The organism is Serratia sp. CY52157, from assembly GCF_052168495.1.
Lineage (GTDB): Bacteria > Pseudomonadota > Gammaproteobacteria > Enterobacterales > Enterobacteriaceae > Serratia > Serratia ureilytica.
On record NZ_JBJNMO010000002.1, the window covers coordinates 730805 to 844380 of the forward strand.

The 113576-nt window shown below is 54.0% G+C and carries 114 protein-coding genes and 1 other annotated feature (2 of these 115 running past the window's edge); of the genes, 81 read left to right on the plus strand and 33 right to left on the minus strand.

The window, feature by feature from the left end:
* The 29 genes from ACJ8IP_RS13290 to ACJ8IP_RS13430 form a co-directional block, all read left to right on the plus strand.
* Window positions 1-517, plus strand: partial view of a polysaccharide export protein gene (locus ACJ8IP_RS13290; RefSeq protein ID WP_033650761.1) — the 3' end only. Its footprint begins 620 nt before the window's first position; only the last 517 of its 1137 coding nucleotides appear in the window; the start codon falls outside the window, past its left edge; it ends in the stop codon at window positions 515-517.
* Window positions 518-527: 10 nt separating this feature from the next.
* A complete protein-coding gene (locus ACJ8IP_RS13295; RefSeq protein WP_033650606.1) occupies window positions 528-962 on the plus strand; it encodes an arsenate reductase/protein-tyrosine-phosphatase family protein in 435 nt (144 codons plus the stop codon).
* A gap of 12 nt (window positions 963-974) precedes the next feature.
* On the plus strand, window positions 975-3152 hold the full coding sequence (gene wzc, locus ACJ8IP_RS13300) for a tyrosine-protein kinase Wzc (RefSeq protein WP_033650607.1): 2178 nt from the start codon (window positions 975-977) through the stop codon (window positions 3150-3152).
* A gap of 104 nt (window positions 3153-3256) precedes the next feature.
* Complete coding sequence (locus tag ACJ8IP_RS13305; RefSeq protein WP_442524422.1) at window positions 3257-4393, plus strand: glycosyltransferase family 4 protein; 1137 nt, start codon at window positions 3257-3259, stop codon at window positions 4391-4393.
* A gap of 1 nt (window position 4394) precedes the next feature.
* Complete coding sequence (locus tag ACJ8IP_RS13310) at window positions 4395-5717, plus strand: hypothetical protein (RefSeq protein ID WP_442524423.1); 1323 nt, start codon at window positions 4395-4397, stop codon at window positions 5715-5717.
* A gap of 37 nt (window positions 5718-5754) precedes the next feature.
* Window positions 5755-6819: a glycosyltransferase family 4 protein gene (locus ACJ8IP_RS13315; RefSeq protein WP_208060169.1), complete on the plus strand. Its 1065-nt coding sequence runs from the start codon at window positions 5755-5757 to the stop codon at window positions 6817-6819.
* Window positions 6820-6992: 173 nt separating this feature from the next.
* On the plus strand, window positions 6993-8153 hold the full coding sequence (locus ACJ8IP_RS13320; RefSeq protein ID WP_033650610.1) for a glycosyltransferase family 4 protein: 1161 nt from the start codon (window positions 6993-6995) through the stop codon (window positions 8151-8153).
* Between the two features lie 15 nt (window positions 8154-8168).
* Window positions 8169-9584 carry a mannose-1-phosphate guanylyltransferase/mannose-6-phosphate isomerase gene (locus ACJ8IP_RS13325; RefSeq protein ID WP_042785671.1) on the plus strand — a complete coding sequence of 472 codons (1416 nt, stop codon included), beginning with the start codon at window positions 8169-8171 and terminating at the stop codon, window positions 9582-9584.
* Window positions 9585-9642: 58 nt separating this feature from the next.
* Complete coding sequence (gene cpsG, locus ACJ8IP_RS13330) at window positions 9643-11016, plus strand: phosphomannomutase CpsG (RefSeq protein WP_042784047.1); 1374 nt, start codon at window positions 9643-9645, stop codon at window positions 11014-11016.
* A 119-nt stretch (window positions 11017-11135) separates the two neighbouring features.
* Complete coding sequence (gene wcaJ, locus ACJ8IP_RS13335) at window positions 11136-12530, plus strand: undecaprenyl-phosphate glucose phosphotransferase (protein WP_072628010.1); 1395 nt, start codon at window positions 11136-11138, stop codon at window positions 12528-12530.
* Window positions 12531-12602: 72 nt separating this feature from the next.
* The gene (locus ACJ8IP_RS13340; protein WP_232091346.1) at window positions 12603-13949 is read left to right on the plus strand and encodes a cellulase family glycosylhydrolase; all 1347 of its coding nucleotides are present in this window, start codon (window positions 12603-12605) and stop codon (window positions 13947-13949) included.
* Window positions 13950-14028: 79 nt separating this feature from the next.
* Window positions 14029-15099, plus strand: coding sequence for an acyltransferase family protein (locus tag ACJ8IP_RS13345; RefSeq protein WP_164057315.1), 1071 nt, complete (start codon window positions 14029-14031; stop codon window positions 15097-15099).
* A 647-nt stretch (window positions 15100-15746) separates the two neighbouring features.
* Window positions 15747-18740, plus strand: coding sequence for a beta strand repeat-containing protein (locus ACJ8IP_RS13350; RefSeq protein ID WP_042784050.1), 2994 nt, complete (start codon window positions 15747-15749; stop codon window positions 18738-18740).
* A gap of 380 nt (window positions 18741-19120) precedes the next feature.
* A complete protein-coding gene (locus tag ACJ8IP_RS13355; protein WP_033650615.1) occupies window positions 19121-20887 on the plus strand; it encodes a type I secretion system permease/ATPase in 1767 nt (588 codons plus the stop codon).
* A 54-nt stretch (window positions 20888-20941) separates the two neighbouring features.
* A complete protein-coding gene (locus ACJ8IP_RS13360) occupies window positions 20942-22273 on the plus strand; it encodes an HlyD family type I secretion periplasmic adaptor subunit (RefSeq protein WP_042784051.1) in 1332 nt (443 codons plus the stop codon).
* Window positions 22274-22275: 2 nt separating this feature from the next.
* Window positions 22276-23652, plus strand: a complete 1377-nt coding sequence (locus ACJ8IP_RS13365; protein ID WP_033650617.1) for a TolC family outer membrane protein — start codon at window positions 22276-22278, stop codon at window positions 23650-23652.
* 432 nt (window positions 23653-24084) lie between these two features.
* On the plus strand, window positions 24085-25098 hold the full coding sequence (gene galE, locus ACJ8IP_RS13370) for a UDP-glucose 4-epimerase GalE (RefSeq protein ID WP_033650618.1): 1014 nt from the start codon (window positions 24085-24087) through the stop codon (window positions 25096-25098).
* Window positions 25099-25585: 487 nt separating this feature from the next.
* Window positions 25586-26473: a UTP--glucose-1-phosphate uridylyltransferase GalU gene (galU, locus tag ACJ8IP_RS13375; protein ID WP_033650619.1), complete on the plus strand. Its 888-nt coding sequence runs from the start codon at window positions 25586-25588 to the stop codon at window positions 26471-26473.
* A gap of 313 nt (window positions 26474-26786) precedes the next feature.
* Window positions 26787-27554: an ABC transporter permease gene (locus ACJ8IP_RS13380; RefSeq protein ID WP_019454384.1), complete on the plus strand. Its 768-nt coding sequence runs from the start codon at window positions 26787-26789 to the stop codon at window positions 27552-27554.
* Window positions 27554-28294 carry an ABC transporter ATP-binding protein gene (locus tag ACJ8IP_RS13385; protein WP_033650620.1) on the plus strand — a complete coding sequence of 247 codons (741 nt, stop codon included), beginning with the start codon at window positions 27554-27556 and terminating at the stop codon, window positions 28292-28294. The genes ACJ8IP_RS13380 and ACJ8IP_RS13385 overlap by 1 nt, the downstream gene beginning before the upstream one ends.
* 31 nt (window positions 28295-28325) lie before the next feature.
* Window positions 28326-30209, plus strand: coding sequence for a DUF4422 domain-containing protein (locus ACJ8IP_RS13390; RefSeq protein ID WP_164106173.1), 1884 nt, complete (start codon window positions 28326-28328; stop codon window positions 30207-30209).
* 4 nt (window positions 30210-30213) lie between these two features.
* Entirely contained in the window at window positions 30214-31368 is a 1155-nt protein-coding gene (glf, locus tag ACJ8IP_RS13395) for a UDP-galactopyranose mutase (RefSeq protein ID WP_033650766.1), read from the plus strand.
* Window positions 31365-32264, plus strand: a complete 900-nt coding sequence (locus tag ACJ8IP_RS13400; protein WP_164106172.1) for a glycosyltransferase — start codon at window positions 31365-31367, stop codon at window positions 32262-32264. The genes glf and ACJ8IP_RS13400 overlap by 4 nt, the downstream gene beginning before the upstream one ends.
* Before the next feature lie 14 nt (window positions 32265-32278).
* Window positions 32279-33421 carry a glycosyltransferase family 4 protein gene (locus tag ACJ8IP_RS13405; RefSeq protein ID WP_033650622.1) on the plus strand — a complete coding sequence of 381 codons (1143 nt, stop codon included), beginning with the start codon at window positions 32279-32281 and terminating at the stop codon, window positions 33419-33421.
* 253 nt (window positions 33422-33674) lie between these two features.
* The gene (gndA, locus tag ACJ8IP_RS13410; protein ID WP_042784055.1) at window positions 33675-35081 is read left to right on the plus strand and encodes an NADP-dependent phosphogluconate dehydrogenase; all 1407 of its coding nucleotides are present in this window, start codon (window positions 33675-33677) and stop codon (window positions 35079-35081) included.
* 222 nt (window positions 35082-35303) lie between these two features.
* On the plus strand, window positions 35304-36404 hold the full coding sequence (locus ACJ8IP_RS13415; protein ID WP_099817909.1) for an acyltransferase family protein: 1101 nt from the start codon (window positions 35304-35306) through the stop codon (window positions 36402-36404).
* A gap of 50 nt (window positions 36405-36454) precedes the next feature.
* On the plus strand, window positions 36455-37477 hold the full coding sequence (locus tag ACJ8IP_RS13420) for a glycosyltransferase family 2 protein (protein ID WP_080280840.1): 1023 nt from the start codon (window positions 36455-36457) through the stop codon (window positions 37475-37477).
* A gap of 1 nt (window position 37478) precedes the next feature.
* Window positions 37479-38753, plus strand: a complete 1275-nt coding sequence (locus ACJ8IP_RS13425; RefSeq protein ID WP_042784056.1) for a glycosyltransferase — start codon at window positions 37479-37481, stop codon at window positions 38751-38753.
* A 149-nt stretch (window positions 38754-38902) separates the two neighbouring features.
* A complete protein-coding gene (locus ACJ8IP_RS13430) occupies window positions 38903-40276 on the plus strand; it encodes a glycosyltransferase (protein ID WP_164057317.1) in 1374 nt (457 codons plus the stop codon).
* A gap of 120 nt (window positions 40277-40396) precedes the next feature.
* Here the strand turns inward: ACJ8IP_RS13430 and hisIE are convergent, their stop codons facing one another.
* The 9 genes from hisIE to hisL form a co-directional block, all read right to left on the minus strand.
* Entirely contained in the window at window positions 40397-41017 is a 621-nt protein-coding gene (gene hisIE / locus ACJ8IP_RS13435) for a bifunctional phosphoribosyl-AMP cyclohydrolase/phosphoribosyl-ATP diphosphatase HisIE (protein ID WP_015377251.1), read from the minus strand.
* Window positions 41011-41787, minus strand: coding sequence for an imidazole glycerol phosphate synthase subunit HisF (hisF, locus tag ACJ8IP_RS13440; protein WP_033642483.1), 777 nt, complete (start codon window positions 41785-41787; stop codon window positions 41011-41013). Before hisF ends, hisIE begins: the two co-directional genes overlap by 7 nt.
* Window positions 41769-42506 (minus strand): 1-(5-phosphoribosyl)-5-[(5-phosphoribosylamino)methylideneamino]imidazole-4-carboxamide isomerase, encoded by a 738-nt coding sequence (gene hisA, locus ACJ8IP_RS13445; protein ID WP_042784058.1) that lies wholly within the window; start codon window positions 42504-42506, stop codon window positions 41769-41771. Before hisA ends, hisF begins: the two co-directional genes overlap by 19 nt.
* Window positions 42507-42511: 5 nt before the next feature.
* The gene (gene hisH / locus ACJ8IP_RS13450) at window positions 42512-43102 is read right to left on the minus strand and encodes an imidazole glycerol phosphate synthase subunit HisH (RefSeq protein WP_021504315.1); all 591 of its coding nucleotides are present in this window, start codon (window positions 43100-43102) and stop codon (window positions 42512-42514) included.
* On the minus strand, window positions 43102-44169 hold the full coding sequence (gene hisB, locus ACJ8IP_RS13455; protein WP_164106168.1) for a bifunctional histidinol-phosphatase/imidazoleglycerol-phosphate dehydratase HisB: 1068 nt from the start codon (window positions 44167-44169) through the stop codon (window positions 43102-43104). The genes hisH and hisB overlap by 1 nt, the downstream gene beginning before the upstream one ends.
* Window positions 44166-45254 (minus strand): histidinol-phosphate transaminase, encoded by a 1089-nt coding sequence (gene hisC / locus ACJ8IP_RS13460; RefSeq protein ID WP_072627990.1) that lies wholly within the window; start codon window positions 45252-45254, stop codon window positions 44166-44168. The genes hisB and hisC overlap by 4 nt, the downstream gene beginning before the upstream one ends.
* Window positions 45251-46558, minus strand: a complete 1308-nt coding sequence (hisD, locus tag ACJ8IP_RS13465) for a histidinol dehydrogenase (protein WP_042784060.1) — start codon at window positions 46556-46558, stop codon at window positions 45251-45253. Before hisD ends, hisC begins: the two co-directional genes overlap by 4 nt.
* A gap of 4 nt (window positions 46559-46562) precedes the next feature.
* A complete protein-coding gene (gene hisG, locus ACJ8IP_RS13470; RefSeq protein ID WP_015377256.1) occupies window positions 46563-47462 on the minus strand; it encodes an ATP phosphoribosyltransferase in 900 nt (299 codons plus the stop codon).
* Between the two features lie 70 nt (window positions 47463-47532).
* Window positions 47533-47659 (minus strand) — a sequence feature (His leader region).
* Window positions 47635-47682, minus strand: coding sequence for a his operon leader peptide (gene hisL / locus ACJ8IP_RS13475; protein WP_100396937.1), 48 nt, complete (start codon window positions 47680-47682; stop codon window positions 47635-47637). (Overlaps the previous feature by 25 nt.)
* 229 nt (window positions 47683-47911) lie before the next feature.
* On the opposite strand from hisL, the gene ACJ8IP_RS13480 reads away from it, so the two are divergent.
* On the plus strand, window positions 47912-48736 hold the full coding sequence (locus ACJ8IP_RS13480) for an SDR family oxidoreductase (protein ID WP_342174851.1): 825 nt from the start codon (window positions 47912-47914) through the stop codon (window positions 48734-48736).
* A gap of 6 nt (window positions 48737-48742) precedes the next feature.
* On the opposite strand, the gene ACJ8IP_RS13485 is transcribed toward ACJ8IP_RS13480, so the two are convergent.
* Window positions 48743-49657: a LysR family transcriptional regulator gene (locus ACJ8IP_RS13485; protein ID WP_096242091.1), complete on the minus strand. Its 915-nt coding sequence runs from the start codon at window positions 49655-49657 to the stop codon at window positions 48743-48745.
* 250 nt (window positions 49658-49907) lie between these two features.
* On the opposite strand from ACJ8IP_RS13485, the gene speB reads away from it, so the two are divergent.
* The 4 genes from speB to ACJ8IP_RS13505 all read left to right on the plus strand — a co-directional run bounded on the left by speB (window position 49908) and on the right by ACJ8IP_RS13505 (window position 54556).
* Window positions 49908-50840 (plus strand): agmatinase, encoded by a 933-nt coding sequence (gene speB / locus ACJ8IP_RS13490; RefSeq protein WP_046686736.1) that lies wholly within the window; start codon window positions 49908-49910, stop codon window positions 50838-50840.
* 77 nt (window positions 50841-50917) lie between these two features.
* Window positions 50918-52303 (plus strand): sodium:solute symporter, encoded by a 1386-nt coding sequence (locus ACJ8IP_RS13495; RefSeq protein ID WP_069100902.1) that lies wholly within the window; start codon window positions 50918-50920, stop codon window positions 52301-52303.
* 16 nt (window positions 52304-52319) lie between these two features.
* On the plus strand, window positions 52320-53747 hold the full coding sequence (locus ACJ8IP_RS13500; protein WP_442524424.1) for a purine-cytosine permease family protein: 1428 nt from the start codon (window positions 52320-52322) through the stop codon (window positions 53745-53747).
* Window positions 53744-54556: a nitrilase-related carbon-nitrogen hydrolase gene (locus ACJ8IP_RS13505; protein WP_147837830.1), complete on the plus strand. Its 813-nt coding sequence runs from the start codon at window positions 53744-53746 to the stop codon at window positions 54554-54556. Before ACJ8IP_RS13500 ends, ACJ8IP_RS13505 begins: the two co-directional genes overlap by 4 nt.
* Before the next feature lie 73 nt (window positions 54557-54629).
* On the opposite strand, the gene ACJ8IP_RS13510 is transcribed toward ACJ8IP_RS13505, so the two are convergent.
* Window positions 54630-55613 carry a magnesium and cobalt transport protein CorA gene (locus ACJ8IP_RS13510; protein ID WP_033642493.1) on the minus strand — a complete coding sequence of 328 codons (984 nt, stop codon included), beginning with the start codon at window positions 55611-55613 and terminating at the stop codon, window positions 54630-54632.
* A gap of 11 nt (window positions 55614-55624) precedes the next feature.
* On the minus strand, window positions 55625-56044 hold the full coding sequence (locus ACJ8IP_RS13515) for a GNAT family N-acetyltransferase (protein ID WP_033642494.1): 420 nt from the start codon (window positions 56042-56044) through the stop codon (window positions 55625-55627).
* A 131-nt stretch (window positions 56045-56175) separates the two neighbouring features.
* Between ACJ8IP_RS13515 and ACJ8IP_RS13520 the strand changes: the two genes are divergently transcribed.
* Entirely contained in the window at window positions 56176-57276 is a 1101-nt protein-coding gene (locus tag ACJ8IP_RS13520; protein ID WP_033642495.1) for a PQQ-dependent sugar dehydrogenase, read from the plus strand.
* Window positions 57277-57289: 13 nt separating this feature from the next.
* On the opposite strand, the gene ACJ8IP_RS13525 is transcribed toward ACJ8IP_RS13520, so the two are convergent.
* Together ACJ8IP_RS13525 and ACJ8IP_RS13530 are read right to left on the minus strand one after the other, a co-directional pair.
* Complete coding sequence (locus ACJ8IP_RS13525; RefSeq protein ID WP_033642496.1) at window positions 57290-57910, minus strand: glutathione S-transferase family protein; 621 nt, start codon at window positions 57908-57910, stop codon at window positions 57290-57292.
* Between the two features lie 90 nt (window positions 57911-58000).
* A complete protein-coding gene (locus ACJ8IP_RS13530) occupies window positions 58001-58657 on the minus strand; it encodes an HAD family hydrolase (protein ID WP_033642497.1) in 657 nt (218 codons plus the stop codon).
* Window positions 58658-58764: 107 nt separating this feature from the next.
* Here ACJ8IP_RS13530 and ACJ8IP_RS13535 point away from each other — a divergent pair, with 107 nt between their 5' ends.
* Together ACJ8IP_RS13535 and ACJ8IP_RS13540 are read left to right on the plus strand one after the other, a co-directional pair.
* Complete coding sequence (locus ACJ8IP_RS13535; protein ID WP_072008235.1) at window positions 58765-59001, plus strand: hypothetical protein; 237 nt, start codon at window positions 58765-58767, stop codon at window positions 58999-59001.
* Window positions 58946-59968 carry an isopenicillin N synthase family dioxygenase gene (locus tag ACJ8IP_RS13540; protein WP_164106193.1) on the plus strand — a complete coding sequence of 341 codons (1023 nt, stop codon included), beginning with the start codon at window positions 58946-58948 and terminating at the stop codon, window positions 59966-59968. Before ACJ8IP_RS13535 ends, ACJ8IP_RS13540 begins: the two co-directional genes overlap by 56 nt.
* A 59-nt stretch (window positions 59969-60027) precedes the next feature.
* On the opposite strand, the gene ACJ8IP_RS13545 is transcribed toward ACJ8IP_RS13540, so the two are convergent.
* Both ACJ8IP_RS13545 and ACJ8IP_RS13550 read right to left on the minus strand, forming a co-directional pair.
* Window positions 60028-61173: a trans-sulfuration enzyme family protein gene (locus ACJ8IP_RS13545; protein WP_033642498.1), complete on the minus strand. Its 1146-nt coding sequence runs from the start codon at window positions 61171-61173 to the stop codon at window positions 60028-60030.
* Window positions 61174-61185: 12 nt separating this feature from the next.
* On the minus strand, window positions 61186-62553 hold the full coding sequence (locus ACJ8IP_RS13550; RefSeq protein WP_042784067.1) for a pyridoxal-phosphate dependent enzyme: 1368 nt from the start codon (window positions 62551-62553) through the stop codon (window positions 61186-61188).
* Window positions 62554-63020: 467 nt separating this feature from the next.
* Here ACJ8IP_RS13550 and ACJ8IP_RS13555 point away from each other — a divergent pair, with 467 nt between their 5' ends.
* On the plus strand, window positions 63021-64226 hold the full coding sequence (locus ACJ8IP_RS13555; protein ID WP_257712848.1) for a serine hydrolase: 1206 nt from the start codon (window positions 63021-63023) through the stop codon (window positions 64224-64226).
* A 103-nt stretch (window positions 64227-64329) separates the two neighbouring features.
* Here the strand turns inward: ACJ8IP_RS13555 and ACJ8IP_RS13560 are convergent, their stop codons facing one another.
* From ACJ8IP_RS13560 to ACJ8IP_RS13570, 3 genes are all read right to left on the minus strand, one after another.
* Window positions 64330-64821, minus strand: a complete 492-nt coding sequence (locus ACJ8IP_RS13560) for a fimbrial protein (protein ID WP_226772988.1) — start codon at window positions 64819-64821, stop codon at window positions 64330-64332.
* 19 nt (window positions 64822-64840) lie between these two features.
* Complete coding sequence (locus ACJ8IP_RS13565) at window positions 64841-65659, minus strand: fimbrial protein (RefSeq protein ID WP_416153075.1); 819 nt, start codon at window positions 65657-65659, stop codon at window positions 64841-64843.
* A gap of 232 nt (window positions 65660-65891) precedes the next feature.
* Window positions 65892-66224 carry a hypothetical protein gene (locus ACJ8IP_RS13570; RefSeq protein ID WP_025302211.1) on the minus strand — a complete coding sequence of 111 codons (333 nt, stop codon included), beginning with the start codon at window positions 66222-66224 and terminating at the stop codon, window positions 65892-65894.
* Window positions 66225-66888: 664 nt separating this feature from the next.
* Between ACJ8IP_RS13570 and ACJ8IP_RS13575 the strand changes: the two genes are divergently transcribed.
* The 9 genes from ACJ8IP_RS13575 to ACJ8IP_RS13615 all read left to right on the plus strand — a co-directional run bounded on the left by ACJ8IP_RS13575 (window position 66889) and on the right by ACJ8IP_RS13615 (window position 75263).
* Window positions 66889-67410: a fimbrial protein gene (locus tag ACJ8IP_RS13575; RefSeq protein WP_025302212.1), complete on the plus strand. Its 522-nt coding sequence runs from the start codon at window positions 66889-66891 to the stop codon at window positions 67408-67410.
* A gap of 78 nt (window positions 67411-67488) precedes the next feature.
* Window positions 67489-68025 carry a fimbrial protein gene (locus ACJ8IP_RS13580; RefSeq protein ID WP_047024966.1) on the plus strand — a complete coding sequence of 179 codons (537 nt, stop codon included), beginning with the start codon at window positions 67489-67491 and terminating at the stop codon, window positions 68023-68025.
* A 47-nt stretch (window positions 68026-68072) separates the two neighbouring features.
* Entirely contained in the window at window positions 68073-70607 is a 2535-nt protein-coding gene (locus ACJ8IP_RS13585; RefSeq protein WP_442524425.1) for an outer membrane usher protein, read from the plus strand.
* Between the two features lie 79 nt (window positions 70608-70686).
* Entirely contained in the window at window positions 70687-71451 is a 765-nt protein-coding gene (locus tag ACJ8IP_RS13590; protein ID WP_164106163.1) for a fimbria/pilus periplasmic chaperone, read from the plus strand.
* A gap of 74 nt (window positions 71452-71525) precedes the next feature.
* Entirely contained in the window at window positions 71526-72164 is a 639-nt protein-coding gene (locus ACJ8IP_RS13595; RefSeq protein WP_046897038.1) for a fimbrial protein, read from the plus strand.
* Between the two features lie 50 nt (window positions 72165-72214).
* The gene (locus ACJ8IP_RS13600; RefSeq protein WP_033642504.1) at window positions 72215-72769 is read left to right on the plus strand and encodes a fimbrial protein; all 555 of its coding nucleotides are present in this window, start codon (window positions 72215-72217) and stop codon (window positions 72767-72769) included.
* A gap of 24 nt (window positions 72770-72793) precedes the next feature.
* Window positions 72794-73216, plus strand: coding sequence for a hypothetical protein (locus ACJ8IP_RS13605; protein WP_046686746.1), 423 nt, complete (start codon window positions 72794-72796; stop codon window positions 73214-73216).
* The gene (locus ACJ8IP_RS13610) at window positions 73213-74601 is read left to right on the plus strand and encodes an FKBP-type peptidyl-prolyl cis-trans isomerase N-terminal domain-containing protein (RefSeq protein ID WP_164106162.1); all 1389 of its coding nucleotides are present in this window, start codon (window positions 73213-73215) and stop codon (window positions 74599-74601) included. Before ACJ8IP_RS13605 ends, ACJ8IP_RS13610 begins: the two co-directional genes overlap by 4 nt.
* Entirely contained in the window at window positions 74598-75263 is a 666-nt protein-coding gene (locus ACJ8IP_RS13615) for a response regulator transcription factor (protein WP_164106161.1), read from the plus strand. Before ACJ8IP_RS13610 ends, ACJ8IP_RS13615 begins: the two co-directional genes overlap by 4 nt.
* Before the next feature lie 54 nt (window positions 75264-75317).
* Here the strand turns inward: ACJ8IP_RS13615 and ACJ8IP_RS13620 are convergent, their stop codons facing one another.
* The 4 genes from ACJ8IP_RS13620 to deoC all read right to left on the minus strand — a co-directional run bounded on the left by ACJ8IP_RS13620 (window position 75318) and on the right by deoC (window position 80657).
* Window positions 75318-76685, minus strand: coding sequence for an L-serine ammonia-lyase (locus ACJ8IP_RS13620; RefSeq protein ID WP_442524426.1), 1368 nt, complete (start codon window positions 76683-76685; stop codon window positions 75318-75320).
* Window positions 76686-76778: 93 nt separating this feature from the next.
* Window positions 76779-78077: an HAAAP family serine/threonine permease gene (locus ACJ8IP_RS13625; protein ID WP_033650641.1), complete on the minus strand. Its 1299-nt coding sequence runs from the start codon at window positions 78075-78077 to the stop codon at window positions 76779-76781.
* A 981-nt stretch (window positions 78078-79058) separates the two neighbouring features.
* Complete coding sequence (deoR, locus tag ACJ8IP_RS13630) at window positions 79059-79823, minus strand: DNA-binding transcriptional repressor DeoR (RefSeq protein WP_042784074.1); 765 nt, start codon at window positions 79821-79823, stop codon at window positions 79059-79061.
* Window positions 79824-79976: 153 nt separating this feature from the next.
* Window positions 79977-80657, minus strand: coding sequence for a deoxyribose-phosphate aldolase (gene deoC / locus ACJ8IP_RS13635; protein WP_442524427.1), 681 nt, complete (start codon window positions 80655-80657; stop codon window positions 79977-79979).
* 217 nt (window positions 80658-80874) lie between these two features.
* Here deoC and ACJ8IP_RS13640 point away from each other — a divergent pair, with 217 nt between their 5' ends.
* A complete protein-coding gene (locus ACJ8IP_RS13640) occupies window positions 80875-81708 on the plus strand; it encodes a hypothetical protein (RefSeq protein WP_033642511.1) in 834 nt (277 codons plus the stop codon).
* Between the two features lie 39 nt (window positions 81709-81747).
* On the opposite strand, the gene ybjG is transcribed toward ACJ8IP_RS13640, so the two are convergent.
* Window positions 81748-82353, minus strand: coding sequence for an undecaprenyl-diphosphate phosphatase (ybjG, locus tag ACJ8IP_RS13645; protein ID WP_033642512.1), 606 nt, complete (start codon window positions 82351-82353; stop codon window positions 81748-81750).
* 5 nt (window positions 82354-82358) lie between these two features.
* Window positions 82359-83093, minus strand: a complete 735-nt coding sequence (locus ACJ8IP_RS13650) for a phosphatase PAP2 family protein (protein ID WP_047024962.1) — start codon at window positions 83091-83093, stop codon at window positions 82359-82361.
* Between the two features lie 291 nt (window positions 83094-83384).
* On the opposite strand from ACJ8IP_RS13650, the gene eco reads away from it, so the two are divergent.
* The 3 genes from eco to ACJ8IP_RS13665 all read left to right on the plus strand — a co-directional run bounded on the left by eco (window position 83385) and on the right by ACJ8IP_RS13665 (window position 86564).
* Entirely contained in the window at window positions 83385-83897 is a 513-nt protein-coding gene (gene eco / locus ACJ8IP_RS13655; protein ID WP_033642514.1) for a serine protease inhibitor ecotin, read from the plus strand.
* A 415-nt stretch (window positions 83898-84312) separates the two neighbouring features.
* Entirely contained in the window at window positions 84313-85794 is a 1482-nt protein-coding gene (locus ACJ8IP_RS13660) for a phospholipase (protein ID WP_442524428.1), read from the plus strand.
* Window positions 85791-86564 carry an ankyrin repeat domain-containing protein gene (locus tag ACJ8IP_RS13665; RefSeq protein ID WP_108680382.1) on the plus strand — a complete coding sequence of 258 codons (774 nt, stop codon included), beginning with the start codon at window positions 85791-85793 and terminating at the stop codon, window positions 86562-86564. Before ACJ8IP_RS13660 ends, ACJ8IP_RS13665 begins: the two co-directional genes overlap by 4 nt.
* Before the next feature lie 364 nt (window positions 86565-86928).
* On the opposite strand, the gene ACJ8IP_RS13670 is transcribed toward ACJ8IP_RS13665, so the two are convergent.
* From ACJ8IP_RS13670 to ACJ8IP_RS13680, 3 genes are all read right to left on the minus strand, one after another.
* Window positions 86929-87963 (minus strand): phage integrase, encoded by a 1035-nt coding sequence (locus ACJ8IP_RS13670; RefSeq protein ID WP_163964832.1) that lies wholly within the window; start codon window positions 87961-87963, stop codon window positions 86929-86931.
* A gap of 83 nt (window positions 87964-88046) precedes the next feature.
* A complete protein-coding gene (locus tag ACJ8IP_RS13675) occupies window positions 88047-89564 on the minus strand; it encodes a P-loop NTPase fold protein (RefSeq protein WP_163965956.1) in 1518 nt (505 codons plus the stop codon).
* 63 nt (window positions 89565-89627) lie between these two features.
* Window positions 89628-90227, minus strand: a complete 600-nt coding sequence (locus tag ACJ8IP_RS13680) for a phage repressor protein CI (protein WP_128868856.1) — start codon at window positions 90225-90227, stop codon at window positions 89628-89630.
* A gap of 113 nt (window positions 90228-90340) precedes the next feature.
* Between ACJ8IP_RS13680 and ACJ8IP_RS13685 the strand changes: the two genes are divergently transcribed.
* The 3 genes from ACJ8IP_RS13685 to ACJ8IP_RS13695 are packed head-to-tail and all read left to right on the plus strand — an operon-like array spanning window position 90341 to window position 91325.
* Window positions 90341-90571, plus strand: coding sequence for a regulator (locus tag ACJ8IP_RS13685; protein WP_102984952.1), 231 nt, complete (start codon window positions 90341-90343; stop codon window positions 90569-90571).
* Between the two features lie 29 nt (window positions 90572-90600).
* Window positions 90601-91110 carry a phage regulatory CII family protein gene (locus ACJ8IP_RS13690; RefSeq protein ID WP_102984951.1) on the plus strand — a complete coding sequence of 170 codons (510 nt, stop codon included), beginning with the start codon at window positions 90601-90603 and terminating at the stop codon, window positions 91108-91110.
* Between the two features lie 17 nt (window positions 91111-91127).
* Window positions 91128-91325 carry a hypothetical protein gene (locus ACJ8IP_RS13695; RefSeq protein WP_060387500.1) on the plus strand — a complete coding sequence of 66 codons (198 nt, stop codon included), beginning with the start codon at window positions 91128-91130 and terminating at the stop codon, window positions 91323-91325.
* 31 nt (window positions 91326-91356) lie between these two features.
* Here the strand turns inward: ACJ8IP_RS13695 and ACJ8IP_RS13700 are convergent, their stop codons facing one another.
* The gene (locus tag ACJ8IP_RS13700; RefSeq protein WP_102984950.1) at window positions 91357-91545 is read right to left on the minus strand and encodes a hypothetical protein; all 189 of its coding nucleotides are present in this window, start codon (window positions 91543-91545) and stop codon (window positions 91357-91359) included.
* Window positions 91546-91691: 146 nt separating this feature from the next.
* Here ACJ8IP_RS13700 and ACJ8IP_RS13705 point away from each other — a divergent pair, with 146 nt between their 5' ends.
* The 8 genes from ACJ8IP_RS13705 (at window position 91692) to ACJ8IP_RS13740 (ending at window position 95892) form a co-directional block, all read left to right on the plus strand.
* On the plus strand, window positions 91692-91871 hold the full coding sequence (locus ACJ8IP_RS13705; RefSeq protein WP_128868857.1) for a phage filamentation protein Fil family protein: 180 nt from the start codon (window positions 91692-91694) through the stop codon (window positions 91869-91871).
* Window positions 91872-91882: 11 nt separating this feature from the next.
* Window positions 91883-92185: a hypothetical protein gene (locus ACJ8IP_RS13710; RefSeq protein WP_128868858.1), complete on the plus strand. Its 303-nt coding sequence runs from the start codon at window positions 91883-91885 to the stop codon at window positions 92183-92185.
* Between the two features lie 64 nt (window positions 92186-92249).
* Window positions 92250-92543, plus strand: coding sequence for a DUF2732 family protein (locus ACJ8IP_RS13715; protein WP_033649030.1), 294 nt, complete (start codon window positions 92250-92252; stop codon window positions 92541-92543).
* Window positions 92543-92767, plus strand: coding sequence for a TraR/DksA C4-type zinc finger protein (locus ACJ8IP_RS13720; protein ID WP_033639330.1), 225 nt, complete (start codon window positions 92543-92545; stop codon window positions 92765-92767). The genes ACJ8IP_RS13715 and ACJ8IP_RS13720 overlap by 1 nt, the downstream gene beginning before the upstream one ends.
* Before the next feature lie 122 nt (window positions 92768-92889).
* A complete protein-coding gene (locus ACJ8IP_RS13725) occupies window positions 92890-93171 on the plus strand; it encodes a DUF5405 family protein (RefSeq protein WP_117287275.1) in 282 nt (93 codons plus the stop codon).
* A complete protein-coding gene (locus ACJ8IP_RS13730) occupies window positions 93168-95384 on the plus strand; it encodes a replication endonuclease (protein ID WP_163964835.1) in 2217 nt (738 codons plus the stop codon). The genes ACJ8IP_RS13725 and ACJ8IP_RS13730 overlap by 4 nt, the downstream gene beginning before the upstream one ends.
* An 80-nt stretch (window positions 95385-95464) precedes the next feature.
* Complete coding sequence (locus ACJ8IP_RS13735; RefSeq protein ID WP_102780101.1) at window positions 95465-95647, plus strand: hypothetical protein; 183 nt, start codon at window positions 95465-95467, stop codon at window positions 95645-95647.
* A gap of 47 nt (window positions 95648-95694) precedes the next feature.
* Window positions 95695-95892 (plus strand): hypothetical protein, encoded by a 198-nt coding sequence (locus ACJ8IP_RS13740; protein ID WP_060442994.1) that lies wholly within the window; start codon window positions 95695-95697, stop codon window positions 95890-95892.
* A gap of 100 nt (window positions 95893-95992) precedes the next feature.
* On the opposite strand, the gene ACJ8IP_RS13745 is transcribed toward ACJ8IP_RS13740, so the two are convergent.
* Window positions 95993-96889: a LysR family transcriptional regulator gene (locus tag ACJ8IP_RS13745; protein WP_076740541.1), complete on the minus strand. Its 897-nt coding sequence runs from the start codon at window positions 96887-96889 to the stop codon at window positions 95993-95995.
* Window positions 96890-97018: 129 nt separating this feature from the next.
* Here ACJ8IP_RS13745 and ACJ8IP_RS13750 point away from each other — a divergent pair, with 129 nt between their 5' ends.
* Window positions 97019-97591: a flavin reductase family protein gene (locus tag ACJ8IP_RS13750; RefSeq protein ID WP_076740403.1), complete on the plus strand. Its 573-nt coding sequence runs from the start codon at window positions 97019-97021 to the stop codon at window positions 97589-97591.
* Window positions 97592-97837: 246 nt separating this feature from the next.
* Here the strand turns inward: ACJ8IP_RS13750 and ACJ8IP_RS13755 are convergent, their stop codons facing one another.
* Complete coding sequence (locus tag ACJ8IP_RS13755) at window positions 97838-98377, minus strand: GNAT family N-acetyltransferase (RefSeq protein ID WP_128868859.1); 540 nt, start codon at window positions 98375-98377, stop codon at window positions 97838-97840.
* 839 nt (window positions 98378-99216) lie between these two features.
* On the opposite strand from ACJ8IP_RS13755, the gene ACJ8IP_RS13760 reads away from it, so the two are divergent.
* Both ACJ8IP_RS13760 and ACJ8IP_RS13765 read left to right on the plus strand, forming a co-directional pair.
* Window positions 99217-99561 carry a type II toxin-antitoxin system HicB family antitoxin gene (locus ACJ8IP_RS13760; protein ID WP_239058470.1) on the plus strand — a complete coding sequence of 115 codons (345 nt, stop codon included), beginning with the start codon at window positions 99217-99219 and terminating at the stop codon, window positions 99559-99561.
* 54 nt (window positions 99562-99615) lie between these two features.
* Window positions 99616-100311 (plus strand): DUF4145 domain-containing protein, encoded by a 696-nt coding sequence (locus ACJ8IP_RS13765; RefSeq protein WP_128868861.1) that lies wholly within the window; start codon window positions 99616-99618, stop codon window positions 100309-100311.
* A 30-nt stretch (window positions 100312-100341) separates the two neighbouring features.
* On the opposite strand, the gene ACJ8IP_RS13770 is transcribed toward ACJ8IP_RS13765, so the two are convergent.
* Together ACJ8IP_RS13770 and ACJ8IP_RS13775 are read right to left on the minus strand one after the other, a co-directional pair.
* Window positions 100342-101376 carry a phage portal protein gene (locus ACJ8IP_RS13770; protein WP_163964839.1) on the minus strand — a complete coding sequence of 345 codons (1035 nt, stop codon included), beginning with the start codon at window positions 101374-101376 and terminating at the stop codon, window positions 100342-100344.
* Window positions 101376-103148, minus strand: coding sequence for a terminase ATPase subunit family protein (locus ACJ8IP_RS13775; RefSeq protein WP_163964842.1), 1773 nt, complete (start codon window positions 103146-103148; stop codon window positions 101376-101378). Before ACJ8IP_RS13775 ends, ACJ8IP_RS13770 begins: the two co-directional genes overlap by 1 nt.
* A 142-nt stretch (window positions 103149-103290) precedes the next feature.
* Between ACJ8IP_RS13775 and ACJ8IP_RS13780 the strand changes: the two genes are divergently transcribed.
* The 16 genes from ACJ8IP_RS13780 to ACJ8IP_RS13855 all read left to right on the plus strand — a co-directional run.
* The gene (locus tag ACJ8IP_RS13780; RefSeq protein ID WP_128868862.1) at window positions 103291-104106 is read left to right on the plus strand and encodes a GPO family capsid scaffolding protein; all 816 of its coding nucleotides are present in this window, start codon (window positions 103291-103293) and stop codon (window positions 104104-104106) included.
* A gap of 42 nt (window positions 104107-104148) precedes the next feature.
* Entirely contained in the window at window positions 104149-105333 is a 1185-nt protein-coding gene (locus ACJ8IP_RS13785) for a phage major capsid protein, P2 family (RefSeq protein WP_128868863.1), read from the plus strand.
* 2 nt (window positions 105334-105335) lie between these two features.
* Window positions 105336-105995, plus strand: coding sequence for a terminase endonuclease subunit (locus tag ACJ8IP_RS13790; RefSeq protein ID WP_163964847.1), 660 nt, complete (start codon window positions 105336-105338; stop codon window positions 105993-105995).
* 93 nt (window positions 105996-106088) lie between these two features.
* Window positions 106089-106577, plus strand: a complete 489-nt coding sequence (locus ACJ8IP_RS13795; protein ID WP_128868864.1) for a head completion/stabilization protein — start codon at window positions 106089-106091, stop codon at window positions 106575-106577.
* A complete protein-coding gene (locus ACJ8IP_RS13800) occupies window positions 106577-106780 on the plus strand; it encodes a tail protein X (protein ID WP_015379118.1) in 204 nt (67 codons plus the stop codon). The genes ACJ8IP_RS13795 and ACJ8IP_RS13800 overlap by 1 nt, the downstream gene beginning before the upstream one ends.
* Before the next feature lie 2 nt (window positions 106781-106782).
* Window positions 106783-106992, plus strand: coding sequence for an HP1 family phage holin (locus ACJ8IP_RS13805; RefSeq protein WP_015379117.1), 210 nt, complete (start codon window positions 106783-106785; stop codon window positions 106990-106992).
* Window positions 106976-107488, plus strand: a complete 513-nt coding sequence (locus tag ACJ8IP_RS13810) for a lysozyme (RefSeq protein ID WP_128868865.1) — start codon at window positions 106976-106978, stop codon at window positions 107486-107488. The genes ACJ8IP_RS13805 and ACJ8IP_RS13810 overlap by 17 nt, the downstream gene beginning before the upstream one ends.
* Window positions 107485-107913 (plus strand): Rz-like lysis system protein LysB, encoded by a 429-nt coding sequence (gene lysB / locus ACJ8IP_RS13815; RefSeq protein WP_128868866.1) that lies wholly within the window; start codon window positions 107485-107487, stop codon window positions 107911-107913. Before ACJ8IP_RS13810 ends, lysB begins: the two co-directional genes overlap by 4 nt.
* On the plus strand, window positions 107807-108037 hold the full coding sequence (gene lysC, locus ACJ8IP_RS13820; RefSeq protein WP_229601625.1) for an Rz1-like lysis system protein LysC: 231 nt from the start codon (window positions 107807-107809) through the stop codon (window positions 108035-108037). Before lysB ends, lysC begins: the two co-directional genes overlap by 107 nt.
* Entirely contained in the window at window positions 108009-108482 is a 474-nt protein-coding gene (locus ACJ8IP_RS13825) for a phage tail protein (RefSeq protein WP_033639343.1), read from the plus strand. The genes lysC and ACJ8IP_RS13825 overlap by 29 nt, the downstream gene beginning before the upstream one ends.
* Complete coding sequence (locus ACJ8IP_RS13830) at window positions 108469-108915, plus strand: phage virion morphogenesis protein (protein ID WP_128868867.1); 447 nt, start codon at window positions 108469-108471, stop codon at window positions 108913-108915. Before ACJ8IP_RS13825 ends, ACJ8IP_RS13830 begins: the two co-directional genes overlap by 14 nt.
* 73 nt (window positions 108916-108988) lie before the next feature.
* On the plus strand, window positions 108989-109618 hold the full coding sequence (locus ACJ8IP_RS13835) for a phage baseplate assembly protein V (RefSeq protein WP_128868868.1): 630 nt from the start codon (window positions 108989-108991) through the stop codon (window positions 109616-109618).
* Window positions 109615-109965 (plus strand): GPW/gp25 family protein, encoded by a 351-nt coding sequence (locus tag ACJ8IP_RS13840; protein ID WP_163964850.1) that lies wholly within the window; start codon window positions 109615-109617, stop codon window positions 109963-109965. The genes ACJ8IP_RS13835 and ACJ8IP_RS13840 overlap by 4 nt, the downstream gene beginning before the upstream one ends.
* 4 nt (window positions 109966-109969) lie before the next feature.
* Window positions 109970-110878 carry a baseplate assembly protein gene (locus ACJ8IP_RS13845; RefSeq protein WP_128868869.1) on the plus strand — a complete coding sequence of 303 codons (909 nt, stop codon included), beginning with the start codon at window positions 109970-109972 and terminating at the stop codon, window positions 110876-110878.
* Window positions 110871-111404 (plus strand): phage tail protein I, encoded by a 534-nt coding sequence (locus tag ACJ8IP_RS13850; RefSeq protein ID WP_015379109.1) that lies wholly within the window; start codon window positions 110871-110873, stop codon window positions 111402-111404. Before ACJ8IP_RS13845 ends, ACJ8IP_RS13850 begins: the two co-directional genes overlap by 8 nt.
* 6 nt (window positions 111405-111410) lie before the next feature.
* Window positions 111411-113576, plus strand: the 5' portion of a protein-coding gene (locus ACJ8IP_RS13855; protein ID WP_163965959.1) for a phage tail-collar fiber domain-containing protein. It continues 372 nt past the right edge of the window; the window shows 2166 of its 2538 coding nt (coding positions 1-2166); its start codon is at window positions 111411-111413; its stop codon lies beyond the right edge, outside the window.

Below are 113576 nucleotides of genomic sequence, written 5' to 3' on the forward strand. Positions count from 1 at the left end.
TGCCGATTGGCGCAATATCATTTTGACTCACAACGGCAAAGAGCAGCGCCTTTCATTGCAGCAACTGATGCAAAATGGGGATTTGACCCAGAACCGCCTGCTCTATCCCGGGGACATTCTGTACATTCCTCGTAATGACGATCTCAAGGTATTCGTGATGGGGGAAGTAAAAACTCCATCCACGCTCAAAATGGATCGCAGCGGTATGACGTTGACGGAGGCGTTGGGTAGCAGTCAAGGGCTTGTACAATCGAGTGCTGACGCGACAGGCATTTTCGTTATTCGACCTCTGCATGGCACTCAGGGCAATAAACTGGCAAACATCTATCAGTTGAATATGTCGGATGCGACAGCCATGGTGATGGGGACGGAATTCCACCTTCAGCCTTATGACATTGTCTATGTCACTGCGGCGCCGGTCGCTCGTTGGAATCGTCTGGTCACGCAGTTGGTGCCAACCATCGACGGCTTCAACAACCTGACGGAAGGTACGCTGCGTATTCGTAACTGGCCGTAGAGGATACGCTATGTTTGATTCTGTTTTGGTTGTCTGTGTTGGAAATATCTGCCGTTCTCCGACGGGGGAGCGGCTGTTGAAAAAACATCTGCCACAAAAAAAAATCGCGTCGGCCGGTATCGGCGCACTCGTCGGTAAGCCGGCGGATGAGGCTGCGGTGGCGGTGGCGGAAGAGCATGGTCTTTCTTTGGATAACCATGTTGCACAGCAGTTGACCAAGGAAATGTGTCGTGAATATTCGCTGATACTGGTGATGGAAAAAAGTCACATTGAGGCCGTTTGCCGTTTAGCCCCCGAAGTCAGGGGGAAAACCATGCTGTTCGCTCACTGGATGGGGCAGGCTGAAGTTCCTGATCCGTATAAGAAGAGTCACGAAGCGTTTGAGTTTGTATATAACCTTCTGGCTGAAGCTGCGCAGAAATGGGCAAAAGCATTAAATCGTTAACCAGAGATGACAATGATTGATAATAGCAAACTGGGTCCGGCTGCGGGCGCAAGTAATGATGAGATTGATTTAGGTCGGTTGCTGGGAACGCTGCTGGATCATCGGTGGCTGATTATAGGGATTACGACATTCTTTGCTGTGATCGGCATCGTCTATTCTCTGTTCGCAACGCCTGTATACCAGTCGGATGCATTGATTCAAGTTGAACAAAGTTCGGGTAACTCGATCCTCAACAACCTTTCCGAAATGTTGCCCACGGCACAGCCTGGTTCTGCGGCGGAGATTGAGCTGATCAAATCCCGCATGGTGCTTGGCAAAACCGTCGCAGATTTGAACCTGAATACGGTCGTTGAACAAAAATACTTCCCGATCTTTGGGCAGGGTTGGAATCGTTTGATGGGGAACGAACCCGGCAAGATAGCCTTGTCGCGTTTGTCTATTCCTTATTCATGGAATGAGAAAGACCTTGAGCTGGAAGTGATTGATAAAAACAGTTTCGCTCTCAGCGTTGATGGTGATGAATTCCTCAAAGGCAAAACGGGTGAGCTGGTCAATCAAAAAGGCGTGACCATGCTGGTCAGCGAAATTGACGCGGCGCCTGGTACGGTCTTCAAAGTGACCAAGCGCAGCGATCTGATGGCTATTAACGCGTTGCTCGCGGCGTTGACGGTTGAAGATAAAGCCAAGGACACCGGCGTGTTGGCGTTGACCCTGCAAGGGGAAGATCCTGAGCTGGTGGGTAAAACGCTCGACAGCATTTCGAAAAATTATTTGCTGCAGAACGTTGAGCGTAAGTCGGAAGAAGCGGCCAAGAGCCTCGAATTTCTGAAAGAGCAGTTGCCGCAGGTGAGAACCTCTCTGGACATCGCCGAAGATAAGCTGAATAAGTTCCGTCAAGACAATGATTCCGTCGATCTGTCGCTTGAAGCCAAGTCTATGCTGGACAGCGTGGTTTCTGTCGAGGCACAACTGAATGAGTTGACCTTCAAAGAAGCTGAGATATCGAAGCTGTACACTAAAGAGCACCCGGCATATCGTGCTTTGATGGAGAAGCGTGGGACCCTGGAAGGGGAACGCGCGAAGCTGAATAAACGTATTAGCGTAATGCCTAAGACGCAGCAGGAAATCTTGCGGCTAACCCGAGATGTTGATGCGGGTAAAGAAATTTACATGCAACTGCTGAATAAGCAACAAGAGCTTGGGATCACCAAAGCCAGTACCGTGGGTAATGTGCGTATTGTCGATCCGGCGGTGACTCAGCCAAAACCGGTTCAGCCACGTAAAACCTTGATTGTTCTGCTGTGTGTGGTGTTGGGCGGGATGTTCTCCATCGGCATCGTGGTGCTTAAAACCATGCTGCACCACGGAATCGAGAGTCCTGACGAGTTGGAGCAACGCGGTATCAACGTCTATGCCAGCATTCCATTGTCTGAATGGCAGCAGAAAAAAGACCGCGAAATGTTGCTGCGCACTCATCGCAAGTCCAATACGCGCGCCAACTCGTTGCTTGCCGTCGGCAACCCGGCTGACCTTGCCATCGAAGCCGTTCGCAGTCTGCGCACCAGCCTGCATTTTGCGATGATGGAAGCGAAGAATAATGTGCTGATGATTTCCGGCGCCAGTCCAAACATCGGTAAGACGTTTGTCAGTATCAACCTGGCGGCGGTTATCGCTCAGGCGGGGCAACGTGTGTTGGTTATCGACGCCGACATGCGAAAAGGGTATTCACATACATTGCTGGATGCCGATTGGCAAAATGGTCTGTCTGATATTTTGTCAGGCAAAATCGATGCGGCCAGCGCGGTTCGTCCTACGCAAATCAACGGTATGGACTTCATTCCGCGCGGCCAGATTCCACCGAATCCTTCTGAGTTGCTGATGCACAGCCGTTTTGCCGATTTGGTCGAATGGGCGGACAAGCATTATGATCTGGTTCTGATCGATACTCCGCCTATCCTGGCTGTCACCGATGCGGCAATTATTGGCCACCATGTCGGTACGGCGCTGATGATCGCGCGCTTCGGTATGAACACGGTTAAAGAACTCGAGATCAGCGTGCGCAGATTCGATCAAAACGGTATCGAGATCAAAGGCATTATTCTGAACGCCGTTGAACGTCGCGCAAGCAGCTATTATGGCAACTACGGTTACTACCAGTACGAATACAAATCTGGCGGTAAAGACGCGTAATAAAGCAAATCTCCCTTCAAGAGGTTATAAGTGTCTTTATAACCTCGCTTTATCTAAAGCGCCTAGTCTTACGGCGCCGAAATACCTGATAAAAACCGGCTATTATGAATATATTAATTGTTAATACATTATATGCACCATTCAAGGTTGGCGGCGCGGAAGTGTCTGTGCAACTTTTGGCGGAAGAGCTGGTTTCAAAAGGCGATAGAGTTCGTGTAGTTTGTTTACACGATGAAAAGTTCAGAAAGCAGACGGAAATAAATGGCGTCGAGGTGGTTTATTTACCGCTGAAAAATCTGTACTGGCCTTTCAGTAATGAGCAAAAAGGGAAGTTGTCAAAAATCGTCTGGCATTTGGTTGACAATTTCAATCCAATGATGGGAAAGGCTTTCTCCAGAGAGTTAGATGATTTTAAACCCGATGTGGTACATACCAATAACATCAGTGGCTTTTCTGTTGCGATTTGGGACTGTGTCAAAAAAAGGAATATAAAACTCGTCCATACGGCTCGTGACTATTATCTCTTTCACCATAACTGTACGCTGTTTCAACATGGGGAAAATATGGATGTAGGTTCTGCAGCGGTTCAGTTGACATCTATGGTGAAAAAACGGAAAAGCCAGAATGTCGATAGGTTTGTCGGCATCAGCAAGTACATCTCTGCATTGCATCAAGATAATGGCTTTGCCATTAATGCCCGACATAGTCACATCTACAATCCGATAAAAAAAAGTCATGTTGCCGACCAATCGTCGTCGATTATCCGGATTGGCTTTATTGGCCGTTTGACTGCAGATAAAGGGTTCAAGGCGTTCTGCGCCAAAGCGTTGGAAATGACGATACCGGGTGAGGTGGAGTTTTACGCTGCCGGGCGTTTTTCCTCCTCGGATGAAGGCCGCGCCTTGCAACTCAGGGCGGAGGAGGCTGGCGTCCATCTGTTGGGGTTTGTGCCGGTAGAATCCTTCCTGGCTCAGATTGATATGGTTTATTTGCCTACACTCTGGAATGAACCGTTTGGCCGAGCAGTAGCGGAAACGGCTGCTGCCGGCAAGCACGTCTTCACTTCTTTCGCCGGTGGCGTTGCTGAAATCGCTGAACATTACCCCAATGTATATCAGCTGAGTGAATTTACGTTGGAAAAACTGCGAATCTTAAAAAATGAGCGCGTCGAGTTTGTTGATGTGAATCCCTTTGACGCCGGGCGGTTGGCTGCGGGTTATCAAGAGGTTTATAAGAGCTGATATGGGATTCTCATCGAAAAAATTCGCAGACTATTTTGTTATCACCTATCTGGTAGTAATTTCAATCAGTGGGGTTATCAATATCGTCGCTCACAATACGACGCGCCTGATACTGCTTTATAAAGATGTCTATTCTTTGGCATTACCGGCGTTTTTGCTGCTTTATCTGGCGGCAAATAAGAGTAGAACCGGCCCGGGTTTTAGAAGCTACCTACTGCTGTTTATTGGCATGGTTATGCTTTCTCTGTCATATGTCCTTATTTCTATTCTTAACAGCAATTTTAAAATTGGTAACGTCGTTACGCAATTCCGCTTCGAATTGTTTACCTATTCGTCGTTGCTGGTTGCCGCACTCTTGGTGTGTCTAGAGCCTGAACATCGCATGAAATTGCTGATGAGGCTGATTAAAGTTTACGTCATAGTCACCGTTGTCAATGCTATTTTCGCCATACTGGAAAGCGTGTTTTCAGGTTTGCTTTATGCGCTGACCGGGGTAAGTCCTGGATTGCAATTTACGCAAGTGGGAAAAGATAATGGGCTGATTTTACGTACCGCAAGCGGATTCTTTAGGGCGATAGGTCTTTTTAGTAGTCCTTTTACACTATCTGAGTTTTTATTCTTCGGTCTCATATTAAGTCCATTTGTTAGTAAGAAAAATCGCTTGAGATATATATTGATTGTCTCGGCCGGTATTGTCTGTTCCACATCGAAAACAGCTATAATTATGGCCGGTATTTATTTTGGCTATCTGTTTGTTCGTCGATTCCTATCGTTGAAAGCCAGTTTAGCCAGTGTGGTGCTTGTATGCGTGGCATTGTCATCATTCTTCTACGCAACCATGACGGACATGGGGATCTATAAATCTATCTATTCAAGCGATAATAATTATGCAGAGCAAAGTATTCTGGAAAGGATCTTACTGATTGAAGAAGTGAGAAATAGTGACACCTATTCAATTTTTACCGGAGCAGGTTACGGCGTTAACGGTAATGCCGCGGTCGGTGATGATGCTGCGCTGCCGTTGGACAGTATCTATATTTTCTTGCTTTCCAACTATGGCGGAGTGGGAATTTTCATCTTCTTACTTGCTGCGTCAATTATTTTGCTGAAACTGTATAATAAAGTCCGTTATAGACAGTTCTACACGGGCGTGTTCCTGTATTGGATGATTTCGCTATCTATCAACTTAGTTTATAACAACCCGATTACTAATTATCCAGGGTATGTTTTCTCGATTATTATTTCTGCTTTGCTTTTGTCATTTAGACAAGATGAGTTTTCTAAGGTGGCTGATGCCCAAAGGCTCCAAGCGCAGACACGATAAGCTTGAATTGTATAGTGGCGTCGTCATAGAGGTATATATGATTGTTGTTAATGCACGATTTCTCACACAAGAGTTAACAGGGGTGCAGCGCTTTGCCGAACAGATTAGCCTGGCGCTACGGGAACTACGCGACGATATCGTTTTTGTTTCACCTGGTGACATAAAGAATACGAAAGCTGCTGAGTTGCTCAATGTAAAGGTGGTTGGACATCGAACCGGGCATCAATGGGAACAACGTGACCTGCCAAAATATCTGAAAGCCAATGGCAATCCATTGTTAATCAATTTAGGGAATACTGCGCCGCTGTGGTATAAGAATAAGGTCGTGACTCATCATGACGTGACTTATAAGAAATTCCCGCAGAGCTATTCTAGAAAGTTTCGGTTGATGTATAACCTGCTGATTCCCATCATGCTAAAAAACAGCCGTGCACTATTGACCGTTAGTGAATTTTCTAAAAAAGAAATTACGACGGCTTATGGTTACAATCCGAAAAATACCTTTGTGATCGCCAATGCCGTATCCGATCTTTTTTCTCGCAGAAGTGTCGAGAGTGCCAGCAATACTGATGAGCGTTTTCTGTTGGCGGTTTCGTCGCCTAACTATCATAAGAACTTTCATGGTTTACTGGCCGCTTTTTCTGCCGCATGTCAAAATACGGATGTTAAACTTAAGATTATCGGTGGAAAGAATAAGAATTTTTCAGGCATGGATTTCTCTGGCAATGATGAGAACGCCATGAAGAATGTTGAATTCTTAGGGCGAGTCACCGATGAAGAGTTGGTGGCGATTTACCAACGCGCTTTAGCGTTTGTTTTTCCTTCGTTCTATGAAGGCTTTGGTATTCCTCCATTGGAAGCCCAAGCTTGCGGATGTCCCGTCGTTTCGTCGAACCAGGCCTCCTTACCCGAAGTATTGGCGGATAGCGCCCTGTATTTTAACCCGTATAAGCATCAGGAAATGGTTGATGCACTGAATAGAATTATCAACGATGAATCGTTGCGCGAACAGCTCAAAGAGAAAGGCTACAATAACATCGGTCATTATTCCTGGCTTGAATCGGCCAGGAAGTTGGAAAATATTATCACTCAGTTGAGATAGCGCTAGAATATTAGGTGTTCGGTAATTGTAGAACGTTATTATGAAATTGCGGATGCCTGGCATATCTGAAGAGACGTTGAGAAGATATCATTCAGCGATTCAGAAAAGCCGAATCATTAGTGAAGAGTATTCTTGTATTGGGATTTCAAATTTAAGGTGAGTTGGGGAGAGGTATGTCTGAACAGAAGTCGTTAAATGTCGGGGTCGTAGCCGATTGGTTGGTGACCTACGCAGGAGCTGAGCGCGTAATAAAAGAGTTTATTGACATATATCCCGATTCTACTCTCTATTCCGTGGTCGATTTTTTGTCGGATGCCGCTCGACAACAGATTCACAACAAGCATGCCACAACCACATTCATACAAAATCTACCGAAAGCCAAGACCAGCTATCAAAAGTATTTGCCTCTGATGCCGTTGGCTATTGAGCAGCTTGATGTCTCCTCTCATGATGTCGTGCTATCCAGCAGTCATGCTGTGGCCAAAGGCGTTCTGACTGGACCCGATCAGCTGCATATCAGCTATGTGCATTCGCCCATCCGTTATGCCTGGGATCTGCAGCATCAATACCTGCGCGAAGCTAACTTGATGAAGGGCATGAAAGGGCGGTTGGCTAAATGGTTGCTGCACAAAATTCGCATGTGGGACTATCGTACCGCTAATGGCGTTGACCATTTTATCGCTAATTCACAGTTTATTGCGCGTCGTATTAAGAAAGTGTATGGCCGTGAAGCCGACGTTATTTATCCACCTGTTGATGTGGATCGATTCTTACTTAATGAAAACAAGGATGATTTCTATTTTACGGCGTCGCGAATGGTCCCTTATAAGCGTATGGACTTGATCGTTGAAGCTTTCAGTGCGATGCCTGACAAGAAGCTGATCGTGATCGGCGACGGCTCGGAGATGGCGAAGATCAAAGCCAAAGCGGGCAAAAACGTTGAGATCTTGGGATACCAGAGCAATGAGGTATTGCAGGATCACATGTCCAGAGCCAAAGCGTTTGTTTTCGCTGCTGAAGAAGACTTCGGCATTACGCCGGTAGAGGCGCAGGCATGCGGAACACCCGTTATCACCTTCGGTAAAGGTGGCGCGTTGGAAACCGTGCGTCCGTTTGGCGTCAGCAATCCTACCGGGCTTTTCTTCTCGGAACAAACGGTCCCTTCGTTGGTCGCTGCCGTAGAGCAATTTGAGAAAATACAGGACCAAATCAGCCCTGTTGACTGTCGTACTCAAGCCTGCAAATTCTCTGCGGAACGTTTTCGCAGTGAGCTGACCGAATACATTAATGCCAAATGGCATGAGTTCAATACCGCGAAAACCATAAAATACTGATCGGTGAGATTTATTATGAGTAATATTTATCCTGTAATTATGGCTGGCGGTACCGGAAGCCGTTTATGGCCTCTCTCAAGAGAATTATTTCCGAAACAGTTTTTAGCGTTGTGCAGTGAATTTTCCATGTTGCAAACCACGGTCAACAGACTTGATGGGTTGGAGATATCAAACCCGCTGGTGATCTGCAATGAAGAGCACCGTTTTATTGTTGCAGAACAGCTGCGACAGATTACTCGTTTATCCCACAACATTATTTTGGAGCCGGTTGGGCGCAATACGGCACCGGCCATTGCACTGGCCGCGTTGCAGGCGACCGCAGGCGGCGAAGATCCCTTATTGCTGGTTTTGGCAGCAGATCATGTTATCCAGAATGAGGAAGCATTCCGTACGGCTGTATTGCAAGCGGTGCCTTATGCTGAAGCAGGAAAACTGGCGACCTTCGGGATTGTGCCGACCGGTCCGGAAACAGGGTATGGTTATATCCATAAAGGTGAAAGTATTGATGGGGCGCTTGCCTCTCGGGTGTCTCGCTTTGTTGAAAAACCGAATCTGTCGACGGCTAAAGAGTATCTTGCCAGCGGAGAATACTTATGGAACAGCGGGATGTTCCTGTTTAAAGCCAGCCGTTATCTCGAGGAGTTGAATAAATTTCGGCCGGATATTTTGGCTGCGTGTCGTCAGGCCTTGCTGCATACGGCGCCGGATCTGGATTTTGTCCGTGTCGATCGCGAAGCCTTTATTGTCTGCCCGGATGAGTCCATAGACTATGCGGTGATGGAGCAGACAGCGGATGCCATCGTGGTGCCGTTGGATGCGGGGTGGAGCGATGTCGGTTCCTGGTCGGCGCTTTGGGACATCAGTGCGAAAGATGCAAACGGCAACAGCACCTTTGGTGATGTGTTGCAGCATGATTGTTCAAATAACTATATTCGTGCCGAACATAAATTGGTCGCAACGGTAGGTGTAGATAACTTGGTTATCGTTGAAACCAAAGATGCTGTGTTGATCTCGAATAAAGATAAAGTGCAAGATGTTAAAGAGATCGTCAATCATCTGAAACGTGGACAGCGTTCGGAATGCAAGCAGCATCGTGAGGTCTACCGCCCATGGGGCAAGCATGACGCCATTGCGCAAGGCGAGCGTTTTCAGGTACGTAAGATAACGGTTAAACCTGGCGAGAAACTCTCATTGCAGATGCACCATCATCGTTCAGAGCATTGGGTGGTCGTTTCGGGTACCGCCAAAGTTATAAAAGGCGGTGAGACGAAGTTTGTAACTGAAAACGAATCTATTTATATTCCATTAGGTACTGAACACTCATTAGAGAACCCAGGAAAAATTGCATTGGATTTGATTGAAATTCAATCCGGCTCTTATTTGGGTGAAGACGATATTATTCGCATTGATGATAATGGAAAATACAAATAACGGTGATGTGTCTTAAGCGTGACATGTTTTCGTAAATTTTTTTGGTAAGGATTTTTAGATGACTCAAACTTTAACTTGTTTCAAAGCATACGACATTCGTGGCCGGTTAGGTGAGGAGTTAAATACGGATATTGCCTATCGTATCGGTCGGGCTTACGGTGAGTTTTTGCAACCACGCGAAGTTGTGGTTGGTGGCGATGTTCGTTTGACCAGTGAAGAGCTAAAATTGGCGCTGGCTGAAGGTTTGCGTGATGCCGGCGTTGACGTACTGGATATCGGGCTCAGCGGTACCGAGGAGATTTATTTCGCGACTTTCCATTTGGGTATTGATGGTGGCATTGAAGTGACCGCCAGCCACAATCCTATGGATTACAATGGCATGAAGCTGGTGAGAAGCCAGGCCAAACCGATCAGCGGTGATACCGGCTTACGCGATATTCAGCGATTGGCCGAAGGGAACGCGTTTGCCGAAGTGGATCCCTCTGCGCGTGGCAGCTACCGTAAGATTTCCGTAGAGGATGCCTATATTGAGCACCTGCTAGGCTATATCGATGTCAAAAATCTGAAGCCGCTTAAACTGGTGGTCAATTCCGGCAATGGTGCAGCAGGGCATGTGATCGATGCCATTGAAGCACGTTTCAAGCAACTGCAAGTTCCGGTCGAATTTATCAAGGTTCACCATCAGCCGGATGGTAATTTCCCTAACGGTATTCCTAATCCTCTGTTGCCTGAGTGTCGTGAAGATACGGCGCAAGCGGTTCGCGCGCATGGTGCCGATATGGGCATTGCGTTTGATGGCGACTTCGATCGTTGCTTCCTGTTTGACGAGAAGGGCGGCTTTATTGAAGGTTACTATATTGTTGGCCTTCTGGCTGCGGCGTTTCTGGAGAAAGAAACCGGTGCCAAAATCATTCACGATCCGCGCTTAAGCTGGAACACGATTGATGTGGTCAACGCCAGCGGTGGCGTGCCTGTCATGTCGAAAACCGGCCATGCCTTTATCAAGGAACGCATGCGTAAGGAAGATGCTGTCTATGGCGGTGAGATGAGTGCTCACCACTATTTCCGCGAGTTTTCTTATTGCGATAGCGGCATGATCCCATGGCTCTTGGTTGCCGAATTGCTTTGTCTGAAGAATATGTCCCTCGGACAATTGGTGGCCGATCGCATGGCTGCCTACCCGGCTTCCGGGGAGATTAACAGCCATCTGCAAGATCCTCAGGCATCGATTGATAAAGTCCTGGAATGCTATCGGTCTGATGCGCTGCTGTTCGATCACACCGATGGTATCAGTTTGGAGTTTTCTGACTGGCGATTCAACTTACGCAGCTCGAACACGGAGCCGGTGGTTCGCTTAAACGTTGAGTCGCGGGCGAATCCGTCATTGATGCAGCAGAAAACAGAGGAAATTCTTGCCTTGCTCCGCAGTTAAACTCTGCACTTACGCTATATTGGAAGTTCGGGGCTGTATTGCCCCGGCTTTAGGAATATAGGTACCAGAGAAAACTAACAAAAGGCATCTATACTATGCTAGCGAATAGGCCGTTATCTATGAATGGTTTCCGTCGTGGGAGTTTGCATACCAATGCGTCCCTGACATCAATGTTGCAACGATTTTCCGATATTTTTATCGTTTTTTGCGGGCTCTACTTATCCTGTCTGATTTCAGGAACGCGCTTCGCCATACAACACTGGGTTATGGTATTAACGTCGATTGTGATATTTCAAATGATCGGCGGCATTACGGATTTTTATCGTTCCTGGCGCGGTGTGCGAGCAGGGTTAGAGATTCGGCTTATTATCCAAAACTGGACGATAAGCTTGGTGATGACTTCGGGCGCTGTTGCATTTGTCAATGATTTTAATAATGAATATATAGTATATATTCAATGGTACTTATTTGTTTGCTGCGGTTTAGTCATTACACGCAGCACTATCCGTTTGATGCTGGGATATATGCGGAATTTAGGATTTAACACCCGTAATATCGCCATCATGGGATCGATGCCGGTTGGTCTTCGGCTCGCGGAAACGTTGAGTGATGCGCATTGGATGGGATTCCGGGTACTGGGTATCTATGATGACAGTGCAGAGCCATTGGATAGTGTGATCGAACGCCGTGGCGATTTAGCGCAACTAATTGAGGACGCTAAGTGTGGTCGAATTGATCGGATTTATATCGCGATGCCTATGGAGCAAGAAAAACTGATCAAGGATACGGTGACTGAACTTTCCGATACCACGTGTTCCGTGATGCTGATTCCAGACATATTCACCTTTAATATGTTGCAGTCGCGATCGGAAGAAATTAACGGCGTATCCGTTGTCTCGTTGTTTGATACACCAATGAGTGGTATTAACCAGGTGATAAAGCGGGTAGAAGATATTGTTCTCTCCATTTTTATCCTGCTCTTTATTTCACCGGTACTGGTGTTGATTTCAGCCGCAGTGAAGTTTACTTCTCCCGGCCCGGTGATTTTCAAACAGCGCCGATACGGCATGGATGGCAAGGCAATTGAAGTGTGGAAGTTTCGCTCCATGAAGGTAATGGAGAATGGCGATAAAGTCGTTCAGGCGACAAAGGGCGATTCGCGGGTGACACCGGTGGGGGCATTTCTTCGCCGTACTTCACTCGATGAGCTGCCACAATTTATCAATGTGCTGAAAGGCGACATGTCGATTGTAGGGCCACGCCCTCACGCCGTTGCGCATAATGAGCAGTATCGTAAGTTGATCAAGGGTTATATGCTGCGGCATAAAATGAAGCCTGGCATCACAGGTTGGGCCCAGATAAATGGCTGGCGGGGTGAAACCGACACGCTGGATAAAATGGAAAAGCGTGTTGAATTTGACCTTGACTACATTCGGAACTGGAGCGTTTGGTTGGATGTAAAGATTGTTTTCTTGACGATATTTAAAGGGTTCGTCAGTAAAACAGCCTATTAATTACTCTGATGGTAAATTGCCTCATCGGGCTTCCTGTTCAACAGGTTGCCTGGGGGCGTGCAGGAGGTCGCGTTGAAAATCCAGCCTGGTACCACACGTAGCCCCGTAAATGGCTATGCGAAAATAGTAAAAGCATGCGCGGTTGCGGGCGCGTTATTGTTCGGTTCATACGGATACGCGAATGCGTTTGAGGTGGGTGTGAACGTACATTTACGTCACTACCCTAAACCGACAGACAACTATCTGTCGTTAATCAAGGAGTATGGCTTTACTTCTTTCCGAGCCGGCTATTTGTGGGGATTGGTAGAGCGAACACCTGGTACGATGAACGTCGCAGATCCGTTGACTAAGGAAGATGATGCTTATCAACACGGTCTCTCTCAGTATGGGTTGAATTCTTTACTCATTCTCGCCTACGGGAATACCGCCTATAACGCACCTGACTACCCCACAACGCCTGCGGCTATCGATGGATTTGCCAATTATGCATACTGGACCGCAAAGCGCTTTAAGGGAAAGGTAAAATATTACGAAGTTTGGAATGAGTGGACGGTGGGAACCGGTATGAGTAAAAAAACGGCCATTCCTCCGCCTGAAGTGTTTGCAGAGCTGGTTAGGAAGACATCCGCCGCCGTAAAACGCGCAGACCCCGATGCCATCGTTCTCGCCGGTTCGCTTAATCCTCTGGGGCCGGCGGGGCTCAGTTGGTTCGACCAATTGATGAAGCTAGGCATACTTAATGATATTGACGGTATCTCGTTGCATCCTTATTCCTACCGTTTGCCGGACTTAGCGTTAAGAACGCCAGAGGATAACCTCAACGCTATCGATAAATTTGAGCAAAGGGTGAAAGCCTTCGCCAAGAAAAGCGTCCCTGTTTACATTACAGAGATGGGGGTGCCGACTTACAATGGGCCCGGTGGGTTAAGTGATGCTGCTGCGGCGCAATACGTTGTTAAGTATACGATGTTGGCTAAATCTCGACCGTATATCAAAGGTATTTGGTGGTATGATCTCATTGATGATGGTGACAACCCGGCAATCAATGAACATCGGTTTGGCTTGCTAAATCGACAGGAACAACCAAAAGCTGCCGCATTGGCTTACGAAAAAATTGCCAAAGTAGCGCGCGATTTCACCGTAAGTGACTACAAAGCATCGTCTGACGGCGTGATAAGTATCGCGTTGAAGGGCAGCGGTAATCAGTATGCGATGCTCTATTGGCAAAAACCGCAAGTGGCGCAACCTTCAGCTCAGGCAAATGGTTTGAGATCATTAATCAGCAGCGCGCCAGTACAGAAGACGAAAGAGTCTGCCGCCCAACCGTTGATTGAGTTAAACAGCCAGAAAACTGTGTTGCAAGGAGATACTCCTGTGTTGATGTTATCCGATAAGCCTATCTCATCGCCGACGCGTTAATATTTTTTTTACTATTTTGGGCTTTTATTTTTCCTGGATTATGACTGATAAATATTTTTCTCAACATCAGGTGGTTTCTATGCAAATAGAGAAACAGGCGAAAACCACCGCTGACAATAAAACTCCTGTTCGTTTGGATTATGTAGACTCGATACGAGGAATTGCGGCGATAAGTGTAGTTATTGCCCATTTTCTGGTGCCGATTTACGGTTACGATAAGTATATTTTTTCCCATGTTTTTGATGTCGGTAAAATAGGTGTCGTATTATTTTTTATTATCAGCGGGTTTATCATTCCCTTTAGTTTTCGTCGTGAAAACGGCGGTGTTCAAGCCTTCTTCATCTCGCGCTTTTTCAGGCTTTACCCTGGATATTGGTTCTCGTTGTTTTTGTATCTTGTTGTTTCTTATTGCTTTGGTGAGCAGTTCCCCTTGCGGCAAATTTTGGCCAACATCACCATGTTTCAAACGGCTTTGCACGTGAAAGATATTGTCGGCGTATATTGGACGCTGTTTATTGAACTGGTCTTTTACATCATGTGTGTATTTGCCTTCATTCTGAGGTTACTCAACAAGGTAAGATTCAATTTTATTTCTGCGCTTGTCATGTTAGGTGTTGCTCTGGCGATGGGAGTTGCCAGGCATAAACTGGATGCTGCGTTTCCTGTCGCTCTGCCGCTTGCATTGTCACTCATGATGTTTGGCGGTTTATGGCGTTCATATTTGTTGGAAGGCGATCTATTCGCTAAAAAACAGGCGATTTACTATATCGCGATTTTTGCTTGTGTCATTCCGCTAGTCAGTTTCTATTCCTATGGTTCGGAGCCCGGGCATACGATGAGATATACTTTGACGTATTATTTCAGCATGCTGCTGTTCATCCTGTTGACAACGCGGCTCAAAATTCATAACAAATTCATGGTGCTCATGGGTGTTATTAGCTACTCTATTTATCTGATTCATCCTAGCCTATTGATTGTATTCGAACATCTGACAGCTAATCTCGACAATGGCACTCGCTATCTTTGGGGGAGCGTCGGGGCGACTTTAACTTTGCCGGTTTCATATTTGGTATACAAATATATCGAGTTGCCATCGATCCACTTTGGCAGAAGAGTTAAGTCCAGCTTGGTCAAAGCGATGCCTCTCTGAGCATGTTTGCTGCAATTACCTGATTCATTTCTACAGGTATTATCTATGGGCATCTTCATCACCATCGATGAAGATGCCTTTTTTTATGCCTGTTTCCCGCCTTCATCACCGCGCTCCAACTTTTCAACGCTCATGTAATATCTTTATTCTTCAATTAGATAGTTTTTATCTTTATATCACTTATGCCCCTATCCCCCATCCCTCCGCGGCGACTAACCGGCATTGCACGTCTGAAAAAATCCTCTCTATTTAGTATGGTTTTTCTCTGTCTAACTTAGGTTTGAGCCACCACTGAAGCGATCTTTATATGAAAATGGCAATATCATTGCCATTTTATTCGAAGTTTAAACAAATCATCTTATTAACCATCGCCTTACCGTTAGATGTGCTGCCTTTAATTGACATAACAATAATCTCATTGCGTTCCTTGACAGATCCGGTCATCAGATACTTTACTCAGTAAATAACTATGGGCGCGTTTAGGAGAGTTATTTAGCTGGAATTGATTTTATTGCTATTAATTTGATGTTGAGTTTACAGGCAAGACCAAACTTCTTTAAATTCAGCAGCTAAGCTTATGTTGCTGAACATCGAAAGTTGTGTGGAACGTTCTTTTTACCTTATCTCACTTAGATTAGGAGTTTTTTATGGCTTCTCTAGCATCTCAGCAGCAGGCGGCGGCGATCTACTATTCGGTTTTGGGACGTACTCCGTCTCTGACCGAGATCAACACCTATGGGCAGCAGCTCGAGGGTGGCACACAAACCGCAGCGCAACTGGCACAGTTCTTCATCAGCTCTTCCGGCGGGAATGCGCTCTATTCTGGGAAAACCGACTCGGAAATTCTGCAGATTATCTATACCCGTGAGTACGGCTCTGCCGCCACATCTCAACAACTGACTGATTTCCTGAATGGCAACACCCTGAGTTCGGCGGTTTCCAATGTCGTCAGCGGGTTGCTGAACTACAGCGGTAGCGACGCCACGATATTGGCTCAACAGACCGCATTCCAAAACACGGTTAACACGTTGCTATATCCTTCGACGGCCTCCGCTGCCTTAGGGCAAGGTGCATCGGATATTCAAGCTATTTTGCATGTTATCGGTTCGACCGTGACTGCCGATGCCGTCAACTATTTTGGCGCTAAAATCAATGCCGGGATGACGATCACTCAGGCTGCGGCCGCCAACATTGCGGGGCGTTCTTACCTGACTTCGCTGAGTGACGACGCATTTATCGCTCGTCTGTTCCAATTTGGTTACGAGCGTGCGCCATCCTCTGCCGAATCTGCCAGCTTCCTGTCATTGCTGCAGGGGGGCGCGACTCGTGCCGATCTGGTGGTTGATATTATCCAGGGATTGCGTGGCACCGTCGCGGCCGGCGATCTGACGGCGCAGCAACATTTCAATAGCGCTACGACCGTGTACCAACCAGGCCATCTCCCAGGATTGGCGTTCCAGGAACAAATCGCGGCTGTCTACCTGGGCGTTCCGGAACGCGGCGTTGATGCTTCCGGTTTAGACACCTGGAGCAAAGCGTTAGCCGCCGGCATGTCATATAACTCATTGATCGGTAACCTGGTTAGTTCTTCCGAGTTCCAACGTAAGGGCGGGCAGTTAACCGGCACTGATTTTATCCAGCATGTTTTCACCGCGGTGCATGGCGTTGCCGCCACGACGGCTCAACTGGCTATTTACAGCGCATTGGGCTCAGACAAAGGGATCATTACCCAAGCGATTATTAATGATCTGCGCTCTTCGACCGCGACGGATGCAGCAACCGTAACCCAACAGCATGCTTTCGAATTCGATATCGGCACCAGCTTGTTGTATAAAACTAGTGCCAACCTGTCTGTTACGGCGGGGGGCGGCAACGGCACCGGCACCGTCAATACCGGCGCCAGCCATGCGTTGAGCAATGCGGAGACCGCGGTGTTGACCAACGTGGTGTTGAACGCCAACGCCGCCAGCCTGGTCAACCTGAAGTTCGCCGATCACTTGGCCAACCTGACCATCAACGGCACCAGCGCGGCAACGGTGAACCTGTCTGACAACGGCGCCAGTTCTGGGGTTGCTGTCACCGTCAACAACGGCAATATCATTCTGAACACCGGTTCAGGTGCGGACAATGTGGTCGTTACTTCGACGGCAAATCTCGCGACCGGTACCGCGCAGTTTAACCTCGGCGCCGGCAACGACAGCCTGCACTGGGCGGGTAACGCCGTTGCCGGCGCGGCGAACACCGTCGCCAATACCGTCAAGGCTGACGGTGGCGCAGGGACGGACTCCATCTCCGCCAACTTCATCACCAAAACCGTGGTGACCAACCAGAACGCCTTGGGCGTTCGTACCAGCACCGTAACCAGCAACGCCAACAACTTCTCGAACTTCGAGCAGATTGATCTGACCGGTTATATCGGCAAGTCTGTCGGTACGCTGATTACGACACCGCTGGTTGGTTCACCGACTACCACTACCGTCACAACACCGACCAACACCTTCGACTTTGGCCTGACCAACGGCACGTCCACGGTGGAAGGCACCACGGGGGGCACTGTCACCCAGAACGCGGCGGCAACCAACCTGGGTGCGCAAGGGTTTGTGATCTCCGGCCTGGCTAATGTCAACGTCATCAACGCCGCCGGCGGCAACGCCGCGCAGCTGGAAGTGAAAGGGGACGCGACCTCCGCCAGTACGCTGAACTTCACCTTCGTGCAGAATGCCACCGATCACTTCAACATCAACTTTGATGCGGTGAGCTCTGCCAACGTGAATGCTGGCGCCATCAGCCTGAACAGCAGCAGCAGCGTTCTGTTGGGGACGGCATTGACGACGGTGAACGTGGCTTCCGGCGGGACCGGTGCGTTCAGCAATATTCTGTCTCTGGCAGGCACCAACGCGCAGGTTCAGAATATCAACGTGACCGGCGACCATGCGTTGAACCTGACCGTGGGCGCGGGCTACAGCAACGTGCGCGACATCAATGCCTCTGCCAATACCGGTGGTTTGAACCTGGATTCAAGCCATGCGGGTACCGGTGACGGTATTATCGTGCAACTGCTGAAAGCCTTGCCGTTGAGTGCGGCTACCACGGCGCTGCTGACTCCGCTGCTGAACACGCTGGGTCTGAACGGTTACCAATTGACGGTGGAAGGGACGTCGACGACCGACAGCTTCAACGTGCTGGGTAACACCACGCTGACTGGCGGTAACGGAGCGAATACTTACGATCTGAAATCCAGTAACTCGCAGGCGGGGGTCACCATCACCGACTTCAGCACCGCGAAAGACAAGATCGTCGATGCCGCTTCCGGCCTGACCCTGTCCAACACCGGTACCGCGGTGGCGGATTACGGTACTCGCGCTTCAGATACGTTGGATGCGCTGTTAGGTTCGCTGGTTGGCGGTCTAACTACCGGCGTTGTCGGTCTGTTGGGTGGCATCCTGGGCCTGAGCAATCCTAACTCGCTGACGGCGAAGGTGGGCGTGGCCTCGGTGGTGTTCAGCGGGACAGGTAACAATGCTGACTCCTATGTGATTATTGACAATAACAATAACCACACGCTGGATGCCAACGATACGGTCATTTACCTGACTGGCCAGAACCACCAGCAATTGGTGGATACTCTGCACTACGCCTAAGGGTAAAGTTGCAATAACAAATAATTCCATATGGAACTATTTGGGGTTAAATAATGCGGGGGCGTAATCCCCCGCATGTTTAATTTTGTGAGCGGCGTCATTCTCTCTAAGTTATTCCATTTCGTTATCTTCCCTCCCTGCTTTTATTTTCTCATATCGCATTGTTTTGTTGGGCTTTTGTCAGGCGCGTTGACCGGCTTTTTTTTTATGACCCACCTTGCCGGTTTTCACTTTCTCTACCTATAGTTAACAAAAGTATCTGCAGTCTCGGGCATTTCTTTGGGGTGAGCCTTCTCGGGATAATTCTTTTTTTAGGAATTTCTTTAGGTAGGGGGTCAATGCGGATTGGACTGACAGTGCACATGATGTAAGGGCAGAACGTGAATCAATTTATCCCGCGCAACGAAATTGCGGATGTTATACGTACACGCAGCAAAGTCTTCTGGACCGTTGGTATATTTACTGCGTTTATTAACCTGTTAATGCTGGTTCCTTCCATTTACATGCTCCAGGTTTACGACCGGGTGCTGCCTTCGCGCAATGAAATCACGCTGTTAATGCTGACGCTGATCATGCTGGGTATGTTCGGCATGATGTCCTTGCTGGAATACGTACGCAGCATGGTGGTGATCCGCATCGGCAGCCAGTTGGATATGCGCCTCAATACGCGCATTTATACGGCGGCTTACGAGGCGAATTTAAAGAACGGCTCGTCCGATGCCGGCCAGATGCTGAGCGATCTGACCAACGTGCGCCAATTCCTGACCGGTAGTGCGCTGTTTGCCTTCTTCGATGCGCCCTGGTTCCCGATCTATCTGCTGGTGATTTTCCTGTTTAACCCTTGGTTGGGGTTGTTCGCCCTGGTGGGCTCCTTGCTGTTGATCGCCCTGGCGGTGATCAACGAAGTGGTGTCGAAGAAGCCTCTGGCGGATGCCAGCCGGCTTTCAATCATGTCAGGCAATCTGGCCAGCACGAATTTGCGCAATGCCGAAGTGATCGAAGCACTGGGGATGCTGCCTAACCTGAAGGGACGCTGGTTCGGTTTACACCAGCGCTTCCTGAATAGTCAGCGTATCGCCAGCGAGCGGGCATCGCGGGTGACATCGATCACCAAGTTTGTGCGTTTGTCGCTCCAGTCGCTGGTTTTGGGGCTGGGGGGCTGGCTGGCGATCGATGGGCACATCACGCCGGGCATGATGATCGCCGGTTCCATCTTGATGGGGCGCACGCTGGCGCCGATCGAGCAAGTGATTAACGTATGGAAAAGCTGGAGCTCCGCCAAGCTGGCTTATCAGCGTCTGGTGCGCCTGCTGGAACAGCATCCGCCTCGCGGTACCGGCATGTCGCTGCCGCGTCCGGAAGGGGTGGTTTCCGTTGAAGGGGTGACCGCTACGCCGCCGGGCTCGAAGGGGAGCGCGGTATTGCATAACGTCAGTTTCGCCGTTCAGCCGGGAGACGTGTTGGGGATTATTGGGCCAAGCGCCTCCGGCAAATCGACGCTGGCGCGTCTATTGGTCGGCATCTGGCCGGTCAGTGAAGGCATTGTGCGACTGGACAATGCCGACATCTACCAGTGGAACAAGGACGAGTTGGGGCCCTATATCGGTTATCTGCCGCAGGATATTGAGCTGTTCGCCGGCAGCATCGCGGAGAACATCGCCCGCTTCAACGAGCTGGACTCGGAGAAAGTGATTGAGGCCGCCAAGTTGGCCGGCGTGCATGAGCTGATTCTGCGCTTCCCCAATGGCTATGATTCGGTGATCGGCAGCGGTGGCGCCGGGTTGTCCGGCGGCCAGAAACAGCGTATCGGTTTGGCGCGTGCGCTGTATGGCGATCCGTCTCTTATCGTGCTGGATGAACCCAACTCCAATCTGGACGATGCCGGTGAGCGGGCGTTGAACCAGGCCATTACGTTCCTTAAACAGCGCAATAAAACGGTGATCCTGATTACTCACCGTACCAATCTGCTGGCGATGACCAACAAGCTGTTGCTGCTGGTTAACGGGAACGTCAATGCATTTGGCCCAACGCAGCAGGTATTGCAGGCCCTGGCGAATGCGCAAAAAGCGCAGGTGCCTCCGCAGGCGGTGCGTGCGGTGAACTCCGAGCCGGATGAAGGCGATATCCCTAAAACTCAAACTAATTAAGCCGTGAACTCGCCTGGCGGCGCCGTTGCGTCGCCGGCAGTCAAAGGAGTTGGTATGTCTACGCATATTGGCGAGCCGCATGACTCGTACTCAGAACAGATCCCGTTGGATGAGCGTCGTTATACCCGTCTCGGGTGGTTGGCGCTGGGAGTGGGCGTGTTCGGCTTCTTGGCCTGGGCGGCGTTTGCGCCTCTGGATAAAGGGGTGGCGTCGCCGGGCTCGGTAACCGTTTCCGGCAATCGTAAAACGGTGCAGGCTCCGGCCAGTGGCATCATCAAAAATATCGCGGTGAAAGACGGCGATAAGGTGAAAGCCGGCGAGGTGCTGGTGCAACTGAGCCAGGTGCAGGCGCAAGCGCAGGTAGATTCGCTGCGCGATCAGTACTACACCACCTTGGCTACCGAAGGGCGCCTGCTTGCTGAACGGGACGGGCTGGGCAATGTCACGTTTTCCCCGATCTTCGCCAAGATCAAGGATCAGCCGCGCGTCGCGGAGATTATTGCGCTGCAAACGCAGCTGTTCGCTTCCCGCCGCCAGGGGCTGCAAAGTGAAATAGACGGCTATAAGCAGTCGATGGACGGGATCCGCTTCCAGTTGAAAGGCCTGCAGGATTCGCGTGCCAATAAACAGATCCAGCTTTCCAGTTTGCGTGAACAGATGAACAGCATGAAGCAGTTGGCCGCGGACGGATACCTGCCGCGCAACCGCTACCTGGAAATTCAACGCCAGTTCGCCGAGGTGAACAGCAGTATCGACGAAACCGTCGGGCGGATTGGCCAATTGCAAAAGCAACTGCAGGAATCTCAGCAACGCATCGATCAGCGCTTTGCTGATTATCAGCGCGAGGTCAGAACGCAGCTGGCGCAAACCCAAATGGACGCCAGCGAGTTCCGCAACAAGCTGCAAATGGCCGATTTCGATCTGGGCAACACCGCCATCACCTCACCGGTGGACGGCACCGTGGTCGGATTGAATATCTTCACTCAGGGGGGCGTCGTGGGAGCGGGTGACCACCTGATGGACGTTGTGCCCAGCCAGGCGACTTTGGTGGTGGATTCTCGCCTCAAAGTCGACCTGATCGATAAGGTGTACAACGGGTTGCCGGTGGATCTGATGTTTACCGCCTTCAACCAAAACAAAACCCCGAAAATTCCGGGAACGGTCACGTTGGTTTCCGCCGACCGTCTGGTCGACAAAACCAATGGCGAACCTTACTACCAGATGCAGGTCACGGTCTCGCCGGAGGGCATGAAAATGCTCAGTGGCGAGGACATCAAGCCGGGGATGCCGGTGGAGGTGTTCGTGAAAACGGGGTCGCGCTCGCTGCTGAGCTATCTGTTTAAACCTATTTTGGATCGCGCTCATACTTCATTAACCGAGGAATAATTTTGATTCATTCAAAACGACAGGCTGCCGGTCTGGTTATCGGCACCCTTTTGTTTGCGATGTCTGCGCCGGTTTATTCGATAGGGATTTTAGACGCATATTCGCTGGCATTAGAAAAGGACCCGACCTTCCGGGCGGCTATAAAAGAGAAAGAAGCGGGGGATGAAAACGAAAATATCGGCAGGGCGGGGCTGCTGCCGAAGGTATCGCTGAATTACCAGAATTCGCCGCGTAACTGGCAAACCCAGAAATATCCACAAAGCGACTTCTTTGGCAACATTACGGAAGCGACGCGGCGCCAGCAGTACCGCAGCTACTCCAGCTCGGTGACGCTGACGCAGCCGCTGTTCGATTATGAGGCCTATGCGCGTTATAAAGGCGGCGTGGCGCAGACGATGATGTCGGATGAGCGCTATCGCGGCAAACTGCTCGATCTGGCGGTGAGGGTGATCAGCGCGTATGTCGAAGTGGCCTATGCCAAAGATCAAATCGCCTTGGCCGAGGCGCAGAAAGCAGCCTATAAAGAACAGTTGGCGTTGAACGATCGTCTGATGAGCGCGGGTGAGGGGACCCTGACCGACGTCTCCGAAACGCAGGCGCGCTACAGCCTGGCAGAGGCGCAGGTGATAGAAGCGCGCGACGCGCTGGACGCTGCGCAGCGTGAGCTGGAGGTGATCATCGGCGTGCCGTTGAATCAATTGGATGAGCTGCAGAGCTTACGGCCAGGGCAATTCAAGGTGGCGCCGCTGATCCCGTCGAAGTTTGAAGAGTGGCAAAAGATCGCCCTGGAAAACAACCCAGTGCTGGCCGCCTCGCGCCATGGCGTCGATGCGGCGAAATACGAAGTGGAGAGAAATCGCGCCGGCTTTATGCCGAACGTGCAACTTTACGCTTCGCATTCGGAAAACGACTCCAGTAGCGATAACACGGTTAACCAGAAATATCGTACCGACAGCATCGGCGTGCAGGTGAGCCTGCCGATATACTCCGGCGGCGGCGTGGCGGCCTCCACCCGGCAGGCCGCGGCGCGCTACGGCCAGGCGATGGCCGAAATGGACACGCAAGTCGGCACGACGCTGAACGATCTGCGCAAGCAGTTCAATCTGTGCATCAGCAGTCGTGCCAAACTGGCGGCCTACGAATTGGCGGTGAAGTCGGCGACTACGCAGGTGACGGCGACCCGGCAGAGCGTGTTGGCGGGGCAGCGTGTCAACGTCGATGTGCTCAACGCCGAACAGCAGCTCTACAGCGCCCAGCGTGACTTGGCCTCCGCCAAATACACCTATATCAAGTCTTGGATTACCCTGTTGAGCGATTCCGGCACCTTGGACGAGAAGGATGTGCTGCGCGTCGCGCAGTATTTTGCCCGTAATCGCTAGAGGTTATTCCACTATAAGCATGACTCTGAAAGAGCAGCGTTAAGCTGCTCTTTTTCAATTTCATGCGTGTATTTCTCAGGTTGTGTTTACTTGTTTTTTATTTGATTCATAAAGAATATCTGCTTTGGCTTTGGCTTTGGCTTTGGCTTGGAATGCGGTCATGCTCCTGAGAGGGTATCGAATTCTGCCGAAAGATAACGAGAAGCGACCCAAGCGCGATGCCACGTTAACCCCCAGGAAAAGGTGATGCTGCAGTTAACCCATCATCGCTCAAGGGGCGCACATACCGTTTTCTCTTCATGAGTGAACCATTGAGCTGTATTATGCGTTTTGTCATCAATGGATGGTTTGCGTGAACGTCTCATGAAACAAACGGTCTTCTTATAGAACGAGTAACTATGCTTCGATGCTATCGAAGCGTAAGGGGTTGATATGGCAATTTTAGTTACCGGTGGCGCTGGTTACATCGGATCGCACACCGTGCTATCGCTTCTGGAGCGTGGCGAGGACGTTGTGGTGCTGGATAATTTGTCCAACTCATCTGCGGAGTCATTGCAGCGCGTGGAGAAACTGACGGGGAAAGCCGCGGTGTTCTATCAAGGCGATGTTCAGGATGCTGAATGCCTGCATCGTATCTTCGGCGCGCATGATATCACTGCCGTGATCCACTTTGCCGGCCTCAAGGCTGTTGGAGAGTCAACGCGCAAACCGCTTGAGTATTATCAGAATAACGTCACCGGCACGCTGGTACTGTTGGATGCTATGCGCCGTGCCGGCGTACATGATTTCATCTTCAGTTCCTCCGCCACTGTCTATGGTGCCAATTCGCCGGTGCCTTATGTTGAAACGACACCGATCGGCGGCACGACCAGCCCTTATGGCACGTCTAAGCTGATGGTGGAGCAGATCCTGCAGGATTTCGCTAAGGCAGAACCGCAGTTTTCGATTATTGCCTTGCGTTACTTCAACCCGGTCGGCGCTCATGAATCGGGTTTGATTGGCGAAGATCCTAACGGTATTCCCAATAACCTGCTGCCTTATATCTCGCAGGTGGCTATCGGCAAACTGGAGAAGTTGGGTATTTTCGGTGGTGACTATCCAACAAAAGACGGCACGGGCGAGCGCGACTACATTCACGTTATGGACTTGGCCGACGGTCATCTCAAAGCGATGGATCATCTGGCGAAGATCAGCGGATTTAAGGCTTATAACCTGGGGGCCGGTGTAGGGCACTCGGTGTTGGCGATGGTTCAGGCATTTGAAAAAGCTTCCGGCGTAACGATCCCTTACCAAATCTTGCCTCGCCGCGACGGCGATCTGCCTGCTTTCTGGGCGAACGCGGATCTGGCATATCAAGAGCTAGGATGGAAAGTACGTCGGAATATTGATGACATGATGCGCGACACTTGGAACTGGCAGAAGAAAAATCCGCAAGGGTATAAGTAAGAAAACTGATATAAAGTTAAGCGACGAAAAAGCCCACATCTCGATGTGGGCTTTTTCTTTGTTGGTCATGAAGATACCGGGGAGTATCTTTCTTGTAATTAATAATCATTCTCAATTAATCGGTGTTTTTATTAGCGTGCTTATTAAATTTTGCTTTTTTTGGCCACTCTTACCCTGCGGTAGCAAAAACGGCACCTGGCGTCAGGAGGCTTTTAGGACAAGTTTGAAAGCATGAATGGTTTATTTTTTATTATTATTCAGTATATTAAGAATTTTCTTGGTGGCTGGCGGTTACTGCATAGACAAATGACGTTTTGTCTATGTGGCGTTAATGTATTAACTTCCCACATGGGTGTATAATTCAGCCCGAAGAAAATAGAGGTCTCTTGGTTGCATAACCGAGGACGGCGATAACGTCGAAATGTTATCGCGATAATTTTGACATGTTGCATTAATGAAACTGAAGTCGTTGGGAGCCCCCACAGATATGCTGAAAGCTGTCATTCCCGTTGCCGGTCTTGGTACCCGCATGTTACCGGCCACTAAGGCGATTCCTAAGGAAATGCTACCGGTTGTCGACAAACCTCTTATCCAATACATCGTAAATGAGTGCGTCGCCGCCGGTATTAAAGAGATTATTCTGGTTACGCACTCGTCAAAAAATGCTATTGAAAACCATTTTGACACCTCGTTTGAATTGGAAAGCATGCTGGAGTCACGCGTTAAGCGCCAACTGCTGGAAGAAGTTCAGTCTATCTGTCCGAAAGGCGTGACCCTGATGCATGTGCGGCAGGGGCAATCCAAAGGGTTGGGCCATGCGGTACTCTGTGCCAGACCCCTGATCGGTGATGCGCCGTTTGCCGTGTTGCTGCCGGATGTGCTGATGGACGACATCGCCTCTGATCTGACGAAAGATAACCTCGCCAGCATGATCGCTGAATTTGAAGCGCACGGTCGCAGCCAGATCATGGTAGAACCTGTGCCAGAAAAAGACGTGTCCAAATACGGCGTGGTTGATTGTCGCGGCGTGGCCGTGGCGCCAGGCCAAAGCGTGCCGATGCATGCGATCGTCGAAAAACCCTCGCAGGAAGAGGCTCCTTCAAATTTGGCTGTCGTTGGCCGCTATGTTTTGGCTGCTGATATCTGGCCGCTGCTGGAAAAAACGCCTTATGGCGCTGGCGGTGAGATCCAGCTTACCGATGCTATCGCCATGCTGATGGAGCAAAAACCGGTTGAGGCTTTCGCCATGGTTGGGCGTTCGCATGACTGCGGTGATAAATTAGGTTATATGAAGGCCTTTGTTGAGTATGGTCTTCGTCATCCGACGCAGGGTGAAGCATTTTCTGAGTGGTTAAAGGGGATGTTGCAGGCTTAAGCGTCTGCTATACCTGACGAATCCAGCCGATTCCTAAAGTAAAATGAATTGGCTGGATGTAGCTTGAGGGCAGGTTACACGCGCTCATCGCGCTGTGTAGCGAACTGGGTGCAGGAAGTTTTCCCGGTTATGAAGTAAAATCAACAGGTTGTTTTAAGTGTGCTCTGGTTGCCGCAATGCCAGGGGCGGTAGCGTGGTTGCGATTAGTTCAGCAACGCATTCTACCCGTCATGCCATCTGGCTACGCTGGACCTGAAGACGTACGGCCATGTTTCATCTGTCAGGGAATTTCAATCTTAAATCGAGTTTTTATATGAAGTATAGCTTAGGTTATCTTTGGGATTTGGCTTCGGTCATCACAGAGAAAGAATTAAAAGTAAGATATAAAAGCAGCTTCTTTGGCTATTTATGGTCAATTGCTAATCCATTACTCTTTGCTATGATCTATTATTTTATTTTTAAATTGGTCATGCGGGTTCAAATACCAAACTATACCATTTTCATTATTACAGGCCTGTTCCCTTGGCAGTGGTTTGCCAGCTCAACGACTAACTCCTTGTATTCGTTTATCGCAAACGCACAGATCATCAAAAAAACCGTATTTCCGCGTTCGGTCATTCCTTTTAGTAATGTCCTGATGGAGTGTCTGCATTTCCTCTGCACGATTCCGGTCATTATCTTCTTTCTCTATGTCTATGACATGCGTCCATCAATTGATTGGCTTTGGGGGGTTCCGCTTATCGGCATTGCGCAGATGATGATGACCTTCGGGATCGCGATGATGTTATCGACGCTGAACCTTTTCTTCCGCGATCTGGAACGTTTCATCACGCTGGGTATCATGCTGATGTTCTACTGCACGCCGATTTTGTACTCCGGTGATATGATTCCTGAACAATATCGCTTCCTGATTGATTTTAATCCACTGGCTAACATGATACTGAGCTGGCGTGATCTTTTTATGAATGGCGTAATTGATTATCACCAGATAGGCATGCTTTACGGATATGCGTTGCTGTTCATTATCATTGGTGTCAGCATTTTCAATAAGTTGAAGTACAGATTTGCAGAGATATTATAATGAGCGTAGCTATAGAATTTAAAAATGTGACTAAGCGCTATCCATTATACCATCATATTGGATCTGGCATTAAAGAGCTGATTTTTAACCCGCGTCGTGCACTAAGCTTACTGAGCGGTCGTAGTTATCTGGCGATTGAAGATATCAGTTTCCAGGTTAAAAAAGGCGAATCGGTTGCGCTTATTGGCCGAAACGGTGCGGGGAAGAGTACGTCGCTTGGTTTGGTCGCCGGTGTGATGAAACCGTCATCCGGTTCTGTTCATGTAGTTGGCCGTGTGGCTTCGATGCTGGAGTTAGGCGGTGGGTTTCACCCCGAGCTGACTGGCCGTGAGAATATTCGACTGAATGCGACGCTGTTGGGCCTTCGTCGTAAGGAGTTGAAGCAGCGTTTGGATAAAATCATCGAGTTCTCCGAGCTGGGTGAATTTATTGACGAGCCCATCCGAGTTTACTCCAGCGGTATGTTGGCGAAGCTGGGTTTCTCTGTCATTACGCAGGTTGATCCAGATATTCTGATTATCGATGAGGTTTTGGCAGTCGGGGACATCTCGTTTCAACGCAAATGTCTCGAAACTATTAATGAGTTCAAGAAGAAAGGGGTGACAATTCTTTTTGTTAGCCATAATCTTCGTGATATCGAAAAAATTTGCGATAGAGTCATCTGGATAGAAAACCATAAGATGAAAGTTATGGGTGAGGCTCATACTGTTATAGCGCAATATAAAGAAGCAATGAGTTGAAATTCATAACCGTGATTGCCAGGTAGTGCAAATGCAGAATATTAAAATATATACGTGTCATCACAAGCCTAGCGCTTTTCTCGACTCAAAGTGGATACAACCAATTCATGTCGGTAAGGCTAATAGTCTTACCGAGATTGGATGCCTTGGTGATGATACGGGTGATAATATATCGTTCAAAAACCCATTCTATTGTGAGTTGACTGCGCATTATTGGGTATGGAAAAATGCAGAGCCAGCCGACTATGTTGGGTTTATGCACTACCGGCGTCATCTAAATTTCTCTAACGATCAGCAGGCCCCGGAGGACCGATGGGGCGTGGTGAGTGCTGAGAAGGTAAGTCGAGAATACCAAGATAAATTTGGTTTGAATGATGAAACGATTCCTCTTTGTCTCGAAGGCGTCGACATTATTTTGCCTAAAAAATGGGATGTTGGTGCTGCAGGTAGCAAAAATAATTATCAGCATTATAAAATCTCTAACCACTTGCATATCGAAGACTATGATGCCGCATTGACCGTATTGGGAGAGCTTTATCCCGAATATATCACTGCCGCAGAAAAATTTAACCAAGCCTCAGATGGTTATTATACGAATATGTTCGTGATGAGAAAGGACATCTTTGAGGACTATTCAATCTGGCTCTTTTCTATTTTAGATAAGTTGGAAGAGAGGCTGAGGTTTAAAAACTACAGCGATCAGGAAAAGCGAGTTGTCGGCCACATTGCAGAACGGTTACTTAACATTTATGTTGGTCACAAGCGAGAAGTTGGCACCTTAAATATTAAAGAGCTGCAGAGAACCTTTATTCAGAATGAAACCTTCTCGGCGACGCTGGAACCTGCATTCTCTGATAATAATGTACCGGTTGTCATTTGCTTCGATGATAATTATGCGATTAGCGGGGCTGCATTAGTCAACTCTATCATTAAGCATGCTAATCCTCTTTTGAATTATGATTTGGTGGTGCTTGAGAACGGAGTGTCTCAGGCGAATAAGCAACGTTTCTTCTCTCTGCTTGCTGAGCATGACAATATCAATCTCCGCTTCTTTGATGTTAACGCTTTTTCAGAGATAAAGAATGCGTTTACGCGTGCACATTTCAGTGCTGCAACCTATGCGCGTTTGTTTATTCCTCGGCTGTTTGCTAAGTATGAAAAAGTGATCTTTATTGACTCGGATACTGTAGTCGAGAATGATTTAGCAGAGTTACTCGATATCCCGTTGGCCGATAACTTGGTTGCGGCGGTAAAAGATATCGTGATGGAAGGCTTTGTTTTGCTTGGCGCCATGTCACAATCCAGTGACGGAGTGATGCCGGCGAAGGAGTACCTTTCTTCTTCATTGGGTTTAATCAATCCAGATGAATATTTCCAAGCGGGAATATTGGTATTTAACATTGTTCAGATGAGTAAAGAGAATACCTTTTCCAGCCTGATGGAGGCGATGCAGGGTAAGCGATACTGGTTCCTCGATCAGGATATTATGAATAAAGTTTTCCATGGCCGCGTACATTATTTGCCGTTGGAATGGAATGTCTATCATGGTAACGGTAATACAGAGACATTTTTCCCCAATTTGCCATTTTCGACCTACATGCGTTTCCTTGAGGCGCGTCGTAATCCGAAGATGATTCACTTCGCTGGTGAGAATAAACCGTGGAATACGCGTTGCGTTGATTTCTTCGATAATTATCACAAGAATATACTGAATACGCCCTGGGCTCCGGAGCTTTATGCCCGCTTGCAAGGCGAGAGGAAGGATTCGTCACCCGCACGTAAGAAGAGTGGGGCACCGATATTGAAACGCTCCATAATGTTTATTCTTAATCGTGTAGCGCCGAAAGGGACAACGCGGCGTAATGCAATGACCAAATACTACTACAAATTTAGACAGCTAATTCGCGGATCATAAGATGATGAACAGTAAGAAAATTTTAATCGTTGGAGCAGGCTTTTCCGGTGCGGTGATCGGGAGAAAATTGGCTGAGCAAGGCCATCAAATTCATATTATCGATCGCCGTACTCATATCGCTGGCAACTGCTACGACGCTCGGGATGAAAAGACGGACGTGATGGTGCATACCTATGGTCCGCATATTTTCCATACCGACAACGAGCAAGTCTGGAACTTTGTGAATCAGTACGCCACAATGATGCCTTATGTTAACCGCGTAAAAGCGACGGTAAACGGCCAGGTTTTCTCGCTGCCGATCAATTTGCACACCATCAACCAGTTCTTCAAAAAAACCTGTTCACCAACGGAAGCGAAAGCCTTGATCGCCGAGAAAGGCGATTCCAGTATCACCGATCCGCAATCGTTCGAAGAACAGGCGCTGCGCTTTGTCGGCAAAGAACTGTATGAAGCCTTTTTCAAAGGTTACACCATCAAGCAATGGGGCATGTCCCCGGCACAGTTGCCGGCTTCGATTCTGAAGCGTCTGCCTATTCGTTTTAATTATGATGATAACTATTTCAATCATAAGTTCCAGGGGATGCCGAAAGACGGTTATACCAAAATGGTGGAAGGTATTCTGGATCACCCGAATATCTCGGTGACGTTGGATACCCAGTTCCAAATGCAGGATCGTGAGGGCTACGATCATGTGTTTTACAGCGGTCCGCTGGATGCGTTCTATGACTTCCAGTTTGGGCGCCTCGGCTACCGTACGCTGGACTTTGAGAAATTTACCGTGGAAGGGGATTATCAAGGCTGTGCGGTGATGAACTATTGTGAACAGTCGGTACCTTATACTCGCATCACCGAGCATAAGTACTTCTCCCCTTGGGAACAGCACGAAGGGTCGGTTTGCTATAAAGAGTACAGCCGCGCTTGCGAAGAAAATGATATCCCTTATTACCCGATTCGTCAGGTCGGTGAAATGGCATTATTGGAAAAATACGTCGATTTGGCCGAAAAAGAACATGACATTACCTTCATTGGCCGCCTGGGTACGTATCGCTACCTGGATATGGACGTGACCATTGCCGAAGCACTGAAAACGGCTGAAACCTATCTGGCCAGTCTGGAGCAAGAAAACGCTATGCCAGTATTCACGGTCAGCATCAGATGAGATGTTCGGCGTTAATTGTTACATTCAATCGCCTGGAAAAATTGAAACAATGTTGGGCGGCAACCTCTGCGTTGCCGTTTGATGACATTGTCATTGTCGATAACGCGTCGACCGACGAAACGCAGTCGTGGCTACACAGTATCGAAGATAGCCGTTTGCACGCCATACGCGCTGCGCAAAACGACGGCGGCGCAGGCGGGTTCAGGCTCGGAAGTGAATATATTGCGAGTAAGATAGACACCGACTGGGTGTTTATGTTCGATGATGACGCTTATCCCGATCGCACATTGTTGACACGTTTCGCTGAATTGGCGCAACGGTTCGACTATGAGGCCTACTGTTGCCGAGTCCTGGATAGACAAGGGACGTTATGCAAAATGAACGTACCTTTCAGCAAGATGCCTACGTCGTTGGTACACACGTTGGGTTATATCGCCAGACCCGAACGTTACATCCCCGCAGAGCTTAAGCCTGCGGATGTCGTGACTTTCTCATTTGTTGGTGCAATAATACGCAAAGACGTTTTAGCCGCTAACATTGAGTACATTTGGCCAGAACTTTTTATTTATTATGATGATCTTTACTTCTCTTACAGGTTGAGTCAACAAGGGTATCGGTTCCGGTACTCACCAGAGTTGGTATTTCTGCACGATGTGCCTGCTGGCCAGGGGGGGATAAACCCGCCCTGGAAAGTCTACTATCTGGTCAGAAACCTGCTCCTCTCAAGGATGCTTTTCAAAAAACATGAAAGACCTTACTCACTCGGAGCTATCGTGTTACGTATTGCAAAATATTTACTTTCTTTTACCTCTCAAGGCAAAAAAGGTGAATATATTAAATACGTAGTGCGCGGTATTGTTGACGGTATATCACGTAAAAATGGTAAACAACATTAGCCGGTAAGAGTTAAATGAAAAAGATTTGTTATTTTATCAACTCAGATTGGTACTTTGAACTGCATTGGGTTGAAAGAGCGCTGGCGGCTCAGGCTGCTGGCTATGAAATCCACGTTGTTAGCCACTTTGTGGGAGACGACATTCAGCAAAAGTTGGCAGATAAAGGTTTTATCTGCCACGATTCATCAGTATCTGAGCTGTCCATCAACCCGTTCAACTTCTTTGGTTCATTGGCCAAGGTATGGTCGTTGCTCAAAAAAATTGACCCAGACGTACTGCATTGCATCACTATCAAACCTTGTTTGATGGGGGGGTTCTTTGCGCGTTTTTACAACAAACCGATTATTCTGGGCTTTGTCGGGCTTGGGCGTGTCTTTATGGAAGACAAATTGTCAATGAACGTCATTCGTTATCTGACGTTACATTCGTACAATCATATCTTTAAGAACAAAAAATGCTTGCTGGCCTTTGAGCACGAACACGACCGCGATCGACTTCTTGCGCTGACTGAAGCGAAAAAAAGCCAAACGGTTGTTATCGATGGTGCCGGCATTAACCCCGATATTTATCACTACTCGCTAGAAATCAACCGCGAAAAACCGGTCGTCTTGTTCGCCAGCCGATTGCTCTGGAGCAAAGGATTGGGCGATCTGGTCGAGGTGAAAAAGCGCTTGGCGCAGAAAGGCGTGGATTTTGTGTTGAATGTGGCGGGAATTTCCATTGTTGACGATCCGGATGCGATTCCGCTGTCGCAAATAGAAGAATGGCACCAGCAGGGGCTCATCAATTGGTTGGGTCGTTGCAGCGACGTTTACAGCCTGATTGAGGCCTCTAACGTTGTCGCTCTGCCTTCTACGTATTCAGAAGGCATTCCGCGTATTTTGCTGGAAGCGTCTTCGGTTGGGCGTGCTTGCATCGCTTATGACGTGGGTGGTTGCCAAAGTCTGATTATTGATGAGTACACCGGCAGCCTGGTGGAGATGCGCAATATCGAGGTTCTGGCAGAGAAGTTGGAGCAGTTGCTTACCAGTCCAAGCAAGCGCGTTGAGATGGGCGTGCGCAGCCGTGAGCGTATCGAGAGCAAATTCGCCTCATCATTGGTTATTGATGACACGTTAAAGCTCTATCAGCGTGCGATCGCAGCCGGAAGTTATTGAGCGTCGTGTGTGCGTGGGGTTTTTCGGTAAAAGGACAGTGGAAAATCCAAATTTGTACGCAAGAGTCATGGCTGTAACCTAAACGGCTGTTATTGTCGCGATTGTGTAATTTTTGATGGTTCGTAATCTGTTGCAAAGCCTATCGCACCAATCACTACCCACCCGGCTCAATCCTGAGTTAACATGTGTGCCACATCACAAAACCTGCTGGCCGACGTTGCCAGCAGGGTCATCCTCAGACAGGAGTTCCTAAATGTCCAAGCAACAAATCGGCGTTGTCGGCATGGCGGTAATGGGCCGCAACCTCGCGCTGAACATCGAGAGCCGTGGTTACACCGTTTCCATTTTCAACCGTTCTGGCGACAAGACTGACGAAGTAATCGCTGAGAATCCGGGCAAAAACCTGGCGCCGTATTACACCGTTGAAGAGTTTGTCGAATCGCTGGAAAAACCGCGCCGCATCCTGCTGATGGTGAAAGCGGGCGAAGCGACGGATAAAACCATTGCCTCGCTGACTCCGCATCTGGACAAGGGCGATATCCTGATCGATGGCGGCAACACCTACTATCAGGACACCATCCGTCGTAACCGCGAACTGTCCGACCAGGGCTTCAATTTCATCGGCACCGGCGTTTCCGGCGGTGAAGAGGGCGCGCTGAAAGGGCCTTCCATCATGCCTGGCGGCCAGAAAGAAGCTTACGAGCTGGTGGCGCCGATCCTGGAGAAAATCGCTGCGGTTGCGGAAGGCGAGCCTTGCGTGACTTACATCGGCGCTGACGGTGCAGGCCACTATGTGAAGATGGTGCACAACGGCATCGAATACGGCGACATGCAGCTGATTGCCGAAGCCTATTCTCTGCTGAAGCAGGCGCTGAACCTGAGCAACGAGCAGCTGGCCGAAACCTTCGCCGAGTGGAACAAGGGGGAGCTGAACAGCTACCTGATCGACATCACCAAAGACATCTTCACCAAGAAAGACGAAGAGGGTAAATACCTGGTCGATGTGATCCTGGACGAAGCCGCCAACAAAGGCACCGGCAAGTGGACCAGCCAGAGCTCGCTGGATCTGGGCGAACCGCTGTCGCTGATCACCGAATCGGTGTTCGCACGCTACCTGTCCTCGCTGAAAGATCAGCGCGTTGCCGCGTCTAAAGTGCTGACCGGGCCGAAAGTGGCACCGTTCACCGGCGACAAAGCCGAGTTCATCGAGAAAGTGCGTCGCGCGCTGTATCTGGGCAAGATCGTATCCTACGCGCAGGGCTTCTCTCAGCTGAAAGCCGCGTCCAAAGAAAACAACTGGGATCTGCACTACGGCGAAATCGCCAAGATCTTCCGTGCCGGCTGTATCATCCGTGCCCAGTTCCTGCAGAAGATCACCGACGCTTACGCGGCGGACGCTGATATCGCCAACCTGCTGCTGGCGCCATACTTCAAGCAAATCGCCGACGAGTACCAACAGGCGCTGCGTGATGTTGTGGCCTATGCCGTGCAGAACGGTATCCCTACGCCAACCTTCTCCGCCGCGATCGCCTACTACGATAGCTACCGTTCAGCGGTGCTGCCGGCTAACCTGATCCAGGCGCAGCGCGACTACTTCGGCGCGCATACTTACAAGCGTACGGATAAAGAAGGTGTATTCCACACCGAATGGTTAGACTAACGTACTGTAATCATTAAATATTTTAAACCACCATGCTACTGGCATGGTGGTTTTCTTGGCTTTAATTAATTATTCCTACTAGCCGTTTCTGCATTAATTGTTACTACTTCATTTGGCGTCATTCCCTCTGTCTTCAATATTGCGAAATTATCAAGACAGCATATATATGCTGACTCTTTACGACACTATTAGATAGAGAGAAAGGTTCATATTAAGGTTTTTATGAAAAAAATAACCTATCTTGAAGGTTTACGGGGTATATGCTGCTTTATTGTTATTATTGATCACTGCGTCAGTATCTATAAACCAGATATTAGATATACATCGTTTAGCGATATTGGAGGAATGCTGCGGCGGTTAATTGCATGGACACCATTAAATATAGTTTACAGTGGAATTGCACCTGTTTGCATTTTTTTCATTCTAAGCGGTTTTGTTCTTTCGATTAAGTTCAATAAAACCCACGAGGGTAGTGCCATATTCAATGGCGTTGTAAAGAGATACCCAAGGCTGGTTCTTCCTATTTTAGCCTCTATGCTGATGAGTGCATTGCTATATTATATATTGAAGTATACAACTGGCCATGTGATTGAACTCGGTTTTATTCCAGCGATTCTTGAAGCGGTGTATTTCGCGCCTTTCCAACATGTGCCTTTGCATAATTATGCTCTGTGGACTATATCTTTCGAGTTTTATGGATCTTTTATTGTTTTTGGTCTGCTTGCGTTCTTCGGTATGCACCGTAGGCGACTAATATTTTATGCATTGGTCTTCTCTTTCCTTTATGCATGGGGCTCCTTTTATTGTCTCTTCGTCTTTGGAATGATTTTAAACGATTTATATATCGACAATAAATTCAAAATCCATGGAGTGCTGCGTGCACTTATGTTTTTGATCGGCATTGTGCTGGCAACTTCGCCGTATGAACGGGATGGCGTGTATTTATATGGAGGCATCTATAAATACATTGAATACATTTCCGTTGGCTCATATCGAGATACTTATCAAATGCTTATGTTGACAGGAAGTATGCTGATTTTTATGTCGATTTTAGGCAGTAGTTTGAGTGAAAAGTTGCTCGAAAACAAGCTGGCGCAGTTTTTGGGACGTATCTCTTTCCCGTTATATGTCGTACATGTCTGTATACTTAATATTATTGCTGCAATAGCGAAGAGTTATTATGGTGACATACACATGTCTACGTTCATAATGCTATTGTTAGTTACCGTATCAGTGTGCCTGTTGCTTTCTTACTATTTTGAAAAGTATATTGACTTGCCATCAATTAAAATGGCAAATGTATTCGCTAAAAAAATAGCATGATTTTCGCAACCATCAAATATATGGCTGACATTTTTAAGTGGATTCAATGAATGAATAAGGATGCTATGATCGACGTTAATAGTAATACTTCCGCAGCAAGCGAAAGTGTTAAGATTTCGATAATAATCCCGGTATACAATGCTCAGAATTCCATTGTCGCAACCCTGGATTCTATTTTACGTGCGATTAAGAGTACACATGAAATCATCCTCGTCGATGATTGCTCTACTGATAATACTATCTCGGTGATCGAGGGTTATCTTGCTCAGAGAGGAAATATCAAGCTCATTAGGCAAGAGAAAAATCAGGGGCCGGGTGTTGCCAGAGATGTAGGCTTGGCGTCAGCGAGCGGTGAGTATACGATCTTCTTCGACAGCGATGACTTTATGCTGCCTAATGTGGCCGATAATGCCATCGCCAAGCTTGAAAAAGAAAAACTGGACGTTGCCGTAACTCAGTACAATATCGTTTATGGCAAAGCCAAAGAAAGTATTGGCATGTGGGAAGGCGATGAGAAGTTGTTTGAGGAAGTGCGAGTAAAATATGGTGATATCCTTTCTCTGCAAAAGCTACCCGATTTCCTGACGCTAACAAACTATCCTTGGAATAAAATCTGTAGAACACGGTTTTTAAAGGATAATGACATAAAGTTTGGCAGTTTACGTTTACATGAAGATATTTTTCCGCACTGGAAAATATTGATGAATGCAGAGAGAGTTGCCATTCTGAACGATGCAATATGTAATTATATGCTTTGTCCTGAAGGCAGTAATGTGACTAATAATAAAAGTCAGTTACGTATGCAGTGCGTAGATGCTATTGCTGAGTTATATGACTATATTAAGTCAGATAAGCGCTATGATGTTTATACAACGAGTTTCTTCTTGTTTAGCGTAAATCTGATTGATTGGGCAAAAGAAAATATAGTTATTGACTTCAAATCAGCACTAGTCTCCAAAGTGAGAGACGTTTTCCTGCAGAGCAGTTACAGTGATCTGCAAAAGGTTTTCCACACAAATAAATATATTCATTCTAAAGTGTGTGAGTATTTAGTTAATAAAAAGGTTTTTTGAGATGACTGCAAAATTATCTATCATTGTCACGTCCTATAACATCGAAAAATACATTGGCGAATGTTTGGACAATGTTCTAGCTCAAACGCTAGAAGATATTGAAATCATTGTAGTGGATGATGGTTCTAAAGATAGCACGCCGAAAATTATCGAGTCTTATGCCGAGAAAGATAAGCGTATCATTCCTATTTTGATGAAAGAGAACTCACCTGGCGGGGTTGCTACCGTTGCTAATATTGGCATGGAAGCCGCTACGGGCGAATTTATTGGTTTTGCCGATGGTGACGATCTTTACGATCCGACAATGTTCGAGAAGCTTTATAACATTGCAGTGGCTGAAAATGCCGATGTCGCGATGTGTAACTTCCTCGAGTTTGAGACAGAAACCGGCATCGAGAATGCGCCGTATGAACCTGCCTGGGCAACATTAGCGAACAAACCCGTTTGGGATATTCGCAGCGTTGAGAACAAGAAGAAAGTTCTCGAATTGTTGCCTGTGCCATGGCGTAAAATTTACAAGCGGAAGCTCATTACCGACAATAATCTGAAATTCCCTGTTGGGAAATACTTCTTCGAAGATAATGGGTTCCATTGGTTTGTCACGTTAACGTCAGATAAAGTCTGCTTTATCGATGAAGTGCTCTGCTATCACCGCCGTAACCGTGCTGGCCAGACGATGATGGCCGGCGGGGATCGGTTACTCGGTGTTTTCCTGCAGCACCAGGTTATTTTTGACTATCTTGAAAAGTCAAAAATGCTGGCGCAATACCGCGAGTATTCACTCAACTGGCTGGTTGGCCATATTGCTTGGGTAAGCCAGGTTCTTACGCCTACGTTTTCCACAGAGTTCTACGAAACACTGTTGCCGCACGTAAAACGCTATCAGAAAGGTGAGATCCAGTCTTACTTGTCCACGCGCTTCTATGACAGAAAAACGGTTGGTCTCGTTATTGCACTGATGAAAGAAAGCAGTGCAGATTTCTCAAAAGTCATGAATGGTTGGGTAGCGAAAACGAAGGCTGAAAAATTACGCTTCAACTACGATAAACTGGGGCCTGGTGGGTTGCTGAATATGCTGGTGCGTATAGGCAAGCACAAGTTTATCGAACGCGGACTACATCGTAAGAGTACGCGGGCTTTGTTGATTGAAAATAATGCAAGATTGGACTCCATTCATTGGCGTTTGTCAGAGTTAGAGAGAATGATCGAGTCTGGGTTTATTCTGCAAGAGCAGAGAATTGCGGAAATAAAAAAGCAGGTTGAAGAGATTAAATAATCAGAAATAGGCCTTATGCGGTAGCATAAGGCTTTTTTCATTTAATCTCCTTCGATTATATGATTATAGGATCAAGCGCGGGAGGTTTCGCTGGGGGCCAATGTCATTCTAAAAGTTGGCTTTATTACAATGAACATGGTGGAATAATAATGTCTGAAGTTAAAACGATACCCTATGTTTCGGTAGTTATGCCAGTTTTTAATGCCGAGATTTATATTTTTGATGTCATTGATAAAGTCAGAAAGCAAACGCTGAAAGAACTCGAGATTATTATCGTTGACGATAATTCTACGGATGGTACCAAGGCGATCCTGGAGCGTATTGCCGCCGAGGATGACAGGGTTATATTGCTTTCCGGCATTGAAGGTGGTGGGGCCGGTGCTGCACGCAATGTTGGTTTAAGCCATGCCCGAGGTGAGTTTGTTGTTTTCCTCGATGATGATGATTTCGTTGATGAAAACCTGATGGAAAAAGCCTATTCAATGGCGAAATCGCATGATGCCGATGTTGTCATTTATAGAAGCCAGTTTTATAACGTTCAGCAGGATAAGCATCTGTCGATTCCCTGGTCGATACGCACAGATCTGCTGCCACAAAAAAACGTGTTCTCTTCCATTGAGATCGAGAGGGATTTTTTCAACGCTTTTATTTGGTGGCCTTGGGACAAAATGTTGAAGCGTGAGAGGATATTAGCTGAAAATTTGCAATTTCAGCAAATAAGAACCTCAAACGATCTCTATTTTATTTGTGCGTTCGTTTTGTTATCTGAAAGAATATGTATTCTTGATGATGTATTAATTGATCACACGGTTTCCAGAGAGACATCTCTGTCTAATACCCGCGAAAAGTCCTACCACTGTGCAATTGATGCGTTGGAAGCATTGAGATCCTTAATGATTGAGAGAGGGATCTATGATGGACGAAAAACCGATTTTATCAACTATTCGGCTTCATTTCTCGAGTGGCATTTAAATACCTTGTACGGTAAGGCTTATTTCACATTATATGATGATGTCAGAAGTTATCTGAATAAGCTCGGTGCTAAGTTCGAGGATTTTTACGAAGAAAGAACACAAGTTTTTTTCGACAGTCTTTATCGTTTGTCAGCGGATGAGTACCTCTTTTATTTAAGCCGACGTTTGCAGAATGAAAACGATGAGTTGGTTTCTGCTAATTATGATCTCTCTTCTGCCAATCGTGAGGCCGAGTCGTCTTATCAGATGTTGTCTACCTCTTACCAAGACGTTTGCGCCGAGTTCAAACGTAAAGAGGAAGCGGAACAGAAGCTACATGCTGAACAGCAAGCTATGGAGGCTAAGCTGAGTGCTCTGGAGGCTCGACTCAGAGCCCATGAAGGGGTGATTCTCGAGAAAGGCCACCAATTGAGAGCCGCTGAAAGCGAGATAGAGTCGCTTACGCATCAACTAAGAGAGTGCGAAATGCGCAATCGTGAGATAGTAAATTCTTGGCCATGGCGGCTGATGGCCCTGTTCCGGCCTTCGCGCAAAAACGGAAAAAATTAAGAATCACGTAGTGGGGGCTGGGCTTTGATTCTCTTCTGCTGCTGTTTTCGATGCTTGTGAACAAATAAAAAGCCGCCGAGGTTAACGCCCGGCGGCTTTTTTATTGCGCGTGATTTAATGTCACGCTTTTTTCTGATGCCGCTCGCGCAGCCGGCCGATCACCGCGCTCAGATCCAAATCCTGGTCCTGCAGCAGCACCAGCAGGTGATAGATCAGATCCGAGGCCTCGTTGGTCAGCTCTTCGCGATCGTTGACCGTGGCGGCCAGCGCGGTTTCCACGCCTTCTTCCCCGACCTTCTGCGCGATGCGTTTGGTGCCGCTGGCGTACAGGCTGGCGGTGTATGAGCTGTCCGGGCTGGCATGCTTGCGCTCCGCCAACAGCTGTTCCAGCTGATAGAGGAACGTCCAGTCGCTGGCGGCCGGATGGAAGCAGCTGCTGTTGCCCAGGTGGCAGGTCGGGCCGATCGGGTTGGCCAATACCAGCAGCGTGTCGTTATCGCAGTCCGGCGTGATGCTGACCACCTTGAGGAAGTGGCCGGAACTTTCGCCTTTGGTCCACAGGCGCTGCTTGGTGCGCGAAAAGAAGGTGACATTGCCGCTCTGCTCGGTGGTCGCCAGCGCTTCCGGCGTCATGTAACCCAGCATCAGCACTTCGCCGGAAACGGCGTGTTGCACGATGGCCGGCATCAGGCCGTCGGTTTTCTCCCAGTCCAGCTGGTTTCTCTGTTGTTCTGTCAGCACACGCGAATCTCCACGCCTTGTTCGACCAGGAACCTTTTCAGTTCGCCGATATTGATGATTTGTTTGTGGAACACCGATGCCGCCAGCGCGCCGTCGACGTCCGCATCGCGGAACGCTTCCAGGAAGTGCTCCATCGTGCCCGCACCGCCGGAGGCGATCAGCGGCACTTTGCAGACCTCGCGCACCCGACGCAGCTGCTGCAGATCGTAACCGTTGCGCACGCCGTCCTGGTTCATCATGTTCAGCACGATCTCACCGGCGCCGCGGCGCTGCACTTCCTGCACCCAGTCGAGGGTTTCCCACTGGGTGACGCGGGTGCGGCTCTCGTCGCCGGTATATTGATTGACGTGATACTTGCCGGTTTCACTGTCGAACCAGGTATCGATGCCCACCACGATGCACTGCACGCCAAAGCGATCCGCCAGGCGGCTAATCAGATCGGGATCGGCCAGCGCCGGTGAATTGATGGAGATTTTGTCGGCGCCGAAAGACAGGATCTGGCTGGCGTCCTCGGCGCTTTTAATGCCGCCGGCGACGCAGAACGGAATGTCAATCACCTCCGCCACGCGCGACACCCAGCTTTTGTCCACCACCCGGCCGTCGCTCGAGGCGGTGATATCGTAAAACACCAGCTCGTCCGCGCCTTCTTGCGCATAGCGCTGCGCCAGCGGCACGATGTCGCCGATGATTTCGTGGTTGCGGAACTGCACGCCTTTCACCACTTGCCCGTCTTTAACATCCAGACACGGGATTATCCGTTTTGCCAGCATGCAATCGCCTCCTCAACGCTAAATTTACCTTCCAGCAGGGCGCGCCCGACGATCACGCCGGCAACGCCGCTGCCGCGCAACTGGGCGATGTCGTCCAGATTGCCGATGCCGCCTGAGGCCTGGAAGGCCACCTGCGGATAACGGCGGCTGATCGCCTGATACAGCGCCACGTTGGAACCGGCCAGCGTGCCGTCGCGCGAAATGTCGGTGCACAGCACGTGTTTCAGCCCGTAGGGCAGGAACTGCTCTACCACCTGTTCAAGCGTGGCGTCGGAATCCTCCTGCCAGCCGCTGATGGCCACGCGCTTCACGCCCTGCGCGTCGATGCGCACATCCAACGCCAGTACCAGCGCGTCGGCGCCATAGCGTTCGAACCAGCTTTGCACCAACTGCGGTTGTTTCACCGCGGTGGAGCCGATCACCACGCGCGTGGCGCCGGCCTCCAGCAGGGCGCTGACGTCTTGCTCGTTGCGGATGCCGCCGCCGACCTGCACCGGCACGTTAACCCCCGCCAACAGCTTGCGCAGCAGCGGGATCTGGCGCGCGGCCGGATCTTTGGCGCCGGTCAGATCGACCAGGTGCAGCACCTGGGCGCCCTGTTGTTGATAGTCCTGCAGGCGCAGCAGCGGATCGTTGCCGTAGTCGCGCTGTTGGCCGTAATCGCCCTGATGCAAACGCACCACGTTGCCGTCGATCAAATCCAAAGCCGGAATAATCATGCTGCCTACATCTCCAGAAAGTTTTTCAACAGTTGCGCGCCGGCCGCTCCAGATCGTTCTGGATGAAACTGCACGCCGAAGAAGTTGTCTTTTTGCACGGCGGCGGTGAAGGGCTCGCCGTAGTTCGCCTGAGCGATGGTGCTGGGGCATATCGGCATCGCATAGCTGTGAACGAAATAGAAGTAGGCGCCGTCATCGATGCCGCGGAACAGATGGTGGCCCGCCTGCGCGGATACCTGGTTCCAGCCCATGTGCGGCAGCGGCAGGCCGAAGTCGGTCATCTGCTTTACCGGCGTATCGATGAGGCCGAGCGTCGTTATGCCGCCGTTCTCTTCGCTGCTGGCCGCCAGCAGCTGCATGCCGAGGCAAATGCCCAGCACCGGCTGCGTGCAGGCCCTGATCAGTTCGATCAAATCGCGCTCGCGCAGCTGATCCATCGCCGCCTGCGCGGTGCCGACGCCCGGCAGGAACAGCTTGTCGGCGCGCAGCACGATCTCCGGATCGCGGCTCACCTCCGGCTGATAGCCCAGGCGCCGCACCGCGTAGGTGACGGAGGCCAGGTTGGCGCAGCCGGTATCCAAAATCACCACGTTCATCACAGCACTCCTTTCGAACTCGGCAGGGTATTGCCCTCGACGCGGATCGCCTGGCGCAGCGTGCGGCCAAACACTTTGAACAGGCTCTCGACCCGGTGGTGGTCGTTTTTGCCCTTGGTCTTCAGGTGCAGCGTGCAGCCCATGGTGTAAGAGAGCGAACGGAAGAAGTGCTCGACCATTTCGGTGCTGAGATCGCCGACGCGCTGATAGTTGAACTCGGCCTTGTACTCCAGGTGCGGGCGGCCGGAGATATCCAGCGCGCAGCGCGCCAGACACTCGTCCATCGGCAGCACGAAGCCGAAGCGGGCAATGCCGCGCTTGTCGCCCAGCGCCTTGTTCAACGCTTCGCCCAGCGCCAGGCCGGTGTCCTCTACGGTGTGGTGATCGTCGATATACAGGTCGCCTTTGACGTCGATCTCCATGCGGAAGCCGCCGTGGGTGGCGATCTGATCCAGCATGTGGTCGAAGAAGCCGACGCCGGTTTTGATTTTGCTGCCGCCTTCGCGATCCAGCCAGACGTTGACATCGATCTGCGTCTCTTTGGTCACGCGGTTAACCCGCGCATGACGGTCGCGCAGGGTCAGCTGGCGCACGATCTCTTTCCAGCCCAGCACGCCGCGCTGGTAGCGCAGCCCCTGAATGCCCATGTTTTCCGCCAGCTGCACGTCGGTCGGCCGATCGCCGATCACGTAGCTGTGGGCGGTATCGAGCACGCCGGGTTCGAGGTAACCCTTCACCAGCGCGGTCTTCGGCTTGCGGCAGTCGCAGTTGTCCGCCGGCAGGTGCGGGCAGATCAACACGTCGGCGAACTGAATGCCCTGCGAGTTAAGGATCTGCATCATCAGGTTGTGCGGCGGATCGAAGGTTTCCTGCGGGAAACTGGCGGTGCCGAGCCCATCCTGATTGGTGATCATCACCAGCTGATACCCCGCCTGTTGCAGCGCCAGCAGGGAAGGGATCACGTCCGGCTCAAGCGCCAGCTTGTCCAGGCGGTCAACCTGGAAATCTTCCGGTGGCTCGGCGATCAGCGTGCCGTCACGATCGATAAAGAGGATTTTTTGGCTCACATTGGCTCCTGGCGAGTCTGGTTGGCGCCGGGCAGGGCGGACAAGGCGTCCACCACGCGTTGACATTCGTCGCGGGTGCCTATGGTGATGCGCAGGCAGCCGGACAACCCGGGCTGTTTGTTTTGGTCTCGTAAGATAATGCCCTGATCCCACAAGCTTTTAAACACATTACTTGAGGCGGTGAAGCGGGCCAGCAGGTAATTGCTGTCGCTGGCGAAAACCTGCTCGACGCAGGCGCATTTTTCCAGCTGTTGCTGCAGCCAGCTGCGGGTGGCGGCGATGTCGGTGACGCGCTGGCGCATGGTGCGGATGCCTTCGGCGCTCAGCGCCTGCGCGGCGATATCCGCCACCGGCGTCGAGAGCGGGTAAGGCGCGATCACCTTCAGCAGCAGGGCGATCAGATCTTCGTTGGCGAGCGTAAAGCCGCAGCGCAGGCCGGCCAGCGCAAAGGCCTTCGACAGCGTACGCAGAATAGCCAGGTGCGGATAGTCGCTCAGCCACCCGGCCACCGAGGCCTGCGGGCAAAACTCGATATAGGCTTCGTCCACCGCGACGATCGCTCTGCCTTTGGCCATCTCCAGCAGGCTGCGCAGAGAGTCCGGGTCAATCAGGTTACCGGTCGGGTTGTTCGGGCTGCAGACGTAGATCAGTTTCACGTTGTCCAGGCTGTCCGCGATGGCCGGCAGATCCAACTGCCAGTCCTCTTTGGCGGCTACGGTGCGGCGCTCCACGCCAAAGGTTTCGGCGCTGACGGCGTACATGCCGTAGGTCGGCGGGCAGAACAGAATGGCGTCTTTGCCCGGCTCGCAGAAGGCGCGGATCAGCAGCTCGATGCCTTCATCGGCGCCGCGGCTGACCAGCACCTGCTCTTTCTTGACCCCGGCATAGGCGGCGTAGCGTTCGATCACCTGCGCCGGCTGGCACTCCGGATAGCGGTTGAAGGTTTGCGCGGTCAGTTGGAATTCCGGGGCGATCGGGTATTCGTTGGCGTTCAGCCATACGTCGCCCTTGCCGCCGAGGCGGCGCGCCGATTGATAAGGGGTCAGCTCGCGAACGTTGGCGCGCGCCAGTTTTTCGATGCTCATGCTTGCTCCTTCAGGGCGGCGACGCGCAGGGTCACGGCGTTCTTGTGGGCGATCAGCTGCTCGGCGGCAGCCAGCGTCTCGATGGTGGCGGCCAGGTTGCTGAAGCCCTGCGGCGTCAGCTCCTGCACCGTCATGCGTTTTTGGAAATCGGCCAGCCCAAGGCTTGAGCAGGTGGCGGTGTAGCCGTAGGTCGGCAGCACGTGGTTGGTGCCGGAGGCGTAATCGCCGGCGGACTCCGGCGACCAGTCGCCGAGGAACACCGAACCGGCGCTGGTGATGCCGTCCACCAGATCGCGCGCATTGCGGGTCTGAATGATCAGGTGCTCCGGGCCGTAACGGTTGCTGATGGCCACGCACTCCGGCAGATCGCGCGCCACGATCAGGCGGCTGCTCGCCAGCGCCTGGCGGGCGGTGTCGGCGCGCGGCAGCTCGGCCAGCTGGCTTTCCACCGCGTCGGCCACCGCCTGCGCCATCGCCGCGTCCGGCGTCAGCAGGATCACCTGCGAATCCGGGCCGTGCTCGGCCTGCGACAGCAGATCGGAAGCGACAAATGCCGGGGTGGCGCCGGCGTCGGCGATCACCAGCACTTCCGAAGGACCGGCCGGCATGTCGATGGCCGCGCCGTCAAGGCGCTGGCTGACCTGCCGCTTGGCTTCGGTCACGAAGGCGTTGCCCGGCCCGAAGATCTTCGCCACGCGCGGCACGCTTTCGGTGCCGAACGCCAGGGCGGCGATCGCCTGCGCGCCCCCGACCTGAAACACTTCCTGCACGCCGCACAGCTGCGCCGCATACAGGATCTCATCGGCGATCGGCGGCGGCGAGCACAGCACTACCCGGCGGCAGCCGGCGATGCGCGCCGGCGTCGCCAGCATCAGCACGGTGGAGAACAGCGGCGCCGATCCGCCGGGAATATACAGTCCCACCGAGTCGATTGGGCGGGTCACCTGCTGGCAGCGCACGCCCGGTTGCGTTTCGACGTCCACCGGCGGCAGTCGCTGCGCGTTGTGGAAGGTTTCCACGTTGGCGACGGCCACCGCCATCGCCTGTTTGATGTCGTCGCCCAACCGCGCGGCGGCGGCGGCGATCTGCTCGGCGCTGACGCGCAGCGTCGAGACTTCCGCCTTGTCGAAACGGGCGCTGTAGTCGCGCAACGCCCGATCGCCGTTGGCCTTCACGTTGTCGAGGATCTCATTCACCGTGCGGGTGATGCTGTCGGAAGCGGCGATCGCCGGACGCATCAGCAGCTCGGCCTGGCGTTCGGCGCTGCACGTCGCCCAATCGATCGGCGTGTTGAAGGTCGACATGGCGTTACTCCATCATCTTTTCAATCGGCAGCACCAGAATCGAGCTGGCGCCGAGCGCTTTCAGTTTTTCCATGGTTTCCCAGAACAGGGTTTCGCTGCTGACCATGTGCATCGCCACGCGGTTCTGCGCGCCGGCCAGCGGCAGAATGGTCGGGCGTTCGGCGCCCGGCAGCAGCGCGACGATCTCGTCCAGCTTCTCGCTCGGCGCGTGCAGCATGATGTATTTGGATTCGCGCGCCTGGATCACGCCCTGAATGCGGGTCATCAGGCGGTCAATCAGCTGCTGTTTGGCTTCAGGCATTTCGCCGTCGCGCTGGATCAGGCAAGCTTTGGAGCGGTAGATCACCTCGACTTCGCGCAGGCCGTTGGCCTCCAGCGTGGCGCCGGTAGAGACCAGATCGCAGATGGCGTCGGCCAGGCCGGCGCGCGGCGCCACTTCCACCGAGCCGTTCAGCAGGCAAGATTTGAAGCGCACGCCCTGTTTGTCGAGGTATTGCTTCAGCAGGTGCGGGTAAGAGGTGGCGATGCGGGCGTCCTGCAGGCTTTGCGGGCCGGCGTATTCGGCGTCGAGCGGGGTGGCCAGCGACAGGCGGCAGCCGCCGAAATCGAGGCGGCGCAGGGTGAAGTAGCGCGGGTCTTCACCCTGTGCGCGGCGGCTGAGCAGCTCTTCTTCCAGCACGTTCTCGCCGATGATGCCGAGATCGACCACGCCGTCCATCACCAGACCCGGAATGTCGTCGTCGCGCACGCGCAGGATATCGATCGGCATGTTTTCGGCGAAGGCGATCAGACGCTGCTGCTGCAGGTTAATCTTGATGCCGCAGCGCGCCAGCAGTTCCTGGGATTCATCGCTCAGGCGGCCCGACTTCTGCATTGCGATCCGTAAACGTGTCTTGTCCAGCATGGTAACCTCTGTTTAATCTGTAATTTTATGAATTTATTGTAAAAACTATTCTTTCTGTCTGTCCGGAGCCAAAAAAAAACCCTCGGAAGAAATCTTCCGAGGGCTTTCTCTTGCGTTCTGCGCGCCACTGGAAGATTAACAAACCGTCTTCCAGCACACATCGCCTGAAAGACTAGTCAGGGTGATGGTGATGATGGTGGTTGAACTGAACGCGTGTCATGGTGTTTTCTCTCAGCAAAAGTCGGTAAAAAACCGTATGGCAATTAAGCTAAACTATCCGCTGTCCGCCGTGCAACTCTTTTTTATCGTCATAAATTTAATTTATTGAAACAGGTTGAGTTATTAGCCACACACGGCTTTACCTAACCTTAAGCCGGTCAGATTGTATCGCCGCGCGCAGTGGCGTAGCCTTAAGGGCAGGGCGCTGCGATCTTCAGGAGAGGAAGAGGATGAAAAAGGTAGCCATTATTGGTCTGGGTTGGTTGGGCATGCCGCTGGCGTTGTCGCTGATGGGCCGCGGGTACGACGTGGTCGGCAGCAAAACCACGCCGGACGGCGTCGAGGCCGCGCGGATGAGCGGCATTGAATGTTATCAGTTGGAGCTGACGCCGGAATTGATCTGCGATCCGGACGATCTGGCGTCGTTGCTGCGCGTGGATGCGCTGGTGGTCACGCTGCCCGCGCGCCGCACCGTCGAAGGCAGCGAGAACTATTTCAATGCGGTGCGCATGCTGGTGGACAGCGCAATGGCTTTCGGCGTGCCGCGGGTGATCTTCACCAGTTCCACCTCGGTGTATGGCGAAACCGCCGGCACGCTGCGCGAAGAGTCGCCGCTGCGGCCGGTCACGCCGTCCGGCCGGGTATTGGCCGAGCTGGAGCGCTGGCTGCACGAGCTGCCGAATACCTCGGTGGACATTCTGCGCCTGGCGGGGCTGGTGGGCGTCGATCGCCACCCAGGCCGCTTCCTGGCGGGAAAACTCGATGTGAAGGGGGGCTCGCAGGGGGTGAATCTGGTGCATCAGGACGACGTCATCGCCGCCATCCAACTGCTGCTCAAGCTGCCGAAGGGCGGCCACGTGTACAACCTGTGCGCGCCGCGTCATCCGGCCAAGCGCGATTTCTATCCGGCCCTGGCCGAGCAGTTGCACCTGGAGCCGCCGCAGTTTGCCGACGAAGCGGAACAGGATGAGCGGCTGGTGGACGGCAACCGCATCTGCAACGAGCTGGGTTTTGAATACCAGTATCCCGATCCGGCGCGCATGCCGGTCAGTTAACGTCCGTCAGGCCCCGCACATGCGGGGCTTTTTTTCGCCGGCGCGCGCCAAATCCTCCAACAGCGCGTTCAACGCCTCGTCGGGTTGGACGGGGCGGCTGACCAGGCTGAGCGTGGCGCGGTAAGAGAGCGCCGCGCCGCCCAACTGCCGCAGCAGCCCTTGCTCCACCCAGCGCGCCGCATAGTGGGTGGGCAGATAACCGAGACAGGTGCCGCTCAGCACCAGATGGGCGACGCTCTCCATGTGGTGGGCCACCGCGGCCAGATGCGGCGGGGCGATCGGGCACAGCTGCTGCGCCAGCAGGTAGCCGCGTTTGACCCAGCGCGCGTTTTCAATCTGCTCGCGCTCGGGTTCTTCCACCGCGAACAGCGGGTGATCCTCACTGCAATAGATCGCCTGCGTCTCCTCCAGCCACGGTTGATAACGCAACGCCTCCAACTGCTGGCCAAAGTAGCCGATGCCCAGATCGAGCTGCCGGTGCAGCAGCCCTTGTTCAATCTCGTTCGGTGAACAGATGCGGCACTGCAATTGCACGTCCTGGTGGCGCCGCTGAAAGTGCTTGATGGCCTGACTGAACGGGTTGCCCGGCAGTGAAACCAGGTTATCCACCAAACCAATTTGCAGATCGCCGGTCAGCAGGCCGTTCAGCGACTGGCTGACCCGGGTGAAGTCGCGGGCGGCGTTGAACAAGGAGCGGCAGGCGATCAGCATGCGTTCCCCTTTTGGCGTCAGCCGGAAGCCGGAGCGCCCGCGCTGGCACAGGCGAAAACCCAGTCGCGTTTCCAGCGAGGCCAGATGGGTGCTGATGGTGGATTGGTTCATCAGCAGCGTTTCCTGTGCGGCGCTGACGCCCTGGGCTTCCGCCACCGCGACGAACACCCGCAACAGCTTCAGATCGATATCGCTTAGGTTAGTGAGCATCGCCCCCTCCGCAGAACGTCGGCCGCTTAACCCATTTTTAACATTGAAGAAATAGGCGCGGCGCTGAAGATATGGACTTTCTTATGGCATGAGATTGAAATAAAAATCAACACTTCAATGGGTTAGTTACATCGTGTTTTTCGATGTTTACATGCAAAAGCGGGAATGGTAGCCGGTGCGGTCAACGGGGTAGTCTGCGAATGTTGCTTAAATGTTTCAATTTATCGCAAGCCCAAGACAAGGAAACGCCATGCTGAACCAACCCCAAAGCGGCAACGACATGCCGCGCTTTGCCGGTCTCCCCACCATGATGCGCCTGCCCGCCGCCGATCAGGCGCGTGGTCTGGACGCCGCCTTTGTCGGCATTCCTCTGGATATCGGCACCTCCAATCGCAGCGGCACCCGCTATGGCCCGCGCCAGATCCGCCAGGAGTCGGTGATGATCCGCCCCTACAACATGGGCACCGGCTCCGCCCCATTCGAACGGCTGCAGGTGGCCGATCTGGGGGACGTCGCCATTAACCCCTACAGCCTGGCGGACAGCGTACGGCGCATCGAGGCGGCTTACCGCGAGATCCTGGCGCACGGCTGCACGCCGTTGACGCTCGGCGGCGACCACACCCTGACGCTGCCGGTGCTGCGCGCCATCGCCCATCGACATGGCCCGGTCGGGCTGATCCACGTCGATGCGCATTCCGACACCAACGAGGAGATGTTTGGCGAACAGCTGGCGCACGGCACCACCTTCCGCCGCGCGTTTGAGGAGGGGCTGCTGGCGCCGGAAAAAGTGGTGCAGATTGGTCTGCGCGGCAGCGGCTATGCGGCGGATGACTTCGATTGGTCACGGCGCCAGGGCTTCCGCGTGGTGCCGGCCGAAGCCTGCTGGCATCGGTCGCTGACGCCGCTGATGGCGGAGATCCGCGAGCAGATGGGCGATGCGCCGGTTTATCTCAGTTTCGATATCGACGGGCTGGATCCGGCCTTCGCGCCGGGCACCGGCACGCCGGAGGTCGGCGGACTGTCGGTTTGGCAAGGGCTGGAGATCGTGCGCGGCTGCCGTGGGCTGAACCTGATTGGCGGCGACGTGGTGGAGGTGTCGCCGCCTTACGATCGCTCCGGCAATACGGCGCTGCTGGCGGCCAACCTGCTGTTTGAAATGCTGTGCGTGCTGCCGGCCCGCTGAGGCCGTCGTACTGACCCTGCCGGCGGAGCGGTTGCGTCGGGCCCCCTGATAACAATAACAAAGGAGTGGAGGTACCCATGAATCTCGATCTGCTGGTTGTGGTGATTTACTTTCTGGTGATAGGCGCGGTGGGGTGGATGGGCATTCGCCGCGCCAACTCCAAAGAGGCGTATCTGGTGGCCGGGCGCAACCTGGGGCCGGGGCTGTATCTGGGCACGCTGTCGGCGGTGGTGCTCGGCGGCGCGTCGACCATCGGCAGCGTCAAGCTCGGCTACACCTACGGCATCTCCGGCGTCTGGCTGTGCGGCGCGCTCGGGCTGGGCATTGTGGTGCTGAGTCTGGTGCTGGCCAAACCGCTGCTCAAACTGAAGCTGTATACCGTCAGCCAGGTGCTGTCGCGGCGGTATCACCCGGCGGCGCGGGTCACCAGCGGCGCGATCATGCTGGCGTATGACCTGATGGTGGCGGTGACCTCGATCATCGCCATCGGCAGCGTGATGCAGGTGATGTTCGGCCTGTCGTTCAGCGCGTCTATCCTGCTCGGCGGCGGGCTGGTGGTGCTGTATTCGACGCTGGGGGGCATGTGGTCGCTGACGCTGACCGACATCATTCAGTTCATCATCATGACCGTCGGCATGATGCTGGTGCTGATGCCGATGAGCATCGTCAAGGCCGGCGGCTGGGAGGCGTTCACGAGCCTGCTGCCCGCCGGTTACTACCAGCTGTCGTCGATCGGGCTGGATACTATTCTGGTATTTTTCCTGATCTACTTCTTCGGCATTTTGATCGGTCAGGACATCTGGCAGCGGGTGTTCACCGCCCGCAGCGCCAACGTGGCGCGCTTCGCCGGGCTGGGGGCGGGCGTCTATTGCGTGCTGTACGGCGTGACCGGCGCGCTGATCGGCATGGCCGGCAAGATCGTACTGCCGTCGCTCAGTAATACCGACGGCGCCTTCGCCGCCATCGCGCAAGCGGTGTTGCCGGTCGGCGTCAGCGGGCTGGTGGCCGCGGCGGCCCTGGCGGCGCTGATGTCCACCGCCAGCGCCTGCCTGCTGGCCTCTTCGACCATCGCGCTGGAGGACGTGTTGCCGGCCATCCGCCGTAAACCTTCTGGCGGGCTGGCCGCCGGGCGCTTCACCACGCTTTTCATGGGCGCGGTCATGCTGGGGCTGGCGTTTGTGGTGCGCGACGTGCTGGCGGCGCTAACGCTGGCTTACAACCTGTTGGTGGGCGGCATGCTGATCCCGTTGGTGGGGGCTATCTTCTGGCCGCGCGCCACCAGCGCCGGCGCCATCGCCAGCATGCTGGCCGGCAGCCTGTGCGTGGTGGGGCTGATGATCTGGCACGGCATCGACGCCAACAGCCCGATCTACGGCGGTCTGCTGGGCGGCGGCGTCGCCTTCGTGTTGGGCAGCTTGCTGAGCCGCCCGGCGCCGCAGCTGCAGACCCAAACCGAGCGTTGAAACGACGAGGTGGGACATGAACAATCGCAATGTGGCGCCACGCCCAAAAATTGAAGTGCGCTCGATAGACTATGTGCCCCGTCACGAGCGGCATGGCAAGGTTTGGCATCAGGCGCCGTTTTGGTTCACCGGTAATTTCGTTTTGACTACGATGGTGGTCGGTTTCACCGGCCCGGCGTTGGGGTTGGGCGCGCTTTATTCAATGCTGGCCATTGTCGTCGGCGTGGGGTTCGGCACGTTCTTCATGGCGTGTCATGCCAATCAGGGGCCGCGCATGGGGCTGCCACAGATGATCCAGTCGCGGGCCCAATTCGGCCTGCGTGGCGCCATCGTTCCCTTTGCCGCCGTGGTGTTTGTTTACATCGGTTTCAACGTGTTCAACGTTATTCTCGCGACCGATGCGATCAACACGGTATTGCCGGGTCACCGTCTGCCCTGGTATGCGTTGCTGATCGCGGTGGCCGTGCTGTTGGCGATCGTCGGCCACGATATGCTGCATGCGGTGCAGCGCTGGCTGACCTATGTGATGATGGCGGTGTTCGGCGTGCTGACGGTCGGTGCCGTGCTGTCGCTGCGGATGGACGCCGTCGTCGGCGCCGGGCATTTTTCGTGGGCGGCTTTTTTGATTCAGCTGTCGGCGGCCGCCGGTTATCAAATCAGCTACGCGGTGTACGTCTCCGACTACTCACGCTATTTGCCGCATGAAACGCCGTCTGCCAACGTGATCTTTTGGACTTATCTGGGGGCGGCCGGATCGGCGCTTTGGCTGATGTCGCTGGGCGCGTTTCTGGCCTCAGCCTTACCGGCTCCCGATGCGATCGGCAGCGTACAGGCGGTGGGGAATGGCATCTATCCGGGGTTCGGCACGCTGGCTGTGCTTATCGCCGTGCCTTCGCTGGTCGGTATCATGGCGGTCAACTGTTATGGCGCAATGCTGACCAGCCTCAGCGCGATTGACGCGTTCCGTAAAGTGACGCCAACGTTGAAATTACGCATGGCCGGCATCGGCGTCGTCGCTCTGACGGTGTTCGCGGTGGCGTTGGCTATCCCGGCGAGCTATCTCGCCAGCTTCAATACCTTCGTGCTGCTGATGCTGTATTTCCTGGTGCCCTGGACGGCGGTGAATCTGATGGACTTTTACGTGGTGCGCGGCGGGCATTACGCGATAGGTGAAATCTTCAACCCGGCGGGGATCTACGGCCGTTGGGGCGGCTCCGGTCTGACGGCCTACGCGATCGGCCTGCTGGCGATGGTGCCGTTCATGACGTTGGGCTTTTACACCGGCCCCTTTGCTGTTTTACTGGGCGGCGCGGATATCGCTTTTCTGATCGGCTTGCTGGTGGCTGGGAGCGTTTATGTCGTCATGTGCCGAAAGCTCGATCTCGAAGCCGAACGGCGGGTGGCGTTGCGTTGCGAGGGATTATTGGAAGGAGAACGGGAGTGAAGGAAAAAATCAGCGTCGCATGCTGCCAGTTGGCGCTGCGGGTAGGGGAAGCGGAACATAATCGGGCGCTGTCCGCCCAGGCGATCCGCCGGGCAGCGCAGCGCGGTGCCAACGTCATCGTGTTGCCGGAGTTGGTGAACAGCGGCTATGTGCTGCGCGACAAGGCGGAGGCGCGGGCGTTGGCCGAGGCCGAAGATGGGCCCAGCCTCAGCCTGTGGTGTGCCCTGGCGCGCGAGTTGGATGTGGCGATCGTCGCCGGTTTTTGCGAGCGCCTGCCCGAGGGTGAGGTGGCCAACAGCGCGGCGTTGATCGATGCGCAGGGGGTGAGGGCGATTTATCGCAAAGCGCACCTGTGGCATGAAGAGAGTTCGATCTTTACCGCCGGCGATCGGCCGCCGCCGGTCGTCGAGACGCGTTTTGGCCGGTTGGCGGTGATGATCTGTTACGACCTCGAGTTTCCGGAGTGGGTGCGCTTGCCTGCGTTGGCCGGCGCTCAGCTGCTGTGCGCGCCGGTCAACTGGCCGCTGGCGCCGCGCCCGCAGGGCGAACGGCCGGCGGAGATGGTGAAGGCGCAGGCCAACGCCGCCGTCAATCGGCTGTTCATCGCGGTGTGCGATCGTTGCGAAACGGAGCGCGGCGTTGCGTGGATCGGCGGTTCGGTGATCGTCGACGCCGATGGCTATCCGTTGACGCAGAGCCTGACAGGCGAAGGCATGGTGCTGGCATCGATGGATATCGGCGCTGCCGATGACAAGCACATCGGCCGCCACAATCACGTGCATCGCGATCGGCGGCCGATGCTGTATTGAAGCGGCGGGGCGGCCGGTGATCCCCGCCGCCCCGCGATCGTTTTCGTCGGCGGGAAAAGCGCCGTTCTGGCGCTTACAGCCAGCCCGATTTCTTCAGTTTCTGATACAGGAAAATGCAGCCGACGGCGGTCACTCCCAGCGTGGCGTGATAGGCCCACGGGAACTTCAGTTCCGGCATGTCGGCGAAGTTCATCCCGTACAGGCTGAAGACCACCGTCGGGATGGCCAAGATTGCCCCCCAACCCGCCAGCCGTTTCACCACTTCGTTTTGTTTGACCGTCACCAGCGCCAGGTTGACGTGCATGGCGTTGGTCAGCATTTCGCGCATGTCGTCGATATTGCTGACCACCTGATGGGCGTGATCTTGCACGTCGCGCACGTAGGCGCGCAGCTCTTTCGGGATCACCTCTTCGTGCAGGCGGATCAGCTGGTTGCAGATTTCATCCATCGGCAGCGCGGCGTTGCGCAGCGCCAGCAGATGGCGGCGCAGGGTATAGACGTTCTCGATCGCCGCCTGATCGAACTCTGACTGAAACATGTTGGCTTCAATGTTCTCGATGGTGCTCTCGAAGCGCGCCACCACGCTGCGGTAGTTATCCACCACGAAGTCCAACACCGAATAGAGGGCGAAGCCCGGCCCGCGGCACATCTGCTTGTGGTTCTCTTCCGCCTTGGCGCGGATCGGCGCGTAACTGGGCGAAGCGCCGTGGCGCACCGTCACCAGAAAGTTTTTGCCGACGAAGAAGTGGGTTTCGCCATATTCGATTTCGTCGTGCTCGCCCCACTGCGCGGTTTTCACCACGATGAACAGCGAGTCGCCGTAGGTCTCCAGTTTCGGCCGCTGGTGCGCGCACAGCGCGTCTTCGATCGCCAAATCGTGCAGCCCGAACTCCTCCTGCACCTTGCGCATAAACGCCGGCTCCGGCTGCCTTAATCCCAGCCAGATGAAGGTGTCGGGCTGTTTGACCACCTCGCTGATATCGTCGATGGTCACTTCGCCCAGCCGTTGGCCGGCTTTGTACGCCACACAGTTCACCACCATGCTTTTGCTGTCCATCCGTCCATCCATTAATCAGTCAGCGTTTTGGTAAGTAAATAACACTCATGTTCTACCGGATACTCTTTCAGCGTCATTTGCAGCTGATAGCCGAGCTTTTCGTAGAACGGTCGCGCCTGGAAGCTGAAGGTGTCGAGGCGGGCGTAGCGGCAGCCGCGCGCCTGCGCCTCATGCTCGGCGGCGCGCATCAGCCGGCCGCCGAGGCCGCTGCCGCGCTGGGTATCCGCCACCCATAGCCACTCGACGCTCAGCCAGTTGCCCCAGGTTTCGGCGGTCAGGCCGCCGATCACCGCGCCGGCTTCGTCGCGCGCATAGACGCTGAGCGGCTTGCGGTGGCTGGCGTCGATATGCGGCAGGTTGTAAGCGCGCAGGCCTTGCCTGATCGCATCGAGGGTTTGTTCGTCGATCGCGTCGGTAACGGTAATGTCCATTTTTCCTCCTGGGTAATGGATTAACTTAAGCACATGGCGGCTAAAAGGCAACCCGTTGAAATGTAATGCAAACGACCGCGGCCGCTGAGTGGGCTACACTAAACGGGTTATTTTATCTTCAGGAGGACGCCATGCCCCGATTGACTCTGCTGGCCGGTTTGCTGCTATGCAGCGGCCTGGCGCACGCCGCGCCGACGGTCAGCCAATTGCAGGACGGCCTGGAACACCCTTGGTCGCTGGCCTTCTTGCCGGCGGAACAAGGCCTGCTTATCACCGAACGGCCCGGCCGGCTGCGGCTGTGGCAGCAGGATAAAGGGCTGTCGCCGCCGATCGCCGGTGTGCCGCAGGTCTACGCCGAAGGGCAGGGCGGCCTGCTGGAGGTGCTGCCGGCGCCCGATTTCGCCGCCAGTCGCCGGGTGTATCTCAGCTTCGCCGAACCGGGCGAGGGCGGCAAAGCCGGCACGGCGGTCGGCTATGGCCGCCTGAGCGACGATGGCGCGCGGCTGGAAAACTTTAAGGTGATCTTCCGTCAGCAGCCCAAGCTGTCGGTCGGCAATCACTTCGGCGGCAAATTGGCGTTTGATCGGCAAGGCTACCTGTTTATCACGCTGGGCGAAAACAATCAGCGGCCGACGGCGCAAGAGACCGACAAACTGCAGGGCAAGCTGGTGCGGCTGACCGCCGAGGGCGCCGTGCCGCCGGACAACCCCTGGGTCGGCCAGGCAGGTAAACGCCCGGAGGTTTGGTCTTACGGCCATCGCAATCCGCAAGGGCTGGCGTTGAACCCGTGGAGCGGCGCAATCTGGGAGCATGAGCACGGTCCGCGCGGCGGCGATGAGCTCAACATCCCGCTGCCGGGTAAAAACTACGGCTGGCCGCTGGCCACCTACGGCATCAACTATTCCGGCCAGCCGATCCCCGAGGCGAAAGGGGAGCGGGTGCCCGGCACCGAACAACCGCTCCACTATTGGCGGGTTTCGCCCGGCCTCAGCGGCATGGCGTTCTATGATGGGCAGCGCTTCCCCGCCTGGCGGCACTCGCTGTTCATCGGCGCGCTGGCGCAAAAGGCACTGATTCGCCTGACGCTGAAGGGGGACAAGGTGGTGGCGGAAGAGCGGCTGCTGGGCGATCGCGGCGAACGCATCCGCGAGGTGCGCAGCGGGCCGGATGGCTACCTGTATCTGCTGACGGACGAACGGGACGGCAAGCTGCTGAAGGTCGGGGCGTCGTAACGCCCCGCACGCGTCAGGTGAGTGCGCTCATCACGCCGCGCTGGTAGGCCGGGCGTGCGCGCAGTTGCTGATACCAGCGCTCCATGTTCGGCCGCGGGCGGCGGGCGATCGGCATTTCGAACCAGGCGTAGGCGAAGCTGCCGAGCGGGATATCGCCGAAACCGAACGCGCCGCCGGAGAGGTAAGGCTGGTGCGCCAGCGTCTGTTCGATGACGTCGAAGTGTTTTTCCAGCGTGGCGATCGCCGTTTCGATTTTCGCCATGTCGCGCAGCTCCGGCGCGGTGCGTATCAGGCCCCAAAAGACGATGGTGAAGGCCGGAACGATGGTCGAGGTGGTCCAGTCCATCCATTTCTCGGCGGCGGCGCGCGCCTGCAGATCTTGCGGATAGAACGTCGCGTCGCCGAATTTCGCCGCCAGGTAGCGCACGATGGTGTTGGACTCCCACAGCACGAAGTCATCGTCCTGCAGCAGCGGCACCAGGCCGTTCGGGTTCAACGCGCGGTAACTCTCTTCGTTGACTTTGCCGAACGCCCCGCCGGCGTTGATGTGGGTGTAGTTGAGCCCCAATTCGGCGGCGCACCACAGCACCTTCCTGACGTTGTTCGAATTCTCACGACCCCAAATGGTCAGCATGGGATAACTCCGTTAGCGGATATAAGGACCCTCTATACCTACGCCACAACGCGCTTTTTGTCACACCGCAGGGCACTTTTTGTCTGCCGCTCAGCGTTCCCAGCGGCACACTTCCCAGCCGCGCTCCGCCGCCAGCGCGCTCAGTTCGCTGTCGGGGTTGATCACCGTGGCGCTGTCGACGAATTGCAGCATCGCCTTGTCATTGAGAGAGTCGCTGTAGCCGTGGCTGTGCTCGAACTTCAGGTGCGGGTGCTGCGCCAGCCAGTGCTGCAGGCGGATCACCTTGCCCTGTTGATAGGTCATGGTGCCGTAGGTGTTGCCGGTGAAGCGGCCATCGCTGATTTCCACGCCGATCGCCAGCGCATCGTCGGCGCCGAGCTGTTCGGCGATCGGCGCCACCAGATGCTCGCCGGTGGCGGAGATCACCAGGATGCAGTCGCCGCGTTCGCGGTGCCACTGCAGGCGTTCGCGGGCGGCGGGATAGACGCGCGGCAGGATGTCGCGGCGGATGTAACGCTGCACCCAGCCGGCCACGGTTTGCACGCTCAGGCCGGCCAGCGGCGCCAGCGTGGCCTGCATGTAGTCCTCCATCGACAGCTTGCCCTGATAATAGAGCTGCATCAGCTGCTGCTCCTGCAGTTCCAGCTCCGCCGGCGCGAACCCCTGGCCGACCAGCCAGCGGATCCACAGGCTGGCGCTGTCATCGTCAATCAGGGTTTCATCCAGGTCGAATAAGGCTAAATCCATCAGTATTTCTCCGGCAGGCAGGGTATGAGGTCGTTTACAGGATAGCGGATAGCGCACATCGCCAGCCAGCGGCGTCGGCGAAATTGCGCAGAGCATAAGAAACATTGATGACGGTTTTGCGACAGTTTGTTGAACGTTTGCATAACTTAGAACGCAACAATATTGGCCGCTCCGGCGAGCGCGGTGATAACTATGGGGCAAATGCAGCTACCCGCTGGGGAGTGACAATGTTGATTATTCGTCTGTATGGCAGCCCGATCGTGATCGGGGAAGAAGAGGAACCGCATGATGACGCATCTGACGACGCTGAAGACGCTGCCGCTGCTGGATCTTTCGCAGCTTGACGGTGATGCGCGCCAGCGGCGCGCCTTTCTCGACGATTTGCGCGCGGCGGCCCGCGACGTCGGTTTTTTCTATCTGCGTGGGCACGGCGTAGACGGCGCGTTGAATGCGCGACTGCAGCACGCCGCGCGGCAATTTTTCGCCCTGCCGGAAGCCGACAAGCTGGCGGTGCAGATGGTGCATTCGCCGCACTTTCGCGGTTACAACCGGGCGGCGGCGGAGCTCACGCGCGGGCAGCCTGACTGGCGCGAGCAGTTCGATATCGGCGCCGAACGCCCGGCGCTGACGTTGTCTGACGACACGCCACGCTGGGCGCGCCTGCAGGGGCCAAACCAGTGGCCGGCAGCGCTGCCGACGTTGAAACCGCTGCTGCTGCAGTGGCAACAGGCGATGACCGCCATGTCGCTGCGGCTGCTGCGCGCTTTCGCTTTGGCGCTGTCGCTGCCGGAGCAGGCGTTCGATCGCTTGTACGGCGAGAAGCCCAACGAGCACATCAAACTGATCCGCTATCCGGGGCGGGAGGCTACCGGCAGCGCACAGGGCGTTGGCGCGCACAAGGACTCCGGTTTTCTCAGCTTCCTGCTGCAGGACGCGCAAAAAGGGCTGCAGGTGGAGGTGAGCGAAGGGCGGTGGATAGACGCCCAGCCGCGTGAAGACACTTTCGTGGTGAACATCGGCGAGCTGCTGGAGCTGGCGACCAACGGCTATCTGCGCGCCACGGTGCACCGGGTGGAAACGCCGCCGGCGGGGCGCGACAGGTTGTCGATCGCTTTCTTCCTCGGCGCGCGGCTGGACGCGGTGGTGCCGCTGTATCAACTGCCGCCGCAGCTGGCGGCGCAGGCGCGCGGCCCGGCCAGCGATCCGCTCAACCCGCTGTTTCGCGACGTGGGCGACAATTACCTGAAAGGGCGCATCCGCTCTCACCCCGATGTGGCGCACCGTTTTTATCAGGACGTCATCGGCGTCTGAACGCCGGGCGTAAAAAAGCCCGGCGCGTCGGCCGGGCTGATGGTGCGCTGATGCGGTGATTATTCCGCCAGCGCCTGCTGCAGATCGGCGATCAGATCTTCCACATCCTCAATCCCTACCGACAGGCGCACCAGCTGCGGCGTGATGCCGGTTTCCAGGCGCTGTTCCAGCGGAATGGAGGCGTGCGTCATGCTGAACGGCTGGCTGATCAGGCTTTCCACGCCGCCCAGGCTTTCCGCCAGGGTGAACAGGCGCGAACGCTGGATGACCCGACGCGCATAGGCGTCGTCGCCTTTCAGCCGTACCGAGATCATGCCGCCGAAGCGCGTCATCTGGCGCGCCGCCAGCTCATGCTGCGGATGGCTCGGCAGGCCGGGGTAATAGACGTTTTCCACCTGCGGCTGGCTCTCCAGCCACTGGGCGATGCGCAGCGCGCTGTCGCTGTGGCGCTGCATGCGCAGTGCCAGAGTGCGAATGCCGCGCAGCGTCAAGAAGCTGCTGAACGGATCGAGAATGCCGCCGACCGCGTTTTGCAGGAAACCGAGCTGTTCCGCCAGCGCCGGGTTATTCCCCACCGCCGCGACGCCCGCCACCACATCGGAGTGGCCGTTAAGGTATTTGGTGGCGGAGTGCACCACCACGTCAAAGCCCAGATCCAGCGGACGTTGCAGATACGGCGAGGCGAAAGTGTTGTCCGCCACGCTGATGAGCTGATGCTTTTTGGCGATCGCGGCGATGGCGCTCAGATCCGCCAGCTTGAGCAGCGGGTTGGTCGGCGTTTCGACCCAGATCATTTTGGTATCCGGCTCGATCGCCTGTTCCAGCCCGGCGAGATCCGCCGGCGACACGTAAGTCACGCGCAGGCCGGCGGTGCGGCTGCGCACTTTTTCCAACAGGCGATAGGTGCCGCCGTACAGGTCGTCTACCGCGATCAGGTGGCTGTCTTTATCGAGCAGCTCCAGCACCGTGGAGCACGCCGCCAGACCGGAGGCGAAGGCGTAGCCGCGGCTGCCGCCTTCCAGTTCGGCGATGGCGCTTTCCAGCGCGGTGCGCGTCGGGTTGGCGCTGCGGGAGTATTCGTAGCCGGTATGTTCGCCCGGTGCCGGTTGGGCGTAGGTGGAGGTGGCGTAAATCGCCGGCATCACTGCGCCGGTCGCGTCCGGGGTGTAACCGGCGTGAACGGTCAACGTATCAAACTTGGCCATAATGGATCCTTATTAACGTAATTTTTGGCGCCAGGCGTTAAGCACGTCTGTGCGGGTAATCAGGCCGAGGAAGCGCTCGCCGTCGAGCACCACCGCGACGTGGCCATGGTTGAAGGTGGCCTGTAATTCCTCGTAGCCGGCTTCCTTTTGCAGCGTCTGGACCTGCTTGGTCATCGCGCTGCCGGCCGGCAGGCTGAAGTGGGCGGCGTCGGCCTGGACGGCGTTCAGCAGATCCCACTCATCGATCAATCCGACCACCCGATCGCCTTCCAGCACCGGTAGCTGCGAGATGTCGTACAGCCGCATGCGGGCGTGCACGATCGCCAGCGTGTCGTCCGGCGCGGCGGAAACGGCGGCGCCTTCGTCGTGGCGATAAGCGATCAGATCGCGCAGATCGCCGTGCTGCGGTTTGCTCAGCAGGCCCTGCTCCAGCATCCAGTGGTCGTTATACATTTTAGACAGGTATTTGTTGCCGCTGTCGCAAACGAAGGTCACGACCCGCTTGGGTTCGGTTTGCGCGCGGCAGTAACGCAGAGCGGCGGCCAGCAGGGTGCCGGTGGAGGAGCCCGCCAGCACGCCTTCCTTGCGCAGCAGATCGCGCGCGGTGGTGAAGGCTTCTTCATCGCCGATGCGGTAAGCGTGGCGCACCTGGTCAAAGTCGCTGAGCGGCGGGACGAAGTCTTCGCCGATGCCTTCCACCAGCCAACTGCCCGCTTCGCCGATTTGGCCGTGGTCGAGATAGTCCGCCAGGATAGAGCCGGCAGGGTCGGCCAGCACGAATTCCGTCTGCGGCGAAACCTCGGCGAAATAGCGGCTCAACCCGCCCAGCGTGCCGCCGGAACCGACGCCGACCACGATGGCGTCCACGTCATGATCCATCTGCCGCCACAGTTCGGGCGCGGTGGTGGTGGTATGGGCCGCCGGGTTGGCCGGGTTGTTGAACTGATCGATATAAAAGGCACCGGGGATCTCCCCGGCCAGGCGTTTAGCGTAATCCTGATAATAAGCTGGGTGCCCCTTGCCGACGTCCGAACGGGTCAGCAACACCTCTACCCCCAACGCGCGCAGGTGGAAGATCTTTTCGCGGCTCATCTTGTCCGGCACCACCAGCAGCAGCTTATAGCCTTTCAGCGCCGCCACCAGCGCCAACCCCAGGCCGGTATTGCCGGCGGTGGCTTCGATGATGGTGCCGCCCGGCTGCAGTTTGCCGTCGCGCTCGGCCTGCTCGATCATCGACAGCGCCACGCGGTCTTTGATCGAACCGCCGGGGTTTTGGTTCTCCAGCTTGACGAACAGCCGGCACGGGCCGGTATCAAACTGGGTCAGTTCCAACATCGGGGTATTGCCAATCATCTCGATGACGGAATGGGGGATCGCCATGACTCATCTCCAGGATTATTCGGTATAAAAGTCGTTGTGCGGATGATAGCGCTGAGGATAAGCGCTTTAAAAAGAACAAATAACGGTTCTATATGCCATTATGGAATATATTAATCTTTTTTAGACGTATGGAAGCGCAGATGTTTAGCGGTGCAGATGCTTGGCCGTTTAGCCGTGGATGGGGGCGAATGTGCGCGTCTCGATGCTTTTTTGAACGATAAGTGCGTGCCTGCGTACAGTTATGTAAAAATGCTGAAAATTCACGCTAAACCCTGCAAAAATAAGATAAATCACATAAACTCACAGCAAGGGCATTTTCGGTGTGTTGTGTTACCCGCTACGGGCGCCGCAGGGGGTTGCGGCCGGCACGCGCGCACCGGGCCACTCTCGCTGGTTGGCTTAAAACGTGAACATGTTTGAAAGTTAACGCTATTTCAATGGTTTTGAATGGACACTCTGGCGACGTCATGATGAAAAAAAACTTATCCACTTCCCTGAAAAAACTGACCTTCAGCGTAGGCATCCTGTTGCTGGCCGCCCCGGCCGTACACGCGGCCGAGCCGCCGGCGCCGCCGCAGGTAGACGCCAAGGCCTTCATTCTGATTGATTACAACAGCGGCAAAGTGCTGACCGAAGGCAATGCCGATACGCGTCTCGATCCCGCCAGCCTGACCAAGATCATGTCCAGCTACGTGATCGGCCAGGCGATCAAGGCCGGCAAGATCAAGCCGGAAGACATGGTCACCGTCGGCAAAGATGCCTGGGCGCCCGGTAACCCGGCGCTGCGCGGCTCTTCGCTGATGTTCATCAAGCCGGGCGATCAGGTGCCGGTGCTGGAACTGAATAAGGGCATCGTGATCCAGTCCGGCAACGACGCCAGCATCGCGCTGGCGGACTACGTGGCGGGCAGCCAGGATTCGTTCGTCGGCCTGATGAACAACTACGCCAAATCCCTGGGCCTGCAGAATACCCACTTCCTGACGGTGCACGGCCTGGATGCGGAAGGGCAGTACAGCACCGCGCGCGACATGGCGCTGTTGAGCCAGGCGCTGATCCGCGACGTGCCGGACGAATACGCGCTGCATAAAGAGAAAGAGTTCACCTTCAACAAGATCCGCCAGATTAACCGCAACCGTCTGCTGTGGAGCAGCAACCTGAACGTTGACGGCATCAAGACCGGCTACACCAGCGGCGCCGGTCACAACCTGGTGGCGTCCGCCACCGACGGCCCGATGCGCCTGATCTCGGTGGTGCTGGGCGCGCCGAGCGATCGCGTGCGCTTTAGCGAAAGCGAAAAGCTGTTGACCTGGGGCTTCCGCTTCTATGAAACCGCGACGCCGATCAAGGCCGATAAACCATTCGTCACCCAGAAAGTGTGGTTCGGCGACGTCAGCGAAGTGCCGCTCGGCGTGGCGAAAGACGCCTCGGTCACCATTCCGAAAGGGCAGATGAAAAACCTGAAGGCCAGCTACAAGCTGACCCAACCGACGCTGGAAGCGCCGCTGGCGAAAAACCAGGTGGTCGGCACCATCGATTTCCAGCTGGACGGCAAAACCATCGAACAGCACCCGCTGGTGGTGATGCAAGAGGTGAAAGAGGGCAACTTCTTCAGCCGCATCTGGGATATGGTGATGATGAAGCTGAGCCAGTGGTTCGGCGGGATCTTCGGCTGAATAGCCTGATGTGAGGAGCGCCCCGGGCGCACCATCCTCGACCAAGCCGCAACGGAGACGTTGCGGCTTTTTTTTATTTTCAGTATCCGGCCGAAGCGGCGCTTTAAAAATAGTCCACCAGCATGGTGGCGCCGCTGGAGAAGTCGCCTTCCGCCAGGGTGACGGCGCTGTTTTTCACCGGCACTGCATCAAGCGTCGGCGGATTGGCGTAGTCGATGTTCAGCGGCGTATTGATGGCGAAGGCCTTACCGTTGGCCAACAGCTTGATGCCCAATCCAGTGACGCTGCTGGTCAACACGCTGTTGTCAAAGGCCGCTGCGCTGCCCATGATCTTCATTTTCAACTGGCGGCTGTTATCCAGAAACTCGCATTTGATGCTGTAATCGATGCGTTGCATATAGCGGCTGCCGTCGATGCGTTTGATGCCGACCTTGCCGAAGTCGATATCGATGGTGCGCCCGTCGTTGATCACGCAAGGCGGAGGCGCCACCACGGTGGCGGTGATGTTGACTTTGGTGCCCTGATCGGCGGCCTGAGCGGCCGAGCTAATCAACTCCAGCGCCAACAGCAGGGCGCAGCCCGTTTTTATCGTCATGTTCATTCTGGCTCCCGTCTCAAGGTGCGCTGAAGATCAGCGTGGCCGAGCCCGACAGCGGACCGGTGGCGATGCTGGTGTAAGGGACATTGTTCTTCACCGGCACAAAGGTGACGATGTCGTTGCCCAGACCGTTGACGATGCGCGTTCTGAAGGCATTGTTGGGCTTTACCACCGCGCCGTTGTACACCATGGCCACGCCGACGTTGGGGTTGGTGGTCTTGATAAAATCGCTGGAGAATCCGCTGGCGTCGCTGACCATCCGGATCAGAATATCCTGCGTCGCACTCTGATCGTCGCACTGGTAGCTGAGCGCTTTGTCCTGTTTGATCTGGGCGTCGTTGGCGCTCTGGGTCAGGAAGTCCTGGCGGATCTGACCAAAATCGACATTAATTTGCTGGCCGTTGTTGATGGTGCAACTGGTGGTGACGAAGTAGGCGTCGTTGTCGGCGATCAGGCGCCAGCGATAAACGCCGCACTGTGGGCAGCCCGGTTGATCGTTGGTCTGAATAAAGTTGATTTGGCCGATGACGTCACCCTTATTAACCTTGATGTCCGGCGTTGGGAAACGGTTCAACACGATATAGACCCGGATGGCGACAGACTGGGTCTGCAAGCCGGTGAGGCTGAGTACGCTGATGCCGGCAGGCACCGGGGAGTTATAGTCGCTGCCGTTGATGGTCGTGCCGCTGCCGATCGAGCCAAAAATCGCGCCGTTCATCGACAGCGCCGGGCTATCGGTTTTGAGATAGTCGTACCAGCTCGCGACGTCGTTTTTACAGGTGACCTGGCTGACGTTGACGATTTCGTTTTTGCCATAAGAAAGCTGCGGTCCGATGCGAACCCGGACGTCAACCGGCGTGGCCGATCCCCCTGGGGGAATAAGTCCGCCATCGGACGTGCGGCAAGTAAATGCGTTGGCGTTGCCAAACAGCAGGAAGAAAGAGAGTGCCAGGCAGCAACGTAAAAATAGCAGGGCTGTTTTTCTCACGATAATATCCCGATATATATAAATGGTGTGCGGCGTTACTCCGCAATGAAATATTGCCAATCAGGCCGGCTGGCCATATTTATTCCGTTAAAGGAGAGTGAGATGCATCTTTGTTGGGTATGCCGTTGTTATCGCCACCGTCCAGCAACGCGGTGGGATACCACCTCAACGAGTTGTTGATGGAGCCGTCCGTCACAATCACTTCTTGTCGGGCGACAAGATCCAATAACAGCCGTCGAGCCCGGTAAACACCGACGTTGACGGCATTGGCCAGTTGCCGTGTCGAGAGCCACTGCTGCTGTGGCGGCGGCCCGGCGACGGGACATTGACGGGGCGATTGCGCGAATAATGTTTGCAGCAGATCGTGCTGCAATTGCCGTATTTCCTTTTGTTTCGGAGATAACGCTTCCATAGCACTTCCTCTGTATTCCGATTGCCGTATTCCTAAGAAAAAACAAACATTCGCCGTCTACCAACAACGAGGTAAAACGCGAACAAAGAAAATTCCTATCTATTTATCAGGATTGAAAAAAAAGGCGTTGCCCGCCCCGTTTTTACCTATGTTCAGGCAGGGGTGGCGTCACGCAGAAACCTAAAATTTTGGTTTATTATATTCACAAAGAGCCACTTTGCGATCTGATTACTTGTGAATCTCGCAAAAACAGGATATTGCTCTATAAAAGTATTTTTTACGATCTATGAGCCTAAAAATAACAGTAAATTAACTTTAATTAGGAAATAAATTGCGAATGTTCGCCTTGATCAAAAAAAGCCTTTTTTTGCTGAGAGGCATTTGCCAGAATATTCATCGCCGGACAAGAAGGGCGGATTAGAAAGTATTGGCCCCTGCTCGTTGTGGTTTCGTTTATTTTTATAGGACGAATTCATTAATGGGTGGGCCGCTGCAGACTTGCCGTTATCGACTTTTTATTGTCGGTGCCTTTGGGTTTTGGCAGTTAACCAACTAGCAAGATGCTAAAGAATCAGGGCTGCGCACATATAAGCGCGAGCAGGTTTCCTGTTGCTCTTTTTCTTGATTGGAATATGCATTTTTTCTTATAAGGAATATAGGTTCTATGAAACTTAACAAAATCATGATGGCTGCAGTGATTGCATTTGGCGCAAGTTCTTTTGCACAGGCAGCCGATCAGGGACATGGTAAGGTCACCTTCACGGGCTCTATTATTGATGCGCCATGCTCTATTGCGCCTGAGTCGATCGATCAGACCGTAGATCTGGGCCAGGTGTCCAACGTGGCGTTGAAAAACGGCGGCAAATCCAACCCGCGTCCGTTTGAAATCAAGCTGGAGCAGTGCGACATCACCACCCTGAAAACCGTTAAAACCACCTTCAGCGGCGTAGCATCGTCTACCGATAAGGATCTGCTGGGCATCGCGGGCACCGCCAGCGGCGCCGGCGTAGCCATCTCTTACAACGGCCAGCCGATCAAATTGGGTGAAGCGACTACCGCGCAGACCCTGAACACCGGCAACAACACCCTGCATTTCGCCGCCTACCTGCAGGGCGAAGGCGCTTCCGCCGCCATCGTTCCGGGCGACTTCACCGCCGTAGCCGATTTCACCCTGGCTTATCAGTAAGTGAGTCCGAAGGCTTAATCAACCAGGCATGGGGTTCGCCGCATGCCTGGTGAATCTCCCTGTCAAAGGAATGTCGCGATGTTTTTACCAAGGAATCGAGCGGGTGCCGTTCTTTTGGCGTCGTTGGCGTTTGCGCCCGGCCATGCAACTTCCGCCGCGCAGGGGTGGGGCAAGGTCAGTATGCACGGCGCCATTATCGACACCGCCTGCGCCATTGCCGCCGGCAGCCGCGATCAGACGATCGATATGGACACTCTTCCTCTCGGGCAGATCATTCGTGACGGCCAGGGGATGACCAAACCTTTCAGTATTGAATTGGTCAACTGCATTTTGGAACGGCCGGAAAACAAACCTGATTGGAAATTCTTTCAGGTCACGTTTGATGGTTATGCGGAAGGTGCTCTGTTTGGCGTACAGGGCGAGGCGCGCGGCGTCGCATTGAAGATAAAAGACAGCAACGGCACGCCGGTTATTCCAGGGAAACCCTTACCGATGGAAGGAATAATACCGGGAAATAGAGTGCTGAATTATTCCATGACGTTGATGCCGAATCATCAGCCGTTGAAGGCGGGAGCGTATTTTTCCACAGTGCGTTTTAAGCTGGATTATTTTTGATTTTTTCTCGTACTGACGGTTAATTCGTTATTGAAAGGACTTTTATTATGCTTTCACCGGCAGGGAAGTTATTTCGTCTTCAAGCTTTGGGGCTTTGTGTTGCCCTTTCTCTGGGAAATCCGATCGCGTTGGTCTATGCCGCCGACGTTATTCAATTCAATACTGACGTATTAGACATCAACGATCGTAAAAATATCGATCTGAGCCAATTTACGCGCAGCGGCTACATCATGCCGGGCGTTTATACCATGGTGGTGCACGTCAATAAGAACGACCTGCCGGAACAGCCGGTGACGTTTTTGGCGCCTGAGAACGATCCTAAAGGCAGCGAAGCCTGTCTTTCACCGGCATTGGTCAACCAACTGGGGCTGAAAGAAAAGCTGTTAAGCACGCTGAACTGGACACACGGCGGCCGCTGCCTTGACGCCTCCAGTCTGGCAGGGATGGAAGCGCGCGGCGATCTCGCCAGTTCCGCGCTGTATCTCAACATCCCACAGGCCTATCTGGAGTACAGCTCGGAAAACTGGGATCCGCCTTCGCGCTGGGATGACGGTATTCCCGGGCTGCTGTTTGACTATAACGTCAACGCCCAAACGCAAAAGCACCAGAAAGGCGGCAGCAGCTACAGCCTGAGCGGCAACGGCACCGGCGGCGCCAACCTGGGCGCCTGGCGCCTGCGCGCCGACTGGCAGGCCAACCTCAACCACCAGACCGGATCTTCTCAGCCGACTGACAAACAGTTCGACTGGAGCCGCTATTACGCCTATCGGGCGATCCCGGCGCTGCGTTCGCGGCTGACGATCGGGGAGGATTACCTGAACTCCGACATTTTCGACAGCCTGCGCTTTACCGGCGTCAGTCTGCGATCCGACGACAGCATGTTGCCGCCCAACCTGCGCGGCTATGCGCCGGAAGTGACCGGCGTGGCGAAAACCAACGCCAAGGTGGTGGTCAGCCAGCAAGGGCGCGTGCTGTATGAAACGCAAGTGGCGGCGGGGCCGTTCCGCATTCAGGACATCAACGACGCCGTTTCCGGCGAGCTGGACGTGCGCGTCGAAGAGCAGGACGGCAGCGTGCAGGAGTTCAAGATGAACACCGCCAACATTCCTTACCTGACGCGCCCGGGCACGGTGCGTTACAAGCTGGCGACGGGCAAACCGTCGGAGTGGGGGCATCACCTGCGCGGGCCGATGTTCGGCACCGGCGAGTTCTCCTGGGGCATCAGCAACGGCTGGTCGTTGTACGGTGGGGGCATCGCCGGCGGCGATTATAACGCGCTGTCGCTGGGGGTCGGGCGCGATCTGATGGCGCTGGGGGCGCTGTCGTTCGATGCCACGCAGTCGCGTGCGCGTTTGCCGCAGGAGGGCACGCTGACCGGCGGTTCGTATCGGTTGAGCTATTCGAAGAACTTCGATGAATACGACAGCCAGGTCACCTTTGCCGGTTACCGCTTCTCCCAGGAAGATTTCATGAGCATGGGGGACTACCTCGATGCGCGTTACGAAGGGGGACGCAGCGGCAAGAGCAAGGAGATGTACACCATCACCTTCAACAAACAGTTCCGCGATCTGGGGCTCAGCACCTATCTCAACTACAGCCACCAAACCTACTGGGATCGGGCGCCGAACGATCGTTACAACCTGATGGTATCGCGCTACTTCGATATCGGCGATTTCAAGAACGTCAGCGTATCGCTGTCGGCCTATCGCAACCGTTACAACGAGCGCAACGACGACGGGATGTACCTGTCGCTGTCGCTGCCCTGGGGCAGCGCCGGGACGCTCAGTTACAACATGACGCTCGATCGCGAAGAGAACGCTCATCGGGTCGGTTACTACAACCGGGTCGATGAACACAACAACTATCAGATCAGCGCGGGTGCCGCGCGCAGTGGGGCGACCGCCAGCGGGTATTACAGCCATCAGGGCGATATGGCGCAGATCAACGCCAACGCCAGCTACCAGGCCGGTCGCTACAGCGCCGTCGGCATCGGCGCGCAGGGCGGCCTGACGATGGCGGCGGAAGGGGCGGTGTTGCATCGGGTCAATACGCCGGGCGGCACGCGCTTGCTGCTCGATACCGAAGGCGTCGCCGGCGTGCCGGTGCGTGGCTACGGCAGTACGGTGCTGACCAACCGTTACGGCAAGGCGGTGGTGGCGGATGTGAACAGCTACTACCGCAACAAGGCCAGCATCGATCTCAACAGCCTGGGCGACAACGTCGAGGCGACGCGTTCCGTGGTGCAGGCCACGTTGACCGAGGGCGCCATCGGCTACCGCAAGTTCGAGGTGATTGCCGGCGAGAAGGCGATGGCGATCGTCAAGCTGGCGGACGGCAGTGAGCCGCCGTTTGGCGCCACGGTGCTGAATGCCCGCAAACAGGAGACCGGCATCATCAATGACGGCGGCAGCGTTTACCTGTCCGGCCTCAACCCCGGCGAGCGCATGAGCGTGCACTGGAACGGCGCGGCGCAGTGTGAAATCCAGCTGCCGGCGCCGTTGCCGGCCGAAATGCTGATGAACACGTTGCTGCTGCCTTGCCGTCCTCTCACCGGTAACAAGCCGGCGGAGAACGCCAACTGATACCCCCGGCGGAGCGTGCTTCGCCGCTAAACCGCCGGGGCGGAATCGCCCGCCTTCGGCTGACTGGAACCGTGAAGACATGATGAATCTGACTATGACCAGAAAGACCGTTTCCCTTTTGAGCTCGCTCGCCGCCGCGTTGACGATCGGCGCGATCGGCCTGCCCGCCCATGCGGCTATCGCGCTGGATCGCACGCGCGTGATTTTCGACGGCGACCAGAAAACGGTCAGCCTCAACATCAGCAATCAGAATAAGCAATTGCCCTATCTGGCCCAGGGGTGGATTGAAGACGATCGCGGCAACAAGATCCAAAGCCCTTTCACCGTGCTGCCGCCGGTGCAGCGGGTGGAGCCGGGCAAACCGAGCCAGGTGAAGATCCAGTCGCTGCCGGCGGCGCGTCAGCTGCCGCAGGACAGGGAGACGCTGTATTACTTCAACCTGCGCGAAATACCGCCGCGCAGCAATAAGCCGAACACGCTGCAGATAGCGTTGCAGACGCGCATCAAAATGTTTTATCGCCCGGCGGTGCTCGCCCCGAAAAAGAACGCCGCACCGTGGCAGGAGCAGCTGACGCTGACCCGGCAGGGCGACAAGTACGTGGTGAACAACCCGACCCCGTATTACGTGACGATCGTTGAGGCGAGCGCCGGCAAGGGCGGGAAAGGGGCCGCCGGCTTTGAACCGTTGATGGTGGCGCCGAAGGCCAGCGCCTCGCTGAACGTCTCAGCCGCGAGCCTCGGCAGCGGCCCGTCGCTGGCGTACATCAACGATTACGGTGGTCGGCCGCAGTTGAACTTCCGCTGCGCCGGCAATGCCTGCCAGGTCGTGCCGGTCGCCAAATGACGCGCCGCGCGCAAGCAGGGAAGACCAAGTCATGAACACAGCGGAGTGAACGAATCATGCAACGAAAGAACCCCATGCTGTTGGGAAAGGCCTATGAACGTCATCAGCGACGCACTATTGGCCTGACGGTGTTGGCCGCGCTGATGGTGCCGCTGACGGCGGGCACGATGTTGATGCTGATGCCACCGGCCCGCGCGGTGGATAACTGGGACGTTGAGGGGGCGAACGGCACGCTCCACGTCTACGGCGCGTTAACGGAAAGCGCCTGCAGCCTGGAAATGACCACCGCCCGCCAGGAGGTATGGCTGGGCGAGACGGGAACGGCGCACTTCCAGCGCCCGGGCGATCGCGGCACGCCGGTCGCCTTCGAGCTGACGCTGAAAGACTGCCTGCGGGCACCGGCGAGCAACCGCGACGCCTGGACCGGGGTTCTGGCCTGGAGCGGCAGCCAGCCTGCGGTGTCCGTCGCGTTTTCCGCGCCGACGGATGACGACGCGCCGGGTCTGGTCAGGGTCGCCGGCGTCACCGGTTTGGGGTTGCAGTTGGCGGATGCCCGCGGTCTGCCGGTCCGCCTCGGCGCGCGCAACAAACCGGTATTGCTGACGCCGGGACAAAACACCCTGACGTATACGGTGACGCCGGTGCGCACTCCGGCGACGCTGAGCGCCGGCGCTTACCGCGCGGCGATCGATTTCCGTCTTTATTACGACTAATACGCCGCTTGCGCCTGGCAGGCGCAAGCATAACCAAAGGGAGTGGCGTCATGCGCGCGACAGAGACGAACCGGCGCCGAAGCGCGCTGCTGGGAGCCGGCATGGTGATGCTGGCCGGCATGATGGCGCAGCCGGCGGCTGCGGCGGAAAACATGCGCTTTCACGGTACGCTGGTGGCCGAGCCGTGTGTCATACAACCGGGGGATGAGGACATCCAACTGGATTTCGGCACCATCGTCGACAAATACCTGTACCTGAACACCCGCACCCACAGCCAAACCTTCGCGTTGCACCTGACCGAGTGCGATCTCAGCCTGGGCAATACGGTGGCCATTACGTTTACCGGTACTGAGAACGCCAAACTGCCCGGCCTGTTGGCGTTGGATGGCGGCAGCCTGGCGTCGGGGATCGGCATCGGGCTGGAGGACAGCAGCGGCAAGGCGCTGCCGCTCAATCGCGCCAGCGATAAATTCCGTCTGAACGCCGGCAACACCACACTCACGCTGCAAGCCTATGTGCAGGGAGAGCCGGAAGCCATCCAGACGAAGTCCATCGGCCGCGGCACCTTCAGCGCGGTGGCCACCTTCACGTTGGAATACGAATAAGCGCCTACAAGGACAAGAAACGCAATGATGAGAAAGCACGTCAATCACGCCCTGCGCATGGGGATGCTGTGCCTGTTGGCGTTGAGCGCCGCCGCTTGCCAAAGCCAAAAGCCGGGCAAGCCTGCCGTGAACACCCAAAATCAGGCTGCGCAACCTCCGTCAGAAGAGGTGTTGCGCAAGCAGCGTGAGGCCGAGCAACTGCGCCAGTGTCAGGAGCAACTGGGCGCGTTGCGCACGATCAACGAGAAACAGTATCAGCGCTACAAACAGGCGTTCGACAGCCTGATGAGCGGCGCTTCCCAGTACGCCAACCTGCGCGCCCGGGTAAACGGTGACACGCAGGAGACGGTGGATGCGCTGTATCGCTACAAGGTCAACTATCTGTGCGCCGGGGTGAATCAGGCGGTGTTGACCGGGCTGGCGGATCGCGGGGAGCAGGTTAAATGAGGCTGCGTCTGCTGGGCTGTGTCGCTTTGCTGTTCACCGGCGTCGCGCAAGCGGACGACGGCGTGCCGGCGCTGCTGCAGTTTGCCGAGCAGTATCAACGGCAGAATATCGGTCCGGCGACCGAAAAAACGGCGCCGGACGACCGTGAGTCAGGGAAAAAAAAGCGTGAGCCGGCGAAGCGCCTGTCGGACAACAGCCAATCCGCCTCACCGGCCAAAACGTTTACGCTGAGCCAGGAATTATTGGCGCGCGATCAACAGCTGGCGCGCCAGCGAATGGCGCTGACGGCGCTGCGCCAGGAGCTCGCCGCGCTGCGGGCGGAGAAAGCGGCGCCACCCGTCGCGGCGTTGCCGGACTCGTCAACGCTTCAACAGTGGATCGCCGGGCTGGGCGCCGCCTGGCGTGGTTCGCCCGACGCGCAGCGCGCCGAGGCGCTGTTGCGTCAGGCGACGCAGGAAACCGCCAAAAGCAGAGCGACGGCGGCGCAGGCCGAACGGCGCGTCACCGAACTTGAGTCTGCCGCGCAGGCATCGGCACAAACGCTTGCACAACGCCAACGCGAGCACCAGGAGGCGTTGCACGCTCTGCGCGCCGCGTTGGAAGAAAGCGAGCAGAAGCGGGCCGGTGAGCAGAAGGCGACTCAGCATGCGCGCGAAGACCTGCTGGCGTTGCGTAAGCGGCTGCAATGGGAGATGACGCCGGAGCAGTTGAAGGATGAACGCAAGCGTTTGTCCTATGCGGCGGGCAGTGCGCTGGGGCGGGATATTCAGGGGTTGATGACGGAGCGTCAAAGCTGGGGCGTGCCGGTGGATCGCGACAGCCTGTTGGCGGGCGTTATCGACAGCGTGTCGGGACGTTTGCAGCTGTCGCCGCAGGAACTGAATACGTTGACGGCGCAGGCGGATGCCGCCGCCGTGGCCGCGCGTGAGAAACGCGTTAACCAGCAGCGGCGGCGCGATGACGATTACCTGACGCAGTTCAGTCAACAAAAGGGCGTAAAGCAGTCGGCGATGGGCTTCTGGTATCGGGTGGATTATGCCGGGGAGGGGGCGCTGGCGCCAACGGCGGTGGTCGATGTTGTGGTGAAAGAGAAGCTGACCGACGGCACGGTGATCCAGGATATGGATCTGAGCGGCAAGGTGCTGTCGCAACCGCTGTCCGAATACCCGCCGCTGTTCCGGGAGGCGATAAGTCATCTGCACAACCACGGTTCGTTGACGATGGTCGTGCCGCCGGCGCTGGCCTACGGTGAAACCGGCTACCCGCCGAAGGTGCCGCCCAACGCCACCATGGTTTATGAATTGCGCATCGACAACAGCCAGGCGCCGGCAAAGGGCGTCCAGGCGGTTAAACGGGAAGCCGACACGGCGGGAGGGCAGGGATGAACACGATGATAAAAATCGCGCTATTTGATGAGAATCGATACTTCAGCGCAGGTTGGCAAGAGGCTCTGGCGCTGCACTTCAGCACTTACGGCAAGCGCACGCTGTTAGTGGATGCGCGGCAGGCTCATGAAGCCGATCTGGTGTTCTGCTATTTTCCTCCCGGCGTGCAAAGCTGTTTTTGCCACCTCTCTGAGGCGCAGCCCGTGGGGCGTAAAACGCTGTATTTCTCGTTGCGAACGCCGGAGGGAAGGCATAAACGCACCGTCGGTAACCGCTGCTCGCTGGAGGCCGGCGTCATCTACCACGATATGCCGTTGGTTTCGGCGCTGTATCAGGTGAGCGCCGAGCTTGAGCGGCGCAGCAAATGGCCGGGCAGACTGAGCTGTGGCAAGAACTGCGCATGCCAACACCGGGGCTTGACGTTGCGCGAACAAGAGATCATGCGCTGCATGACGCGGGAGATGGGAGTCACGCAAATCGCCCGGATGCTGGATATTAGCGTGAAGACGGTCAGCAATCACAAGATGAGCGTCATGCGCAAAATGGGATTCCGGCGTAATGCCGAACTTTACGGCTGGCTGCGGCACAGCGCTCGTCCCGGGGCTGTGGGGCTTCGCGCGGGCATTCAGCCCGGCGTTGCGGCAGGAAAGGATCGCTATTGAAACGGCGCCGGCCAAGTCACACCGGCCGGCGCCTTAAGTGCCTCGCCGTGGCGATCAGTTGCAGGCCACGACCTTGATCGCCAGCCCGCCCTGTGAGGTTTCGCGGTATTTGGCGTTCATGTCTTTGCCGGTCTCGTACATGGTTTCGATCACCTTATCCAGACAAACCCGCGGTTCGCTGGTCCGGCGCATCGCCATGCGTGCGGCGTTGACCGCCTTAACGGCGGAAATGGCGTTGCGTTCGATGCACGGCACCTGAACCTGGCCGGCGAGCGGATCGCAGGTCAGCCCCAAATGGTGCTCCATGGCGATCTCCGCCGCGATGCACACCTGCGCCGGGCTGCCGCCGAGCAGCTCGGTCAACCCGGCCGCCGCCATTGAACAGGCCACGCCCACTTCCCCCTGACAACCGACTTCGGCGCCGGAGATCGAGGCGTTCATCTTGTACAGCGCGCCAATCACGCCGGACGCCAGGAAATAGCGGGTATAGGAGTTGGCGTTCACCGGGCGGATGAACTTGTCGTAGTAGGCCAGCACCGCAGGGATGATGCCACACGCGCCGTTGGTCGGCGCGGTGACCACGCGGCCGCCGGCCGCGTTCTCTTCGTTGACCGCCAACGCGAACATGTTGATCCAATCGACCACGTTCATCGGATCAATATTGTTCTTGTCTCCGGTCACCAGAATGCGGCGCAGCGCGGCGGCGCGGCGCGGCACTTTCATCGGGCCGGGCAGCAGCCCTTCGGTGTTGATGCCGCGCTCGATACCGGCGCTCATCACCTGCCAGACATCGGCGAAATGCGCGTCGATATCCGCCTTGCTGCGCAGCGCCAGCTCGTTTTGCATCACCAGGCCGGACAAGGACAGCCCGGTCTCCTTGCAATGCTGCTGCAGATCGTGCGCTGATTTGAACGGATAGGGCACCGGCGTGGCGCCCTCGGCGGACTGGCCGAAGTGCTCTTCGTCGACGATAAAACCGCCGCCGATCGAGTAATAGGTTTTGCTGTGCAGCAGGCGTTCACCGGCGAAGGCGCGGATGCGCATGCCGTTTTCATGCAACGGCAGGTTATCGCTGTGGAAGTTCATGCCGCCGTGCAGCGGGAAATCCACCTCGTGGTGGCCGTTGGCCAGCGGCAGGCTGCCGCGTTGCTCAACGTCGCGAATAAAGCCCGGAATGCTGTCGATGTCCACATCGTGCGGCAGGTTGCCGGCCAGGCCCATGATGATGGCGATGTCGGTGTGGTGACCTTTACCGGTCAATGACAGCGAACCGTAGACGTCGACCACCACGCGGGTGGTGTCCTGTAACTGCTGGTGCGCGATCAGCTCGTCGACGAACTGTTTGCCGGCCTTCATCGGGCCAACGGTGTGGGAGCTGGATGGGCCGATGCCGATTTTGAAAATATCGAAAACGCTGACCATGGTCTCGCCTCCTTCTTCAGGTTTCAGGCGGTGAATACGGGAAATGGGGGAGTGCGGGAGGGCCGGCGCGCAAGCGGCGCCGGCCGGGCGTGATTAGCCGAGCAGGCTGAACACGATGGCAGAGATGGCGATCAGACCCATCACAACCACGAACACGTTGCTGATGTGGCCGCTGTACTTGCGCATGGCAGGCACTTTACGGATGGCGTACATCGGCATCAGGAACAGCAGCATGGCGATGATTGGGCCACCCAGGGTTTCGATCATGCCCAGGATGCTTGGGTTCAGGGTGGCGACGATCCAGGTGGTCACCAGCATGAAGATAGCGGTCATGCGGTTCAACTTGGCGGTGCTGACGGTTTTGCCGCGGCTTTTCATCGACTTGGCGACCAGGCCGTTGAAGCCTTCACGGGCGCCCAGGTAGTGGCCCAGGAACGATTTGGTGATGGCGACGAAGGCGATAACCGGCGCGATGTACTCGATCATCGGGTTGTTAAAGTGGTTGGCCAGGTAAGACAGAATCGAGATGTTCTGCGCCTTGGCTTCCGCCAGGTTTTCCGGTGTCAGGCTCAGCACGCAGCTGAACACGAAGAACATCACGGTCAGCACCATCATGATGTGTGCATAAGCCAGAATGCGGGAGCATTTCTTCTCGGCGTCTGCGCCGTACTCTTCGCGTTTGGCGACGGCGAAGGCGGAGATGATCGGCGAGTGGTTGAAGGAGAACACCATCACCGGGATTGCCAGCCACAGGGTCATGATCAGGCCGTGACCCATGCCGGTACCGCTGCCGGACAGCGACACGTTTTCGAAGATGGCGCCGGTCCAGTTAGGGATCAGGTATACCGCCAGCAGCATCAGCACCGCCACAAACGGGAAGACCAGGATGCTCATGGTTTTCACGATGGCCTGCTCACCGAAGCGCACGATGGTCATCAGGCCGACGATCAGGATCAGCGACAGGATGGCGCGCGGCGGCGACGTCATGCCCAACTGGTGGGTAATGAAGCTGTCGACGGTGTTGGTGATCGCCACGCTGTAAACCAACAGAATCGGGTAGATGGCGAAGAAGTACAGCAGAGTAATCAGTTTACCGGCGGTGATGCCGAAGTGCTCTTCTACCACGGCGGTGATGTCTTCACCGGGATTTTTACCGGACAGAACGAAACGGCACAGGCCGCGGTGGGCAAAGAAGGTCATCGGGAAAGCGATGATGGCCATGATGATCAAAGGAATCAAACCGCCGATGCCGGCGTTGATTGGCAAGAACAGGACGCCTGCGCCGATGGCGGTGCCGTACAGGCCCAACATCCACATGGTATCCGTTTTACGCCAGGTAGTGCTGGAACCCGAAGCCGCAGAGGCAATTGTGCCGGTCTGTGTAGTGTCCATAAATATCTCCGAAGTGAACACGAATTTAAAATTAAAAGGCAAAACTTAAGGTTAAACCGTCAAACGTCCTATTCAGGCAACGCTTGCGGTAAGAATCAGGTGTTGCTTGCGGGGATGTTTTGGCGTCCCCCTGGTTGTTTATTGTGTTCATTACCACAGGCACAGCGCCGGGTAATTCACCAAAGACTTTTCACCGCCACGGGGTGATAAAAGTCGTTACCGCTGCCGACAGGTCTTTGCCTGTCGATTTTTGTTGGCGGCAAGATAACGATTTACAGTAGAAACAACCGTGATCCTGCTCTCAAATGCGTAATATGTGCAGTTATCTGCTTTTTTATCGATTTTTCGCGCATTTGTTGCACATTTGTGTAAGATTTTGTGCTGAGAACGCTCTCATAAAAATTTCTGCGATTATGCGGCTTGTACAATAATTAGCCGGATAAAGCGCTGTGCTCAGCAGCAAGCCGAGCAATATATTTTATGCGTGGTTTTGGATCTAGCTAAAAACCCGGATTAAGCAGTTTTAGTGACGTAGATCACATTGTATTTTTAAGTCAAATGAGCAGTATTGATTTGTTTTTAAAGGATTTTAATTGAAAAACACCGCTAGTAACGAAGGGAAATTACTTACGTGGTTAGCGGATAAAAATGCGTAACCATTCATCATATAAATAACAGATAGCTAACAGGTATTGGCGAGATTTGCTGCAATAGCCTAACCGGCCGTTTATTTAAACATCCCGGTCTTTGGCGCGATTTATCATATAAAAGCCATAAATAGTCGTTAATTCATCCAGCCGAAGGCGGGTTTGACCAGAGAGAAAATAATCACTCGGGTGACCTGTTGCATTTTATTAACCTGATGTTGCGTGAGGATAAGCGAAAAATGCGTATCGATTGCGCATTATTTGTTCATCGCGGGCCGTGGGAAAAGAGAGATTTCAGCGGCGCGCCGTCGTTTCCGACGGCGCTGAAGGGGGATCAATAGCGGGTAGCGATGGCGTTATCGTTGAAGAACGCCATGAAGTCGGCGTCCGGCTGGCGATCGGTGATCACCCGATCGAACTGCGTCAGCGGGCCGATACAGGCCGGCTTGATTTTGCCGAACTTGCTGTGATCCGCCACCAGGATCTTTTGCTGCGCCATCGCCATTGCGCGATGCTTCATCTCCAGCTCGTCGAAGTTGAAGCAGGTGGCGCCGTGCCGCAGGCTGAGACCGGCGGCGGAGATAAAGGCGATGTTCGGGCAGATGTGATCGAGCTCATTGCGGCCGCCGACGCTGGAAAAGATGTAGTTGTTCGGTTTGAACTCGCCGCCGCACAGGATCACCTTGCAATTCGGTTTGTCTTGCAGGGCCAGGAAGGTGTTCAGCGAATGGCACACGGCGGTGAAGGTCAGTTCGTCGGCAATGGCGTCGATGATCGTCGGGGTAGTGGTCCCGCAGTCGAAAAACACCGTGTCGTTTTCATTAATCAACGGCGCCGCCAGCAGGCCGATGCGCCGTTTCTCCGTGACCTGTTTGGCTTTTTGATCGGAAACGAAGTAGTTGGTTACGCCGTTGCTGCGCGGATCGGTCACCACATAGCCGCCGAGCAGCACCACCGCCGCCGGCTCGGCGCTCAGATCGCGGCGAATGGTCATCTCCGAGACCCCCAGCAGCGCGGCGGCTTCTTTCAGGTGGATCTTGTCAGCGCGTTTTAACGCCTGAACTAACCGGTTGATACGTTCTTCGCGCCGCGTTTCCATAGATCCGTCTTCCCACAGGTAGTAGAGGTAAAAAAGCGTGCCGCCGTTTCCGGCGCTAAACACAACGATGCGGGGCAATATCGGGCCGCATCGGCCGCCCGTATTGTCCCGCATCGGAGTGTATTGGCTGCGCCCGTCAAGGCGCGCCGACGATCAGTAGCTGCCAGCCGCCGCCTGCGCGCCGGATACGATGGCAACGCCGGAGCTGGTGCCGATACGCGTGGCGCCGGCTTTGATCATCTTCTCGGCGGTGGCGCGATCGCGCACGGCGCCGGAAGCTTTCACGCCCATTTCGCTGCCCACCGACTCGCGCATCAGTTTGACGTGCTCTTCCCGAGCGCCGCCGGTGCTGAAGCCGGTGGAGGTTTTAACGAAGGCGACATCGAGTTCGCGACACATTTCACAAACCTGGACGATCTGCGCATCGCTGAGCAGGCAGGTTTCCAATATTACCTTCAACGGGATCGCCGCGCAAACCTCGCGCACGGCGGCGATGTCGGCTTTCACTTCGTCCAGCAGGCCGCTTTTCAGCCAGCCGACGTTGATCACCATATCGATCTCTTGCGCGCCGGCGGCGATCGCCGCTTTGGCTTCAAAGGCTTTGGCGACGGTCAGGCCGGCGCCCAGCGGGAAACCGATCACCGAGCAGACTTTCACGGTGCTTTCCTGCAGCAGCTGGGCTGCCAACGGCACGTAGCCGGAGTTGACGCACACCGCATAGAAGTTGTGCTGCTGGGCTTCTTCGCACAGTTTGGCGATCTGCATTTCGGTGGCGTCCATGGCCAGCAGGGTGTGGTCGACATAGCGGGCGTAATCGATGTTTTCGGAGGTCATCGCGGTTCCTTAATGAAGTTGAGAAAAGAGCGTTGATAGAGGATGTGAAAATAATAACATTACAATGCGGGTAAACCTAGCGGGATTTGAAAAATGTCGACGAGATCATAGTTATCTCACTGTTATATGTATAACTTAGGGGAGGTTTATTTGTTATTTAAATAACATTTTCAGCGGCCGCTCGCGGCCTGCGCGGGCGAAATGTCGAGGGAAAACGATGAAAATCAACATTGATCTGGTTCCTGCCGCGTTCGGGGCGCATCGGCAGGCGCTGTTCCGCAATGCGGATTTCGCGGTGAGCGCCCATCGCTGCGCAGAGCGCGGGCCAATGCTGACGCTGGCGAATCGGCGCGGGGCACTGACGGTCTTGCCGTATCAGGGCCTGGCGATTTGGGATGCTGAATTTGACGGTTACTCATTGAAATCGGGCCGCCGCAGCGGGCGGGGCGCCGGAAGAAAGCGCGATGATGTCGCCGCGTTCTGCCCCGCCTGGCCGAGTCACGACGGCGCATCGCTCCAGATGCAACGCGTGTGGCTGCAGCTGGCGGGCGACGAGCTGACGTTGCAGGGCGAAGGCGAGCGGTTGGGCGAGGGATGGCGCATCGGCCCGGCGCTGCGTTTGGCGGCGCAGAGCGCGCAGTTCGCCATTGAGATGAAAGTCACCAATCTGGCCGATCGGCCGCAGCCGCTGCGCTATGTGTGCCGCCTCAACTACGATTGCATTCCCGACGCGGTATTCCGCCAAAACTTGCCGACGCCGGCGCTGTTGGGGGAGGCGCTCGGGCAGGAACTGCTGTGTTCCGAGGATCTGTCTCGCTACGTGGACCGAGCCGAATTCTTTATGCTGGCGCCGCAAGGCCGGCGCTATGTAACGCGTTTCGCCACCGGGCAATTCAACTATGGTCTCCGGCGCATCGCCGTTCAGGGCAACCGGCAGTTGCTTTCCTTTATCCAGCCGGCAAACTGCCGCCCGAATGCGCCAGAGGGTGAGGGAGTGATGCTGGGAGCGGGAAAAACGCGGGCGTTCTGCGTGACCACCGGCGTGGTGTGAAATAAGCAGGGGCGGTAACGCCCCTGTCATGTTGTGCAGTTACTCTTTCACCCAACCGCGGCGAATGGCGAAGGCGAACAGGAAACGATACAGGCGCGACAGCCTGTCGGCGATGACATCGCCGAACAGATTCCACACCAGTTGGGCGAACAGGCAGCCCACCAGACCGAGCAGGAAACCGCCGACCATATCCAGCGGCCAGTGCACGCCGAGGTAAACGCGTGACCAGGCGATGCCGACGGCGACGATCATCAGCAGCACGCCGGACCAAACGCGGTGCCAGAACAGGAACGCCAGCGCGAAGGTAAAGATGGCGGTGCCGTGATCGCTCGGGAACGAGCTGTCCGGCGCGTGTGGCAGGAAGGTATAACCGACGCCGGCGACGAACGGGCGCTCATGCGGCAACAGCGCGCCGATAGCGGAAGCGGCAAGCATGGCGAACAGCAGCGCGATAGTGGTTTTCGCTACCACCTGGCGTTGCGAAACCAGCTGGCTTTGCGGCCCCCACAGCCAAAGACCGACGATCAGCAGCGGCACGATGATGATCAGATCGCGCGCCAAAAAGGTGGCGAAATCGATCATCCATTCGGGAGACGCCGGAGTCGCATTGATCCAGGCGAAAAGAAAATGGTTCAACTGTTCCATAACCGTTACCTCGTCTTGCGGCGCCAATAGCCGCTAACCGTCCAATAAATAGCCAACTGGCTTAACCAAACCCACCAACCCGCCCACAGGTTATGGGTAAGAAAATGTGCGCCGCGCATGATCTGACCAAAGCCCATCACCATGCCAAGCGCGATGCCGCCGCACCAACACCACCAGGCGAGGCGCGGGCGCTGCGGATAAAACAGGAAAAACAACGCCATCACCGCGAAACCGCTCGAGGCGTGCCCGCCGGGGAAACAGCGGCCGGGGCCCGGCAGCGCCGGTACCGCGCCGAATAGCGGGAAAGACATCGCTTTGCCGCCGTACTCAATCAGATCCCACGGGCAGGAGTGCGCGCTGGTGGCTTTGAGAATGCCCACCACCAGCGGGCCGATGCCAATCAGCAGCATGGTCACGATCAGGCGCGCGCTGCGGCGATAGATGCCCCAAAACAGCGTCAGCACCGCCCCTACGATCACTATCTGCTTCAACAGGCGGTGATTGATCAGATCCAGCCAATAATTGTTTTGCCACGGGAAATGCCCGCTGGCGGCATCGTACCAATAGTTGCTGATCGCCCAATCCAGCTGTTCGTTGCGGGAGAGCCACAGAAACACCAGACCGCTGATCAGCAGGCCAAAAACCTGCCAACGGTAAAAGGATGTCGACAGGGAGTAAAGGGCGGTTGTCTTAATTTGCGGTGTCGTTGAGGATTGATTTAATGACGATTCTGGATTCACGCGCAGGCTCGGTGACAGGATTGAATGACGTCACTGTAATAATTCTGTCTTAAGAAAACCTTAGTCCGCCGGCAAGAAAATCCTATCTGATACACCCGCTTGTGCGAAGGTAATCGCTTGTTTTTCTCGTCTTAACCCGAGGGTGTGCTGGCTAATTGCTCCGGTTAACGGTTTATATCAGGCGATTGTCACTATTGATCGCCTATTGTAAAGAGGATTAAACCTATGGCAGGCTTGGCGGTAGTGTATTAGTTTATAGTCGGATTATTTGACAAAGTGTAGGGATAAAACATGAACAAGGCATCCGTTGTATTTTCCGGCCTGCTGATGGCCGTTTCCGCTGGCGCTATGGCGGCGACCTCTGGCGATGACGCAGACATGAGCAAACAGCCGCTGGAAAAAGTCGCGCCTTACCCGAAAGCCGAGAAGGGCATGAATCGCCAGGTGATCTACCTGCCGAAGCAAGAGCACGAAGAGAACTACAAGGTAGAACTGCTGATCGGCAAGACGCTGGAAGTGGACTGCAACCGCCATATGATTGGCGGCACGCTGGAGACCAAAACCCTGTCCGGCTGGGGTTACGACTACCTGGTGCTGGAGAAGCTGTCTGAACCGGCCTCGACCATGATGGCCTGCCCGGACAATACCAAGACCAAGAAATTCATCGCTGCCAACCTGGGCGACGCCGCGATGCAGCGCTACAACAGCCGCCTGCCGATCGTGGTGTATGCGCCGAAAGACGCGGAAGTGAAATACCGCATCTGGAAAGCCGAAGACACCGTAAGCCAGGCTGAGCAGAAATAACCGCCGCCTGACGCCGCTCCGCTGGCCATTCCCGGTTGGCGGAGCCTTTCTCCTTCCTGTCTCCTTATCATTCCCGCATCTTTGACACTCGACTGATTGCTGTCGGACGTGGCTTTTAGGCGCGACATGGCAACGAAATACGCAAGCCAATACCTCTTCACAAATGCACAGGAAGCACGCAGCTGCATGGATGGGAGAGGATGCGCGCGTATAGAAATAGAGCAAAGAAATCTTTACTGAAGTGTGATAATTTTGCGCATGCCCTATTAATGGAATGACACAGAAGATAAGGATATCCAATGCGTTATCGTTCACTAACGCTCGACGAGCCCTGTAACAGCCGCACACCTGGCGAGTTGCTTGATGATGGTGCGCCTGTGCCGACCACGGAACCCTGCGAGTGGGCCGGCACCGTATGAAACTGATTCATTTCTCCTCTGAACACACGGCGCCGGAAAGCTTTTCCAGGATACTTAACCCGACAGCAGCGCGGCATGAGCTGGAACGGCATTATTTGTTCGGCGGCGCGGCCGGCATATCGATAAGCAGCCGGTATCCGATTACCCGCAATACTCAATCCGGGATTGGCGTCACCGGTTATCGTGAGGACGTGGCTATGAAGCGCAGCGTACTCGATGAGATCAACCGGGGCGGCTTGCTGGCGATTGATCAGGGAATGGGCACCTGGACGCCGACGAAATATGCCTTTTACGTCGACGCGGAAGGCCGATTACAGCGCTACCCAGGCAGCTCTCTTCCCGCCTTTTATCCTACCGGGCGCGTGATCGCCCGCTATGAAGAAATGGTCAGCCGCTATGGCCACCGGGCAAAACCGACGGTGCTGCCGGCGAGGCAGAATACGACCCGGAATCCCCCTCTGCAGCAAGCCATTGCTACCGCAGTAGCAACCGTTGCCGCCACGGTGCAGGCCATCCGCCCAATGACCAAGGCAGAACGCTGGCAAGAACGCCAGTACCTGATAGGGCGAGGCAACCGCAGCATTTACCCGGATGCGCGCATGGCGGCACAGCGCCTGGCGGAGAACAACGTCGCGGTCGAAAAGGCGAAGTTGGCTGAGAATGTCTATAAGACCACTAACCCGCTCAAGGACACGATAGACATCCCTGAAGGCTGGAAGGATATCAGTAACAATGATGGGGCACTGGGTCGGCTAGGTTTGAGCAGTAACATGCTTTATGACAAACCAATGAATCCTGATTTTTTAGCCCGAGTTTATCAGCCAGACGAGAGTGTCTTTGGCAAGGCGATGAACCCGACGGTGGTGTTCCGCGGATCGCGCGCACCAGAATTCCCGGAGGGGATAAGCCACGCAGCCCAAAAAGCCTTATTAAGGGGGGACTTGTCAGGCGTTAAAAATCTCAGTGACTGGAAAAACAACGGTGCTCAAGGAATAGGACTTAATTCTGAATACTACAAAAAAGCGGTTGGTATTGGCGATAAAATTTCAAAAGTATCCAATATCGACGTTGCAGGTCATTCATTAGGAGGAGGTATGGCGTCCGCAGCCTCTATGGCCAGCGGCAAACCTGCTTGGACGTTTAATGCAGCAGGCCTGAATGCGGGAACCGTCGAAAAATACGGCGGCTCTATAATAGGCAGCGCCGATAATATTCAGGCGTATCGCGTAAAAGGAGAGCTGTTGACCAAGCTGCAGGAGGTTGATTTATGGGAGGATGCCAAAGACCTCAAATTTTATCCGCCTGCGGTGATGGCGAAAGAACGGTTGTCCATGTTGGCGCCTGACGCCGTGGGAGTAAAGCATACGCTTCCCGGTGGAACAGGTTCACTGCTGGATAAGCACGGTATAGACCAGGCGATACAATGCATTGAAAATGAGAAAGACGATGACATTGCCACAATCAAGGGACGAATATGAAAAAAATCATACTCATTATCACGATGCTAGTGTCTACGCTCATCATGCAGGGGTGCAAACAAGGTATGGATTTACAACCACAGGATTATTTTGACGGTCAGCAATTGGACATTGCCAAAGCCATTTATGATGGTGACAGGCCGCAGTTGGATAACTTATTGTCATCAGTAAACAAAGAGATCTTAAATCGTCCAGCTAAGGAAGAAATGACCTTATTGTTTTGGGCAATAAACAATGCCATCTATGACAAAACCACACCTGAAAGGCTGAAAATTATCACTGACTTGGTAAAAGCCGGAGCAGACCCTTTACAGCCTCAACCTAACACGCCGGGTAGTCCCGCTGAATTTGTTATGAAAGCGGATAAAGGCATCTGGATACAGGCTATGTTAGAGGGCGGACTCTCTCCAAATGCTAAGGATAAGGTTCATAATCAACCCATTATATTCAATAGCATCTTTGCAAAAAACACAGAGACATTAGAGGTCATGTTGGATTATGGCGCTGATATAAATATAAGAAATTCACTGGGTGATACGCTGCTCATCGATGCTTTAGATTATCACTCCTATGACCACGTCATTTTTCTATTAGAAAAAGGCGCCAATAGCGATATAAGAGGCAACTCAGGTTGGACGATGGGTAATCAACTGCAACGGCTGATTAATAGAAGTCAGGATGGCAGCGAGGCGAAAGCGTCTCTTGAGCGCATCAAAGACGAGCTAATTAAGCGTGGTGGGAAATGGCCGCCGGCTCCTGTCAGTCAATAAGCAAACCCGAAGTGGCGGGATGCTAAGATCAATCCAATTAGTGACCGACGGTACCGTTATGGCCAGTGGCGACGAGAGTGCTGTTGTTAAGTACCGTTTGTGACGCCATCTCTTTGAACAGTGGAGGACCCACAAGCAGCGTTTCTATGTTGAAACCTGCACATTGATAGGGATGCTGGCGTAAGCGACGCTCAGAGATAGGATGCTTTATGCCTGACGACGAGGCCGCGACAGCAGGTGTTGCGGGCTGCTTCAGGCAACAAAAAACCCGATTTTCTCACTACAAGAATAAAATCAATAAGTTATTTGTTTTATAAAGAGTTTTTATACCGATGAAGGTGGAGGAAATACGGGGATTGCCAACCTATGCCGCCACTTTGTCGCCACCTGGCATAGTCGCCAACGGATTGAATTGCAGGGCGGTTTCGAGGTGCTCCGGCGCAAGGTGAGCATAGCGCATTGTCATCTTAATATCATGATGGCCGAGGATGCGTTGCAATACCAGAATGTTGCCGCCAGACATCATAAAGTGCGCCGCAAAGGTATGACGTAACACATGGGTCAGTTGGCCTTTGGGCAACAGAATATTGGTGCTATCAATCGCCGCCATAAAACGAAAATAGCACTCGCTGAACAGTCGGCCATCACCCCGTGTTATCAACTTATCATACAGTGCTTTGCTGATCGGAACGCTGCGGTTCTTTTTGCCTTTGGTACGAATGAATGTGATTTTATGCGGTGTTATCTGTGACCGGGTTAGATTTTCTGCTTCTCGCCAACGAGCGCCAGTGCTGAGACACACCTCGACTACAAGCGGCAAATCAGAATCGCCTCTACTGCAGGCTGCTAACAACTCAGTGATTTGTGAGTGCGTCAGCCACGCCATTTCCTTTTCTGCGACGGTGAACTTGCGCATGTTCTCTAATGGATTGGGTTGGTTCCATTCGCCAAGCCTAGCCAACTCGCTGAACATACCGCTCAGATAGCTTTGCTCAAGATTGACGGTGACAGGTTCGGCACCGTTCTTCCACTTCTCGGAAAAGTAGATTTCACCGGACAAACGTTTATCACGATAATGCGCGAAGTCTTTAGCAGTGAAGGTAGTCGCGGGGGGATCACCTAGGGCTTCAATCACAAGGCATAGTTTTTTGTAGGTACGTTCGCCAGCAGTGAGAGATTGGCCATGCAGGTTATACCAAAGCTTGGCGATCTCACTCAGTTTACGACGATCCATTGCTTCGCCTAACCACGGCTTGTTATCTACCTGCTCCATGGTGAAGCGTTCAAACGCCAACGCTTCACCTTTGGTTGCGAACTGCTTACGTACCCTGCGGCCTTCACGGCCTGCAGGGTAGCATTCACATAACCATTTACCGGACGATTGTTTCCGAACTGCCATTGTAACCCCTCTTAAAAGTAGGGTATATTTAACTGTTTAAAATCACAGTGGTCAATGTTTGTTGTAAACACAACTTATAAAAATCATTCAAAAGATGTTGCAAGCTCTATAAAACTTAAATATCCGTCGATTGAATAAATTTCCATATTGCTGTCCAACTCTAATAAGACTCCGTAATGCATTGTTAGCTTGTCCATGTCGGATAATACATCTCCGAAAGTGAAATGCGAATTTTGTCCTGACTCTTTAACCGCCAGTCTATATAGAGGAAGTGAAGTGATAAATGATGTGAAACGTTTCATATAATCTTTAACATGCACGCTTATATTCGAAATCTTTAAGCTATTAATCCTGCTTGCATGAGTTCCTGAACGATAATAATCTTTTCCGATATTAGCTGCGCTGCAATCTAAAGTGAGATTAAGCTGTGCCATAGGAAGGCTTTTAATGCATGTGCTTTCATATATCAACTTGTCCACAGTAGTGTTTCCGACACTCTTTCCTAATATTTTTTGCAAAAGATCGTTATCTTTTTCATACATAATCATTAGAGCTATAAGGGCCAGGTAATCTATTTTTTTCTTGAAGCTGTTGCTCTGAATGAGATCAATGAATCTTTCAGTGTTTCTTATCGAGTCTCTAAGGTTTAAGCGGAATGCATTAAATATCTCTGAGATGTTTTTGGTTAATTGTTCAATGTTTGATGGCTTTGGGATTATGTTTTTTGTTAGTTCTATAAAGTCATCCTTTAATACTTCTTCAAATCTATGTTTAATTACTTCATGTATGTCTGGTGCTTTCAATGAGAATCTTCTATGGAAAAAACGACCTAAATAGTCATTGGCTCCAAAATCGTTACCATAAACATTTTTGATTGAATGCTGAAGTTGATTTGTGTCTGTTGCAATTACAAAAACAAATTTATCAATATTAAATATGTGCTTCACTATTTCTAGAAGAGATATAGCATAATTAGGCCTGCACCTATCTAACTCATCTATAAATATAAATATTGGTGATGAATATCCTTTTTGGAAGCTCAAATTCCCCCAGAAGGTAAGTTCTTTCTTTAGTTTTACAATCGCTTCAGATTTCTCTTTATGTTCAGAAAGCATTAACTCAGCGGCTGTCTTAGAAATATCTGACATGCTATCTATACCACCATATTCTTTCACTAAACCTGATAAGATGGCAGGGATAACTCCCTTAGTAAATCTGCCAATTGAGCTAAGTGACCTTATTAGTCTGACATCCAGCACCCCAGAATATTTCTCTATTTGGTTTATTATTGATGAGAATAGTGTAAGGAATGCATCATCTGAAAAATCTTGTTTCCATGCATCAATATATATACATGGATGTGATTCTTTAATTGAGCTATACATTCTTTTGATAAAGAATGTTTTTCCTGCACCCCACTCTGCATTTAAGTTTATTACGGTGTTATTCTCTCTTCCTTTTTCTCGAAGATAAAAATAGAGATATTCAGCATATTTTCTCCTCTCTAACTTGTCTGCGCAAAGGCTTTCTTCTTCGCCGTCAATAACTATTTTTATATCTTTTGACCAGTCCCAATCCATATCAAAATTCGTGTTCTTCATTTCATCTCGCTCTGGTTTGCCTTGATTGTATTCCATCGATACTAGTGACTTTTTGTTGTGAGATTAAATTGGCGTACAAACAGAGAGTATTCTTGCAATTGCATGTATCTCATCAGACTTACACTCAAATGAGTGCTTTTGGTCGGAGATTTTTAATCTATTCCCCGGAATTAGAACTATGTCTCTGATGCTTATGTTTCCATCAATGTCAATAAGCCAAGTGCCATCATAAATGTCTTCATAAGTTTGAGATGCAATATATTGAATTTTACCATCGATTATAACTAATGGTTTTTTTACTCCTTCGGGAAGAAAATTCTTATCCAGCAATAGAGTCTCACTGTCAAGAAGCTGGCGACCTAGCAGTTTTTTGGTCGGTACAGCAAGCGCCGATGGTGCTGTAATGATGTTTGGCTCATACATCTCACCTTGGCCATAAGTTAACCACCGCAATGATGCCCCTGTGTCCAAAGCACATTTCAGTACATACTCGGCAGGGAAAGAGTCTCGCACTTGACGGTTAGATAATGCGCTAGCTGTCACACCTAACGCATCGCATAAGGCAAGTTTTGTCTTGACCCCGTAGGCCTCAACCATCCTTTCGATAGCTGCTTTAGCACCCTGATTAAATCCCATACACCACCAAAACAAAGTAAATCTCATTGACTAATCCGAATCGGAGTATTAAATTTACCTCGAATCGGAGTTTTTGGCGTTGAACGCCATTAACCACCACTTAACGCGACCCGCCACAGGTCATCGGAGGATCTTGCACTATGCGTAAAAACATTTCAATCACGGTTCCTACGCCGCACGTAACCATAGAAAAATACTGTGAACTCACAGGGTTATCTAAGAATACTGTTGATGACATGCTCGCTGATGGGCGTTTGTCTTCATACCGTCACCGTTTGGGAACTGGTGCAAAACGAGAGAAAGTCCTTATCAATATGGTGAAGCTTACGCTTAATGCACTCTCGGAATGTGAATTTTCGCTAACGGTTTGAGATGTTGCCAGACGCAAAAGGGGAGAGGAATGTTTGATTTTGAAGTTTCAAAACATCCACATTTTGAGATGGCGTGTCGCCAGTTTGCTCTTCGGCAAAACCTTGTGCGCGTTGCTGAACAGATTGGAATGAAGCCGCAGATGCTCCGCAACAAGCTGAACCCAGAACAACCGCATCAGCTGAGTTGCACCGAATTGTTGGCAATCACTGATGCAACAGAAGATTCCAGCTTAGTAGATGCCTTGCTGGCACAGTTGAACTGTTTACCTTCAGTGCCAGTTAATGGGGCATGTGCTGGCAACATATCTACATACGCGTTGAAAGCAACAGCGGCAGTAGGTTCAGTTGCGGCGGCGGCGGTAGAAGGCGATCACAAAACGGCATCTCGTAAATCCGCTCTACTCGATAGCGTTAACACTGCGATTCGCCATTTGTCTCTAATCGGCCTGACTGTTCAAAATCGCATTCAATCCAATCCGGCTTTGGCCACAACCGTAGATGTTCTCGGTGGCCTGGGTGCCGTGGCTGGATTGGCTTGATAACGAAAGGAGAGGGCATGCGGGAAGTTAAAAAGAATCGTATTGAGGCGGCACTTAAAGGTCAAATTACAACTGCAAAGCAGCGCACTCGACTCTTAAGAGTAATGCAAAAATCTTTAGGCAAAGAAGTTAAAAAAATGGGGTTGAAAGGAGTCCCAATGGAGGAGATAAAGCAAGTGATCGATGCTTTTATATGTCTAGGTGAAATAAAATAGGGAGGCCATTTTCAGACCTCGTGGATAGTATTCAGAAAAACTCGAGAATAGATTTATGGGTTACGGGCATTTTTTCATTCAACTTGGCACCCAGCTCCATATGTAACTCTTTCAGCTCTTCAGCGTGTGAGCTGTTCTTAATTGGTTCCTCAATTTCGTCGAGCATTCTATTTAATTCGGAAAGTAAAGATTTAATAGTATTGATATCACTATCTGACATGCAATAACTCCGTTGTTGGTTGGTTGTTTTTGGCGATTCGATCCTACCACAGCAACCATGTGCCGGGCATGGCTAAAACCCGGTTTTCATTCTCAACTGCCTATATTGTGGACTGTTGCGAATGGATTAATTAGGAGGGAAAATATATGCCAATGTCTATAGCCCCGCTATTGAAGCAACAAAGCCCATCACGGCATTTTGAACACGGTTTTATTGAACTGCCGGGCGGCAAGCGCTGGCGCCCACGTCACGATCAGGTTGCCTTGCTGCTTGGCCTGTCAACGGCTAAGCCAGTTTCACCGCTGCGTCGTTTTTTCTGCCGTTAATTGGGTCTGTCATGTTGTTGGCTAGTGAAACACAAAAAGCGATCGGTATTAAGCGCATTTCACAGATTAAGCGTGAGCTGTTCCCGCATAAGCGGAATCAGGCGCAAGAGGCTTTTGATAAGTCGCCGGAACATATCCGCAGAACTGTTTGTTTTCATGCCGGGTTGAAAGAGCGGCATATAAGAATGAAGTTTGCAGAAATGAGTTATTCAGAGCGTAAACAAATCGTGTGGGCGCTGAATGACCTGATTGATTTATCAAAAACCTTACCGCGATTTATCAGTGATGATGATTGCGAATTAAACGTTAATTAACCGCATTGCGTAATTCTGGCGTTAACCCGCCGGGCATCGCTTTGTCTGAAATAAGGAATTTACGATGAAAGAATCTTTGCTTCTTACTCCAACTTTAACCAGCTCGGCAAATAACGCCTTTCAGCGTGGTGTTGTCGCTGGTACTTGCCGCGCGGTTTCTGCCTTAACAAATGAGTTTCAAGACTTGTTAGATAGCGCGCGTGTTGATGAACGAAAAAACCAATCTCAGGTAGCCGCTGCGCGTTTGGTTCGGCTGGCGGCTCACATCACCCAAGAGGGGTTAACAGCGGTCGAGGCTGTGGAGCTGTTGCGCCAAGAGGCTGAAGCCATCGAGCATCAAGCGCAGGAGCTGCACTAATGGCCGACTTGATGGACTACGAACAGGAGCGGCAAGCGCTGGTATTGGAGGCGCAGATTACCAATGCTCGCAAATCCTCAGCGCTGCCTTCTGCCTTTGTTTGCGAAGAATGTGATGCTCCGATTCCTGCCGCGCGTCGCGCAGCCGTTCCCGGCGTTGATACCTGCGTAAGCTGTCAGCAGATCCGCGAGACGCAAAGTCACCTTTACGCGGGGAAGGCATGACGGAGTTTTCTATTTTGTTCGGCCTGCTGGCGTTGCTGGCAGGTCATTTTATTGCGGCTGATTTGAGCGATTCAGAATTTGCACGCAGACCAGAAAACCAAAATTACGATTAAGGAAATAACATGGAAATTAAAATCGGCTCTGAGTTTGTTATCACCAGCGATAACCTGCAATTCATTCTTAATACGGTGAAGGTAGGGAAAACAGGAAAAAGCGAAGGTCAAGAACGTTACGAGGCGATCGGCTATTACCCTACGATTAACCAGCTTGTGAACGGCCTTATTCATCACAGCGTCCGTAATTCCAGTGTTAATAGCATTGCATCATTGGGCGCGGAGATAGGCCGCATTGGCAATTTGTGCCAAGAGGCTTTTGCTGCATGTGAGGCGGCGAAAGTTCAATGAGCCAAGCGGCTACCGCCTACGCTTACCCATGGAACGAACCGCGCCCGCCTGTTGCCGGGCCGGTAAGACCGCTTACCCGTGAGGAACTCGCTCAGGGGCAAGCTGTTTTAACCAATATTCGCCGCCTGCCGCGCTTCCTCAGCGCCATGTTCTTGATGCGTTACACCAACTTGTTAAAGAGCAAAGGGCTTCACGACGCCAACAAATGGCTGGTATTCCAGTTCGATCGCCGCATCTGGCCGCGCCTGCAAACGGTGAGCGCCAAGAACGCGATGAACCTCGCCGCGTCAATGCGGTTTTCTGCTGAAGTCGAAAACTTCGCAGCTCTGCCCGGTATGGATGATAAAGAGTTACGCCGCCTTGCTGATCGGGTGGCCGGTCAGCTTCTGCAGAGTTACGAAGATTACTGCGATGAGTTTGTGGCGGAGAACGGCGGCGACAATGCCGGGCTTTTCGAAGATGCCACCCAATCAGAATTTTATGGCCGCATTGCCGATATTGCGCGCGCTTTTAACATCACCCCGATGCACTGGCGCAAATACCGGAAAGGCAAACTGGATGCCCGGTCAGCGATTGCCAGTTTGTCACGGTTGGTTAATTCCGAGTGGTGGGAGCGCCAGTTGAAAGCCCAGCGCACGCAATGGCGCGAGGCGTTGTTGATCGCCGTCGGCAATGTGAACCGTGGGGCATCGTCCTACGCCAGTCGGCAGGCAATCCGCGATGTGAAAGCGCGCCGACAGTCCAATTTTGATTATATGAACAGCCGCGAACTTGAGAACGTCGAAACCGGCGAACGCTTCAGCCTCATCGACAAGGTGATGGCGAGCATCTCTAACCCGGAAATCCGTCGCAAGGAGTTAATGACGATGATTGCCGGTGTTGAGCAGGCCGCCGCTATCCGTGGTGATAAAGGGATGTTTATCACCCTCACCACCCCATCTAAATATCACCCGACGCGCGCCGTCGGCAAGAACAGCCCAAAGGTGCATTTTAACCATAAGTGGGACGATGAAGCCTACACGCCAAAAGACGGCCAGCGCTATCTTGTGAAGCTGTTTAGCAAGATCCGCACGGCGTTTAAAGATGCGGGCCTGCAGGTCTACGGCGTGCGCGTTGTCGAACCGCACCATGATGCGACGCCGCACTGGCATATGATGCTGTTTACCTCTAAAAAACAGCGCCAGCCGGTGATCGACATCATGCGCCGTTATGCCATGGCTGAAGATGGCGACGAGCGCGGCGCTGCTAAAAATCGTTTTGACTGTAAGCACCTGAACAGAGGCGGTGCGGCGGGCTATATCGCTAAATACATTGCAAAAAACATCGACGGCTATGCGCTGGAAGGGGAGCGCGATCATGAAACCGGCGAGCTGTTGACTGATACAGCTGCCGCCGTCACCGCCTGGGCGTCAACGTGGCGTATCCCTCAATTTCACTTTATCGGCCTGCCGTCGCGCGGGGCATGGCGTGAGTGTCGCAAGATCCGCTTTGTTAGTCTGGCCGATGAGTTTGACGAAAGGGTGGAAGCGGTGCGTGCTGCCGCCGACGCCGGTCTTTTTGCCGATTATATTTTGGCGCAGGGTGGCCCTAACGTTGCTCGCGATGATCAGACCGTGCGTGTGGCCCGCCGGGTTGCCGACGAACGCAACGCCTATGATGAAGAGGTGCAGAAAATCGCGGGGATTTTTGCCCCGCATATCGGCGCCGATCGCGTTTATGAAACCCGCACCACGCAATGGCGCATCGTCGCGAAAGCTGTTGCCGTTGAGCCTTTGACTTTGAAAAGCGCCTCCGGCGCGCCTCGGAGTCCTGTCAATAACTGTGGGTTGGTCGGCAGCGGTGGCGCCGAAAATGCGCAGGATGGGGGGCCTGTAGAGGCCGTGGCGGTGATGGAACATGCACCGGAAACCCAGATTGACTGGGAAGACATGACCGTTGCACGGTCTGTTATGACGCGTTTACGGGCAAATGCCCCGCAGATAAACAGGCAGCAAAGAGGAATTGACTCATATAAGCGTATAGAGCCTGCTGCATCGGCCAGATTGACCACTGCCGAGCGCGATCGCGTATCCAAAATTTACTCAGAGCTGGCACTACACGGCATCGAGCCGACGCGCTGGGAACTTGAGGCACTGGCGCGCGGCGCTAAAGTCAAATTTGGTGATATTTCAATGCACTATCCGGCGGTTAGCGATTGGGCGGGCTTCCAATAATTTCTTGCTCAATTAAATCCGATAAGCATATACTGTATATGCATACAGTAATTAAGCATCGGAGGGAAAGGGTGCAAGCAGTGGATGAAGTGGTTGTTTTAGAAAGAATTGAACTCATCGCCCGTCTGGGGGTTTGTTATGAGAGCCAAGCGAAAGACAAAGACATTGCACTGATATGGATTTCAGAACTGGCGGGGGAGATGAAAACCAGCATTGCCCCTGAAAAAGCAGAAGTGATCAGGCAGCTTGCCGCGATCTCTTAATCCATAGGTGACGTATGAGACGAGATTTAAACTTAGCCGGGGCGTTTATGGAGGCGCTGAACTTCAACGAGAACGGCAAGGGCCGCCGCATAAAGACCGTTGATTTCATTCACGCCGCAAACCGGCTCGGCACACACCTAACGCCTGAAGAGGCGAATTACTACATCAAGCACCAGTCCGGCCACGTTTTCAGGCTGATTGACGAGGGGCGTTATCAGCATAACACATATCTTTATCTGGGCTAAAAATTTTATTAGCTCAGACTTGATCTGATATTGTCACAGCACAGAGCTTAACCTAACGGGGCCGCTCTGTGCCAGAAACGGACGTTGCGCGGTACGTTAGTTATGATACGAAATGTTTGCGTAAAATTTTTTCTAATAGTGAAAAAATTACCGTAACCCTTTTTGGAGTAATCGTCTGATAAGGTCGATATAAATAAAATTGCCATTTCTCCTGTCGCAGTTCTGGCAGGGGTTTTATGAGTTGACCATTTGCTAAGTACTCTCTACAGATAAAATCGCTGGACTGTACAACCGTTTTGCCAGCCAAAGCGGCCTGAATTTCTACGTATGGGTCCGTAGTATAAAATTCAATATGACGAGGAGAAAAAGTATTCACCGCGTCACTCATAAATTCAAAGATTTTTTCCGTTTCAGGATTAAGTAAACCGCTGAATGGATAACGTTGCCGAAGATCTTCTAAATCCGTTGGTGCTCCTAGGCGCGCAACGAGTTCTGGGGATGCAACCAAAATATGTTCCACCTGCGTGATATTTTTAATGATAAAGTTTGGATTAGGTTCTCGTCCGACGCGTATACCTATATCGATACGATGCTCGACAGTATCAAGTTTCCTTATATCTAAACGCCAGTCGATAAATAATTCAGGATATGGGCGTAGCGCAGTCAATAGTTCATATAACACTTGTTCATGCTTTGGAAATCGAAGCGACGTGATACGGACAATGCCCTTCATTTCATTATCATCTTTCGCCGTCTGAAATAGTTTTTCCGAATCCTCTAGCAGTCGCCTGGCTTGAGGTAAAAAATGCTCGCCAAAACTTGTGAGAAAGATCGAGCGAGTATTGCGTCTGAAAAGAGGTTCATCAAGCTGTTTCTCCAGCTCAGCGATTGTTCGTGTTACAACCGATGGTGAAACCGAAAGCTTTATAGAGGCTTCGCGGAAGTTGAGGGTCTCAGCGGCGATGATAAAAAACTTCAGAGCATCAAGTTTGTTCATGATTGTTGTGAAAGTTGCAATAATGTTTTTTGATATTAGCAATTAATTTGCAATTATTCCAGACATATAATCAAATTATCAAACAAGTAACCTATCGTATCTTTTTATCAGAACTTAGAAGAGTAACTTATGGCAATACAACCCGTAGAATTAAACAAAGCCTATCGTTTATTGCAGGTCGGGCCAACGACGATGATATCGGCTAAAAATAATGGTATTGAAAATGTCATGGCAGCTGCCTGGGTGGGATTAGTAGGCAATAACAAAGTGATGGCCTTTATAGGCCCACAGGCATTTACACGCGGTCTTGTCGAAAGAAGTGGATATTACGTTGTCCAGATCCCAGTAGTAAATCAGATGGAAATGGTTTTATATGCGGGCGGTCACAGTTATTCTGACACACCCGATAAAAATAGTAAAATCCCACTTTTTTATCAGAAAGAGTTCGATCTGCCTTTAGTTGAAGGTTGCGCTGGCTGGCTAGTCTGTAAGGTTATACCCAATGAAGAAAATGAAAAGCAGCACAACTTGTTCATGGGTGAAATTGTCGGAGCATGGAGTGATGACCGCGTTTTCAGGAATGGGCACTGGATTTTTGATGATGCGCCTGATGAATTACGTACTGTCCATTACGTGGCTGGCGGACAGTTTTACGCCATTGGAAAAGGTACAAAATTTAATTATGGTCCGGGAAAAGACTAATCCTTACTTCTGTATAAGTGTAGCCATATAACATGGTTACATAGAGGTAGGAGAATAAAAATCAACCAGCTTAAGATGTCCGCTCCTCGCTCATAGCTGCCCTTGATCGTCGATCCGATCACTCCGTGCCAGGCGTAGTCGGGGTATTTTTACCTTTTACCTAGGAACCCAAGAGAAAGTGCCAGCACTCCCACACATTCGTTAGTTCCATTAACGAATGTGTGGGACAGAGCCCCCTCTTTTTCATCAAAGAGAAACATTCACATTCGAAACTTTATACAGAACATGTTCGGACAGGGGATCACTTTGATTCAAGGCGGGATGGAAAAAATGTCCCTGCTTATGCATTCCTAGCCGTTTCATCAAATTCTCCGATGGAGAGTTATGAATCGAGGTGAATGAAACAACCTCGTCGAGTTTCAGCATATTAAATGCGTAAGCGAGAGCAGCCTCAGCCGCTTCTTTTGCAATCCCTTTATGCCAGAAATTTTTACTTAACCGCCAGCCGATTTCTGTGCAAGGTGAAAAATCGAAACGGTCTGGTTGATGGGCCAAACCAACAAATCCAACAAACTCATTAGTTGCTTTTAACTCAGTAGCCCAAATCCCCCATCCGTGATTTAGTTCAATATCCTCTTTAAAGCGCCAAGCTAACTTATCACTTTCCTCGTAACTCAAGGTTGCAGGGAAATACTTCATAACTTCTGGGTCAGCATTTAGTTTAGCAAATGGCTCTAAATCACTTACTTTCCATTGTCGGAGGATCAGACGATTAGTCTCTAACATTAATTATGGTCCTTTCAAAATATTAATGCCTCATCCTAATTCCACGCCTAAACTAAAGCAATGGAAACAGTAAATCTTTTCTGCTGGTAAAGTAACGCGCAGAGCAGTTCAGCAGCTTTCTCTACGTTTCCACTAATACTTGGGCAGCGGTCAACGTCAGCTCTTCGCTCAGAGCGGACTTTTAGATTTGATTGTGTGCTGCTAGCTCAAGTCTAAGCTAAATACCCTATGCATGCATTAGATGCATGAATTTGCATGATGATCCGGTGTGAGTTTTATCCCCACAGCGCCAGCACTGGCGCGGATCGTGCCTGATCATGCAAGTGCATTAAAAGCGACACGTGAAGCGGGCAGGCGAGGCGGGGATAGCATTGCGCGCAAGCCGTGTTGAACCACTTTTAAAATGGCCGCTAGCAACCCGTCACGGCGATTTATCGCAATATTTGCACGAGGATAGGGTTTGATGTCGTGACGCTATGTTGCCGCTCTCAGGCGTTCACCGTTCAACGCATTACGTCGCCGAACTATGACACTAAAAAATGACACCATAGCATTCTTGTAATGGTGCCATAAGTGATACTATAAATCTAATGAACAAACGACACCAAAAAACGCTGTCAAATATGTTTTCCCGGCCTGTCAACGCTTCTAAAAAGTGGCCTGATATTGAGGCGATTTTTAACGCACTAGGGGCGGAGATTCACGAAAGGGAAGGTTTTAGGATCTCGGTGCTGTTGAAAGGTGGAAAAAGAGTTTTTCACCGGCCCCCCAGACCTAGCACTGACAACGGGGGAGGTTAACTCCATTCGGATCTGGTTGGATAGCTTAGGAATAAAAGCATGATGAACAATACACTGAAAATTGACGGCCATACGGCCGTCATCAACTTCGACCCTGAAATTGAAATGTTCCGGGGCGAGTTTCTCGGGTTGAACGGCGGTGCAGACTTCTACGCCTACAACGTGGACGAGCTGAAGAAAGAAGGCGCGATCTCACTCGCGGTCTTTCTCGATCAGTGCCAAAAAGACGGCATCGAGCCTTACAAAGCGTACAGCGGCAAAGTAACCACCCACCTGCCGCCGGAACTGCATCAGGCGTTAGCCCTTGCCACACAGGCCACCGGGCAATCGATTAATGAACTGCTAAATGAGGGTGTCGATCTAGTTATCGAGAAGCACTCTTAATATAATAGCTAGTCGGAGTAATATTCCGACTTAAAAACTTGGGGGATTTTGCATATGGCTGAGCTGGTTTATGAATGTCCGAGATGCGGCGTTCAAAGGGTAACTTTTAGAATTCGCGGAATTATTCCTGATAGAACAATACCTGATCAATATAATAAGTATGATTATTTTTGTGAGTGTGGCGTTTGTCATTCTGCTGTTGTGCTAAATATTCGCTTGAGAAATGATTTATTTTCTCGGCAATTATCATCTGATGAGGTGATAAAAAAGGCTGGGATGATTGACAATCACATAACAGTGCTGGGTTATTCAACTTCTGCAGATTACATTTATAAAAGACCACCGGAATTTTTACCCCCTGATATCGAAGCAGCATTTATTGAAGGGGCAAAGTGTATGAGTATTGGTTGCTATAATGCCGCTGCTACGATGTTTCGCTTGTGTTTAGATTTCGCTACTAAGTCTCTGTTACCAGAAGGTGAGGCTATTGGCTTAAATAATTCAACAAGAAGAAGTTTGGGTTTAAGGATGCAGTGGTTGTTCAAAAATGGTTTATTGCCAGACTCCTTAAAAGAACTCGCTGAATGTGTTAAGGATGATGGAAATGATGGCGCTCACCAGGGCGCTTTAGATAAAACGGCAGCTTTAGATTTGCAAGATTTTTCTGAAACACTTTTCGAAAGACTCTATACAGAAAAAGAAAAATTGAGGTTGGCTAAAGAGAGAAGAGAACAACGACACCAGATTTAAAAAAAGCCGCCAATTACTGGCGGCTTTTGTTTATTCGGTCGGCAAGTTATACGGCGCGAATCTAATCACCTCTTCCCCGATCCATTCGTTCACTTCCTTCATGCGCTCTTGCAGCGGTGTTAACTCGTTGCGTACAAACACCTGAGCGGCCTTTTTCACATCCCCGAAGCCGCCGGTATTATTCGGGATAATCCCCATCATCTGCGGCGGTACGCGGTGTGCGCTCAGCAGATCGTCGCGGCTGGCGTTCTTGATGTTGAAAAAGTCGTCTTTAGTGGCGACCTCTGACAATGGCACAATTTTAATTCCGTCGGGTTTTCCGTTCGGTGCGTACATAAACAGGTTACGGAAATTGTTCAGACCTTTGGTGGTTTGCATGGCCTTGCGCATTCTGTCAACGTCAGTCGTACTTTGTGCCGCATCTGTCATATACAGGATATAACCGGCATGACAGCCGTTTTCAAAATATCGGCGACGGAATAATGTCGCTGACTCATTCAGCCAAGCGGAGTTTAGCGCGCTGAGGTACTCCGGCAGGCCGTACAGCTCCTGATTGATGTCCGGCTCAATCAGGTGGAAAACGCTGTCGGTCTTGAAGCGGTGCGCCTCTTTCCAGTCCTGCACAAACCAGTAAGCGCCGCGCTCCACGCCGCGCCGCGTGTACTTGGCCGGGGAGGATTTCAGTTGCAGCGGCGCACCGAGGCGGTTTTGACGCTCTTCTAAATAGGCGTTGCCGAACACCAGATAATCCAGCGCATAGCGGCTAAATTCCTGCTGGCTTAATAGTGGATGTGGAATGAACGTAGACGCCAAAATGTTGCGCTTAACGTACATCGGCGAGCTGTGATGCACGGCGGCGCGCACGCTGCGTGCCAGTCCATCGAAGCTGATTGGCGGCTCGTACCACTTGCCATTGGTCGTGCATTCGATGTAATCCAGAATTTCCCGTTTATCCAGCACAGCCGACGGCTCGCCAAAGGTGAACGCCTCAAAATCCTGCTTCTGCTCTGCTGGCTGGGCTGGTGCCGGGGGGATAGATGCCTTGCGGCCTTTGCGCTTACTCATCAGTAAAACTCCAAAATGTTCGGGCTGCTGTGGCCGCTGCCTGCGGTCAGCGGTTCGTTTAAGAGGGCGTGCATGATTGCCCACGCGACATCGGCGTGGCTGGCTTCTTCGCTGCGGCTGGCGGTGTAGGTGGAGCGCGCACCGCTGGCGGTCATGGTTTTGCGGATCGCCATAAAGGCGGCGGTGATGTCGGTGTGGCTGGTGTCGTATTCCAGACAGCCTCGCCCGATGGTGTCTTTTGCCTTCAGCACCATGGCGGTTTTGATTTCCGGGGTATATTTGATCTCCCGCGCGGCCGGGAAGAACTCGCGCACCAGCTGGAAAACACCTTGGCCGACGGTGGTCGCATCGATGCCGATGTATTCCACGCAGTATTTTTCGGTAAGGTCTTTAATCTTCTGGGCCTGATCGGCAAAGTTCATTCCCTGCCACTGGTGGCGCTCGAGTACGCGGAACTTGCCCCCGGCCACCATTGGCGGCGCGATCACCGCGCACCCGGCGCTGTCGCCGCCGTTGGCTTCCGATGGGTCGTAGCCGATCCACACCGGGCGATAACCGAACGGCCGCACGGCGTATGGGTTGAAGTCCTCCCACTCTTCCAGCGTATCGACCATGCAGCCTTGTAGCTCGGCGAACGGGAATACCGACGCGGTATCGTCCACAAATTCACACATCAGCAGGTTCTGATACTCAGCCGGGCTGTATTCGAGCGACAGCTGATCGAGGTCGAACAGGTTACATCCGCCGGTCAGCGCATCCTCAACCGTGACAATCTGGCGCCATTGCCCATCGCCGCACAGCACGCCTTTTGACAGGTGGCTGTGGCTGAGGTCGAGCTGAACGTGATCGGCTTTGCTGCGGCGGCCTTTGTTAAAGAGTTCCCCCGACCAGAACGGATAAGCGGAGTGCGCCAGACTCGACGGTGTGGAAAAGTAGGTGGTGCGCCACCGCTTATGCAGCGACATCCCGCTGGCGACTTTCCGCAGCTCCTGGAATTTCGGGATCCAGAAATACTCATCCAGATACAGATTGCCGGTGTAGCTCTGCGCGGTTCGCACGTTGGTGCCGAGGAACATTAGGCGGGCGCCGTTCGGCAGCACCATCGGATCGCCTTTCAGGTCAACCTCGACAAGCCGCGCAAAATCAATGATGTAATTGCGGAATACGTGCGCCTGCGCCTTACTGGCTGACAGGAAAATCTGATTGCGGCCGGTGGTCAGCGCATCGAGTAATGCTTCGCGGGCAAAGAAGAATGTGGCGCCGATCTGGCGCGATTTCAGGATGTTGCGGATACGGTGTTGCAGCCCGGCGCGATACCATCCCATCTGATACTCGAAGGTAGTTTCTGTGAAAATGCTTTGCAGCTTCTCCACGGCGGCCTCGCTGAACACGTTGCGCTCGGCGGGCTTGCGCTCGCCTTTGTTGCGGTTGGCGACGTTCGGGTTTAAGTCCGCCTCGTTGCCGGTCGCCGAATAGCGATTGACCCGCGCCAGCCGTTCAATCTGGCGGCCTAACAGGTCGATTTCTTTGAAGTCTTTCCCCTCCTTGAAGTCTTTCATGATGAGCTGAATCAACCGCGCTTCCATGCTTTGCTCCACGCGGGAAATGGGCGCGATGTCGTCCCATTTATCGCGCAGTTTCCAGCTCTGCACGGTCGGCCCCTTGAGGTTCAGCGTTTCCGCAATTTGGCGCACAGAGAAGCCCTGCCAGTAGAGCAGGGCAGCTTGGCGGCGCGGATCGCTGATGATGGTTGTTGCCGGTGTCGTATTCATGACGCCAAGGCTACGAAAGCGCCGGGCGACTCGCATTAAGCCCTTGTTGTGCCTCAGATCTTCCAACCGCAACGCGTTGAGACGCGGCGCCATTCCCCCGAAACTAGCCCCGAACCCAATCACCACAACCGGAGCCGTTTACATGGCAAAGAAAGTTACTAAGTTTTTCCGCATCGGCGTTGAAGGCGACACCGTTGACGGCCGCGAGATCGGCGCTGCGGATATTCAGCAGATGGCCGCGACCTACAGCCCGAAGGTGTACGGCGCCCGCATCAATATGGAGCACATCAAGGGGATTTTGCCGGACGGCTATTTTCGTCGTTACGGCGGCGTGGTTGAGCTGAAGGCCGAGAAAATCGACGAGCCGGACGAACCGCTGTTACACGGCAAGTGGGCGCTGTATGCCAGTCTGGCCCCGACCGACGATCTGGTGTCGATGGTTGGCGCGGGCCAAAAGGTTTTCACCTCGATGGAGATCCGCCGCGATTTCGCCAAAACCGGCAAGTCTTATCTGGTCGGACTGGCCGTCACCGATGATCCGGCGAGCCTTGGCACTGACATGCTGGAGTTCAGCCGCCGCCACGAAAACGTCGAGTTCTCCGCGCCGCTGGAAGTCTGTTTCGATTTTGAGCCGGTCGCTGACCCGGAAACCTCATTCTCTGCCCGCATCAAAGCGATGTTTGGCCGCAAGCAGGCCACCGATGATGTGCGCTTTGGCGAGATGGAAGGCGCCGTGATGACCGTGGCCGAGCAGTTACAGGAAGCGGACACCCGCTTTACCGAGACGTTAGCCGTATTGAGCGAGCAGGTTGCCGACCTCAAGCAACAGGTAAAAACCGGCAGTGATGCGTTCAGCGCGCTGCAAGCCCAGCTTTCCACCTCGGAAGATTTCAGCCAGCAGGCGCGCCCGGATGCCACTGGCGGCAACAGCGCGCAAGACGTGCTGACCGACTGCTAAGGCAGTCACACCCGATAAAACCGAACAAAAACAGGAAGAAAAATGCGCAAGCAAACTCGTTTTAAATTTAATGCTTTTCTGTCTCGCCTCGCCGAACTGAATGGCGTAGCAACCGGCGATCTGGATAAAAAATTCAGCGTTGAGCCGTCCGTCACGCAAACCATCATGACCCGCGTACAGGATTCCTCAACGTTCCTGACCCGCATCAATATCGTGCCGGTTAAGGAAATGAAGGGAGAGAAAGTCGGTTTAGGTGTGAGCGGCTCCATCGCCAGCACCACCGACACCGCCGGCGGCGATGAACGCGAAACGGCCGACTTCGCCTCGCTGGATGCAGAAGGCTATTTCTGCCAGCAGGTGAATTACGATTTCCACATCCGCTACAACACCCTTGACCTGTGGGCCCGTTATCAGGATTTCCAGACCCGTTTACGCGATGCAATTGTTGAACGTCAGGCGCTTGACCGCATCATGATCGGCTTTAACGGTACGCACCGCGCCAAAACCTCCAACCGCGTTAAATTCCCGCTGTTGCAAGACATCGGGCCGGGCTGGTTGCAGAAGTACCGCGAGAATGCGCCGGGCAGCGTGATGAATAAAGTCGTGGCGGAGGACGGCAGCGTGGTGTCTGAAAAAGTCCGCGTGGGCGCCGGTGGCGATTACGCCAACCTCGACGCGCTGGTGATGGATGCCACCAATACCCTGATTGCACCGTGGTATCAGGAAGACCCGGAACTGGTGGTGATCTGCGGTCGCCAGCTGCTGGCCGACAAGTATTTTCCTCTGGTCAATCAGGAACAGCCCAACACCGAAGCGCTGGCCGCCGATCTGATTATCAGCCAGAAGCGCATCGGCAACCTGCCTGCTGTGCGTGTGCCGTACTTCCCGGCGGATGCGCTGCTGATTACGCGCATGGATAACCTGTCGATCTACTGGCAGGAGGACACGCACCGCCGCCATATGGTGGAAAACTCGAAGCGTGACCGCATCGAAAACTATGAATCCATCAACGAGGATTATGTGGTGGAGGATTACGCCTGCGGCTGTCTGGTGGAGAACATTAAGCTGTTACCGACGGAACCAAAAAAAGATGAAATCGCCGAGCTGGCCGAGGCCATTGTTAAGGCGGTCAAAGTAGCCGCCGCACCAGCGGAGCCTGCCGCTGATACCGAGGTGAAAGCCCCGGAGGAAGCACCGGCAGACGACAAAGCGAAAGGCGGTAAATAACCATGACCAGCCCCGCCCGCCGTCACCTTATGCGCCAGTCAGCGGTTGAGGCCGCGCAGCGGGAGAATGACCCGCTGCGCCACGCCAACGGCTATGAACGGATGATGCTTAAACTCAATGAAGATAAGCGAAAGCTCAAACAGGTGCGCTCACAAGAGCGTAAGGCCGAACTCAAGCGCCAACTGCTGCCGGACTATGCCCCCTGGGTTGCCGGTGTGCTGGCCGAAGGTCGCGGCGCGCAGGACGCCATTCTGATGACGGTCATGATCTGGCGTCTGGATGCCGGGGATATTCCCGGCGCGCTGGACATCGCCCGCTATGCGCTGTGCTATCAGCTGGCGCCGCCGGGCAATTTCGCACGCTCCACGCCATACCTCATCGCAGAAGACGTCGCCGAGTCTGCCACCCGCGCCTTTGAGGCCGGGGAGCCGGTCAACATTGACCACCTCACGCAGACGATGGAACTCACCGACGCAGAAGACATGCCCGACCAAGTGCGCGCCAAGCTGCACAAAATCACCGGGTACGTCTTGCGCGCGGCGGGCAGGGCTGAACTGGCATTGAACCACCTTAAGCGTGCGCTGCAGTTGCATAACGGCTGCGGCGTGAAAAAAGACATTGAACGGCTGGAGCGGGCAATACGCACCGCCGCCAGCCGCTGACAGAACGCGCCCCGCGCCGGGCGGCACGACGGCCGCGACAGGTTTTACCTCGTCAACGCCGTCGTCCACCGCCCCCTAACTTTCTGAGGTCATATGAGCACCGTTGTGATTAAGCGGCCACGCCCGGACGCGCCAGCACCGCGCCCGGAGGATGAGCCGATCGTTAAAAACGTCTTTTTCTGGCCGGACATTGACCCGGCGGACGTGCGCGACGTGATGCGCATTGAAGGCACCATCACCGCCCCGCGCCTGCGGCTGGCAATTAAAAGCGCGATCGCGGAGGTCAACGCTGAATTGTTCACCTTCCGCCGCGACCAGATGGCCGACGGCTATCAGCGGCTTGAGGATGTGCCGGGCGAACAGCTCGACGGCGAAAGCGTGCGGGTGAGCGAATACCGCAATGCCGTTAGCGCGATGACCATGGCGAAGCTCTCGGAGCAATACCGCAGTTTCGACACCACCGCCACCGGCGGCCGCAAGGCTGATGTGGTTGAAGCCTCGATCGGCGAGCTGTGGCGCAACGCCCGCAACGCGATCAGTAACGTGGCCGAGCGTAGCCACTGCATCATCGGGCTGCTCTGATGAGAGTCTACGCCCTGCAGGGCGACACCGTTGACGCGATTTGCTGGCGCTACTACGGGCGCACGCAGGGCGTGGTTGAGCAGGTCTATTCGCTAAATGAAGGGCTGGCCGCTGCCGGGGCAATATTGCCCCACGGCCACCCGGTCGAGCTGCCGGACGTGACCGCCGCGCCGCAGCGTGAAACCGTCAATTTATGGGATTAGCAATGGAGAAAATTACGTCGTGGGTGGCCTATACCGTAGCGGCCTTTCTCGCTTGGATTGGCCGATACAGTCCTCAGGATATCGCCTTTATGGTCGGCGCCGCCGTTGGCGTTGGGACGTTCCTCGTTAACTGGTACTACCGCCGCAAAAGCTACCAGCTGTTGAACAAGTTGGGCGTCAGCCGGAGGGTTTACGATGAACTCAATCGCTAAACGCTGCAGCGTGGCCGCCGTGCTGGCGCTGGCGGTGCTGCTGCCGCAATTCAGCGCGCTGCAGATCTCTGAGACCGGGTTGCGCCTGCTTGCCGATTTTGAAGGTTGCCGCTTATCGCCTTACCAATGCCAAGCGGGCGTCTGGACAAGCGGCATTGGCCACACGGCCGGGGTAAAGCCCGGCGCGGTTATCAGCGAGCGCCAAGCTGCCGTTAACCTCGTTGCCGACGTATATCGTGTGGAGCGCGGCATAGGCCGCTGTTTGCCTGTCACGATGCCGCCGCCGGTTTATGACGCGGTGGTGTCCTTTGCCTTTAACGTCGGCGTTACGGCCGCCTGCGGCTCTACGCTGGCCGGTTTCATCAAGCGGCAGGACTGGCGCAGCGCCTGCCAACAGTTGCCGCGCTGGGTGTTCGTCAACGGCGTCAAATCGCCGGGACTGGAACGGCGCCGGGCGGCGGAGCTGGCCCACTGCCTGATCGGGGCCGCGCCATGAGCCGCGTGATCGGGTGGTTTCTGGTGCTGGCGCTGATCGTCGCCGGTTGGATGAAATGGCAGGTTGTCACGTTGGGTGAACGGCTGGAAAGCGCCCGGCAGGAGAACGGCCGGATTGCGGCGGCGCTGACCGATACCCGCGCGGCGATCGACACGTTGCAGGCGGCGGTAGGTGTGCTGGCGCAGGAAGAGGAAAAGTTAAGGGGCGACCTAAACGCCGCGCACCGGCTGGCGCTGACGCGTGAGCAGAAAATACAGAGGTTACTCAATGAAAATCAGCAATTACGGGACTGGTTTAACACTGCTTTGCCTGCTGACGTTGCCCGGCTGCACCAGCGCCCCGGCTTCACCGGCGCCGCGGATTATCTACGTTGGCTGTCCGAAAGTGAGTCCGTGCCAAATCCCGGCCAGCCACCCGGCGACTAATGGCGATCTGAGCGCCGATATTCGCCAGCTTGAAAACGCCTTGGCGGCCTGCGCGGTGCAGGTCGAAACGATAAAACACTGTCAGGAACACCACGATGTTAAAACCGCAACAGCTCCGCGCTGAGCTGACACGCTGCCTGCCGTGGCTACAGCGCAACCCTGAAAACCTGCAAGTTCGGGTAGATCGCGGCAATGTGGCCGCCACGCTTGCCGTCTCGCTGTCCCATGAGTACCGCTATACGCTGAACCTGCTGTTTTTGGACTACACCGGCGATCTGGATTTAATCATGGTGCCGATTCAGGCATGGCTACGGGAAAACCAGCCGGACATCATGGCAACGGAGGAGAAACGTCGCACCGGGATCACCTTCGCGAGCGACTTCAACAACAACGGCTCTTACGATTTCAGCGTATCGCTGCAGCTGACCGAGCGTGTCGTGGTCAGCGAACAGAACGGCGCACTACACGTTAAGCACCTGCCGGAGCCGCCGTTACCGGAGGACATCACGCGGCCGATGCAGCTCTTTGTTCACGGCGAATTAGTGAGTGAATGGAATGAGCGAGCTTAACCCCTTTGACACCCGGCTGGCCGGGCTGATTGCCAAGCTGTCGCCGCAGTCGCGTAAGTCGCTGGCTGTTGCCGTGTCAAAGCGCCTGCGCGCCGGTCAACAGCAACACATCAAACGCCAGCAGGCGCCGGACGGCACACCCTACGCGCCGCGCAAAACGCGGCTTCGCAACAAAAAGCGCCTTCGCGATCGGGCGATGTTCTCCAAACTGCGCACGGCCCGCTATCTGAAAGCCCAGGGCAACAGCGATGCAGCGGTGGTTGAGTTTGTCGGGCGTGTGAAACGCATGGTAAACGTTCACCATTACGGCCTGCGCGATCGGCCGACGCCGCACAGCGAGGCGGTAAAATATGAGGCCCGTCCGTTGCTGGGATTTGGCCCGGATGACGTCAAAATCATAGAAACGGCCGTGATAGAACACATCGCAGAATAACCCCCCTGTTGTGCCTCCGATCTTCCAACCTCATCGCGTTGTCGCCGCCCGCGCCGGGCGGCATCCTTCCAGCATGAACAATCAACACGACATTTTGCGCCTGCTGCGCAACCTGATCCGCATCGGCACCGTGAGCACCGTTGACCTTGATAACGGCCTGTGCCGCGTCGAAACCGGCGGCAATCTTACCGACTGGCTCAACTGGCTAACCTGTCGCGCCGGGCGTACTCGCAGCTGGTCGGCGCCTTCTGTCGGTGAGCAGGTGCTGATCTTTGCGCTGGGTGGCGAACTCGATACCGCGTTTGTGCTGTGCGGCATTTTCTCTGACGACTTCCCGGCCCCGTCTGCGTCGGCGGATGCGCTGCATATCGCATTCCCTGATGGCGCGGTTATCGAGTACGAACCGGAAACCGGCGCGCTGAGCGTGTCAGGGATTAAAACCGCCGACGTGCAGGCGTCGGAGTCCATCACCGCCAGCACCAAAGTGGTGATCGTTACGGCTGACAAAATCACGCTCGATGCGCCGGAGGTGGTCTGCACCAACAAACTCACCACCGGCACGCTGGAGGTGCAAAAAGGCGGGGCGATGCGCGGGAACATCGAGCACAGCGGCGGATCGTTCTCATCCAATGGCGTTGTTGTTGATACGCACACCCACGGCGGCGTCCAGACCGGTGGCGGACAAACGGGGAAACCAACATGAACAGCGCCAAATATATCGGCATGAACCGAGGCACCGGCCACACGCTGACGGACATCGAGCATATTCGCCAGTCCGTGGCGGACATCCTGATCACGCCGCAGGGTTCGCGCCCGATGCGCCGGGCTTATGGCTCGTTGCTCTCTGAGCTGCTCGACCAGCCGCAGAACGACGCGCTGCGCCTGCAGATTATGGCCGCCTGCTACAGCGCGATATTGGCATGGGAGCCGCGCGTTAAGCTGACCGGCATCGCTTTTAATACCACCTATGACGGCAAGATGGTGATCGACATCACCGGCACCCGCACCGATGCCCCCGGCGCGCTGTCGCTGTCTGTTCCTGTGAGCTGAAACCATGGCAACGATTGACCTTTCACAGCTGCCCGCGCCGATTGTCGTTGAGGTGCTGGATTATGAAGACATTTTGGCAGAGCGAAAGGCTACGCTGATTTCGCTTTATCCGGAGGAACAGCGGGAGGCCATCGCGCGCACGCTGGCGCTGGAGTCGGAGCCGATCGTTAAGTTGCTGCAGGAGAATGCCTACCGCGAGGTGATTCTGCGCCAGCGCGTCAATGATGCCGCCAAAGCGGTGATGCTGGCATATTCCACCGGCGAAGACCTCGACCAGCTCGGCGCCAACTTCAACACGCCGCGACTGGTGATCGCCCCGGCCGATGAGAGCACCATTCCGCCGACACAGGCAGTTATGGAAGCGGATGAAGACTACCGCCTGCGCCTGCAGGATGCTTTCGAAGGGATGAGCACGGCGGGATCTGCCGGTTCCTATCGTTTTCACGCCCGCTCGGCCGATGGCCGGGTGGCCGATGTGACAGCAATCAGCCCATCACCGGCTAACGTGACCGTCACTGTGTTGTCACGGGACGGCGACGGCACCGCCAGCCCCGAACTGCTGCAGGTTGTCCGCGATGCGCTGAATGATGAGGACGTGCGCCCGGTCGCCGATCGCGTCATCGTGCAAGCGGCCAAAATAACCCGCTATGGCATTGATGCCACGCTGTTTCTCTATCCCGGCCCGGAGGTTGCGCCGATCCTCACGGAGGCGAAACAACGTTTGCAAAATTATGTACTGACCATGCGCCGCTTAGGCCGCAGTATCCGGCGTTCCGGCATCATCGCGGCGCTGACCGTGGAAGGTGTTGAACGTGTTGAAGTTGCTCAACCGGCCGCCGACATCGTGCTGGATAAAACGCAGGCGGGTTACTGCACCGGTGTGAACATTACCCCAGGGCGCGCCGATGACTAACCGTCTATTGCCTGTCGGCTCCTCACCGCTGGAAGTTGCCGCCGCCGCCGCGTGTGCCGAGCTGGAGCGCGTGCCGGTTCCCCTGCGTGATTTGTGGAACCCGAAAACCTGCCCGGTGCATCTGCTGCCCTATCTGGCGTGGGCGTTCTCTGTCGATCGCTGGGATGAGGCGTGGCCGGAGGACGTCAAGCGGGGCGTGGTTTCGGCTGCGTTCTACATTCACCGGCACAAGGGCACCATCGGCGCCGTGCGCCGCGTGGTGGAGCCGCTCGGCTACCTGATTAATGTCATTGAGTGGTTCCACACCGACGGCGCCGATCCTCCCGGCACCTTCCGGCTGGATATTGGCGTGCTGGAAACCGGCATCACCGAGGAAATGTATCAGGAAATGGAGCGCCTTATCGCCGACGCCAAGCCCCTGAGTCGCCACCTGATCGGCCTCAACATTTTGCAGGACATTCCCGGCCGGATTTACACCGGCGCGGCCGCCATTGATGGCGATGTTATTACCGTTTACCCCGGATAAGAGAAAATTATGAGCAAATACAAAGCGATTATTACCACCGCCGGGGCGGCCAAGATTGCCGCCGCCAGCGCGGGCGGCACGCAGTTGAAAATCGTCTCTATGGCCGTCGGCGACGGGAACGGCACGCTGCCGACGCCTAATCCGGCGCAAACAAAACTCGTCAACGAGAAATGCCGCGCGGCGCTCAACGGGCTGACTATCGATAAGGCGCTGAAAAATCACATTCTGGCCGAGATGATTATTCCGGCAAACGTCGGCGGCTTCTGGCTGCGTGAGATGGGCCTCTATGATGAGGCCGGGACGCTGATTGCCGTCAGCAACATGGCGGAGAGTTACAAGCCGAAGCTTGAAGAGGGCAGCGGCCGCACGCAGACGCTGCGCATGATCCTGATTGTCAGCAGCACCGAGGCGATTCAGGTGATCGCCGGTGGCGACACCGTACTGGCGACCAAGGATTTTGTGGCCGACGCGATCGCCGTGCATGAGAAAACCCGAAACCACCCGGACGCCAGCACCACGGCGAAAGGGCTGGTGCAACTGAGCAGCGCAACGACCAGCACCGACGAAACGAAAGCCAGCACGCCCAAAGCGTTAAAAGCGGTCAACGATGCCAGCATGAAAAAGGCCGCCAATCTGTCCGACTTGCCCGACAAGGCCGCCGCGCGTGGCAATCTGGCGCTGGGTGATGCCGCGACGCGCAACGTCGGGGTAGAAGGCGGACAACTGATGGCCGTCGGCGCGTTTGGTCTGGGGGCGGGCGCGCGGGCTTTCGATAACGCTTATTGCAACACTGCGCAAATTTACCGGCTGAATGCGACCTCTGAGAACAAGCCGCCGATCGCTGGAAATATTGCCGCCGGGGTGCTGAGCCTGCCTTGCGATGCCGCACCCTCAACGGGCTATGTCAGCGTGTCGGGGCTGGGGCATGGTTTTATTGGCCGTTCTAACCGTCCTGAAAATGGGGTGGTATGGTCACGGATTTACACCACCGATTACAAACCAACTGCCGCCGATGTCGGTGCATGGAGTAAAACCGAAGCTGACGGCCGTTTTCTGATGCTGTCCGGTGGCACGGTTAAAAAACTGGCTATTAAGCCCGGTAGCGCTGAAACTGATGGGGATTCACTGAATATTGAGGGAAACCAGCATACGCCGTTGGTCATGAGCCGCCCTTCAGCACAGAGTAATTTATCAATCGGTTTCCAAGTCGCCGGGAAGGCACTGATGCGTCTTGGTTTGGGGATGGATAACGAGTTGCATTGGGGAACTGAGCCTAATCAGGGGGCAAACCCACGTATTTATACGACGGCGAAACCGCCTACCGCGCAAGAAACAGGCGCGTTGACGGATGCGCAAGCTATGCAGAAATACGCGCTGCGTTCTATCAAGGTGAACGGCAAACCGTTGAGCGGGGATGTCAATCTGTTGGCCGGTGATGTCAACGCATGGAATAAAACCGAAGCCGACGGGCGCTATGTGAAACGGGCGGGCGACACCATGACCGGGGCGCTTGCGTTGCCGCGCGTGGTTTTCCCCAGCGAAAGCTTGCAGGCCACAAACGCCGACAGCGACCTCACACGGCCGGACGGTTTCACCCTTGAACAGCTCGGCGATAAATCAGTCGGCTATCCACTGACTAAAGGGAATCTCGGTAATTTGATGACGTTCAAACTCAACAAATACCGGCATGTCCAATTTGCGATCGGCTCGGGTAATACGGAGTTTTGGCTACGTTCTCCTCGGGAAGATAATCCGGCGACGGCTAAGGCTTGGGCGCAGGTGTATACGACACACTACAAGCCGACGGCCGCTGACGTTGGCGCGCTGACGGATGCGCAGGCCGCGCAGAAATACGCGCTGCGCTCTATCAAGGTGAACGGTAAGCCGTTGTCCGCTGATGTGAATTTGCTGGCCGGTGACGTTAACGCCTGGAATAAAACCGAAGCAGATGGCCGCTATCTGGCGAAGACCGGCGGGCAGTTAACCGGGACGCTAAAGACCAGCGCGGAGATCCAATCTACCCATATTGATAATTATCGCATGGTCGGCGGCGGGTTCGGTTCCTTCTGGCGCAATGACGGCAACCGGCTTTATCTGCTGCTGACAAACGAAAATGACCAATACGGCACATTCAACGCCCTGCGTCCGTTTTCTGTGGATGTCAGAACCGGC

Coding starts and splice junctions, on each gene's coding strand:
- galE (WP_033650618.1), top strand. CDS start 24,085: ATGGCAATTTTAGTTACCGGTGGCGCTGGTTACATCGGATCGCACACC.
- ACJ8IP_RS13515 (WP_033642494.1), bottom strand. CDS start 56,044: ATGGACATTACCGTTACCGACGCGATCGACGAACAAACCCTCGATGCG.
- eco (WP_033642514.1), top strand. CDS start 83,385: ATGAACAAGGCATCCGTTGTATTTTCCGGCCTGCTGATGGCCGTTTCC.
- ACJ8IP_RS13800 (WP_015379118.1), top strand. CDS start 106,577: ATGAGAGTCTACGCCCTGCAGGGCGACACCGTTGACGCGATTTGCTGG.
- ACJ8IP_RS13760 (WP_239058470.1), top strand. CDS start 99,217: ATGATGAACAATACACTGAAAATTGACGGCCATACGGCCGTCATCAAC.
- ACJ8IP_RS13600 (WP_033642504.1), top strand. CDS start 72,215: ATGCGCGCGACAGAGACGAACCGGCGCCGAAGCGCGCTGCTGGGAGCC.
- ACJ8IP_RS13540 (WP_164106193.1), top strand. CDS start 58,946: ATGACGCATCTGACGACGCTGAAGACGCTGCCGCTGCTGGATCTTTCG.
- ACJ8IP_RS13585 (WP_442524425.1), top strand. CDS start 68,073: ATGCTTTCACCGGCAGGGAAGTTATTTCGTCTTCAAGCTTTGGGGCTT.
- ACJ8IP_RS13610 (WP_164106162.1), top strand. CDS start 73,213: ATGAGGCTGCGTCTGCTGGGCTGTGTCGCTTTGCTGTTCACCGGCGTC.
- ACJ8IP_RS13695 (WP_060387500.1), top strand. CDS start 91,128: ATGCGGGAAGTTAAAAAGAATCGTATTGAGGCGGCACTTAAAGGTCAA.
- ACJ8IP_RS13400 (WP_164106172.1), top strand. CDS start 31,365: ATGAGATGTTCGGCGTTAATTGTTACATTCAATCGCCTGGAAAAATTG.
- ACJ8IP_RS13670 (WP_163964832.1), bottom strand. CDS start 87,963: ATGGCAGTTCGGAAACAATCGTCCGGTAAATGGTTATGTGAATGCTAC.
- glf (WP_033650766.1), top strand. CDS start 30,214: ATGAACAGTAAGAAAATTTTAATCGTTGGAGCAGGCTTTTCCGGTGCG.
- ACJ8IP_RS13795 (WP_128868864.1), top strand. CDS start 106,089: ATGAGCACCGTTGTGATTAAGCGGCCACGCCCGGACGCGCCAGCACCG.
- ACJ8IP_RS13350 (WP_042784050.1), top strand. CDS start 15,747: ATGGCTTCTCTAGCATCTCAGCAGCAGGCGGCGGCGATCTACTATTCG.
- ACJ8IP_RS13550 (WP_042784067.1), bottom strand. CDS start 62,553: ATGGCGATCCCCCATTCCGTCATCGAGATGATTGGCAATACCCCGATG.
- wcaJ (WP_072628010.1), top strand. CDS start 11,136: ATGAATGGTTTCCGTCGTGGGAGTTTGCATACCAATGCGTCCCTGACA.
- ACJ8IP_RS13770 (WP_163964839.1), bottom strand. CDS start 101,376: ATGAGTAAGCGCAAAGGCCGCAAGGCATCTATCCCCCCGGCACCAGCC.
- ACJ8IP_RS13810 (WP_128868865.1), top strand. CDS start 106,976: ATGAACTCAATCGCTAAACGCTGCAGCGTGGCCGCCGTGCTGGCGCTG.
- gndA (WP_042784055.1), top strand. CDS start 33,675: ATGTCCAAGCAACAAATCGGCGTTGTCGGCATGGCGGTAATGGGCCGC.
- ACJ8IP_RS13430 (WP_164057317.1), top strand. CDS start 38,903: ATGTCTGAAGTTAAAACGATACCCTATGTTTCGGTAGTTATGCCAGTT.
- ACJ8IP_RS13420 (WP_080280840.1), top strand. CDS start 36,455: ATGAATAAGGATGCTATGATCGACGTTAATAGTAATACTTCCGCAGCA.
- ACJ8IP_RS13415 (WP_099817909.1), top strand. CDS start 35,304: ATGAAAAAAATAACCTATCTTGAAGGTTTACGGGGTATATGCTGCTTT.
- ACJ8IP_RS13580 (WP_047024966.1), top strand. CDS start 67,489: ATGTTTTTACCAAGGAATCGAGCGGGTGCCGTTCTTTTGGCGTCGTTG.
- ACJ8IP_RS13605 (WP_046686746.1), top strand. CDS start 72,794: ATGATGAGAAAGCACGTCAATCACGCCCTGCGCATGGGGATGCTGTGC.
- ACJ8IP_RS13560 (WP_226772988.1), bottom strand. CDS start 64,821: ATGACGATAAAAACGGGCTGCGCCCTGCTGTTGGCGCTGGAGTTGATT.
- ACJ8IP_RS13310 (WP_442524423.1), top strand. CDS start 4,395: ATGGGATTCTCATCGAAAAAATTCGCAGACTATTTTGTTATCACCTAT.
- ACJ8IP_RS13615 (WP_164106161.1), top strand. CDS start 74,598: ATGAACACGATGATAAAAATCGCGCTATTTGATGAGAATCGATACTTC.
- wzc (WP_033650607.1), top strand. CDS start 975: ATGATTGATAATAGCAAACTGGGTCCGGCTGCGGGCGCAAGTAATGAT.
- ACJ8IP_RS13700 (WP_102984950.1), bottom strand. CDS start 91,545: ATGTCAGATAGTGATATCAATACTATTAAATCTTTACTTTCCGAATTA.
- ACJ8IP_RS13680 (WP_128868856.1), bottom strand. CDS start 90,227: ATGAGATTTACTTTGTTTTGGTGGTGTATGGGATTTAATCAGGGTGCT.
- ACJ8IP_RS13780 (WP_128868862.1), top strand. CDS start 103,291: ATGGCAAAGAAAGTTACTAAGTTTTTCCGCATCGGCGTTGAAGGCGAC.
- lysB (WP_128868866.1), top strand. CDS start 107,485: ATGAGCCGCGTGATCGGGTGGTTTCTGGTGCTGGCGCTGATCGTCGCC.
- ACJ8IP_RS13590 (WP_164106163.1), top strand. CDS start 70,687: ATGATGAATCTGACTATGACCAGAAAGACCGTTTCCCTTTTGAGCTCG.
- ACJ8IP_RS13500 (WP_442524424.1), top strand. CDS start 52,320: ATGAACAATCGCAATGTGGCGCCACGCCCAAAAATTGAAGTGCGCTCG.
- ACJ8IP_RS13520 (WP_033642495.1), top strand. CDS start 56,176: ATGCCCCGATTGACTCTGCTGGCCGGTTTGCTGCTATGCAGCGGCCTG.
- ACJ8IP_RS13745 (WP_076740541.1), bottom strand. CDS start 96,889: ATGAACAAACTTGATGCTCTGAAGTTTTTTATCATCGCCGCTGAGACC.
- deoC (WP_442524427.1), bottom strand. CDS start 80,657: ATGACCTCCGAAAACATCGATTACGCCCGCTATGTCGACCACACCCTG.
- ACJ8IP_RS13690 (WP_102984951.1), top strand. CDS start 90,601: ATGTTTGATTTTGAAGTTTCAAAACATCCACATTTTGAGATGGCGTGT.
- ACJ8IP_RS13425 (WP_042784056.1), top strand. CDS start 37,479: ATGACTGCAAAATTATCTATCATTGTCACGTCCTATAACATCGAAAAA.
- ACJ8IP_RS13320 (WP_033650610.1), top strand. CDS start 6,993: ATGTCTGAACAGAAGTCGTTAAATGTCGGGGTCGTAGCCGATTGGTTG.
- ACJ8IP_RS13825 (WP_033639343.1), top strand. CDS start 108,009: ATGTTAAAACCGCAACAGCTCCGCGCTGAGCTGACACGCTGCCTGCCG.
- ACJ8IP_RS13665 (WP_108680382.1), top strand. CDS start 85,791: ATGAAAAAAATCATACTCATTATCACGATGCTAGTGTCTACGCTCATC.
- ACJ8IP_RS13775 (WP_163964842.1), bottom strand. CDS start 103,148: ATGAATACGACACCGGCAACAACCATCATCAGCGATCCGCGCCGCCAA.
- ACJ8IP_RS13525 (WP_033642496.1), bottom strand. CDS start 57,910: ATGCTGACCATTTGGGGTCGTGAGAATTCGAACAACGTCAGGAAGGTG.
- ACJ8IP_RS13625 (WP_033650641.1), bottom strand. CDS start 78,077: ATGGACACTACACAGACCGGCACAATTGCCTCTGCGGCTTCGGGTTCC.
- ACJ8IP_RS13840 (WP_163964850.1), top strand. CDS start 109,615: ATGAACAGCGCCAAATATATCGGCATGAACCGAGGCACCGGCCACACG.
- hisH (WP_021504315.1), bottom strand. CDS start 43,102: ATGAACGTGGTGATTTTGGATACCGGCTGCGCCAACCTGGCCTCCGTC.
- ACJ8IP_RS13305 (WP_442524422.1), top strand. CDS start 3,257: ATGAATATATTAATTGTTAATACATTATATGCACCATTCAAGGTTGGC.
- ACJ8IP_RS13835 (WP_128868868.1), top strand. CDS start 108,989: ATGAACAATCAACACGACATTTTGCGCCTGCTGCGCAACCTGATCCGC.
- ACJ8IP_RS13640 (WP_033642511.1), top strand. CDS start 80,875: ATGAAAATCAACATTGATCTGGTTCCTGCCGCGTTCGGGGCGCATCGG.
- ACJ8IP_RS13805 (WP_015379117.1), top strand. CDS start 106,783: ATGGAGAAAATTACGTCGTGGGTGGCCTATACCGTAGCGGCCTTTCTC.
- ACJ8IP_RS13530 (WP_033642497.1), bottom strand. CDS start 58,657: ATGGATTTAGCCTTATTCGACCTGGATGAAACCCTGATTGACGATGAC.
- hisC (WP_072627990.1), bottom strand. CDS start 45,254: ATGAGCATCGAAAAACTGGCGCGCGCCAACGTTCGCGAGCTGACCCCT.
- speB (WP_046686736.1), top strand. CDS start 49,908: ATGCTGAACCAACCCCAAAGCGGCAACGACATGCCGCGCTTTGCCGGT.
- ACJ8IP_RS13720 (WP_033639330.1), top strand. CDS start 92,543: ATGGCCGACTTGATGGACTACGAACAGGAGCGGCAAGCGCTGGTATTG.
- ACJ8IP_RS13725 (WP_117287275.1), top strand. CDS start 92,890: ATGGAAATTAAAATCGGCTCTGAGTTTGTTATCACCAGCGATAACCTG.
- ACJ8IP_RS13785 (WP_128868863.1), top strand. CDS start 104,149: ATGCGCAAGCAAACTCGTTTTAAATTTAATGCTTTTCTGTCTCGCCTC.
- ACJ8IP_RS13685 (WP_102984952.1), top strand. CDS start 90,341: ATGCGTAAAAACATTTCAATCACGGTTCCTACGCCGCACGTAACCATA.
- ACJ8IP_RS13325 (WP_042785671.1), top strand. CDS start 8,169: ATGAGTAATATTTATCCTGTAATTATGGCTGGCGGTACCGGAAGCCGT.
- ACJ8IP_RS13405 (WP_033650622.1), top strand. CDS start 32,279: ATGAAAAAGATTTGTTATTTTATCAACTCAGATTGGTACTTTGAACTG.
- ACJ8IP_RS13295 (WP_033650606.1), top strand. CDS start 528: ATGTTTGATTCTGTTTTGGTTGTCTGTGTTGGAAATATCTGCCGTTCT.
- ACJ8IP_RS13570 (WP_025302211.1), bottom strand. CDS start 66,224: ATGGAAGCGTTATCTCCGAAACAAAAGGAAATACGGCAATTGCAGCAC.
- ACJ8IP_RS13390 (WP_164106173.1), top strand. CDS start 28,326: ATGCAGAATATTAAAATATATACGTGTCATCACAAGCCTAGCGCTTTT.
- ACJ8IP_RS13380 (WP_019454384.1), top strand. CDS start 26,787: ATGAAGTATAGCTTAGGTTATCTTTGGGATTTGGCTTCGGTCATCACA.
- ACJ8IP_RS13845 (WP_128868869.1), top strand. CDS start 109,970: ATGGCAACGATTGACCTTTCACAGCTGCCCGCGCCGATTGTCGTTGAG.
- ACJ8IP_RS13485 (WP_096242091.1), bottom strand. CDS start 49,657: ATGCTCACTAACCTAAGCGATATCGATCTGAAGCTGTTGCGGGTGTTC.
- ACJ8IP_RS13535 (WP_072008235.1), top strand. CDS start 58,765: ATGACGGTTTTGCGACAGTTTGTTGAACGTTTGCATAACTTAGAACGC.
- ACJ8IP_RS13740 (WP_060442994.1), top strand. CDS start 95,695: ATGGAGGCGCTGAACTTCAACGAGAACGGCAAGGGCCGCCGCATAAAG.
- hisG (WP_015377256.1), bottom strand. CDS start 47,462: ATGCTGGACAAGACACGTTTACGGATCGCAATGCAGAAGTCGGGCCGC.
- galU (WP_033650619.1), top strand. CDS start 25,586: ATGCTGAAAGCTGTCATTCCCGTTGCCGGTCTTGGTACCCGCATGTTA.
- ACJ8IP_RS13360 (WP_042784051.1), top strand. CDS start 20,942: ATGTCTACGCATATTGGCGAGCCGCATGACTCGTACTCAGAACAGATC.
- ACJ8IP_RS13710 (WP_128868858.1), top strand. CDS start 91,883: ATGTTGTTGGCTAGTGAAACACAAAAAGCGATCGGTATTAAGCGCATT.
- cpsG (WP_042784047.1), top strand. CDS start 9,643: ATGACTCAAACTTTAACTTGTTTCAAAGCATACGACATTCGTGGCCGG.
- ACJ8IP_RS13555 (WP_257712848.1), top strand. CDS start 63,021: ATGATGAAAAAAAACTTATCCACTTCCCTGAAAAAACTGACCTTCAGC.
- ACJ8IP_RS13790 (WP_163964847.1), top strand. CDS start 105,336: ATGACCAGCCCCGCCCGCCGTCACCTTATGCGCCAGTCAGCGGTTGAG.
- ACJ8IP_RS13545 (WP_033642498.1), bottom strand. CDS start 61,173: ATGGCCAAGTTTGATACGTTGACCGTTCACGCCGGTTACACCCCGGAC.
- ACJ8IP_RS13765 (WP_128868861.1), top strand. CDS start 99,616: ATGGCTGAGCTGGTTTATGAATGTCCGAGATGCGGCGTTCAAAGGGTA.
- ACJ8IP_RS13315 (WP_208060169.1), top strand. CDS start 5,755: ATGATTGTTGTTAATGCACGATTTCTCACACAAGAGTTAACAGGGGTG.
- ACJ8IP_RS13575 (WP_025302212.1), top strand. CDS start 66,889: ATGAAACTTAACAAAATCATGATGGCTGCAGTGATTGCATTTGGCGCA.
- ACJ8IP_RS13495 (WP_069100902.1), top strand. CDS start 50,918: ATGAATCTCGATCTGCTGGTTGTGGTGATTTACTTTCTGGTGATAGGC.
- ACJ8IP_RS13830 (WP_128868867.1), top strand. CDS start 108,469: ATGAGCGAGCTTAACCCCTTTGACACCCGGCTGGCCGGGCTGATTGCC.
- ACJ8IP_RS13510 (WP_033642493.1), bottom strand. CDS start 55,613: ATGGACAGCAAAAGCATGGTGGTGAACTGTGTGGCGTACAAAGCCGGC.
- ACJ8IP_RS13755 (WP_128868859.1), bottom strand. CDS start 98,377: ATGTTAGAGACTAATCGTCTGATCCTCCGACAATGGAAAGTAAGTGAT.
- hisF (WP_033642483.1), bottom strand. CDS start 41,787: ATGCTGGCAAAACGGATAATCCCGTGTCTGGATGTTAAAGACGGGCAA.
- ACJ8IP_RS13345 (WP_164057315.1), top strand. CDS start 14,029: ATGCAAATAGAGAAACAGGCGAAAACCACCGCTGACAATAAAACTCCT.
- ACJ8IP_RS13660 (WP_442524428.1), top strand. CDS start 84,313: ATGAAACTGATTCATTTCTCCTCTGAACACACGGCGCCGGAAAGCTTT.
- ACJ8IP_RS13850 (WP_015379109.1), top strand. CDS start 110,871: ATGACTAACCGTCTATTGCCTGTCGGCTCCTCACCGCTGGAAGTTGCC.
- ACJ8IP_RS13595 (WP_046897038.1), top strand. CDS start 71,526: ATGCTGTTGGGAAAGGCCTATGAACGTCATCAGCGACGCACTATTGGC.
- hisA (WP_042784058.1), bottom strand. CDS start 42,506: ATGATTATTCCGGCTTTGGATTTGATCGACGGCAACGTGGTGCGTTTG.
- ACJ8IP_RS13675 (WP_163965956.1), bottom strand. CDS start 89,564: ATGAAGAACACGAATTTTGATATGGATTGGGACTGGTCAAAAGATATA.
- ACJ8IP_RS13715 (WP_033649030.1), top strand. CDS start 92,250: ATGAAAGAATCTTTGCTTCTTACTCCAACTTTAACCAGCTCGGCAAAT.
- deoR (WP_042784074.1), bottom strand. CDS start 79,823: ATGGAAACGCGGCGCGAAGAACGTATCAACCGGTTAGTTCAGGCGTTA.
- hisD (WP_042784060.1), bottom strand. CDS start 46,558: ATGTCGACCTTCAACACGCCGATCGATTGGGCGACGTGCAGCGCCGAA.
- ACJ8IP_RS13705 (WP_128868857.1), top strand. CDS start 91,692: ATGCCAATGTCTATAGCCCCGCTATTGAAGCAACAAAGCCCATCACGG.
- ACJ8IP_RS13620 (WP_442524426.1), bottom strand. CDS start 76,685: ATGGTCAGCGTTTTCGATATTTTCAAAATCGGCATCGGCCCATCCAGC.
- ACJ8IP_RS13750 (WP_076740403.1), top strand. CDS start 97,019: ATGGCAATACAACCCGTAGAATTAAACAAAGCCTATCGTTTATTGCAG.
- ACJ8IP_RS13385 (WP_033650620.1), top strand. CDS start 27,554: ATGAGCGTAGCTATAGAATTTAAAAATGTGACTAAGCGCTATCCATTA.
- ACJ8IP_RS13480 (WP_342174851.1), top strand. CDS start 47,912: ATGAAAAAGGTAGCCATTATTGGTCTGGGTTGGTTGGGCATGCCGCTG.
- ybjG (WP_033642512.1), bottom strand. CDS start 82,353: ATGGAACAGTTGAACCATTTTCTTTTCGCCTGGATCAATGCGACTCCG.
- ACJ8IP_RS13730 (WP_163964835.1), top strand. CDS start 93,168: ATGAGCCAAGCGGCTACCGCCTACGCTTACCCATGGAACGAACCGCGC.